We start from the raw sequence: 112,023 nt of genomic DNA on the forward strand, positions 1-112,023 counted from the left end.
CGGCACCACAAAGAAGGCGAGCAAGTAATGGGCCAGAAAGTCAACCCGTACGGCTTCCGCCTCGGTATCACCACGGACCACGTGTCCCGTTGGTTCTCGGATTCGACGAAGCCGGGACAGCGCTACGCCGACTACGTTGCCGAGGACATCAAGATCCGTCAGTTGCTGAAGACGCAGCTCGACCGTGCCGGTGTGAGCAACATCGAGATCGAGCGCACGCGTGACCGCGTCCGCGTCGACATCCACACCGCCCGCCCGGGCATCGTGATCGGCCGCCGCGGCGCCGAGGCCGAGCGCATCCGCTCCGACCTCGAGAAGCTCACCGGCAAGCAGATCCAGCTGAACATCCTCGAGGTCAAGAACCCCGAGGCCGACGCTCAGCTGGTCGCTCAGGGTATCGCCGAGCAGCTCTCCGCCCGCGTGGCCTTCCGCCGCGCGATGCGAAAGGGTCTGCAGGGCGCCCAGCGCGCTGGTGCCAAGGGTGTCCGCATCCAGGTCTCCGGCCGCCTCGGCGGCGCCGAGATGAGCCGGTCGGAGTTCTACCGCGAGGGTCGCGTGCCGCTGCACACCCTTCGCGCGAACATCGACTACGGCTTCTACGAGGCGAAGACCACCTTCGGTCGCATCGGCGTGAAGGTCTGGATCTACAAGGGCGATCTCACCAACAAGGAGCTCGCGCGCGAGCAGGCCAACGCCCCGAAGGCCCCCCGCGGTCGTGACGACCGTGGTGGAGACCGTCGCCGTAGCCCCCGCACCGATGCCCCCGTCGCAGAAGGAGCGTCTGCCTGATGCTTATCCCCCGCAAGGTCAAGTACCGCAAGCAGCACCACCCGGGTCGCTCCGGGCAGGCCACCGGTGGCACGCAGGTCTCCTTCGGAGACTTCGGCATCCAGGCGCTCACGCCCGCGTATGTGACGAACCGTCAGATCGAGTCCGCTCGTATCGCGATGACCCGTCACATCAAGCGTGGCGGCAAGGTGTGGATCAACATCTACCCCGACCGGCCGCTCACCAAGAAGCCTGCCGAAACCCGCATGGGTTCCGGTAAGGGTTCGCCGGAGTGGTGGGTCGCCAACGTCAAGCCGGGCCGTGTCCTCTTCGAGGTCGCGGGCGTCAGCGAGGAACTTGCTCGTGAGGCGCTGACCCGTGCCATTCACAAGCTGCCTCTGAAGGCACGCATCATCAAGCGCGAGGAGGGCGACGCGTAATGGCGATCGGCACCAAGACGCTCGCACCCAGCGAGCTCGACACGTTCGAAGACTCCCGTCTCGTGGAGGAGCTCCGCAAGGCCAAGGAAGAGCTGTTCAACCTGCGCTTCCAGTCGGCCACCGGCCAGCTCGAGAGCCACGGCCGCATCCGTGCGGTCAAGCGCGACATCGCGCGGCTGTACACCGTGATCCGCGAGCGCGAGCTCGGGATCCGGGCCACGCCGGCGCCGGTTGCTGCCCCGAAGGCGAAGAAGTCCACGAGGGCCAAGAAGGCGGATACCGCTGACGAGGCCGTGAAGGAAGAGGCTGAGTGATGGCCACCACCAAGAAGACCGCTGAGGTCGCCCCCGAGGCAGCCGGGCACGAGAGCTCCGCGCACGACGTGCGCGACGCCGACGCCCGCGGGTACCGCAAGTCCCGCCGCGGCTACGTCGTGAGCGACAAGATGGACAAGACGATCGTCGTCGAGGTCGAGGACCGCGTGAAGCACCCGCTCTACGGCAAGGTCATCCGCCGCACCTCCAAGGTGAAGGCGCACGATGAGGCGAACTCGGCCGGCATCGGCGACCTCGTCCTGATCAACGAGACCCGTCCGCTCAGCGCCACCAAGCGCTGGCGCCTGGTCGAGATTCTCGAGAAGGCCAAGTGATCGCATGATTCAGAACGAATCCCGAATCAAGGTCGCCGACAACACCGGCGCCAAGGAGCTGCTCACCATCCGTGTGCTCGGTGGCTCCAACCGTCGGTACGCGGGCCTGGGCGACGTCATCGTCGCCACGGTCAAGGACGCGATTCCCGGCGGCAACGTCAAGAAGGGCGATGTCGTCAAGGCAGTCGTCGTTCGCGTCGTGAAGCAGACCCGCCGTCCCGACGGCTCATACATCAAGTTCGACGAGAACGCCGCCGTGATCCTGAAGAGCGACGGGGAGCCGCGTGGCACCCGCATCTTCGGGCCGGTCGGTCGTGAACTTCGCGACAAGAAGTTCATGAAGATCGTCTCGCTCGCCCCGGAGGTCATTTGATCATGGCGAAGATCAAGAAGGGCGACCTGGTTCAGGTCATCTCGGGCCCCAAGCCCGAGCGCGGCGGAGATCGCGGTAAGCAGGGCAAGGTCCTCGAGGTCCTCGTCGAGCAGAACCGCGTGATCGTCGAAGGCGTGAACTACGTCACCAAGCACAACCGCGTGGGTCAGACCCAGCGCGGAACCAAGACGGGCGGCATCGAAACCTTCGAAGCCCCCATCCACATCTCCAACGTCGCCCTGGTCGACCCCGAGACCAAGAAGCCGACCCGCGTCGGCCACCGGGTCGAGGAGCAGGTCAAGGACGGCGTCAAGCGCACGGTTCGCGTGCGCTTCGCGAAGAAGTCAGGCAAGGACCTCTGAATATGAGCACCGCGACTGCCGCGGAGGCTGGCAAGATCCAGCCCCGCCTGAAGCAGAAGTACCGGAACGAGATCCAGCAGAAACTGCGGGAAGAGTTCGGGTACACCAACGTCATGCAGATCCCCGGCCTGGTCAAGGTCGTGGTGAACACCGGCGTCGGCGAGGCTGCTCGTGACAGCAAGGTGATCGATGGTGCGGTCGACGACCTCACCAAGATCACCGGCCAGAAGCCGCTCGTCACGAAGGCCCGCAAGTCCATCGCGCAGTTCAAGCTGCGCGAGGGCCAGCCCATCGGCGCACACGTCACCCTCCGCGGTGACCGTGCGTGGGAGTTCATCGACCGTCTCGTGAACCTCGCGCTTCCCCGCATCCGCGACTTCCGTGGCCTGTCGGACCGTCAGTTCGACGGCACCGGCAACTACACGTTCGGACTCCAGGAGCAGGCCGTGTTCCACGAGATCGACCAGGACCGGATCGACCGGGTCCGCGGTTTCGACATCACCATCGTCACCACGGCGAAGACCGATGAAGAGGGCCGCTCGCTGCTGCGTCAGCTGGGCTTCCCCTTCCGTTCCGCCGAGCAGGCCTGACAACTCCACAATCCAAGCCCCGTCCCCGAGCCTGTCGGAGGGACGAGGCATCCATGGAAGGTCGTCTGCCGCGTAACGGCAGCCGAAACCTCATGATCGAAAGAAGCAACCCATGACGATGACAGACCCGGTCGCAGACATGCTGACCCGTCTGCGCAACGCGAACTCGGCGCACCACGACTCCGTGTCGCTGCCGAGCTCCAAGCTCAAGACCCACATCGCCGACATCCTCCAGCAGGAGGGCTACATCGCCGGGTGGACCGTCGAGGACGCCCGCGTCGGCCAGACGCTCACGCTGCAGCTGAAGTACGGCCCGAACCGCGAGCGGTCGATCGCCGGCATCAAGCGCGTGTCCAAGCCCGGTCTGCGCGTGTACGCACGTTCGACCGAGATCCCCACCGTCCTCGGTGGCCTCGGCGTCGCCATCCTGTCCACCTCCTCCGGTCTGCTCACAGACCGCCAGGCCGAGCAGAAGGGCGTGGGCGGGGAAGTTCTCGCCTACGTGTGGTGATCTGACATGTCGCGTATCGGACGTCTTCCCATCGACATCCCCTCCGACGTCACCGTCACGGTGACCGGCTCGGATGTCGCCGTCAAGGGCCCCCGGGGCGAGCTTTCGCTCACCGTGGCGCGCCCCATCGAGGTCAAGGTCGAGGACAACCAGGTCTTCGTCTCCCGTCCCGACGACGAGCGCGAGTCGCGGTCGCTTCACGGCCTGACCCGCACGCTCATCAACAACAACATCATCGGTGTCACCCAGGGCTACACCAAGGGCCTCGAGGTCGTCGGCACGGGTTACCGTGTCGCCCAGCGGGGCAGCTTGATCGAGTTCGCGCTCGGTTTCTCCCACCCCGTGCTCGTGGAGCCGCCCGCCGGCATCACGTTCACGGTCGAGGGCAACAACCGCGTGACCGTGACCGGCATCGACAAGCAGGCCGTCGGCGAGGCCGCAGCCAACATCCGCAAGATCCGCAAGCCCGAGCCCTACAAGGGCAAGGGTGTGCGTTACGCGGGCGAGGTCGTCCGTCGCAAGGCCGGAAAGAGTGGTAAGTAGCCATGGCTCTCAAGTCAAAGTCTGACGCCCGTAGCCGTCGTCACACGCGCCTTCGCAAGAAGGTCGTGGGCAGCGAGGCTCGTCCTCGCCTCGTCGTGACCCGCTCGGCGCGCCACGTCTTCGTCCAGCTGGTGGACGACAGCAAGGGTCACACCGTGGCCTCCGCATCCACCCTCGAGACCGACCTCCGGGCGCTCGATGGGGACAAGACCGCCAAGGCGCGCAAGGTCGGCGAACTCGTCGCCGAGCGTGCAAAGGCCGCCGGGGTCACCGACGTGGTCTTCGACCGCGGTGGTAACCGGTACGCCGGTCGCGTCGCCGCGATCGCCGAAGGCGCCCGCGAAGGAGGGCTGAACCTGTGAGTGACAACAAGGAGACCGAAGTGACCGATGCGTCCCAGGCCGCACCGGCCACGGCCGAGACGGCCACCGCCGGCACGGCCGACGCCAGCCGCGAGCCTCGTGAGGCCCGCCGCGGCGGGCGCGAGCGCAACCCGAACCGCGGTGACCGCGGATCGCGCGACCGCAACGAGAGCCAGTTCCTCGAGCGCGTCGTGACGATCAACCGCGTGTCGAAGGTCGTCAAGGGCGGCCGCCGGTTCAGCTTCACGGCCCTCGTGGTCGTGGGCGACGGAAACGGCGTCGTCGGCGTCGGATACGGCAAGGCCCGCGAGGTGCCCCTGGCGATCTCGAAGGGCGTCGAAGAGGCCAAGCGCAACTTCTTCCGCGTGCCGCGCGTCGGCTCGACCATCCCGCACCCCGTGCAGGGTGAGGCCGCCGCCGGTGTCGTGCTGCTTCGTCCCGCCGCTGCCGGTACCGGTGTCATCGCCGGTGGTCCGGTGCGTGCGGTGCTGGAGTGCGCCGGCATCCACGACATCCTGTCGAAGTCGCTCGGCTCGTCGAACACGATCAACATCGTGCACGCGACCGTCGCCGCGCTGAAGCAGCTCGAAGAGCCCCGCGCCGTGGCCGCCCGCCGTGGCCTGGAGTACGACGCGGTCGTCCCCGGCATCATCATCCGCAACGAGGCCAAGGCCGCCGCTGCGGCGAAGGCAGGTGTCTGATGGCGAGCCGACTCAAGGTGACCCAGATCAAGTCCAAGGTGAGCGAGAAGCAGAACCAGCGTGACACGCTGCGCAGCCTCGGTCTCAAGCGGATCGGCGACGCCGTCGTCCGTCCCGACGACGCGCAGACGCGCGGCTACGTCAAGACCGTCGCCCACCTCGTGAAGGTTGAGGAGATCGACTGATGGCTGACAACGACAACGTCGCTGCCGACAAGCCCGCCAAGAAGGCGCCCGCGCGCAAGCCCGCGGCCGCCAGGGCGACCAAGCCCGCCGCCGCCCAGGCCGCCGCTCCGGCGACGCGTCCGGGTGTGCTGAAGGTGCACCACCTGCGTCCGGTCCCCGGCGCCCACACCGCCAAGACCCGTGTCGGTCGCGGTGAGGGCTCCAAGGGTAAGACCGCGGGCCGTGGCACCAAGGGCACCAAGGCCCGCTACTCGGTGCGCATCGGCTTCGAGGGTGGCCAGATGCCGCTGCACATGCGGACGCCGAAGCTGCGCGGGTTCAAGAACCCGTTCCGCGTCGAGTACCAGGTCGTGAACCTGGACAAGCTCGCGGATCTGTACCCCTCCGGTGGCGACGTGACCGTGAGCGACCTGGTCGCCAAGGGCGCCGTGCGCAAGAACGAGAAGGTCAAGGTGCTCGGCACCGGCGACATCTCGGTGAAGCTGAACGTGACGGTCGACAAGGTCTCGGGTTCTGCCGAGCAGAAGATCGTCGCGGCGGGCGGCTCGGTCAACTGACCTCGCCTGCATCTCAGAGGGCCGGAGCGCGCTAGCTCCGGCCCTCTGGGTTACCCTGGTTGTCTGTGCGCCTCTGCGCGCCGGAACCACTCTGGAGGAATCCACTTGTTCAGCGCCATCGCGCGGGTCTTCCGCACGCCTGACCTGCGTCGCAAGATCGCCTTCACCCTGGGCATCATCGCGATCTACCGGTTCGGCGCACACATTCCGACGCCGTTCGTGGACTTCCCGAACGTGCAGTCCTGTCTCGACCAGCAGGGGAGCACCGAGGGGCTGCTGTCCCTGGTGAACCTCTTCTCCGGTGGTGCGCTGCTGCAACTGTCGATCTTCGCGCTGGGCGTCATGCCCTACATCACCGCGACGATCATCGTGCAGCTCCTGCGCGTGGTCATCCCGCACTTCGAGACCCTCTACAAGGAGGGCCAGGCCGGGCAGTCGCGTCTGACCCAGTACACGCGCTACCTCACGATCGCGCTGGCACTGCTGCAGTCCACGACCCTCGTGACGGTCGCCCGCAGCGGACAGCTGCTGGGCGTCGGCATCCCGGAGTGCGAGAACCTCCTCACCAACGACGTGTGGTGGGCCCAGCTACTCATGATCATCACCATGACCGCCGGTACCGGCCTCATCATGTGGTTCGCCGAGCTGGTCACCGAGCGCGGTGTCGGCAACGGCATGTCGATCCTCATCTTCACCTCGATCGCCGCGACCTTCCCGGCCGCGATGTGGTCGATCTGGCAGGCCCGCGGCTTCGAGATCTTCCTCCTCGTGCTGGCCGTCGGAATCCTCGTCGTCGCTCTCGTCGTCTTCGTCGAGCAGTCCCAGCGCCGCATCCCGGTGCAGTACGCCCGGCGGATGGTGGGACGCCGGACCTACGGCGGAACCAACACGTACATCCCGATCAAGGTCAACATGGCCGGTGTCGTCCCGGTCATCTTCGCCTCGTCGCTGCTGTACATCCCCGCGCTGATCGCGCAGTTCAACCAGCCGCAGGCAGGGCAGGAGACCCCGGGCTGGGTGGTGTGGATCTCGCAGTACTTCACGACGGGCGACCACCCGCTGTACATGCTGGTCTACTTCCTCCTCATCATCGGCTTCACCTACTTCTACGTCGCGATCACCTTCAACCCGGTCGACGTCGCCGACAACATGAAGCGCTACGGCGGCTTCATCCCCGGCATCCGCGCGGGGCGGCCCACGGCCGAGTACCTCGACTACGTCCTCACCCGCATCACGCTGCCCGGATCGATCTACCTGGGCCTCATCGCCCTCCTGCCGCTCATCGCCCTCGCCACCGTCGGCGCCAACCAGAACTTCCCGTTCGGCGGCGCGTCGATCCTGATCATCGTCGGTGTGGGCCTGGAGACCGTGAAGCAGATCGACGCCCAGCTGCAGCAGCGTCACTACGAAGGGCTCCTCCGCTGATGGCTCAGGCTGTGCGTCTCCTCATCGTCGGTCCGCAGGGTTCGGGGAAGGGCACTCAGGGCGTCCGCATCGCCGAGGCCTTCGGCATCCCCGTCGTCTCCACCGGCGACGTCTTCCGCGCCAACGTGGCCGAGCGCACCGAGCTGGGCCTGCAGGTGCGCGAGATCATCGACGCCGGCCGGCTCGTCCCCGACGAGCTCACCAGCGCCGTCGTGCGCGACCGGCTGTCGAAGGAGGATGCCGCGGGCGGGTTCCTCCTCGACGGGTACCCCCGCAACCTCGGGCAGGTGATGCACCTGGACGAGTTCCTCGGCGGGCGCGACGAGAGCCTGGACGCCGTCCTGGCGCTCGTGGTGCCCCGCGAGGAGTCCATCGAGCGGCTCACAAAGCGTGCGCAGGAGCAGGGCCGCGCGGATGACACCGAAGAGGCCATCGCGCACCGTCTGGCGATCTACGACTCCGAGACCGCGCCGATCCTCGGCGTGTACGGCGCACGGGGCATCGTCGACGAGGTCGACGGCATCGGCACCCTCGACGAGGTCACCGAGCGGATCTTCGCTGCGCTCGAGGCCCGCGGCCTCGCGCGCACGGCCGCGGCCTGACGTGGTGTTCCGCTCGTCCGCATACAAGACGCCCGCGCAGCTGCGGGCGATGGTGGAGCCGGGGCTCATCACGGCGGCGGCCCTGGACGCGGTGCGCGCCCTGGTCGCACCCGGTGTGACGACGCTCGAGTTGGACGCCGAGGCATCCCGCGTCATCCTCTCCCGCGGCGCCCGCTCGAACTTCCAGCTCGTGCGGGGCTACCGGCACACTCTCTGCACGTCGGTGAACGAAGAGGTCGTGCACGGCATCCCCGGTGACCGGGTGCTGCAGGCCGGCGACCTCGTCTCGATCGACGCCGGCGCCGAGCTGCGCGGATGGAACGGCGACTCGGCGATCAGCGTCATCGTGCCGGGGGAGGTGCCCACCGATGTCGTGGCGGCGCGCCGGCGGCTCTCCGAGGTCACGGAGGGGTCGCTCTGGGCCGGCATCGCGAGGCTCGCGACCGCATCGCACCTCGGCGAGGTGGGCTCGGCCATCCAGGACTACATCGACGAGCACGCGCCCGAGGGCGGGTACGGCATCCTGCGCGACTACGTCGGGCACGGCATCGGCCGCAAGATGCACGAGTCGCCGAGCGTGTTCAACTACCGCACGCCCGACCCCGGCGCGCCCGTGCGACCGGGCCTCGCCGTCGCGATCGAGCCGATGGTGGTCGCCGGTGACCAGGAGACCTTCGTCGAGGACGACGGCTGGACCGTGTCGACCGTCGACGGGTCGGACGGCTCACACTGGGAACATAGCGTGGCCGTGCATGATGGAGGGGTCTGGGTGCTCACCGCCCCCGACGGCGGTGCCGAGAAGCTCGCGCCGTTCGGAGTCGTCCCGAAGGAGATCTGACCGTCATGGCCGCCCCCCGGAAGGTCAATTGGTTCGCGATCGGCGTCAGCATCGCCGTCGTGGTCGTGCTGATCGGTGTCGGCGCCGCGGTGTGGTGGGGAAACGCCGTGGCGAACTCCGCCGGTGAGGTGCCCGACACTCCCGCGGTGAACGCGGAGACCGGCGCCATCGCGGTGGGCGAGGGCCCCGACACGGTGGACACCTACGTGGACTTCATGTGCCCGGTCTGCAACGACTTCGAGCAGGCCTACGGCCCCACCCTCGAAGAGCTCGCCGCCGACGGCACCATCACGCTCAACATCCACCCCATCACGATCCTCGACCGTTTCTCCGGCGGCACGGAGTACTCCACGCGTTCTGCCGGCGCGGCGTACTGCGTGGCAGAGGACGACCCGGCCAACGTCCTCCCCTTCGTCCAGGCGATGTTCGCGAACCAGCCCGCCGAGAACTCCTCGGGCCTCACCGACGACGAGATCATCGCGATCGCCGAGCAGTCCGGAGCATCCCCCGATGCCGCCGAATGCATCGCGGACGGCACCTACACGCGATTCGCGACGGCGATGACCCGCGAGACGCCCGTGCAGGAGGGGTCGTCCGGCATCGCGACCCCGACCGTCGTGGTGAACGGGGAGGTTCTCTCGAACCAGACCGACCTGACCGGCGACCCCCAGGCCGACATCGTCGCCCGCCTGGGCTGAGCGCCCCCCCGTCCCCCGTCCCCCCGTCATCCGCCGAGAAACGACGTTCCGGACGAGAAACGGCGCGCCGCGTCCTGTCTCGTCCGGAACGTCGTTTCTCGCTCAGCGGGAGCGCGGATTGCGGCGGAGAGTCGCCAGCATCGGATGCTGCGGCGCGAAGGGCTGCGGCACCCCGGCGTGCGTCAGGGCGGTGCAGAGGGGCGTGACGCGCATCGCAGCCGCCAGATCCCAGCGGGCGAAACCGCGCTCGTGACGGCGGAGTCGGTCTTCGCGCTGCTTCTCCGTGCGGATCCGCCGCGCCGCCTCTCCGGGGTCGTCGGTGTACTTGTCGTAGCCGTCGGATTCGCCGATCGCGCGGTACGCCGCCCAGTAGAAGTCGGAGCGATCCCCTCGTAGTGGAACACCTGCTGCAGTTCGGGCGGGGGGAAGCCGCACCACTGGATCACCGCCCGGCTGACGGATTCGCCGACCGACTCGGCGCGCGCATCCAGGTGGGGGAGCACCCAGCGCAGGCGCCTGCTCCCGCGCCCGTTCACCTGCGCGGCCGCGATGTCTCCGAGAAGCCCGGGGCTCACGCTGTCGGGGAATCCCCGGAGGGCAGCGTCGCCCACCGCGAGGCCGAACGCCGGCGGAAGGGCGCGGATGAGATCGACCGTCGTGTCCTCCGGCGACGTGACCGAGAGGGCGCCGACGCTCACGACCCGCGGGTCGGCGCTGGTATGGACGGCCACGTCCCCGAAGCGGTGCGACCGATCCCGGCCAGGGTCGTACACGTGGATGTCCCGGGGCTCGCCGAACAGCGGAAGGCCGAGAAGGGCGGCCGCGGATTCGAGGCAGAAGACGGCCCCGGGCGAGACGGACGCGAAAGCGTGCACCCGCGCCAGATAGCGCTCCCAGGGTTTCAGGTCTTCCCACGCCTGGCGGGGCGCGTACACCCCGGGTCTCACCCTCACGCGGCGATCGTCCTCGCGAAGGCGCAGGCCCGCCTCCTCGGCATCCCGCGCCCGCAGGAGGGGCAGAGGGGATGGCATCAGCGGGTCACCGGGTACAAGCAGCATCCCGACATGGTGGCCCGCGACACGCGCGCCGCCCGCGCGCATCCCGCGTCCCGTGGACAACCCGCCCGAATCAGCCCCGGGGGAGGAGTGGTCGGGCGCGCCTTCCCTGCCGCCGGGTGCCCCGAGAAACTACGGGCGGGACGAGACGTAACGCGCCGCGCCGTTTTTCGCCCGCATCGTCGTTTCTCGCCGGGGGAGAGGGGAGGAGCGGGGGGCGGGGGCCGGCGAGCGGCGGGGAGGAGCGGGGGGCTGGTTTGCCGGGGGGCGCAATACCACGTATGATTGGTCGTTGGTGCTTTGCGCCTCTATTGGCGTGTCGAAGCACCGAATCCCATCCACCGCAGACCGACCGGTCTGCAACAAGCGATAGCGAGTATATGGCGAAGAAAGACGGTGTCATCGAGATCGAGGGTGTCATCTCCGAGGCCCTGCCCAACGCGATGTTCCGCGTCGAGCTGACCAACGGACACAAGGTGCTCGCCACGATCTCCGGCAAGATGCGGCAGAACTACATCCGCATCATCCCCGAAGACCGTGTCGTCGTGGAACTCAGCCCCTACGACCTCACCCGGGGCCGGATCGTCTATCGCTACCGCTAGGCCGGTCGAGAAGTAACGACCGTGCTTCGAAAGCTCAGCAGCCGAAGCGCGGTACGAAGACAGCGAACAGGAACATCATGAAGGTCAATCCCAGCGTCAAGCCCATCTGCGATCACTGCAAGGTCATCCGCCGTCACGGCCGGGTGATGGTGATCTGCAAGAGCAACCCGCGCCACAAGCAGCGCCAGGGCTGAGGCTTCGACAAGCTCAGCCACCGGCTGGCAGCTCGGCCACCGGCTGAGCCACTCACAACTGAATACATAACGGCAGGATCAGATCTCCCGCTCCCGGACCCCTCGACAAGCTCGGGGACCGCGATCGGGAGGGACACCTCGGGGCGGAGGCCCGGGCACCGATCCTGCTCCACACCTCCACGACACTCCTTTGGAGATCCGCATGGCACGTCTCGCCGGCGTCGACATCCCGCGCGACAAGCGCGTGGTCATCGCCCTGACCTACATCTACGGCGTTGGCCGTACCCGCTCGAACGAGATCCTCACGGCAACCGGCATCGGCCCGGATGTCCGCGTCAAGGACCTGACCGACGACCAGTTGATCGCGCTGCGCGATCACATCGAAGGCACCTACAAGGTGGAGGGTGACCTCCGCCGCGAGGTCGCCGCCGACATCCGCCGCAAGGTCGAGATCGGCTCCTACGAGGGCATCCGCCACCGTCGCGGCCTTCCGGTGCGCGGCCAGCGCACGAAGACCAACGCGCGCACCCGCAAGGGTCCGAAGCGCACGGTCGCCGGCAAGAAGAAGGCGCGCTAGGCCTCCGCCGGCGCCCCAGGATTTAGGGAGAACGGACACCATGGCACAGGCCAAGTCCGCGGCGCGCAAGCCGCGTCGCAAGGAGAAGAAGAACATCGCGCTGGGCCACGCCCACATCAAGTCGACGTTCAACAACACGATCGTCTCGATCACGGACCCGTCCGGCGCTGTCATCAGCTGGGCGTCCTCGGGTGGCGTGGGCTTCAAGGGCTCGCGCAAGTCGACGCCCTACGCCGCAGGCATGGCCGCAGAGTCGGCCGCCCGCCAGGCGCAGGAGCACGGCGTGAAGAAGGTCGACGTCTTCGTGAAGGGTCCGGGTTCGGGCCGCGAGACCGCGATCCGCTCGCTGACGGCCGCCGGCCTCGAGGTGGGGTCCATCCAGGACGTCACCCCCCAGGCGCACAACGGCTGCCGCCCGCCCAAGCGCCGCCGCGTCTGACGCTTCGCCGCCCAGATTTCCTCGCGGATGCCGCGGGTTCCGCTCCGGCGGACCCTCGGCATCCCTGAACACAACTCAACATTTCACCCACCGCACGTGTCATATAGCGGGCACGTGATCGAAAGGAACCCATAGTGCTCATCGCACAGCGTCCCACTCTGACCGAGGAGAAGATCGGGGAGTTCCGCAGCCGCTTCGTCATCGAGCCGCTCGAACCCGGCTTCGGTTACACGATCGGCAACGCGCTGCGTCGCAGCCTCCTGTCCTCCATCCCCGGCGCCGCCGTCACCAGCATCCGCATCGACGGCGTGCTGCACGAGTTCAGCACCATCCCGGGCGTGAAGGAGGATGTCACCGAGATCATCCTCAACATCAAGCAGCTGGTCGTCTCCAGCGAGCGTGACGAGCCCATCACGGCGTACCTGCGCAAGACCGGCGCCGGTGAGGTCACCGCCGCCGACATCTCCGCCCCAGCCGGCGTCGAGGTGCACAACCCCGAACTCGTCATCGCGACCCTGAACGACACCGCGAAGTTCGAGCTCGAGCTCACCATCGAGCGTGGCCGCGGCTACGTCTCGGCGACCCAGAACCGCAACGAGTACGCCGAGGCGGGCCAGATCCCGATCGACTCGATCTACTCGCCCGTGCTCAAGGTCAGCTACCGCGTGGATGCCACGCGCGCCGGGGAGCGCACCGACTTCGACAAGCTCGTGCTGGACGTCGAGAGCAAGTCCTCGATGGCCCCGCGCGACGCGGTCGCGTCGGCCGGTCGCACCCTGACCGAGCTGTTCGGTCTCGCCCGCGAGCTGAACGTCGAGGCCGAGGGCATCGAGATCGGCCCCGCGCCGGTGGAGACCGTCCTCTCCAACGAACTCGCCATGCCGATCGAAGACCTCGACCTGTCGGTGCGTTCGTACAACTGCCTCAAGCGCGAGGGCATCAACACCGTGTCGGAGCTCGTCGCCCTCTCGGAGACGCAGCTCATGAACATCCGCAACTTCGGTCAGAAGTCGGTCGACGAGGTGCGCGACAAGCTCACCTCGCTCGGTCTGTCGCTGAAGGACTCGGTGCCCGGTTTCGACGGCGCCCAGTTCTACGGCGGCTACGACGAAGAGACCGTCTGACCGCGGCCGCCCGACACGAGACCTTCCAGGAGTAACTGAGACATGCCTAAGCCCACGAAGGGTCCCCGCCTCGGCGGCGGCCCCGCCCACGAGCGTCTGCTGCTTGCCAACCTCGCCGCGGCCCTGTTCACCCACCGCTCGATCCAGACGACCGAGACGAAGGCCAAGCGCCTGCGTCCGCTCGCCGAGCGCCTGGTCACCTTCGCCAAGCGCGGCGACCTGCACGCGCGCCGCCGCGTGCTGAGCGTCATCGGCGACAAGGAAGTGGTGCACGTTCTCTTCACCGAGATCGCGCCGCTGGTCGCCGACCGCCCGGGTGGTTACACGCGCATCACCAAGATCGGCAACCGCAAGGGCGACAACGCCCCGATGGCCGTCATCGAGCTGGTTCTCGAGCCGGTGACCCCGAAGGTGAAGTCCTCCAGGAACTCCGCCGCACCGGCCGCCGCCGCGCCCGCCGCGGAGGAGCCGGCCACCGAGGATGCCGCCGAGACCGAGGCCACCGATGAGGTCGCCGAGGTGGAACCCGCCGAGGATGCTGTCGCCGACGGCGACGCAGACGCCGGTGCCGAGTCGCCCGAGGAGGGCGCCGCGGCCGAGGCTGCTGCCGAGGACGCACAGAAGTAACGTTCTCCCGGTTCGATCGAGACCCCCGTCCTTCGTGGACGGGGGTCTCGTCGTAGGCTGGAGCAGTGGACGCCACACCCCTGTCCGCGCGGGTGACGGCTCCGGCGCACATTCCCGCCCCGCAGCATCCCGAGGTCGCGCAGTGGCGGGGAGCCACCGCCGACGACATCGACGCGCTGCACGCCCTCTTCGCCGCCGCCGGGCGCGTGGATCACCCGACCTACACGATCCCGCGCGAGGAGGTCGCCGACGGCTTCACGCTGCCGCATATCGATCAGGCGCGCGACACGATCCTCGCCCTCGACGACGCCGGACGTCTCCTGGCGGCCTCCAGCGCGATCCTGCACCCGTCGCGGGACGTCGCCGCCAAGGCGCACCTCGACGGGGCCGTCCACCCGGAGCACCGCCGCCGTGGCATCGGCACCGTCGCGATGCGGTGGGCCTACGACCGCGCGCTGCAGCAGCTGGCGTCGGTGGATGCGGCGGTTCCCGGCCAGGTGGCTCTGTACACGCCGGAGCGCAACGCGGATGCGGCGGCGATCGCCGAGCGGCTGGGGCTCCAGACGGAGCGGTGGTTCACCACGATGGTGCGCGACCTCGACGCGCCGGCGGAAGCGCGCCCGGCACCCGAGGGCACCGCGCTCGTGACGTATACGCCGGACCGAGCGTTGGACGCCCTCGCAGCCCGCAACGACGCCTTCCGCGACCACTGGGGGAGCCTCCCATCGGTGGAGGAGTCGTGGCGCACGTTCGTGGACGGCCCCTTCCTCCGGCCCGACCTGTCGACGCTGCTGGTGGAGGACGGCCGGATCGTGGCCTTCTGCCTGGCCTCGGTGAACGAGGACGACTGGGAGGCGCTGGGGGCATCCCACGCCTACATCGACCTGATCGGCGTGGTCCGCGATCGTCGGGGCCGCGGCTATGCTCCCACGGTGATCGCGCGCACGCTGGAGGCTGCTCGTGCGGCGGGGCTGGAGAAGGCCGTGCTCGATGTGGACACCGCGAGCCCCACCGGCGCGCACGGTCTGTACGAGCGCCTCGGATTCGCCGCGACCGATCGCGACCGCGTCCTGACGCAGAACTTCTGACGCAGCACTTCTGACGCAGCACTTCTGACGCAGAACTTCTGACGCAGCACTTCCGACGCAGCAGCGCGGCGCCGGCCGACCAGCGCGCAGGAGGCGCCGATTAGGCTGGGCGGGTGCGCATCCGTCTCGACATCTCCTACGACGGCACGCACTTCCGGGGGTGGGCGGCCCAGCCGGGCCTGCGGACCGTCCAGGGAACCCTCGAGGACGCCCTCACCCGGATTCTCGGCAGCCGCCCGCGCCTCGTCGTGGCGGGACGCACCGACGCCGGTGTGCACGCGTCGGGCCAGGTGGCCCACATCGACCTCGACGAGACGCAGCAGGCGCGGCTGCCGCGGGGCCGCCGCGACGGCGACCCGGTGACGGCGTTCGCCGGACGGCTGCGCGGCGTCCTCGGCGCGTACCCCGACGTGACGGTCACGGCCACCAGCGCGGCGCCCGACGGGTTCGATGCGCGGTTCTCCGCTGTCTGGCGCCGGTACCGGTACCGGCTCGCCGACGGGGCCGCCGGCTACGACCCGCTCGAGCGGCACCGGACCACCAGCATCCGCGCCGCGCTGGATGACACCGCGATGGATGCCGCGGCGCGCTCCCTCATCGGATTGCACGACTTCGCCGCCTACTGCAAACCGCGTGACGAGGCGACGACGATCCGCACGCTGCTGGATTTCCGGTGGCACCGAGACGCGTCCGGCGTGCTCGTGGCCGAGGTGAAGGCCGACGCGTTCTGCCACAGCATGGTGCGTGCCCTCGTCGGCGCGTGCGCGGCCGTGGGCGAGGGGCGCCTGGACGTGGCCGACGTGGCCGCGATCCGGGATGCGGGCACCCGCACGGCCGCGACGAAGGTGCTGGCCGCCCGGGGCCTGACCCTCGTGGAGGTCGGATACCCCGCCGACGATCTGCTCGCCCAGCGCGCCGATCAGACCCGCAACCGCCGCGACCTCGAGTGATTCCGTCGACACTTGGGGGTCGCTGAGGGTCGCTGTCAATACTCCGCTCCGACGGGTGCGGTGTGCCAGGGTGGAACAGCCATGAGAGTCATCTCGTACAACCTGCGCAAGCATCGCGCCGCCGGCGAATTGGCCACGCTCGTCGAACGCCACGGTGCGGACGTCCTGTGTCTGCAGGAATGCGACACGCGGGAGATGCCCGAGGAGATCTCCGGGCTGCGCCTGGCCGAGGCCACGCAGCGCAACCGGCTCGGTCTGGCGGTGTACTACCGCGCGAACACGTTCCGCGCCGTGGATGTCCGCGCCATGGCGCTGAAGAAGTCGCTGCACGACTACGTGCTGAAGCCGGCCGAGGAGCGCCTACTCGGGGTGCGCCTGCACGACATCGACCACGGGCGGGACATCATCGTCGCGTCGTTCCACGCGGCGCCGCTCACGGCGCTCAACTCACTGCGCAGGCACCAGATCCGAACGGCCCTGGCCGAGCTGCAGAAGCTCGGGGAGGGGCTGCCGGCGCTCATGGTGGGCGACTACAACTACCCGATCTTCAAGGAGAATCTGGGGCAGCAGGTGCGGGCGCAGGGGTATGAGCTGACTCTCAGCGACGCGCGCACCTACACCCGCTACCGGTTCTTCCGCGGCCACTACGACTTCGCGACGTCGTACCTGTTCGACATCCAGCACGTGAGCACACTGCCGCAGGGGTCGAGCGACCACCTCCCGATCCTGGTCACGGCCGAGCTGTCCGCCGCGCGCGCGGCGGACGTCGCCTGACCGGGCGGGTCCTCACGCCGCGTCGCGGCGCCGTCGTACCACCGCGGTCGACACGGCCACAGCGCCACCTGCCAGCACCAGTGCGCCACCGCCGACCCAGATGCCGAGGTACGGACCGAAGTCCGCTCCGGTGGCACTGAGCCCGTTGACGGTGACCGTGACGGTGTCGCCGGGCGACGAAGAGGTGAAGACGGCGATCGTGTACGCACCGCGCGCATCGGCGGGGAAGGTCAGGCGCACGGGGTCCAGTCCGCCCCGCTCGGTGGTCGTGGCATCGCGGAACGTCGCCGTGGACACCGCCGCGCGCACCATGCCGAAGGTCACGTCCGCGCCGTTCTCGCCGGTGACCGTGATGGTGGCCGCCTCGTTCGCGCCGAAGGTGCCGTCCGCCACCGTGAGCGTCACCGTGCCGCCCGGCTCGACGACGGCACTGGAGATGCTCGCCGCATCCTGGGCGGGGTACGCGGCGGCGGCAGCCGGAACGGCGAACACGGCGCCGGCCGCGAGGGCGGCGATCACGGCGGCACGGGGGAGGGACTTCATCATCGAACCGCTTCCGGGAACTGGTGGACCTCTGCGGGGGCGAGCTCAGTCTATCCGCGGGACGCGGAGCACGCCGCGGATGTCTCGGCGGATTCGATGGGCCCGATCGTCGGTGTGACCAGGGCTTCCAGGGCCGGCGTCGTCGCCGGCATGCGGACCCGCACCGTGGCGGTGGCCTCCTCGCCCGGTTGGAGCCTCGTTCCCCACGTGAGGACGCGGAGACCGTCATGGATGCCGCCCCCGAACCCGGGCTCGGGCTCCGCGGCGGTCGGGGTCGCCACGGCCGCGACGATCTCCGCCCCATCCGGCAGGTACAGGTACGCCACCGTGTCGGTGAGGCCCGGCGGCGTACCGAAGGCGCCGCCACCGGTGATGTAGGCCGGGAGCGCTGCGGCGTCGGCCGGGGCGTCGCTGCGCAACCGCACCGTCAACTCCGCCTCCGCGGTCCCTTCGGTGTCGGTGCACCAGCCGGTCGCGGCCGCCGCGGTCATGTAATAGTCCATCTTCGAGCCGGTGCCGTCGCTGAGGTAGACGCCGAAGCGGGTCGTCTCCGCGTCCGACACCGGCAGCCGGCCCTGCAGGCTCGTGCCGTCGAGCACGGCCTGATCGGCCGCATCCGCGCTCCACAGGTAGAGGCGCCGTTCCTCGCCCGCCCGCGCGAGCGCAGCGACCAGCTTGGCGGGATCGACCGCCCCCGACGACAGCGTTCCGAACACGGCCGCCGTCGCGGCGGCGAAGAACGCGTCCTGATCGGCGGGCCGCTCATACCTCTGGTACACCTCGTTGAGCAGCAGGGGAACGGCCGTCTCGGCGGAGAGCACGTCGCCGGTGGGAAGCGTGACCGGGCCCGTCGCCTCCAGGAGGTACGACAGTGTCACGGGGTCCACGGCGATCACCCCGTTCACCTCGGTGCCGAATTCGCGTTTCCACATCTCGCGGGCGAGCGGCGCGCCGACGGTGAAGTCGGGCACCTGCGTGACGTTCTGCACGAACACGGCCGGCCGCTCGTCGTAGACGGCTTCGACGTCGGGAGCAAGCGCAAGCACGGGCTCGGGGTACCGCTGGAAGTCGCGGGTGGAGCCCTGCGCGCTCAGCGACATGACGCCGTCCTCGGTGTGCATCACCGCCATCGCGCCGGCGATGCCGCCCAGTGGTCGCCACTCGGCGTTGTTCTGGAACAGCACCAGGTAGTCCCGTGGTCCGTTCGCGCCCAGCATCGCCGGCATCAGCGCCGTCGCGCGCCGCAGCGCGTCGGCCCCGGTCGTGACATCCGCGAACAGGGTCTGCACGTCGCCCACCGCCGTACGCAGGGGCGGGAGGAGCGCCTCGGAGGGGATGCCGGCGACGTCGGCGGATGCTTCGGCGAGGCGGGCGGCGCTGCGGGTGGCCGGTTCGTTCAGCGCGGCCAGAGTGGCGACGTCGAATCGGCCGTTCTGCGGACGCAGCGAATCGACCGAGAACGACGTCGCGACCTCCGCCAGCGGCGCGATCGCGTCGGTGGCGACGTCGTCGGCGGCGTGCGTGATCGTGGAGATCGCGCTGAGCTGCGGGCCGATCCACGGCAGCCCCTCGGCGAGCGCCCAGATCGGGTCGCTCGTGAGGGCGCGTGCCGCGGAGGTGTCGTCGGAGAGCCGCTCGATCACCCCGGCGGCCTGGGCCGGGTCGGACAGGGCCGCCTGGGCATCGGCGGCCGAGGCGCGAGCATCGTCGAGGTGCCCGTAGGCGAGCGCTCCGCGCGCGCCGATCCACACCGCGCCGAGCACGAGAACCGCGAGGATCGCGGCCAGGGTCCACGCGACGACGCGGCCCGCGATGCGACGAGGCGTGCTCACAGGGTACTCAGTCACCCGATCACGCGCCGATCCGCTGCCACCGGTCGCCGCCGCGTTCGCCGGCCTCGTCGCACGCGCGCTGCGCCGCGGACAGGAGCGACGCGAAGTCGTAGCCGACGATGTCGGCCGGCGCCCAGCCGACGCTCGCGGACAGTTGCACCGAGATCGGCTGCGCCGCATCCATCTCGGTGATCTCCCGCAGGAGCGTGCGGACATGCTCGCGCAGCACCGGCCCCGGCCGGGCGATGAGGACGACCATGTGCCCGCGCCCCTCGCGGCCGATGTCGGCTTCGGCGGGGAAACTGCGGCGGACCGTGCTCTCGAAGCGCTCGAGGATGCCGCTGAAGGAGGAGTCGCCCGCCGCCGCGCGGATCTCCTCGGGGTCGTCGAGGCGTACGGCCAGGAGAGCCCATGAGGTCTCGCCCGCCGCGTGCGCGCGCTCGAGACGGTCGGTGGCGGTGACGGTGAACTGCGGCCAGGATGCGGCGGTGTGCACCCCGGTCGCGGAGACCGAGGTGAAGAAGAGGAGCGTCACCGTACCGCACACGAGGTAGATGAGCATGCCGAGCGAGTTGAGGGTGCGCAGGAAAGTGAGGTCGTCGCCGCCGCCGAAGAGGAACAGCCCCGCGAGGAGGACGAATGTGCCGAGGACGAGGAAGGCCGCCGATGCCAGCGCGAGGGGCAGCACCAAGCGGTCGTACCGGTCGGCGGATCGGCGGATCTCCAGCAGCGTCAGGCCGGCGAACACGGCTGCCCCGAAGAACAGGGCGCGGAAGATCAGGCTGTAGACGTCGGTGTACCCGCCCAGGACGAGCCCCACGCCCGAGACCACTGACTGCACGACGGCGATCCAGGGCAGCGCCCGCGCGCGGCGCCGCGCCCGGAACCCCGACCAGATGAGAGCGGGCGCACCGAGCATGAGCCCGAGGCCCAGTCGTCGCACCGGCTCGTTGCCCAGTGCCTCTCCTGCCACGCTCACCCAGGTGCTCACCATCGCCAGGATGAACGCGAGAGACCACAGCAGCGATGCGCGCGACGGACGCTGGATGAAGCCGAGTCCGATGATCATCACCGTGCCGAGAGCGGCGACGGTGGCCTGTGCGATTCCGAGGTCGGCGACGGAGATCGACCCCATGGGCCCGGTCATGCGTCGACACCGGCGGGCAGGCTGATGGTGACGGTGGTTCCCGTGCCCTGCTCGCTCTCGACGTGAACCGTGCCGCGGTGCTCCTGGATGATCGTCTGCACGATGCCCATGCCGAGCCCGGTGCCGGGGGTCGGGCTCTCCCGCGCGGCGCGCGCACGGAAGTAGGGGTCGAAGATGCGGGGGACGTCTTCGGGGGCGATGCCGATCCCGGTGTCGGCGAAGTCGACGACGACGTGACCGTCGCGCTGTGCGGCGGCGATGCGCACAGACCCGCCCCCGGGGGTGTACTTGATGGCGTTGCTGAGGACGTTGTCGATCGCCTGACGCAGGCGGAACGCATCCCCCCGCACGGGCAGCGAGCTGGGGGCGTCGATGGTCACCTGCACGCGCCGCCCGTCGGCGGCGGGCCGGAAGGATTCCAGCGACGCGTCGAGGATGCGGCGGGCGTCGGCGGAGGAATCCGCCTTGTTCTCGCGTGCGTCGGCGCGCGACCCCGCGAGGATCTCGGAGATCAGCGTCTGCATGCGAACCGCGGCGTTCTCGATGACCTGCAGCTGCTCGCGCGTCTTGGGCGGAAGCCCCACGCCGTCCAGGGCGAGTTCGGCGTGGCCCATGATCGCCGTCAGCGGGTTGCGCAGCTCATGGGAGACGACCGCGGCCAATCGCTCGCGGGCGCGCTCGGCCTCGATGAGGGCGGTGATGTCGTGCACGATGAGGAGAATGCTGTCGGGCTCGTCGGTGGACGGCGTGAGACGCCGCGTCGAGGCGGACAGCGCGTGCCATTCGCCCTCGGTGTCGAACAGCCAGACACGCTCGTCCTCGAAGAGCTCGCCCCGCGCCGCACGCGCGAAGGGGCGTTCGGACTCGGGGAGGGGGTCGCCGCGGAGCGCGGCGTACTCCACCGAGCCGCCCGGCCGTTTCGGGTCGTCGCGATCGACGGCGTACAGCGACAAGTAGGTCTCGTTCAGCGCGAGCACCTCGCCGCCGCGGGAGAGGCGCGCGATGCCGGTGTCGAGCCCGTTGAGCATCTGGGAGACCCGCCGCTCCTGCCCGCTCACCCGTGACAGGGTGCCCTGCAGCCGGGCCGCCTGGCGCCGGAGCAGGTGCTTGAACGCGCGACTCTGCCGGGCGGCGAGATACGTGGTGAGGCCGATGAAGGTGAGGGCCAGGAGCACCACCATGAGCCGCACGATGGTGTCCGAACCCGGGCCGGTGAGGGCCGCGTCCAGGATGATGACGATGGCCACGATGACCAGCGCCGTCACCAGGGCCGCCAGGGTGAAGTGCGTGGCGATCCACGTGATGGGGAACACCCAGAAGAACCCGAACCGCAGTTCGCTGTCGAAGGCGAGGAAGCTCACCCCGACCAGGTCGCCGAAGGGCACGAGGAGAACGAGACTGCGTGGCACCCGCGCCCACGGGACGACGAGCGCCGTTGCCGTCAGCGCGATGATGACGGCAACGCCGGTGGAGAAGGTCCATACCGCGAACAGCCCGGGCTCCATCGCCTGGACGACGAGGACGGTGACCACGACGCTCGCCGCGAGGACGAGCTGCAGCAGCCAGATCGACCGGGTGCGGCTCTCGGGCGAGTCGCTTTCGTCTTCGAGGACGAGGTCTTCGGCAGGCGACGTCGCCGGGAGGGCGTTCGCGGCTGCCATAGGTGAAGTCTAGTGACCGGAATGCGCCGATCTATCCGAACGGGACCGCGAATCGACGCGTCGCGCGGGGAACCGGTTCGGGGCGCTGGCGGAGGAACCATGACGGAAACCGACGCGGTCCCCGGCCCGACATTCGATTCGGACTTTCTTGCGGAAACGTTGCGGCGGCACTGGTTGGACGTGGGGCGTTCCTCGCGGCGGGTCGACGAATGTGGTCAGTGCCGGCCCCGCAGCCGGCGCCGCCACACAGGAAGCAGAACCGTGAACGAACCGCGCAACGCACTCGCCCCCGCGGCGGATGCACGTCGTTCCGCGCAGGTCGACCGGTCGACCATCGGCTGCATCATCCCCGCGTACAACGAGGAGGAGTCCATCGCCGCGGTGCTCCTGGCGATGCTGAGCCAGAGCCGGGTGCCCGACGTCATCCACGTGGTGGTCAACAACACCTCCGACGAGACGGTCACCGTCGCCTCGCCGTACAGCGGCCCGCACCTGATGCTGACCGACGCGGGCGAGCAGTTCACCGAGGTCTTCATCCACGACATCGGGACGAACCCCGACAAGCGGGTCGGTGCTCTCAACTACGGCTACTCGCTCGTCGAGGGCTATGACTATCTGCTCGGCGTCGACGGCGACACCATCGCCGACCCGAAGGCCGTCGAGTACCTCGAGTGCGAGGCCGTCTCCGACTCCCGCATCGGCGGCATCTCGGCCATCTCGGTCGAGCGCAGGCCGGTCACAGGCGCCATGGCGTGGTTCGCCAATCTGCTGCACGGCCGCACCATGGCGGTTCTGGGCGGCCCGTTCTCCATCCTCGCGATGAACGCCCTGCGCGACGTCATGAAGCAGAACCACCGGCGCTCGCCGTGGGTGCGTGGCCGCGAGGACGCGGACTCGCTGCTGTCGCTGCAGGTCAACCGGGCCGGCTATCTCACCAAGACCAGCCCGTCTGCCCGCGCGAGGCGCTTCCTGTCACGCACGAACACCGGCACGCGCCGGGGGGCGCCGCAGAGCGTCCTCGGGAGTGGAAAGTTCATCCGTCGCTCACACGGATACAAGATCTGATGCGACCCGAACGCATCAGAAACAGGGATGCTCCGATCCTGGGGAGGGTCGGAGCATCCGGAAGAAACCTCTGCTGTTTGGGGCAGGAGAGGCTGGGGAAGGCCATGGGGGTGGCCTAGGGGGAACGTCGGGGAGGGAGAGTGCACGGGGAGGCCGGAAGTCGTCCTCCGGAGTGCCCCTCCCTCCCGACGCGCATCCCGTGGGGGAGGGGTGCGCGACGCGGTTACGGCGCGAGGTGCTCGGAGGTGAGGCGATAGCCCACGCCGCGCACGGTTTCGATGTACCGCGGGGTCGTGGGGTTGTCGCCGAGCTTGCGGCGGAGGTTGGTCATGTGCGCCTCGATCGCCCGCTTGTCGGCGTCGCCGACGAAGTAGCTGGTGACGTAGGACTCGCCGCGCAGGACGAGGGTGAGGTCGGCCTTGCTGCGCACGCGTCGCTTCGATTCCAGGAGCGTTGCCAGCAGGTCGAACTCGGTGCGGGTGAGGTCCAGCTCTTCCCCGCCGAGCAGCACGATGCGGCTGTCGGGGTCGAGCTGCAGGTCGCGGTGGATGAGCCAGCTGGCATCGACCGGCACGAGTTCGCCGGTCATGGTCACAGCCAGCTCCACGCCCAGCGCCGCCGTCTCCGGCTGGGCGTCGGGCGGGACGGGGAAGATCATCGGCTGCGTCGCCGGCGGGCGGTCCTCCTGGACGGCCGGCGCGGACAGCGGGGTGGGGGCGGGCTCTCCCGGCCCGGCGACCGCCGGGGCGCCGCCGCGGGGCCGGCGCAGGAGCGCCTCGATGCGCGCACGCAGTTCGCGGGGGCGGAAGGGCTTCACGACGTATTCGTCGGCACCCGCACCGAGGCCGAGGACGACGTCGGCTTCATCCTCGAGTCCGGTCAGCATGATGATGTAGGTATCGGACTGGGCGCGGATGCGGCGGGCCGCTTCGAAGCCGTCGATCCCCGGCATGTTGACGTCGAGCGTGGTGACGAGGGGCTGATATGCGATGACGGCGCGCACGCCGTCGATGCCGTTGCCGACGGACACCGTGGAGAAACCGGCGGACTCGAGAACTTCAACGAGAAGATGCCGGATATCCGGATCGTCCTCGACGATCACGGCGGTCTTCTGCGCGTCCGCGGAGTCGCTCATCCTTGTGTCCGCCTCATTCGATCCACCCCTGGGTCGTGCGCAATCCTCGCATACTTCGGCGCGCCGACGATACGCGTGAATACAGGCGCGCCGGAGCGGATGTCAACGCGCCTGTCGAATGGACTGGACGGCCACCTCAGGCCGCTCCGACACGTAAGAAAAGCCCCCGGCGGCGGACCGAAGTCGACGCCGTCAGGGGCCTCAGCGGCCGGTGCCGGGCCGCCTGTTGAAGTGTACGCGCTCTGTCCCCCATATGGGGGACAGAATTCCGGGGCTTGCGCGCGCCTTCATTCACTTGCTGAATAGCTAGTCTGCCTAGTAACGTGTCGAGCGACAGACCAATCGCTTTGCAGCGAGAGAGGACGACGCCATGGGGTACCTGTTCTACGGCAACGCCGCCCAGCCCATTGAGATCCCCGACCGACTGCTGGCGCACATCAAGGTGGTGACGGCGACGAAGCTGCGCCGGAGCGAGAGTTTCACCTTGTCATGGCGCCACCCCGACGACATCCCGGGAGGTCGGTCGACGATCTGGCTCCAGCCGTCGATCCCGCTGCGCTTCGTGTTCACCTCGGCCGAGCCGGAGACACTCAACCCCGCCTTCCTGAAGGACCTCGCCAACGCGGCGAATTCGTCGGGCGGCCTCACGGTCGACTTCGCGACCCCCGTTCCGACTAACGACGAGGCCCCCGCTCAGGCCACTCGCGTTCCGGTCGGCGCACGCGCCGCCGCCTGATCTCCACCCGGCGCTGAGGCGCCGGTTACGTCGAAGGGCTCGTCGGAGTTCCCACGGGAACCCGAAGAGCCCTTTGCCGTGTCGCTGGACTAGCTTCGACCCCCCTGCGTGTCAACCCCGTCGCGTGCGTCGGCGCCGGTGCCGATGGTGGGGTGCTGGGGGGAGAACCAGAAAACGGAGCACCTCATGTATCACTCGAAAGAGCCGTGGCGCCGGCCGATCGAGATCCCGCATTTACCGCCGTTGGCGTGCGGGGGACGAGCGACCGTCGCGCAGTCGACCCTCAAGGAGGAAGACAAGACCCCGCCGCCGCCGAACCGTTCGGTCCTCGCCTGACCAGAGGCGGGCGGCGGTCGCCGAGCGGGGGGGATGCCGGTCGACGACCACGCGCCCTTCCCGTCGGAGCGTGGCACCTGCTCCACGACGGGAACCTGGGGGCCCATCGTTGTCGCTGAAGCAACGATGTGACGATTGTGTCCGTCTCCGATGTGTCTGTCGGGGGGTTGACGAGACGGGCGTCGCGAGTTTCAATACCGCGCGCCACTTGCCCACGAGACCGGGGTAGCGTCGCCGGAGTGACGACGCCCGAGGATTCTCCACGCAGGATGCGGCTCGTGTGGCCGTTGCTCGGCGTGGTCGTCGCCGCCGTGGCCGTCGTCGTCGTGCTGATGCTGGCTCTTGCTCAGGGGGGCGTCCAGTCTGCGGGCGTATCCCAGACAGCCGCCGGGAACTCTGCGGGCCCGACCACGCCAGCGCCGGACCCGGCCGTACGGATGGCCGTCGTGGGTGACTCGATCAGCCACGGCGACAGCGCGGATTTCCCCGGCGGTGCGCTCGGAGACTTCTCGTGGGTGCGCTGGGCGGTGGACGAGCGGCTCGCCTTCGCCGGCGGGTGGGCGGTGCCCGGCGCCGTGACCGAGACGATGGCCGAGAACGTGCGGCCGTATGAGGCGGACGTCCTGGTGATCCTCGCCGGTACGAACGACCTCGCCTTCGGCATTCCGCTCCGCGAGACCGCGGAGAACCTTGCACGCATAGCCGCGACGGCCGGAGTGCCCCGAGTGGTGCTCGTCGGCATTCCGCCCAACGACGTCGTTGCCGAGGCGGTGACCGGGTACAACGCCGCGCTGCGGCGCCTCGCCGATGAACGCGGGTGGGAGTTCGCCGATGCGACGTCGCCTCTGCGCACCGAGCGCAACACGTACCGCGAGGGCATGTCGTGGGACGGTGTACACCCGACCGTCGACGGCGCGCGCCTCCTCGGGGAGGGGATCCGCGCGCATGTACTGGGCTGACCGCGACCGTTCCGGGCAGAGTGACGAAGGAGACGAGATGCGCACATTCGCTCGATGGCTGCTGGGCGGCACCATGCTGCTCGCCGGACTCAGCCACCTGTTCTGGGCTCGCCGCGACTTCCAGGCGCAGGTGCCGGACTGGGCGGTGGAGGCAGGTCCCCTCGACAAGGACGCCGTGGTGGTGGCCTCGGGCGTCGTGGAGATGGCGTTCGGGGCGGCACTGATCGCCCTGCCGCGCGAGCGTCGGCGGGTCGGCGCGGCGCTCGCCGCCTTCTTCGTCGCGGTCTTCCCCGGGAACATCGACCAGTGGCGCAAGGGCCGGTCGGCGTTCGGCCTCGACACCGACCGCAAGCGTCTGGTGCGGCTCTTCTTCCAGCCCGCGCTCGTCGCGTGGGCGTGGTGGTCCACGCGCTAACAGCGTTCGAAGACGTAACCCGCCTCGGAGGGGGTGGACAGGGCGCGATCGCGCAGGACGAGGGAGTCCGGCACCGCCGGATCGGCGCACACCTCGGCGAACGGGCGGGGGAGGGCGTCGGTGTACTCGATGTCGAACACGTGCGGCCCGTACGCGTCGGTGTAGGCCCCGCACTCGTCGAACACCGCGCACTCCTCGGTGATGGCGAAGTCGAAGCCCGCCTGCCGCGAGAACCTCCCCGCGAACTCGGCGGCGTTCTTCTGCGCGGCGGCGAGGCCCACGCGATGGGCGACGTCGACGAGCTCGGTGGCGAGGGCGACGTTGTCCTCGGCCGTCAACGCGCCGCCGGACCGGGTGAAGGTGTCGAGGTTGTCGAATTCGACCGCGTCGAACCCGGCGTCGGCGCAGCCTCGGATCCATCCGGTCACGGTGGCGGCGATCGCGGATCGGCGCTCCGCCGTGGAGGTGTCGAGGAGGATCTCATCCGGCCAGTCGGGGTCGATGACCGGTTCGCCGTCGCGGACGAGCAGCGTCTCGCGCGGCCACGCGTCCTCCTCGCCGGGCTGGGTCTGGAAGCCGTTGACGTAACAGATCGAATAGGCCTCCTCGACCGGCGGCGCAGACCGATCCCGCACGACCACCTCGACGCCGTCGGACGGGGGATAGGCGCCGCCCAGCTGGTAGTCGAATGCGGCGCCGGCGGGAGGGAGGACGGGCCGCTCCTCGTCGGATGCGGCGCATCCGGCCAGCAGCGCCGCTGCGCACCCGAAAAGCACGAGGAGCGGCAAGCGGCGCCCCCCGGTCACCGTGTCGTCGACGAGGGCGAGTCTTCCCGCTCCTTGAGCGTCCGGGTGCGCAACAGACTCGCCACCGTCGCCACGGTGACCGTCACCGCGATGAACGTCAGCGAGAACCAGATCGGGATCTCCGGCGCCCACGCGACGGCCTCGCCCCCGTTGACGAACGGGAGTTCGTTCTCGTGCAGGGCGTGGAAGACGAGTCTCACGCCGATGAAGGCGAGGATCACCGCGAGGCCCTGAGCGAGGTACACGAGCCGCTGGAGCAGCCCGCCGATGAGGAAGAAGAGCTGGCGGAGCCCCATGAGCGCGAACGCGTTGGCGACGAAGACGATGTACGCCTGCTCGGTGAGGCCGTACACGGCGGGGATGGAGTCGACCGCGAAGATCAGGTCGACGAAGCCGATCGCGATGATGGTCAGCAGCAGCGGGGTGGCGTACCGGCGGCCGTCTCTCTTCAGTGTCAGGCGCGCGCCGTCGTACTCCTCGGTGACCGGGAGATGGCGGCGGACGAACCGCATGCCGCGGCCATCGGTGGGATTGCTGTCATGGTGCACGAACGCCTGACGGTAGGCCAGAACCAGCAGCAGCGCCCCGAAGAGGTAGAAGATCCACGAGAAATTCTCGATGAGGGTCGCCCCGATCGCGATGAAGGCGCCGCGCAGGATGAGCGCGATCACGATGCCGATCATCAGCACTTTCTGCTGGTAGATCCTCGGCACCGCGAACCCGGTCATCACGATGAGGAACACGAAGAGGTTGTCGATCGACAGCGCCTTCTCGGTGAGGTAACCGGCGTAGTACTCCCCGCCGTACTGCCAGCCCCACACCGTGCCGACGACGATGCCGAACAGCAGCGCGAGTCCGATGTAGAACGCCGACCACCGCGCGGATTCGCCGATGCTGGGCGCATGGGCCCTGCGGACGTGAGCGAAGAACTCGTAGATGAAGAACGCGATCGTGACGGCGATCGTGATCACCCAGACGAGGAACGAAACATGCATCGGGACTCCAAGGAGTGGTCGGCGTTAATGACGCCAAGGTCTCCTCCACCCGGAAAAACCGGGCCGACGGGCCGGGACGCTACGTAGAGTCCGTATTGACGATTCCGCCGCGACGGGAGTACTCCCCTTGCTGCAACGACCATAGCCCATTCCCCGACGGCGAGGGCGGTGGATGTGGAAGGCCCTGCCGCGAAAGGATCAGCGGCCGTCGGTCTTCGAACTGGCGGCAACATGTAACCACCGCGACACCGCCGTGGAGTACCGTCTGACCCATGGCTAGCCGCAAGGGAAAATCGCGCTCGCGAGTGCACATCCGTTCGCCCTATCGCCAGCCCATCTGGCTCATCGTCGGGGTGTGCATCATCGCGCTCGGCACGATCGTGCTGGTCGTCGCCGCGTTCCTCACCTTCGGCCGCTGACCGCCCGGCCTTCGGGCCGAACGGTCAGCGGCGCGGGTGGAGATCACAGGGCGCGGAGCTTCTCCAGAAGTGGCTCGGCGACCTCGGAGACGAAGCGGTCCTGCTCCTCGTCGCCCACCTGGATGATCGCGATGTCGGTGAACCCGGCGTCGACGTAGGGGCGGACGCTCTCGGCGAGCTCGTCGAGGTCGGGCCCGGTCGCGATGGATTCGGCGACGTCTTCCGGCCTCACGAACTGGGAGGCGGCGGCAAAGCCCGCCGGGGTCGGCAGGTCGGCGTTGACGGCCCAGCCTCCGCCGAACCACCGGAACTGCTCGTGCGCGCGCTCGATGGCCTTCTCCGGGTCGGGGTCCCAGCTGATGGGGATCTGCCCGATCTTGCGCGACTCGCCCGACTCGGAGCCGCCCAGCGGAGACACCGCGTTCCACTTCTCGACCAGTTCGGCGTCGGGTTCGACGGCGATCATGTGCTCGGCGAGGTCGACGAAGCTGTCGATCGACTTGTCGCCGGAGACGGCCACCCCGATCGGCACGCCCCCGTCGGGGCAGTCCCAGATGCGTGCGGAGTCGACGCGGAAGTAGTTGCCGTCGTAGGTCACGAGGTCTCCGCTGTGCAGCTCGCGGATGATCTCGAGGGCTTCCACCAGCATGTCCTGGCGCACCGAGACCGCGGGCCAGCCTTCGCCGACGACGTGCTCGTTGAGGTTCTCGCCCGAGCCGACCCCGAGGGTGAACCGGCCCTCCGACAACAGCTGCAGGGTCGCGGCCTTCTGCGCCACGACGGCGGGGTGGTACCGGATGGTGGGGCAGGTCACGTACGTCATGAGACCGATGTCGCTGGTGGCGTAGGCGACCGCGCCCAGGACGCTCCAGGCGTAGGCCGAGTGACCCTGCGACGTGAGCCACGGCGAGTAGTGGTCGCTGGACACCAGGAAGTCGAAGCCGGCCTCCTCGGCCTTCACGGCGTAGTCCACGAGCTGACGGGGGCCGCTCTGCTCGGTCATGAGGGTGTATCCGAATCGCGTCATGAGTGCACGTTACGAAGAACCGCCCGCCGTCTGCAGGGGCTTGACGGCGTCGCGAGGGGCCAGACTTGTGGGATGCCCATCATTGACAACGCCGTGTACGTCGACGGCCGTCGCATCGAGAACCCGGTGAGCCTCGAGCAGACCTTCGAGCACATGCGCGCGAACCACGGGATGGCCTGGATCGGTCTGTTCCGCCCCACCCGCGAGGAGATCGAGAAGGTCGCCGCCGAGTTCTCGCTGCATCCCCTCGCCGTCGAGGATGCGCTCTCGGGGCACCAGCGGGCGAAGCTCGAGCGCTACGGCGAGATCCTCTTCACCGTGCTGCGCCCGGCCCGCTACATCGACGAGACCGAGACGATCGAGTTCGGTGAACTGCATGTGTTCGTGGGACCCGACTTCGTCGTGACCGTGCGCCACGCCGAAGTGCCCGACCTCGCGCGGGTGCGGCGCCGCCTGGAGAGCCAGCACGAGCTGCTGAAAGCGGGGCCGGAGGCGGTGCTCTACGCGATCCTGGACGAGGTGGTCGACGAGTACGCGCCGGTGACCGCAGGCCTCCTCAACGACGTCGACGAGATCGAAGACCAGCTCTTCTCCAACAGCAGTTCTGCCCTCTCGCGCCGCATCTACGAGCTCTCCCGCGAGGTCATCCTCTTCCAGCGCGCGACCGAGCCCCTCAAGGGGATGCTCGAGTCGCTCCTGCGCGGTGCGGAGAAGTACGGCGTCGACCTGGAACTGCAGCGGTCGTTGCGCGACGTGCTGGACCACGCGCTGCGGACCACCGACAAGCTCGGGTCGCTGCGGGCGATCCTGCAGAACGCCCTGACGGTGAACGCGACGCTCGAGTCGCAGCGCCAGACAGAGACAGCGCTCACCCAGAACGAGCAGGTGAAGAAGATCTCGGGGTGGGCGGCGATCCTCTTCGGACCGACCCTGGTGGGCACGGTCTACGGCATGAACTTCACCCACATGCCCGAACTGGACTGGGTGTGGGGGTATCCCATGGCCCTTGGACTCATGGCGGCGACCTCCGTGACACTGTGGAAAGTGTTCCGCAAGCGCCACTGGCTCTGAGCCGGCGCTCGCCGCCTACGGGATGCGGTAGCCCGCGGCGCGGGTGAGGGCGTACCACTCCGGCCGGGTGAGCGGCAGGTCGGAGCCGAGCGCGGCTCCCGCCACGCGCTCGGGCGTGGTGGTGCCGAGCACGACCTGGATGCCCGCGGGGTGGCGCGTGATCCAGGCCGTGGCGATCGCGATCGGCGGGATGTCGTACTTCGCGGCGAGTTCGTCGATCACGGCGTTCAGGTCGACGTAGTCGGGGGATCCGAGGAAGACGCCCTCGAAGAATCCGGCCTGGAACGGCGACCACGCCTGCACGGTGATGCGGTTGAGGCGGCAGTAGTCCAGGATGCCGCCGGCATCGCGCGTGACCGACTGGTCGATGTCCATGTTGGCGGCCAGCCCCTGCGTCACGGTCGGCGCGTGCGCGATCGACAGCTGCAGCTGGTTCGCGACGATCGGCTGCTGCACCGCCGAGCGCAGCAGGTCGATCTGCCGCGGCGTGTGGTTGGAGACGCCGAAGGCGCGCACCTTGCCGGCGGCCTCGAGCTCGTCGAACGCGCGCGCGACCTCCTCCGGCTCCACCAGGGCGTCGGGCCGGTGCAGCAGCAGGATGTCGATGTAGTCGGTGCGCAGCGCCTGCAGCGACCCTTCCACCGAGCGCACGAGGTGCTCGTAGGAGAAGTCGAAGTACGGCCCGTCCTTGACGATGCCGGCCTTGGTCTGGATGGTGATCTCGCCGCGCTCGGCCGGCGACAGCTGCAGCGCCTCGGCGAAGCGCCGCTCGCACTGGTGGGTGTCGGTGCCATAGATGTCGGCGTGGTCGAAGAAGTCGATGCCGGCGTCGCGGGCGGTGGACACCAGTGCGCGGACCTCTTCGTCGCTCTTGTCGGCGATGCGCATCATGCCGGCCACGACGTTGGGTGCGCGCAGGTCGCCTGGGCCGAGGGGAACGGTTCTCATTGCCCCACGCTATCGCCGCCGCGCCCGCGGGTCACTAGGTTCGGGGTATGACCGATCTGACGCGTCCGCAGACTCCCGATCCGTATCCGCTCCTTCCCGCGGTGCCGTCGTTCTCGCTGACGAGCGACGACGTCGTGGACGGTCAGCCGCTCGATCTCGCGCAGGTCGCGGGCTCTTCCACAGGCTCAGGGACCGGTGTCTCGCCGCACCTGCGGTGGTCGGGAGCGCCGGAGGGCACGAAGTCGTTCGTCGTGACGTGCTTCGACCCGGATGCTCCGACTCCGAGCGGCTTCTGGCACTGGGTGCTCGTCGACCTCCCCGCATCCGTCACCGAGCTGCCCGCCGGCGCTGCCTCCGCGCCGCTTCCCGGTGGCGCCTTCCACGTGCGCAACGACGGCGGGGACGCCGGGTTCGCCGGTGCCGCGCCGCCGGAGGGCGACCAGGTGCACCGTTATTTCTTCGTCGTGCACGCCGTCGGGTCGGAGACGCTCGGCGTCACCCCCGATGTCACCCCGGCGGTCGTGTCGTTCACCCTCGTCTTCCAGACGCTCGGGCGCGCGATCATCCACGGCACCTACCAGCACTGAAGAAACGAGCGGACATGACCTGGACCGAACGACTCGGCGCCCTGGGCGTCTGGATGCGGGGGAGCGACCTCGAGCCGTCGCTGGCCGTCGACCTGGAACGCCGCGGCTACGGCACGCTCTGGCTGGGCAGCTCGCCTCCCGCCGACCTGCGGCACGCAGAGGAGCTGCTGGATGCCACGGAGTCGGTGGTCGTTGCCACCGGCATCGTGAACATCTGGAAGTCGGATGCGGGAGACCTCGCCGACGCGTACCACCGCATCGTGGCGAAGCATCCGGGTCGCCTCCTGCTGGGGGTGGGGACGGGGCACCCCGAGGCGACGCCGCATCGCGCCCGCCCGTTGCAGGCGATGTCGGACTACCTCGACGTGCTCGATGAGCGCGGCGTCCCGATCGATGATCGGGTGCTCTCGGCGCTGGGCCCCCGGATGCTGCAGATGGCTGCCGCGCGGAGCGGGGGGACGCACCCCTACCTGACCGTGCCGAGTCAGTCGCGCGACGCACGGGAGGCGCTCGGCGACGGCAAGCTCGTGGCGCCGGAGCAGACGGTGGTGCTCGACACCGACGTCGAGGGCGCGCGGCGTTCGGCACGCGCGTTCCTGCGGAACTATCTGCGGCTGGTGAACTACACCGGCAACATGCTCCGCGCCGGTTTCACCGAGGCCGACATCGCCGGCGAGGGAAGCGACGAGCTCGTCGACCGCATCGTCGTCCACGGAGCCGCCGACGACCTGGTGACCGCGGTGCGGGCGCACCTGGATGCCGGCGCCGACCACGTGTGCGTGCAGGTGCAGCCTGCCTCGGATGCGCCGCGGGCCCTGCCGGAGATCGCTGCCGCGTTCGCGTCGTAGCCGCGCCGGTTCCACGCTGCCGAAGGGCGCGGAACATGCCGGGGCCTGGACTCCCTCCGGCAGGGAGTCCAGGCCCCGTCATCGACGTTCCGTCACTTGCGTGACCCCCAGATTTGGAACGTCGCAGTTCCCCAGCTCCCACCCCCAGGCGGGAGCCCCGCATTCCGCCCCAGACGGAGGCGCAGGTGTCCCGTGTGATGAGACGGAGACGGCGCCCTTCTATTACGCGATTCGAAGGAAATCCTCCGGGGAATGCGACCCACGTGTCGGTGCGGCACAATTGGGAGCGCTGCGTGCCGGCGACCGGGGGTCGCTGTGCGGGCGCCGCGCATCTCGCATGTTCGGGGGAGCATGCTCAGGGGGAGACATGACGCAGGATCACGCCGCCATGGGGGCTGCCCGCGACGCGCCGTCGGACGCGGATCTCATCGACCGTTCCCGGACGGGGGACACCGGTGCGTTCGCCGAGCTGTGGAGCCGGCACTACGTCTCCGGTCTCGCCGTCGCCCGGTCGATCACGTCGACCTTCGACGCCGACGATCTCGTGCAGGAGGCGTTCTCCCGCATCTTCCAGTCGGTGCAGCGCGGAGGCGGACCCACCGGATCGTTTCGCGCGTACCTGTTCACCAGCATCCGCAACACCGCTGTCGACTGGGGTCGTTCGCGCCTGGACACGGCGACGGATGACGTCGAGGAGGTGGCCGACCCGGATGCGGCGAGCCACGTCACCGATGAGGCGCTCGATCGCGCCCTCACGCACGAGGCGTTCCGGAGCCTGCCCCCGCGCTGGCAAGAGGTGCTCTGGTACACCGAGATCGAGGGGATGAAGCCGGGCGAAGTGGCGCCCCTTCTCGGGATGAAGCCGTCGGCCGTGGCGCAGCTGGCCTTCCGGGCGCGGGAGGGTCTGCGCGAAGCGTGGATCCAGGCGCACCTGCAGGACGTGCGCGACGACGCCGAGTGCCAGTGGGCCGGCGAGCGTCTCGGTGCGTACACGCGCGGAAACCTCGGCGCGCGTGACCTCGGCCGCATGAAGAAGCACCTGGCAGGATGCGACCGCTGCTCGGGGGCCGCCTCCGAGGCCACGGAGGTCTCCCGGCGTCTGGCGCTCGTGCTGCTGCCGCTCATCGTGGGGTCGGGCGCCACCGTCGCCACGCTCGCCGCGCTTCGCGCGGGCGCCGGCTCGGCGGTCGCGGCTGCGGCGATGCCCTCGACCGTGGTGGGCGGGCCCGCGGCATCCGCCTCGGTCGGGGCGAGCGGTGCGCCGGTGGTCGTCAGCGGCGCCGCATCCGCCGCGGCAAGTGGCGCGGCCGCGACTGCCGGTGCGACGGGCGGCGCGCTCGCCGGTGTCGGGACGTCGGTGGCCCTGCTGGCGGCGGGGGTCGCTGTGGTCGCCGGGGTGTCGCTGACGGTGGCGCAGAGCATGTCACGGCCGCCGGCGGATCCGCTCGTCGCCGTCTCCGAGGCGGAGTCAGCGCGGGATGCGGCCGCATCGCCGTCGCCTCGCCCCGTTCCGGCGTCGTCGACGCCCCCTCCCGGGTCGCTGTTCGCTCAGCCCTCATCGACCGGTGGGCCGACTCCCGCCTCTTCTGCGCGACCCACGCCGGCGGACACGCTGCCGCGGAACGCGCCGCCGCCGGCCGTGGACCCCGTGCCGAGCGGGGAGCCTGCGCCGAGCCAACCACCGGCTCCCGAACCTGCGCCGGTACCTGCGCCTGTGCCCGCACCTGCGCCGGCGCCGGAACCTGAGCCGAGCCCCGAACCGGCGCCGGTGCCGGAGCCGACCCCCGAGCCGGCGCCAGAACCTGAGCTGAGCCCCGAGCCGGTGCCGCTGCCGGCTCCCGATCCGGCGCCCGCGCCCACACCGGCTCCCGACCCCGCTCCGGCGCCGGAGCCGGGGCCGGTTCTGCCGGAGGGTGCTCCGTCGATCTCGAGCACCGACACCACGTTCGTCGATGGCGTGCGGGTGGAGGTGCGGATCTCGGTCTCCGGCGAGCCGGGCGCGACGGTGCAGGTCCTGTTCGATGACGTGGTGCAGCGGAGCACGACGCTGGATGAATCCGGCGTCGGGTGGGTGGCGGTGCGCCCGAGCCTGGAGGAGATCGCCCGCGATGTGTCGGTCGGGCTCCGCTACGTCGTGGATGCGCAGACGGGCGAGCTGGCGAGCACCCGCCTGAGCCACCTCGTCGGGCTGTAGGTTCGCGCCCGCGGGTGGGCGGGGGTGTTGCGAGGCGGCGCGGGAGTCCGCGGAGCGTCAGGACGGTGGTGGCTCTCACCTCCGTGGCCCACACCGCGTCGACGCCGTCGCGTCACCCTCCGGCAGGCGCTTTCGAGATTTCGCTGATGTAGTCATCGACGATGGCGGCCCGCAGGAGGTGCCGCCGTTGACCTCGGAGATGGCGTCGTCGGGGGAGGGGCTCGAACCTGGCCGGTATCTGCGCCGTGCAGATGCTCACCGAGGGCGTCGCGTGGACGCTGATGGAGGCGGGGGAAGACGGCTTCGGTCTACCGCTCCTTGGACCTCCGCGACGGGATCAGCGCAACGCGCGGGCCATCGCCGCCTTCGGGGGAGCGGTGGTGGTGGGCCGGTGGTGCTTAGAACGGTGGCGGATCGCCGTCGGCGATGAACATCACCCGGGGCGGGGGCTCGTCGGTGTAGAGGTTTCCGAGTGGGCTGGTGAACTCGAGCGTGCCGTTGTCCAGTTGCCGGACGGTCCAGTCGGTTTCGCTCTTGAGCGTGTGATGTCGCGTGCAGAGGTGCGCGAGGTTGCCGACCGCCGTGGGACCGCCCTCGTGGTGCTCGTGGTTGTGGTCGAGTTGGCAGCGGTGCGCGGGCTGGCGGCATCCGAAGCCCCGGCAGTGCTGGTCGCGGGCGCGGAGGAACCGTTGCTGGTCGGCACCCGCGGTGTAGCGATCGACTTCGAGGACCGTGCCGGTGATCGGGTCGCACATGACCCGATCCCACCCGGGAGCGTCTCCGGCGAGGCGCCGGGCTGTGTCGGGGTCGATGGGGATCTGGCCGTGGAGGCTCGCTCCCGCATCGGTCTTGCCGGCGAGAGTGAGGACCGGCACGACCACCTGCACGTGCGCGCGGATCGCGCCGAGGCCGCCCGGGCTCCGATCGCCGCTCGGGTCGATGGCCGGAGCCCCGGTGAGCAGCATGTCCGCCACCAGGTCGGCGGAGATCTGCGCGCTGGTGCGTCGGTCGTCTACCCCCGGCTCCGCCGCATCCCCCGCGGTGCTCGTCTCGTCCTCGGGCCCCGCAGCATCCTCCGTGGTGCGTCGGTCGTCGCCCAGCCGCTCCGCAGCATCCGCCGCGGTGCGTGTGTCGGCCTCCGGCTCCGCAGCATCCACGACGGCGTCCGTCGCGGCGGCGTCGCCCTTCTCCGCTGCCCGGCGTGCCCGCTCGGCGTTCGCCGCGTTGCGGATGATGCGCGCCTGCTGGCGGATGCGGTCTCGAATGCCGTAGGCGAGGGCGGCGGGAAGCCGCACCTGCAGGAGCGCCATCCCGTCGTCCAGGTCGACGATGCTCACACCCCGTGTCTCGCTCGCCTTCGCGTGGCGTTCGGTCATTCCGATGGGGTTGACCGCCTCGGCGAGTTCGCGGGCGAATGCGCGAGTGCGCCCGGGGGTCTCGCGGGCCGCGCGGTCCAAGACGGTGTGCTCCCACGCCTCCCGCACGTCGTCGTTGTCGATGGACGCTCCGACCTCGAGGATCACGTCGGCATGCCGCTTGGAGATCAGGGCATCCTCGAGTGCGGTCACTGTCGCCGGAAAGCGGGTGACGAGTTCGTGGGAGTCGTTGAGTTCCTTCTGCGCGGTCAGATCATGCACGTGGGTGGCGAACGCGATCTCCGCCGATACCGAGCGCATGGGCATCTCCCGCTCACGCGAGGCACGCGAGGTCATCCGTGCGATCTGTTCCATCGCGACCGCGGCGAGCTCCGCCTGATGGCGGATGAGAGCCGCCTGCGCCCTCGCTAGCGCCGCCTTCTGCTCCAGCACACCGGCGAGACCCGCGCGCATCCGCGTGGCGTCATCCGGCGAGGTTTCCCCAGGCCCGGGGCTGGTTTCCATACTTCGAAACTACTCGGGGCCACCGACATTCCCTGGCCGGCTGCCGCGCTCTGGGCAACCCTGTGGATAAGTGGTGGTTTCCACCATCCAGGTGGGGCCCGATGCGGTTTCCGACACCGATGGCGGCGAAGTGTGGCGGCGACCCCCGCCCGTCGGAGGGCCACCACTCCCCGCCGTCCGTCCTCCCATGTCCAGCCGGCGCAAGTGTTCGCCGCGATCCTCCCCGCGGCGCTCTTCGGGGTGGTGATCTTCCTAGTCTTCGGGTGGCTGCGGACGCTGTTCGTGGGGCGGTGGACCCAGATCGCGTGCAGCCCGGCACGCCGCGGTGTACCGCCCCCGGCTAGATCAGGGCCGACCCATGCCGTAGTACGTCCAGCCGGCCGCGCGCCAGGCGGCTGCGTCGAGGCAGTTGCGCCCATCCACGACGACCTTGCCGTTTACGAGCGATCCGGCGTGCTCGGGGGAGAGTTCCCGTCGGTATTCGTCCCACTCCGTGACGACGATCACGGCATCCGCTCCGCGGAGGGCTTCGTCGCGGTCTTCGACGTAGTTGAGCTGGGGATGGATGCGGCGAGCGTTGTCGATGGCGGCCGGGTCGGTGATCGTCACCCAAGCCCCCAGCCCGTGGAGCCTCACGGCGACGTCGAGAGCGGGCGAGTCGCGGATGTCGTCGCTGTGCGGCTTGAACGAGGCACCGAGCACGGTGATGTTCTTCTGGAACACCGACCCGCCCATCGCGCTGACGACGAGGTCGACGGCGCGGTCGCGGCGGCGGAGGTTGATCGCGTCCACCTCATGGAGGAAGGCCACCGACTCTCCGCGGCCGAGCTCTTCGGCGCGAGCCGAGAACGCGCGGATATCTTTCGGCAAGCAACCGCCGCCGAACCCGATCCCAGCGCCGAGGAAGCGGCGGCCGATCCGCGCGTCGTGGCCGATCGCATCGGCAAGGGTCGTGACGTCGGCGCCGGTCACCTCGGCGATCTCCGCCATCGCGTTGATGAAGGATCTTGGTGGCGAGGAAGGCGTTCGCCGCCATCTTGACGAGTTCAGCGGTGGCGTAGTCGGTGACGATGAAGGGCGTGTTCTTCGCGATCGAGTGGTGGTAGACCTCGCGCAGGATGTCGGCGGCACGATCGCCTTCAGCTGTGGGGCCCGAGTCTGTCGAGGGGACACCGGCGACCAGGCGGTCGGGGTCGATGGTGTCCTGCACCGCCCATCCTTCCCGGAGGAATTCCGGGTTCCACACGAGGGGTCGCGCCGGTCGGGGTGATGCGGGCAGCGAGGGCCGCTGCCGTGCCGATGGGGACGGTTGACGCGCCAGCGACGATGTCGCCGGCCGAAGAGGTACGGGAGAAGTCCATCGATCGCGGCGTTGACGAAGGTGAGGTCGGCCGCGTGCCCGTGAGCGTGCTGGGCGTGTTCACGGCCAGAAAATGGGCCCTCGCTCCCGCGACGGCGGAGATTTCGGTCGTGAATCGCAGCTTCCGGAGCCGACGCCTGCCGCCAGGAGGTCCTGAAAGCCTGGCTCAAAGAACGGTGCCGGCCAGAGGTGAGTGCGCTCACTCGTCGGGTGTCGGCGTCCACGCCAACGACCTCGTGGCCTGAGAGGCGATCACGGAGGCATGCACCGCCCCGAGATACCGGCAGCCGATGACAGGAAATCGCATGATGTCTTCTTCGTAGCGCCAGCGAATGAGAGCGTCATCACTGTCCAGGAACGCCTCCTGTACGGAGGAAGGACAGGGCGCCAATGTCTCGGAGCCCACACTTGGTTGGCTCCGCCCCTGGGCGGGACGATTATGTCTGCGTAGACCTCGCCGAGGCGCTCATCGGTGCGCACAGAGGCGAAACGGGGGATGCAGAGCATGCCGATGAACGGGGCGCCCTCTTGGGCTTGGACGTGCGCATCTCTCGGGAGCTAAAGGCGCCCGCCCAAGGACAGGAACGATTTCAATCGAGAAGATTCGGTGGGGCGCTCCGCGCATCGTCGAACATAACTGGTCGTTGACTCGCCCGCCGATCCGAGTAAGGTTGCCGCAGCACTCGGGCGGGGGGTCCGGGGCGTACCGGGGGGTACGGAATGCGTTCCGGCCTATTCATAGTTGGCAGTCGCGCCATTGCGAGTCTTGCGCAGGCAGCGATGATCTTGTTGGTTGCGCGTCTGACACAACCTGACTCATTCGGAGCACTGAGCGCGCTCCTGGGCGTTGGAGCTTTCCTCTCGGTCGTCTTCGACCTGGGGCTCACCAGCTACTCGCTTCGCCAAGAGCTCCGGCCCCGGGATGATCCTCGCGCGCATCGCATCCACGCACTCTCTCACTGGCTTGGTGTTGGCACCGCAGCCGTTCTCCTCGGGCTCGTACTGGTCGGCCTCATCCCCGGCATCTCGGTGCTCGATGCGACGCTGATCGCGGCGTGGCTGGCCAGCGAGCGTATCGGAGAACAGCAGATCGCGCTGCTGATTTCAGATGACCGCCAACGCGCAGCGACACTGCTCGTACTTATCCGGCGCGTCCTCCCTCTGGGCGTATTTGTCTTCCTCCTCTTCGCGGCTGTGGCTCCCGTTACGGGGTATGCGATCTCACTGCTTGGCGGCGGTCTCGTAGGACTGGCGCTCGGTTACGCATGTCTCCGCCATCTCCCCAAGGACAAGGAAAACGGACCCCGAATCGCCACCATTGCCCGCCACGCACTCCCGTTCTGGGCCTCGTCAGTCTCTGCCCAGGCTCGGGAACTTGAGACCTGGTTCTTCCAGCTCGCATTCGGCAACTTCGCCGCCAGTATGTATGGGCTCGCGTACAGGCTGGGCAAGCCCGCCCAGGTGCTAGCCGCCGCGGTCGCCCAGGTCATCATCCCCGCCGCAACCCGAAGCGACCGCGCCTTTTCGCAGCGTGCTCTGGTCAGAATCGCCGTTGTCTCGGCAAGCATCACGGTGCTCGGCCTCTGCCTTGCACCGTTCGTCCCGATGCTCATCACGCTCGTGGTGGGAGCGGACTACCTTCCCGCGACACTTATGATCCAGGCGACCATCGTCGCCGCTGGAGTGATCGCCATGACCTCACCGCTTGATGGCATTGGTCAGGCCGCGGGGCTGGAGAAGCCGATCGCGCGGCTTGGATGGGGCACAGTCGTGCTCGCTCTTGCGTCGATCTTCATCTGCGCCGCATTGGGTGTGCCCGCCACGCTCGCCGCAATCGTTCTGCTGTGCGCATACAGCATCCGCAACCTCTACTGCTGGCTCTACCTATGGTTCCGTCTGCGGAGGACTCTCGAGGACGCAAGCCTTCAGATCCGGTCTGTGACGTAGCGGGCTAGGGCCCACTCTCGCGCGCATTTCCAAGGCTCATAGACCGCCCCGCTTTCGCCTAGGGCTCATAGACCGCCTCCGTTTTCGTCTAATGACGGGAGCCGAAACGCGATCGACACGCGAGACCGCTACTCTTCGGAGCATGAGATCCGGGCCCACCCTGGCGCAAGGTTTCGACCCCCGCGCCAACGGACTCAATTTCGTCCGACTCTTGCTGGCGCTCGGGGTCATCGTCTGGCACTCCTTCCCGCTCAGCGGAAACGACATGCCCGATGGGCCGATCCGTCAGCTTCTCGGTTCGATCTTCGTCGACAGCTTCTTCGCCATTTCCGGTTTTCTCATCGTGGGTAGCTGGATGCGTGATCCCAGCTGGCTGCGGTATCTCGCCGCCCGCGCCTTGCGCATCTACCCCGCGTATTGGGTCTGCCTTCTTGTGACGGCAGCGGCCCTGGCACCACTCGGTAATCTTCTCGCATCGGGGACGCCGGCGTATTCGATCGCGAACGTGGGCTACGTGATTCGCAATGCGACGCTGCTCATCACGCAAACCGACATCGGGGGGACGCCGAGCGTGGCCCCCTATCCCGGAGCGTGGAATGGTTCTCTTTGGACGCTCCAGTGGGAGTTTCTTTGCTACCTCGGCGTACTCGCGCTGGGGGCGGCGGGCCTCATTTGGCGGAGGTGGGTGTTTCCTGCCTTGTTCGCTGCGGCGACGATCGCTTCGGTCGCTCTCATCTTCCTCCCGACGTCCATCGAGGCGCTAGCGTTCGCGGCCAGATTCGCTCTGATGTTCATGGCCGGGGCGTTGGTGTTCCGGTTTCAGGGGCGCATCCGCCTCTCCCCGGCTTGGATGGTTGTCGCTCTGGCGATTGTTATCGCCTCGCTTTTTCTACCTGACTACCGAGTGCTGGGGGCGCTGCCGGTCGCCTACCTGATGATCTCTAGCGGAGCGATTATCAAGACACCGCTGTTGAGGCTACGCAACGACATCTCCTACGGGACGTACGTGTACGGTTTTCCGATTCAGCAGGTACTGGCGAGCGGCGGGCTCGCCGCGATGGGGGTTCCCCTGTTCGCGGTGGGCTCCGTGTTGGCGACGCTGCCACTGGCAGCGCTAAGTTGGCTACTCATCGAGAAGCCAGCGCTGAAGTTGAAGCCCGGCCGGCGACGAAAGCACGCCACCGTACAAGAGATCGCCGTGCAGAGATAGGGATGCCTCACTGACATGACAATCAGTCTCGTCGGGTTGGTGACCCTGGCCTTGGCCCTCGGGTTCGGGTTGTTCGCGCGTCACCGCCTCCCGTGGGTGCTCTCCATCTCCACTCCGTTTCAAACCACGGCTGCCGTGACCATCGGCGAGAACTCGATCCCACCGTTTTACGTGCTCGCATTCGTCGCTACGGCGATCGCGGGGACTCGGTGGCTGAGCGGGGTGCGCACACATCGCCCGTTATTGAATGTGCTTGGCTTCGCGGCGGTATGGGCGACACTGGTGACCGCAATCGCGCCTGCCATTTTCGCCGGTATGGGAGTCCTCCGCCCACGATCTGGGGTGGACTCCCAGGTCTTCGACCCCACGCCGCTGGCCTACGACATCTCGATGGTGGCGCAACTCATCTATCTCTGGCTTGCCGCTGGCACGGTCCTATTCCTTGCGCAACAGAAGTCGATCAGCCCGGCGTTGCTTATGCCTGGGTTCTTTGCCGGGGCGGCGCTAAGTGCGCTGCGTCTTGTGCCCGGCGCGCCTGATCTCCTGGACGGACTCTTTCGCAACTACACGTCGGCGGGATTCAACCCCTACGAGACCAGGCACTTTGGGGTGTTCGCCGAGCCGTCATACCTCGCGGTGTACTCGATTGCCAGCCTCGCCTTCTGCCTGTACTTTGTTGGTCGTGCAAGGGGCTGGGTGCGCGTGGTCACGCTGGTCACCGCGGCTCTGTCGATCTTGAATCTGGCGTTGAGCGCATCTGGAACAGCGGCTCTCGCCACGGTGGTGCTCACGGGAGTCGCCGTCCTCGCGTACGCGGCGATGTTCCTGTTCGGCAAGATGAAGCTCCCGGTCATTGGGATCTTCGTGCCCATCATCCTCGCGATTTCGTTGCTGGTACCAAACCCGTTGTCCACCGCGTTAAGTGAAACCATCACGGACAGGTCCTCTTCCAGCGGTTCCCTACGGGTCCGCAGCTCGGCCGACTTGTTGTCGCTTCAGATCACGGGCGACACGCTGGGTTTCGGCGTGGGCTTGGGTGGAAATCGCCCCTCGAGCATGGTCACCCTCTTATTGAGCAACGTAGGCCTCATCGGGGCGTTCTTAATTCTCTCGGTATTCGTTGTCGCCATCTTTCGAGGGGCGAGGCTGAAGGAGTGGCGGGCCACGAGTATGGCGCTTCTGGCGACCGTTGTGGCGAAGGCGATTGCCGACCCGAACTTGACCACCCCGATCATGTGGCTGGCACTGGCCGGGCTGATTTATGCCATGGGTCCAGCCCAGGGTGAGGCCGATGGGGCCTCCCTGCGCGCAGCCTCGTCGCCCGCGACACGCGCACTACACACTCGGGTGCAATGATGCGCGGCATGGACTACATCCATTCCCTCTGGCGCGCCGTCGCACTGAATGGCTGCGCATCCTGGTCTATCGTTCCGCCGCGATATAGATGGCGAGTGCTTCGCCTCTTTGGCATGGATGTTGCGCGATCCACTATCGCCCCCGCGATCTGGTTTGGCAGCACCAGGGTCACGATCGGGGAGGGCACATTCGTGAACCGCGAATGCATGTTCTCGACTCACGAACGCATCACGCTTGGACGCAATGTTGACATCGGAATGCGTGTCACCTTCATAACCGCCAGCCACGAGATCGGTGATCGCAGTCACCGCGCTGGTGAGATGACTCAAGCACCGATTGCGGTAGGCGACGGAGCCTGGATTGGCGCTGGCGTAACTATCCTGCCAGGGGTAACGATCGGACCGGGAGCGATCATCGCCGCCGGCGCCGTTGTCACTTCCGACTGCAGAGCTGACGCCGTCTATGGCGGCGTGCCGGCTCGCGAGATACGCCGGATCGCCTGACGGCTACCCGTTCGTCTCGAGCGCAGTCACGACCGGCGACTGCACGTTCGCTGCCGAGGCAATCAGCCCGCAATCATTCGCGTGATGCCTTTCACGATAGGTGTTCGGTTGTCGGACGCGGCATGCTATCGGCGGTGGCACCGCGGCGACGAGCGCGTAACCAGCCGCCTACCGCCGCGCGCAAATTTGCGTACGGATGGCCGAGCGTTCGGCGGACGATCCCGTAGCCCCGATACCTTGGAACCGGCTTCAACGCAAGGGCTCGCCCGACGACTCTCCCCCCCAGCGCCTTCCGGCGTTGAGACTGCAGGGGCTGTATGGCTGCTACAGCGTCGAGACTGATTTCGCTGAGGGTTAACACACCGTCACGCATGGCCTCCTGAACGATGCGTGCGCCCCTCGGAGTTCGCGCCAACAAGACGGAACTGCCTGGGGCGTCCTCGAAAACAGGAAAACCCCGGTCGTCAGCGCGCCAATAGTCACCTACAGATATATCCGCTGCCTCCCCAGTCCCGTCGGGGCATATCTTGCATCGGTCCTGGAGCTGACGCCCCAAGTGTCCCCCCCATGACTCGTCGTACGAGAGTTCCCCGCGCAAACCGTTGGCCCCCGACGCCGAGAAGCTCCCGGGCCAGCCTTCCCCGCGATACCTCAGCGAAGAGAGTGGCCGCTCCACCCCCAGCGAATCGACTAGGGATTCGGTCGCGTGCTGGCTAGGGGTGCCGGCGCAGAAGAAGGAGACAATTAGCGGTTGTGGACGCGCGCCGGTGTCGTTCAGGCGACGTACTGCCGCTGCTTCACACGGTTTGCCGATGATCGCCTCAGCGGTCTGGATGTTCGTATTCTCGAGCGCAGACGCAGGGGCGTACCGTGAGCCGCTGGCGCGGAGCGCCTCTTCCCGGGAGGTGATGGTCACTGGCACCGATCGGCTGGGAGCACGCGGTGAAGAAGCGATGCCAGTCACCGAGTCGCCTCTCTTATTCAACCAGGCTGCGAGCGCGGTGATTACCCCACCACTACTTCCCGCCGTCCTCACCTCCGGGTCGCTTGCATGCGCTTCCCACGCTCCCTCATACCGGCCGAATAACCAGTGATGATGTGACGATCTGGCTGGAGGCTCGAGTGCGAAGCCCGGACACACGCGCCGGAAACGATCAGCGGCCTCGCGCGATTCATCATGGTCAGTCCCAACGGCAGGTCGCGCGAACCCAGCGTCGTTGAGCCTCATATCGATACCAGAACTGATCTGCGTACAAGCGCCGCAACCGGTGCAATTACCGGAGGTGACCACCTGCGCTACAAGCGTGGCAAGCGACCCCGACCTACCCATCACTCTTCTCCCTTCAGGCGTGGCCGCCTGCTCCGTTCTTCGTGACGAATTCCATCGAAACCGTCGCGCAGCAGCGCAACGGCGTATCCTGCGTCCCGGGGACGAGGCGCCCACTCGCGGGGAGCTAGACGAAGGAATCGGATCACATACACCATCGCTGCGCATCCTCCGACTATCGCCGCGATGGCGGCCCCCGTTGCTCCCCACGGGGGACCAGCGACGAACAGGGCTGCTGTTCCCACTAAGAGGCCGACCAGCTGAACGAGCGACATGATGTGTCCGCGCCCGCCCCCTCCGATCGCCTGGGAGGCCGTGAAGAGGGCGACCGCCAGGGCTGAGCCGACGAGAAGGATCGCAGTTGGGAGCCCCGCCGCTCTGAACTCCTCGCCAAACAGCAACGGGATAAGAAATGGTGAGACGGCGGCACCTGGCAATCCAACCAGGAGCGCGAGGGCAGTGCTGTCGCGCAAGGCGGCACCCACTAGAGCACGGCGCGTCTGATCGGTGGCAGCAACGAACTGCGCGAAGTAGGCCCCGCTAACGGCGTGTCCGATGGCGATCGGCACAGTCCCTATAGCGACGGCTACGGAGTACAGGCCAGACTGGAAAGCGCCAAGGAGCGGGAGCGCGAGCACCTGATCCACTCGATTACTTGCGGCCTCGGCTGCGGCGCTCCCCCAATATGGCGCCGAAGCCCGCGCTAGGGCGAAGGGACGCACGCGCTGACCGCGGCGACTGGGCCGCACGAGAAACCATCCCACGATAGCCGTGGCCGCATTACCAGCTAATGCGGCCAACAGTACTGTGGAGACGGTCGCCAAGTCGGTCACCCACAATATGACCACAGCGAGCAGGTAGATGCTCGGCTGGCAAATCTGAAGAAAGAAAATCGCCCGAAAGCGTCCCTGAGCGACGAGCGCGCTATTGTCGCACATCCAGCTAATCGTGAGAGGTGTTAACGCCACGACGACGGCGCTGGTGAGACGGGCCTCCTGGTCGAATACCGTGAAGTATGTGCTCCAAAGAACGATCGCCGTGAGCGCACATGGCGCGAGCGCCATGAGGCAAATCCACCGCGCGGCCACGATGGTCGCCCCACCCCCCGACGCCGCCACCTGCCTCCGAACTTCGAACGGCACGCCCATCCCTACCAATATGGGCACAAGATAGGCCAAGGCTAGGACGGCGGCAGTCTCGCCACGTCCTTCCGGCCCGATCGCACGCGCTACTACCGGTGCACTCAACAGGCTCAGAGTCAGTGCCGTCACTCTCGCGAGGAGGATCCAGGTGGGACCGCTGCGCCTGTGATCGGCGAGAGGCGGAGTCAATCCTCGACTCCGGCGAGGCGCGCCACGACGCCTTCTATGCTCGCCTTCGCCCTAGATCGGACATGGTCCACCTCGGTTTTGAGCTGGCCAAGGTTATCCAGCGCCCGCCTAGTGGCCGCCACTAGGGTGTCGGATGAGGAGGACAGCGGCTGAGTGTGGGACCAACCCAAATCGGTCATCAAAGGGGCAAATTTTCGGGAGTATGCCCACGGTAGCGCGGGAACCCCGACTGAGAGCGCGTTCAAGCACGCGTGCATTCGCGCGCCAATCAAGAGATTGGAGCCTGCTATGGCCGCACGCGCCTCCCACAGATCGCCTGGAACGACGACCGAGACATCTCCGCCGAATTCATTCGCCACCGCGTGTACCGCGGGGACATCGTCATCCGCCGTACCGTTTTCCAGTACGTGTGCCAGCAATGCCACCCGTCGTCCGTCTTCAAGAAGCGCCGAGATTTGATTCCGAATCGCGGTCCGATAGAGGTCGCTGGGGACGTGGCGATTGGGGCCCCACAGTAGACCGGACACATTCACCATGACGTCGTACTTGGGCTCGACGTTATCCCGCGGGGTCGGCAGTGCAAAGACCACGTCGGTCGACAACGTCACGTCTGACCTCCCAAGGACTCGGCGCGCATAGTTCCGACTTTCCGGATCCCGTGAGATGACGTGGTAGGCATGCCGCAACGACCGGCGGGCGAGAAGCCGGCCAAGACGAGACTCGAATGGTCCGAGCGTCTGCGGGCCAAGCACCGTGGGGACACGCATGCGGTTGGAGCGTTCGTGAACGTAGGCGATCGTTGCTAGACGCTTAATCCCGTACATATCCGTGAAGCTGTCGCCGGCCCCTGAGTCCAGGATGACGTCAAATGAGCCAATCCGGTCCGAAATCGGGGAGCGAGAAAACACATCCCTGATCACCGACCTTCCGCCGAATGCGATACCGCGGGAGGTCGCGGCAAAGTCTTGGAATTCGACGTGCGCGTCATCACCCCAAGCCATTCGGGCTACCCTCTCCATGCCGAATGCAAGAACCCGCACGCCGAGGTTAGGGGATTCGGGGTTCGCCCAGGTGATGAGCACTCGCCTCATATGTGTGTCCTTTTGCGTGATTGTTTAACCGGCAGTACAGCGCGTGAATAGTATTCGCGGACGATGGCGGCCATGTAACCGAGCGCCATCCACATGGTGGGTTGCGTCCGCAGTAAGCGAGCGCCGACGGCCACGGCGACTAATGCCAGGACTCCCGAGTCGAAACCCGCTGACATGCGTACGGCACGGATCGTCGGCCCCGCGAGAAGCATGAGGAACGCCCCCCGGGAGGCCACTGCGTGCTCAGCGCCGACTTGCTTATGGGTTCTCCACGGTAACGGGGGCCCGACTCGGCACCAAAGCCGCCGCGTAGGGTGAGCTAGCACGAGCGTTGATCCTGATCTACAAGCGAACCAATAGCCCAGGATGGGGAGGGGCGGCTTGTGAACCAGAGCACGTCCAACCCCGCCGACAAGGTGTGCTCGCGAAGTTGCTCCGAGCCCGAGTCGCTGATGGCGGATAGCAACCCGGAGCCCGCGATGATCACCATTCGCGCGGCTATATGACACTGAGCCCCACGGCCCTAGCGGAGTTCCGTCGCGCCCGACGACATTGCGGATATAGCGGCGCCCGATGGCCCTCGGTGGTTTCGTGCCGAAGAAGCTGCGGCGCACCTAGACCGTTAGAACGCACCATGAGACTCTCTGCGCTGCAAACCAGCAAGCGAACCCCGCACTACGGCGACGGCTCTACTGGTACGGCCCGCACCTTCGCGAAGGAGCGCGTACGCGAGCAGGCGCGCGGTATTCCACGCTCCGCGTCCCATGACTATTCCTAGCCCTCTCGACCCCGGCTGGCGGCAGACCCAAATACGGTTGCGACTCGTGAAGAAATACACCGCCGCGCGTGAGCTCCGCTTGCCCTTCGACGATCCACCCTCCGCGTGGAACAGCACGCTCGAGGTTACGACTGCCAGGGACATCCCGGAGGCGCGTGCTCGGAGACTGAGTTCTACATCCTCCCAGTAAAGGAATAGAGAGTCGTCGAATCCGCCCAGCCGGTCCCAAGTTTCGCGGCGCATCATCGGCGCGGCTCCCGTGATGAACTCGGTCGACAGAAAAATCGGAGCGTCACGTAGTGCGACGGGGTCTCGTCCCAGCTGACTTTCTTCGACTCGCCCGGCGGAGCGATCGATCCGGCCGCCACTGAACCAGATCCGGTCAACCGCGCCTCGGCTGTGAACTATCACCGGGGATACGATGTCCGCCACCCGATTCGTAAGGGCATCGACCAGGGGCTTGACGGTTCCCTGGCTCACTAGCGTGTCGGGGTTGAGCAGCCACACCACCTCATCTCTCGCGCGCGGGGTCACGCGAGAGAGTTCGTTATGTCCACCCCCGAACCCCAGGTTGTGTTCGGACCGGTAGACCTGGGCGGACTCGTAGCGGGAAGCGACTTCCACGAGGGCAGCGAAGTCGGCTTCGGAGGAGGCATTGTCGAGAATGGCCACGCGATCCACCGACGTGATGAGCCCGGGCAGGCAAGCGGCGACGTGTTGAGCGGATTCGTAATTGACAATCCAGGCCGTAACTGGTGGGCGATGCGGGGGCGTGACTGCGCCATCAATACTCATGCTGCGACCTGTGCGTCCATGAGAGCTCTAAGTTGTGCGGCCGAGTCCACCCAGCGAGGGAGGGCGCGCGTCTCGGAGTGGGCGGGTGGATTATCCAGAGCCCGGGCGATCTGATAGCTAAGCTCCGCGGGGTTGGGCGCGGCGACTAGTACCGAGTCCCCGAAAATATCCGCCATGCCGCTGTCGCTGGTCACAACCGCGGGTATGCCGAGAAACTCGGCTTCCGCAACGGGCAGTCCGAAGCCCTCGTCCGACGACGGCATCACGATTACCGAGGAACCTGCGATGATTTGTTGGTATATTCGATCGGTTACGAATCCAGGGAATGTCACCTTCGCGGTCGGTGCCACTTCCCGTGCAAGGCGCGCGAGTTCCTCCGCATATTTACCTCGTGCGCCAAGCACTGTCAGTGCTACGGGTTCTCGAGTAGAGAGTGGTAACTCTCCGAGCGCACGAATGACCAACTCCGGGCGCTTGTTGTTGTGATGACCGAAGGTCGTGATCGCCCTCTTGCCGACCTGGGTTGCCGTGAGCCCCCAGTCCCGTGCGTGGTCGCGGCCGTTCTCTACGACGGCCGTGTTAGCGGATGGCACATACTGGCGAGTTTCTGCCTCGGCCTTACGGGAGATGCATATGTTGAGTCCGGCGCGCCGCGCCGAAATCTCCCAGAGCTTTCTGTAGAGCCTTTGGAACCACGGGAACTCCTCCGGATTCTTCTTATGTCGCCAGTCGTGCTGGAAACAAACCGCTCGCGCACGCGGTATCAGCGGCGAGACGATCGGACTCAGCGATACGACGATGTCGGCGCGAGCACGCCGTGCGATGACCGGAAGCCGCAGGATCTGCCCCACACTCCGGCCAGCGACAGATTCGTTGTTGACAACTTCCACGACAGTGCCAAACGGTGCGAAATGGTCGACGCCCCACGGTCCCGTCACAACGGTCACTTCGTCGCATGGATAGGTGGCGATGTAGGCGCGAATGAGTTCCGTGGCGTGGAGCTTCATACCACCTGAGTGAGTGGTGGCGGCCAGCGCGTCGAAAACTACTCTCATGGGGTGCACCAGCCGCTCTGCTGTAGTCGCTTCTGAGTCCAGCGGGGGGCCGGCGAGAGCAGAGCCGGGTAGCGGAGGTAGAACTTGGTCATCGAAGCGAGCTCCAGACGCCAGGCGGAAAGATTGGCACCGGTCGCCTCGCGCGCCCATCCATGTACCCAGCTGAGTCGTCCGAGCACCACGGAGGTGCCTCCGCCAGCCCTATTACGAAGACACATATCGGTGTCTTCGTAATAGACAAAGAACGTCTCGTCCCATGGCCCGAGTTCCGCGAACCGACTTCGCGCTCCGGCAATTACGGCCCCCGTGAGCCAGCTCACCTCTATCTCGGCGTCGGCTGGCGCTATTAACCGGTATGTGCCCTCAAGTCGCGACGGCGCAAGCCGATGCACTATTTTTGCCGCTAGGAACGGCACTCCCCGCCCGTTCGGTTGGGCGCTTCCGTCGGGGAAGCGAAGTTGCGGCGCAACGAGGGCTCGCGGATTCACGGCGAGATACTCGGCCATCCGGTCGAGATCCTCAAGCTCAGGCGTGACATCCGGGTTGACGAACGCAATCAGTGGGGCGGCCGCTCTGGCAAACCCCAGGTTATTCGCGGCGCCGAAACCGATATTGCGACCAAGGGGAATCGTCGTTGCGCCCAATGCGGACGCTACCGCCAGCGTGTCATCGCTGGAGCCATTGTCGATGACGATCCACTCGACGTCTGGCGGGAGAGATACATTTCCCCAATACTGCTTCAGCTTGCTGGCCGAGTTGTACGAGACAGTGATGAGTGACCAGCGTGCAGCTGGGGGCTCGGCGGCTTCCGATGACGCGGGGTGCGGGGATCTCATTGCTCTAGTTCCTCGGCTGGCTGATGTAGTGCACAAACCCCCGCTGGTAGGCGCCCGTGCAAAGGGAGCGCGCTACCGAACTGACGAACGGCGATCAATGGGCTGTTCCTCCGGGCCAGAAAGCTGCGCGCGCCGTTCTCGCCAGTATGACAATGTCCCCCATGAGGGACCAATTTTCTACGTACGACAAGTCCAGACGCACTGTGTCCTCCCATGACAACGAGGAGCGTCCGCTGACCTGCCACAGACCCGTTATGCCGGGCTTGGCAAGGAACCGACGGTGCACATGGTCCGCGTACTTCGCGACTTCGGAGGGCAGGGGCGGACGGGGCCCGACCAGGGACATCGAGCCGCCGATGACGTTAAACAGCTGGGGTAACTCGTCCAAGCTGAACTTCCGCATAACACGGCCCACTGGCGTCACCCGAGGATCGTTCTTCATCTTGAACATGACTTCGTTTCCCACGTCTCGATGCTGCTCCGCGAGCTGCTCAAGGAGGTCCTCCGCATTGACGACCATGGACCGGAACTTCAGCATGGTGAACTCTTTGCCACGGAGGCCTATACGGGTCTGGCGGAAAAGCACGGGGCCCGGGCTCGTGAAGCGCACCGTCATAGCCAGAAGGAGCAGTACGGGGCTCAGAACGATGACGCCTAGGATGCTTGCTGCCAGATCGACTGTTCGCTTCAGGAAGATTTGCCCCTTGCTGAAGCGCGGGGTCTCCACGTGGATCAATGGCAAGCCAGCCACCGGGCGGGCGTGAAGCCGCGGGCCGGCAATATCGATGATGCTGGGCGCCAGCACGAGGTGCTGACGTCCGGCTTCGAGACTCCACGAGATCTGCTTAACCTTGTCCGGAGGCAGCTCGTCGGTGCTCGTCACGGCCACTGTGTCCGCCCCCGTCGCCGCGATAGCCTGCTCGATGGCATCCACGTTGCCCATCACCGGGATGCGCGTCCCCGGGATTGTGTCTGCGACCTTCCCGGACGGAACGCAGGCGCCGACGACGCGGTAGCCGGCGCTGCTCGAGCGCTGCAACTCGCGGGCGATCTGGGTCACCGAGTTAAGCGAACCAACCAGGAGCACATTCGCGGAGAACTCGCCACGTTGTCGCTTCATGATGAGCCATTGGCGCCACACCCAGCGACCGATCACGAGCGTCACGATGCCGAGAGGGAGGCTGATAAGCAAGTACCCACGAGCGACTTCGGTCTGCGTGAGGAAGGCGACGATGGCGATGAGCCCGAACAGGCGAAAGCTCGCGTCCGCGACGCGGATGTACTCCTGGGAGCCCCAGCCGATGACGCGTTCGCTCCGCGAATCGATGAGAGACAGCGCCCAGAACCACGCCACGATCAGGAAGGTTGAGAATGCCCAGTAGGACAGGTCGGTGATCCTTGCATCGTGGGCGATCGCCACCTCGACGTTGCCGGCACCGAACCACGCGATCTGCGCCCCGTAGACGACCCACACGAGCACGAGGAGATCCGTGAGCATCAGTCGTCGCGCGTAGGCGCGGCGCCATCTCGACGGCTTATCGGGCACCTTCGTCAGGCTAGCCGATAGGTCAAGAGCGCCCGTGGTTATGGAGCGCTCAGCGTGGTTCTCGGTACTCTGCGACGGCGGTGTCGCGTCGACCCGCAGGTCTGACGTCACAGTAGTTTCCTTCCGTCGTCCGGTGCCCCAACGGATTGTTCCAGGCGTCACGCTAGCACCGGTTTGTGTCGCCGAAATGACGTAATGGGGGACACGTGGGGGACAAAGGTTGACGGCACGGCGGCCCACGCCGTCATAGGGATTGGGTCGAATCACGGGAGTCGGATCAGCGACTCCCCTGACCAGAGGAGGGCGTCATCGCCGGTCGCTGCGACCGCGACGGGCGTCGCCGGGTCGACAGCAGCGCAGCCGAGTGGGGTGGACTCGGAGAACCCGCCGCCCGAGAGGGCGGAGACCTCGAGGCCCTGGCACGCCGCCGACCGTGCGGCGACCAGGAGTTCGTCGCCCGAGATGGCGACGGCCGCCGCATCCGGGATCGGGAGGGGAAGCCATTCGCGGTCGGCGCCCAACACGTACGCAGTGCCCTCGCACACCAGGGCCACGGTGGCGCCGGCGGCGCGCACGCTGCGGGGGTCGGCGCACGGCGCATCGACCTGGCCGCCCGGGGTGATGAGACTGTTCGGTTCGGTCGGGTCGAGGTAGCGGGATGCGGCGAGCACCTCGGGGTACGGCTCCCAGAACTCGCCCTGCGTGAAGGTGCGGAGGGCCTGCGTTTCGCACTCGTCGCCCATGCCCGCGACCATCTCGGCCTCGGTGCCGGCGAAGGCGTCGAGGGCGAGGAGCTGCCCGATTCCCCGGTAGGCCGGGGTGACGTCTTCCCAGGTGTCACCGCCGTCGGTCGAGCGCTCGATCAGCGGGGCTGCTGCGCCGCATTCACCGGCGATTCCGCGCCACATCCCGCCCGACCCGACAGAGAGGAATCGCTCCTCCGCGCGCGGGTACGCCGCACCGGCGACGGGCGCTGGCGGCGACGATGGCGTCGGCGCGGTCGTCGCCCCGCCCCCGAAGGTGAACGTCGGGGCGGGAGCGGCCTCTCCCGCGGTCTGCGGTGCGCGCACCCGATCGACGGCGATGACGGCGAGCACGATCGTGCCGATGGCCAGCACGGCGACCAGCACGCCGGCGAGCCATCGCGCGGAAGTGCTGACGCCGGGCGGACGTCGGGCCATCACACTCCTAGTCAGGGAAGCAGGCTGGAAGCGCCGGTTTCGGTGGCGGGCTGAGCTCCTGCGCGCCCGGAGCGGCGGCGGGCGGCACGGCGGGGCTTGTCGGACTTCGACGGGGTCTGCGACTCCACGTAGTTGCCGTAGCCGCCGTAGCCGTAGCCATACCCGTATCCATAGGCATCGGGTCCGCGCGTCGGCACCATCGTCATGACGACGCCGGCGACCTTGCCGCCCACCGTCTCCAGAGCCTCGAAGGCACCGCTGAGCTGGTGAGTGGTGGTGCGCCCCGCCGCGACGATGACGATGGCCCCGGCGGTGGAGCGGGAGAGGATCGCCGCATCCGTCACGGGAAGAAGCGGGGGAGCGTCGCACAGGACGACGTCGAACTCTTTCGAGAGCGCCTCGAGCAGCTGCCCCATCTGCTTCGAGCCGAGCAGCTCGCTGGGGTTCGGCGGGATCTTCCCGGCCGGAAGGATGTAGAGCGGGCGCTTGCCCCAGGGGAACATGACGTCGGCGACGCGGGCCCGGCCGATGAGGACGTCGGTGAGGCCCGCGCCGCCCTCGATGTTCAGGTACTCCGACACCTTCGGCTTGCGCAGATCGCAGTCGATGAGCGCGACGCGCTTGCCGGCGTCGGCGAGGGCGACGGCCAGGTTGATCGTCGTCGTCGACTTGCCCTCGCTCGGCAGGCTGGAGGTGACGACGAAGCTGTGGCCCCCGTCCATCTCGAGGAACTGGAGGTTGGTGCGGAGTGACCGGAACGCCTCGGAGCGGGTGTTGTGCGGGTCGGCCTCGAGGATCAGGGGCCGCTCGCTCGCCTTCGGGTCGAACGGGATGGCTCCGATGAGGGGCCGGTCGGTGAGGGCCTCGACGTCGCGGGCGTTGCGCACCCGGTTGTCGAGCACCGAGCGGAGCACCGAGATCCCGAGCCCGGCAGCGAGGCCGATCAGCCCGCCCAGGGCGAGGTTCAGGGGCACGTTCGGGCTCACCGGCTTGAGCGGGGGCAGCGCGTCTTTCACCCGGCTGAGCTGCACCGGGCTGGTGGGCTGGCCTTCGCGCGTCTCGATCGTCTCGACCGCCGCGGTCAGGCTCGCCGAAATCGCGTTGGCGAGGTCGGCTGCCATGACGGGGTCGGCGTCTTCGACAGAGATGTCGATGAGGAAGGAGTTGAGGGGGGTCGACGACGTCACCTGCTCGGCGAGGGCGTCGGCGGTGCCCTCCAAGCCGAGCTCGGCGATGACGGGATTGAGGACGAGCGGGCTCTCGGCGAGTTGGACGTACGTGCCCACGCGCTGGAGGGCGAAGCTACCGCCCTGCTGCAGCTCGGCGACGCTGCCGCCGGCCTCCGTCGAGACGAAGACGCGAGTGGATGCCTCATAGAGAGGAGTGCGCGTGAGGGAGTACCCGGCAGCCACCGCGATCCCGAGGAGAGTCGTGGCGAGGATCACGAGCCAACTCTTGCGGAGGATGCGGATGTAGTCGCTGAGCTCCATGACGCCTCTCGGGGGTGCGTGGGGTACGCGATCATCCTGCCATACAGAGTGTTTCCAATCCGTGACGGCGGCACGCCGTTCCGATCAGGTCAGAACCGCCCGCAGAACCCGTGTGATGTCCCCCAGTCCGGGGAGCAGCTGAGCGGTCGAACGCTGGTACGTCTCCCATGACCGACGGTAGGGATCGATCACGTCATCGGCGGCCGGATCGGAGGGCGCCTCGACCCCGCCGCGGCGGGCGTTCAGCACCTCCAGCGCTGCACGGACGCGGACGTGCGGGTCGGTGCCGGCAGCATCCGCCGCCCCCGTCAGTTCCGAGTCGGTGACCCCGGACGCGAGACGCTCGAACTCGCGCACGGTGAAGGTCGACCGCATCCGCGCGGGGGAGAGCTCCACGATGCGCTTCCGGTGCTCGCGCGTCATGGCGATCACGAGGTCGGGCGTGACCAGTTCGCGCTCGCTCAGCCAGCGGCCGCGGTGGGCGGCGCTGTCGTCGGCCGCGACGCCGAGGGATGCGGCCATCCGCGCGGCTTCTGGTGTCATCGGGGAATCGATCATCGCGCTGGTGCCGGCGCTGGCGACCCGGACGTCGAGGGGACTCAGGCGCGCGCGCAGCATCTGCTCGGCCAGCGGCGAGCGGCAGATGTTGCCGGTGCAGACGGTGAGGATCTCGATGGTCGGCGACGACGATGTGTCGCCCTGCGGGGCGAACAGGCCGCTCAGGTCCAGGTCGAGCATCCCGTCCCTTATCTGTCGGCGTGGGGGCGCTTCGTCTCGCTTCGCCCGCCCGGCGAACCGGGGGAGGCGGAGGTTGCTCCTCGGCGACCGGCGGCGGGCCGGTAACGTGGGCGTCGATGTCCGAGTCTACCGACGCCGCGCGCCGTGACCTCCTTGTGTCGGAGGTCGATGTCGAGACTGCGGAGACGGTCGAGGAGGCACCTGGCGAGCGGTCGAGCCGCCGCCGGTCGCCGCGCCGGCACCGCACCTGGATCGAGGGCGGCACCTCGGTGCAGCGCTGGGGCTGGGAGATGCTCGGCTGGGCGGTGCTCAGCCTCGGCGCCGGCATCGTCGCCGCGGCAGCGCTCAACGAATTCGCTCCCCAGCCGCTCGGGTCGACCCTGTCGCTCGTGGTGCTGTGGATCGCCTTCGCCGCACCCGTCGTCGTCGCGTTCGTCCGGTCGCGCCCGCGGGCGCTGCTGCGCTTCCGCCCGCTCGACCTCCTCTACGGCATCACCCTCGGCATCCTGTTGCGCTTCGCGCAGGGAGGGCTGGAGATGCTCGCCGGCGGCAGCGGAGCCTGGCCGTCGTACCCCTCCGCCGGTGGCGGCCTGCCGGCGGGATGGTTCTTCGACCAGCTGCTCGGTGCCACTCTTATAGCGCCGGTGCTGGAGGAGTTCTTCTTCCGCGGGCTCGTGCTGGTCGCCGTCTACACGGCGGTGCGCCGGATCGCCGGGCGCGGCGTCGCCGGATTCGCCGCGGCCCTCGTCTCCACCGGCCTCTTCGTCGTGGCGCATGCGGTGCTCGCGCCGATCCCGTGGGACGCCGCGGTCTCGCTGACGCTCGTCGGACTCGTCAACAGCCTCCTCGTGCTGCTGACGGGACGCATCTGGGCCGCCGTGCTCGTGCACATCGTCTACAACGGCCTCTGGGTGGCGCTCTCCACCGCCGGCACGCTGCTCGGCGGATCGAGCGGGCCCAGCCTCAGCTGAGCCGCTGGCCGCGGATGACGCGGGGGTGGGTCAGCGGGCGCCGGCGGGTGCGGGCGCCGGGCGTGTCAGCCGGGCGATGAGGAGCGCGAGGACGACGCCGGCGGCCGTGCCGAGGGAGTTGGCGGCGACATCCCACGCGCTCGCCGTCCGTCCCGGGAGCGCCAGGTCTTGCACGACCTCGATCGCCAGCGACGCCGCGACGCCCAGCGCGAGGGTGACCGGTGCCGAGCGCACGAGCGGTGTCAGCAGCAGCCCGAACGGCAGGAAGAGCGCGATGTTCGCCGTGAACTCCAGGCGCCGATGCGTCGCCCACGGCAGGAGACGCTCGATCGCCGCGAGCAGCGGTCCGGCGTCGCGGTCGACGTGCGTCGGCCAGAAGGCGATCAGCGCCAGAACCAGCACGTACACGCCCAGAGCGACCACGAGCAGGCCCCGCACGCGCGGATCGACGGGTGCTCGGAGCATCCCGTCACGATAGACGCTCGCGGTTACCCCCGCGTTTCGGGCCGGACGCTTCGACAGGCTCAGCGACCGGCCCTGGGCTCAGCGGTGTCACGATCGGTGATGTTTGGCTGCAGCATCCGCATGCCGTAAGCTATTCGTTTGGTGCTCGCCGACTGCTGGCGGCACTGCGAACGTGAGCCCTCCACTGGTGTCTTCGCTCTTCCGCCCCTCGACAAGCTCGGGGACCGACAGAGAAAGCCCCCGGAGCGGGATTCACGAACACCTCCGTTCGAATCAGAAAGCAGCATTACTGTGACGCGCACTTACACCCCCAAAGCTGGCGAAGCCCAGCGCGACTGGCTCGTGATCGACGCCACCGACGTGGTTCTCGGCCGCCTCGCCTCCCACGCCGCCGTGCTCCTCCGCGGCAAGCACAAGCCGACCTTCGCCAACCACATGGACGCCGGCGACTTCGTCATCATCATCAACGCCGACAAGGTCGCGCTGACGGGCCAGAAGCTCCAGAAGAAGAAGGCGTACCGCCACTCGGGTTACCCGGGCGGTCTCAAGTCGGTCACCTACGAGGAGCTTCTCGCGAAGAACCCCGAGCGCGCCGTCGAGAAGGCCGTTCGCGGCATGCTCCCGAAGAACAGCCTGGGCGCTCAGCAGCTCTCCAAGCTCAAGGTCTACCGCGGCGCAGAGCACCCCCACGGTGCGCAGCAGCCCAAGACGTACACCTTCGACCAGGTCGCCCAGTAAGCGCCGATTAAGGATCACTCGTGTCGAACATCGAGAACTACTCAACCGAGACGCCGGCTGACCAGACCGTCGTCGCCGCCGAGCGCCCCGTCCTGAGCGTGCCGGGCGCCGCAGTGGGCCGCCGCAAGCAGGCCATCGCCCGCGTGCGCATCGTCCCCGGCACCGGCGTCATCACCGTCAACGGCCGCACGTTCGAGGACTACTTCCCGAACAAGCTGCACCAGCAGCTCGTGAAGGACCCCTTCACCGTGCTCAACCTCACCGATGCGTACGACGTCATCGCGCGCATCTCCGGCGGTGGCCCCTCGGGTCAGGCCGGCGCGCTGCGCCTGGGCATCGCCCGCTCGCTCAACGGGATCGACGTGGAGAACAACCGCGCCGCCCTGAAGAAGGCCGGCTTCCTCTCCCGTGACGCTCGCGTCAAGGAGCGCAAGAAGGCCGGTCTCAAGAAGGCCCGCAAGGCGCCTCAGTACTCCAAGCGCTGAGTTCGGCTCGTTCCATGCCGCTGTTCGGCACGGACGGGGTGCGGGGGCTGGCCAACGGCCCCCTCACCGCCGACCTCGCACTTCACCTGGCCCAGGCGACCGCCGTCGTCCTGGGCCAGGGCCGTACGGCCGCGGCGCGCCGCGCCGAGGGACGGCGGCTCACCGCCGTGGTCGCCCGTGATCCGCGCGTGTCGGGCGAGTTCATCTCCGCCGCCGTCGCGGCCGGGCTCGCCTCATCCGGTGTCGACGTGCTCGATGCGGGCGTCATCCCGACCCCCGCTGCCGCGTACCTGATCGGCGACATCGACGCCGACTTCGGCGTGATGGTGTCGGCCTCGCACAACCCGGCGCCCGACAACGGCATCAAGATCTTCGCCCGCGGCGGCGTGAAGCTCCCCGACATCGTCGAGCAGCGCATCGAAGCCGCCCTCGAGTGGGACAAGCTGCAGCCCACCGGCGCCGGTGTCGGCCGCATCCGCCGCTTCGCCGACGCGGAAGACCGTTACGTCGTGCACCTGCTGGCCTCGCTGCCGCACCGGCTCGACGGCATCCATGTCGTGCTCGACTGCGCGCACGGTGCCGCTGCCGGTGTGTCGCCCGAGACGTTCCGCGACGCCGGAGCCCAGGTCACCGTCATCGGCGCCGACCCCGACGGCCTCAACATCAACGACGGCGTCGGCTCGACGCACCTCGACCAGCTCGCGACGAAGGTGCTCGAAGTGGGCGCCGACGTCGGAATCGCCCACGACGGCGACGCCGACCGGTGCCTCGCCGTAGACGCGGCGGGCCGCATCGTCGACGGCGACCAGATCATGGCGATCCTCGCGGTGGCGATGAAAGACCGTGGGCGCCTCGTGGACGACACCCTGGTGGCGACCGTGATGAGCAACCTGGGCCTTCACCGCGCCATGAAGGAACACGGCATCGACGTCGTGCAGACCGGCGTGGGCGACCGCTACGTGCTCGAGGCGATGAACAAGAACGGCTACTCCCTCGGCGGCGAGCAGTCGGGTCACGTCATCATGAGCGATTTCGCCACCACCGGCGACGGGCTGCTCACGGGCCTGCACCTCGTGGCCGAGATGGCGCGGCAGGGGAAGACGCTCGCCGAGCTCGCCTCGGTCATGACCGTGTTCCCCCAGGTGCTCGTGAACGTGCGCGACGTCGACCGCACCCGCGTCGCGACCGACGAGGTACTGCAGGCCGAGGTGAAGGCCGTGACCGGCGAACTCGGCGACACCGGACGCGTGCTGCTGCGCGCATCCGGAACCGAAGCCCTCGTGCGCGTCATGGTCGAGGCCGCGGACGCCGAGTCGGCCCAGGCCTACGCCGACCGCATCGCGACGGTCGTGCGCGAGCGCCTCGCCGCGTAGAGCGCGGCTGCGCGCGTGCGTCGTGCGTGGGTCGTGCGTGCATGCCGGGGATGACGCGGGTTACCTGTGCGAAACATCCGCGGCGTATCCTGGTGGAGCAACGTAAGCCGTTGCGGGCCACCGGGACAAAAAACCTCGGTGGAACAAGAGAGAGACGTCGGTGTCGCTCGAACCCCGCCTGCTTTCGGGTGCGTTCGGCGACCGCGCGTCTCACCTTCCTGCCAACCGGTGAAAGTGTGAGTAAGACATGACAGTGAAAGTCTCGGTCGTCGTCGGCAATCCGAAGCCGCAATCGCGAACCCTGAAGGTGGCCACGACCCTGGTCGAGAGCCTGCTCGGCCCCGGCACCTACGACCTGACGGTGATCGACCTCGCCGACTACGAAGCCGACATCTTCGCGTGGCCGTCGGAGACGATGGCGGCGCTGAACGCCGCCGTCGCCGGAAGCGACCTCGCGGTCTTCGCCTCGCCGACCTACAAGGCGACGTTCACGGGCCTCCTGAAGGCCTTCCTCGATCGGTACCCTGCGAACGGGCTGTCGGGCGTCGTCGCGATCCCGGTTCTCACCGGGGCCGACCAGACCCACTCGATGGGTCCGACGCACACCCTGGCGCCGCTCCTCGCGGAGCTCGGCGCCATCGTCCCTGGCCGCGGTTTCTACTTCATCTCGAGCCAGATGGACCGCCTCGACGACCTCGTGGATGCGGCGGCCGCCGAGTACCGCGGAAACCTCGCGCGACTGGCATCCCTCGCCGGCGCCACGCGGGTGGAAGCGCCGGCAGGCGTGGACGCGGAGGTGGCGCGATGAGCACCGTCGACCCCCGAGCCTTCCGCGACACCCTCGGGCACTTCGCATCCGGAATCACCATCGTCAGCGGCGTCGACGACGACGGCCCCATCGGCTTCACGTGCCAGTCGTTCTACAGCGTGTCGATGGATCCGCCGCTCATCTCCTTCAGCGTCATGACGACGTCGACGACGTACCCCCGCATCCGCGATACCGGCCGGTTCGCCGTCAACGTGCTCTCGCACCATCAGCACGACGTGTCGAGCCAGTTCGCCCGCAAGGGATCGGACAAGTGGGCGGGGGTCGCGTGGACGCCGACCGAGGCGGGGAATCCGGTGATCAACGACACCCTCATGTGGCTGGATTGCGAGATCTGGGCCGAGCATGAGGCGGGCGATCACCTCATCGTGATCGGCAAGGTTGTCGAGCTGAGCCCGCCGGAGTGGCACCGCCACGAGCCGCTGCTGTTCTTCAAGGGCGCCTACCGGCACCTCCGCGACCTCGTGAGCTGACGCGAGGTCGGTCCGTTCCCGGACGCTTCGACAAGCTCAGCGACCGGGAGCGGGCTCAGCGACCGGGAGCGGGCTCCGTGTCGCTTGCGCTTCGACGGGCTCAGCGGGGGTTACATCGCGAGGGACTCGATGTAGCGCAGCAGCACGCCCTCGCGAAGCGCCCACGGCGCCACCTCGAGTTCCTCGACGCGCATCGCCTTCATCGCCTGGTGGAGCACGACGGCGGCCGCGACGATCTGGGTCGCGCGGTCGGCGGTGATGCCGGGGAGCTCCTGGCGGGCCTCGGCCGGGATGCGGGCCAGCCGCGGGATCCACGCCTTCAGCTCGCGGCGGGGGAGCACCATCCGCTCGATGCCCGACCAGCCGGGCACCGGGTATCCGGCCAGCGTCGCGAGCGAGCGGATCGCCTTGGACGACCCCACGACGTGGTCGGGACGCGGGAGGGTCGCGAAGCGCTCCGCGACCGGCGAGAGGACGGATGCGGCGTGCCGGCGCAGCGCCTCGAGCTGGAAGTCGTTCGGAGGATCGTCGGGGAGGAAATCGATGGTCATCCGTCCGGCGCCCAGCGCCACGGAGTCGGCCAGATCGGGCAGCTCGTCTGCGCCACCGGCGAGCTCGAGCGATCCGCCGCCGATGTCGAACAGCAGGATCTGTCCCGCCGACCAGCCGAACCACCGGCGGACCGCGAGGAACGTGAACCGTGCCTCGGTGTCACCGCCGAGCACCTGCAGCGGCTGGCCGAGGGCCTCCTCGATGCGGGCGATCACGGCGGGGCCGTTCGTCGCCTCGCGCACCGCCGAGGTCGCCGTGGCGAGCAGTTCGTCCACCCCCTCGGCCGCGGCCTTCGCACGGGCCTCGGTGACCGCATCCACGAGCGCCGCGACGCCGGCGGCATCGATCGCACCGTCGGGCGTGAGGTGGCGCATGAGCCGCAGCACGGTGCGGTGGCTCGTGGTCGCGGTCGGACGTCCGCCGGGGCGGGCATTGGCGACCAGGAGATGGACCGTGTTCGAACCGATGTCAAGAACCCCGAGGCGCACCCGTTGAGCGTAGCGGTCGCGGCGCTTCGTCTCGCTCCGCTCGCTCAGCGACCGGGGACGGCGCCCTCGCTCAGCAACCGGGCGCGGGCGGCAAAGGAAAGGGCGCTTCGGACGGCGAAGGAACGGCAGTGCGGGTCAGCGGTGGCGCGGGAATCGAGGAATTCTCGCGGATCGAGGATGGATGCGGGCCGGAGGGTCCTCGATTCGCGAGATGTCCTCGATCCGCGCGGGCCCGGAGGGGCGCAACCGGGAGGGGGGGTGCGCGGCGCGCGCTTGCGTACCCGCGGTTGCGCCAGCCCGCGCGGATTAGTGGGGTGTCACGCGACGGACGAGCGGGTACAGCCCCGCGGCGAGGGCGAGGACACCGGCGATGACGAAGTCGATCCGCAGTCCGGCGATGTCCACGAGCACACCGCCAAGGAGGGATCCGAGCGCGATGGACCCCTGCATGGTGGAGACCAGCACAGCGGATGCTGCTTCCGGCGCGCCCGGTTGGGAGGCCATCATCCAGGTCTGCAGGGAGAGCGGGACGATGCCCCACAGGAGCCCCCACACGGTGAACAGTGCGCCGACGACGACGCCCCACCCGGCGATGAGCGGCAGCAGCACCAGGAGCGCTCCAAGAACGAGTGACACACCTGCAAGCGTCGCCAACCGGTTCTTCGCAATGAGGTAGCCGCCGAGCAGAGTGCCGAACACGCCCGCGACACCGTACGCGACGAACAGGGCCGTGACGACCCCGGCTGCCAGGTGTGCTTCGTCCACCAGGAAGGGGGTGATGAACGTCGACGCTGCGAACTGACCGGTGGCCACCAGAACAGAGGCGATCAGCGCGACTCGGGCGGGTGGCGACTGGAACACCCGGCTCAATTGACGCCACTTCATGCCGACGGTCGGGCCGATCCGGGGCAGCAGCACAAGCTGCGCGAGAAGCACGATCGCCGACAGTGCCGCAGCGCTCAGAAACACCGCGCGCCAGCCCGCGAGCTGGCCGATGAACTGTCCCGCGGGCAGACCGATCACGGTCCCTGCGGAGATGCCCGCCAAGATGATCGACGTCGCTTTCGTACCGTTCTTCTCACCTGCGAGGCGGAACCCCAGTGAGGGCACGACCGCCCAGAAACCGCCCAGCGCGACCCCGACCAGCACGCGACCCAGAAGCAGGATCGCGAAGGTGGGAGCGAACGCTCCGATGATGTTCGCCAGGAGCAGCAGCAGGCCGAGAAGAAGCACGAGCCGGTTTCGGGGGATACGTGCCAGGCCCACCACGACCAGCGGTGCGGAAATCGCCGCAACCAGCCCGGGAACCAGAATCATCAACCCCGCGGTTCCGGTCGTGACCTCCAACTCCTCGGCGATCTGCGGCAGTACGCCGATGGGGAGGAACTCGGTGGCGACGAGGATGAACGCGCCGAGGGCGAGGGAGGCGACCGCCCACCACATCCGCATCCCCGGGAGGGGCGGTGTGTGTGCTCGCGTCGAACCGGTGTTGCGTGTGGTGGTGCTGTCCATTAGCTCTCCGATGGCAGTAGTGCGCGAGAAAGTTCGGCCCACTCGTGGCGGGGGAAACCGCGGTTGTCCGTCAGGACCTGGATGGCGACGTGGTCGGCGCCCGCAGCGTGCTGCTCCGAAACCCGCCGGGCGACGGCATCCATGTCTCCCCAGGCGACGGTGGCGTCGATGAGCCGGTCGCTGCCGCCCTGAAGGAAGTCGTCATCGGCGAAGCCGGCTCGGCGCAGGTTCGCCTGATAACTGGGGAAGCCGAAATACATGCCAATTCCGGCGCGGGCGGTGGCTCGTGCTCGAGCCGGGTCGGTCTCCAGAACGACCGCTTGGTGGGGCGCGATGAGAGGTTCAGGTCCCAGCAGCGCACGGTAGTTAGACGTCAGAACGGGGGTGACCAGGAAAGGGTGGATGCCTGCGGTGCGGTCGCCGGCGAGGGACACCATGTGCGGTCCGAGCGCCCCGACGAGCCGCTCTTGCCGTGGCGGTTCGCCGGCATCCGCGTCCAGCTCGTCGAGGAAACGTCGCATCTCGGAAAGAGGGCTCGCGAACGTGTGTCCGCTGGCGGCTGCCGCCTGCGGGTTGCTCACCCCGAACCCGGTGAGAAGACGCGTGCCGTACTGGTCTCGCAGCCTGGCGTGCTCCGAGGATGCGCGGCGTCCGTCCTCCGACCAGATACTCACAACTCCGAGGGCCACACTCGTGCGCGAACCGGCCGCGAGGAGCCGTTCGGCGCTGGCCCAGATCCCGGGGCCGCCGGCGCCGGCAATCCACATCGCACCCCACCCCTGATCGTTGAGTTCCGCGGCTACCTGGTCGACCTCCGGGTTGCGGCTACGGAGCTCCAAGCTCCAGATGCCTACCGGCCCGATCGGTACGGAACTGTTCATGGCTGCTGCCTCTCTCAGAGTGCATCGGGGAGCGCAGTCCATAATTTGATACTGCGCAGTACACAAACGCAAGGGCAACGTCCCTATTCCGAACAAGCCGTATTTGTATTCCTGACAGTACAGAAGAGGCGGGCGGTATGCCGCACATCGCCTCCCCCCGCGCCGCCCGGGCGCTGATCGCGCGGGAGTAGCATGGGCGCGTGCCCGCCGCTGAGACCGCCGTGCCCGCTCCGTCGTTGAGTCCGTACCGCGAGATCGATCGAGCCGAGTGGGCGCGGCTGGCCGCCGGGATGCCGCAGCCCCTCACCGAGACCGAGGTCGTGCAGCTGCGGGGCCTGGGTGACCGGCTGGATCTCCGCGAGGTGCACGAGGTCTACCTGCCGCTCAGCCGCCTCCTGAGCCTGTACGCCAACGCCACCAAGCGGCTCGGAGCGGACACCGCATCCTTCCTCGGCGAGCAGGATGTCACGACGCCGTTCGTCATCGGTGTCGCCGGGTCGGTCGCGGTGGGCAAGTCGACGATCGCCCGCCTGCTGCGCGAGCTCATGAGCCGCTGGGCCGACACCCCGCGGGTGGAGCTCGTCACCACCGACGGGTTCCTCTACCCGAACGCCGAGCTGGAGCGGCGCGGGTTGATGGACCGCAAGGGCTTCCCGGAGTCGTACGACCGCCGCGCGCTGGTGAACTTCCTCCGCCAAGTGAAGAGCGGCGCCGAAGAGGCGCGTGCGCCGTTCTACTCGCACATGCGGTACGACATCATGCCCGACGCGCACGTCACGGTCCGCCGGCCCGATGTCGTGATCGTCGAGGGACTCAACGTGCTGCAGCCCCCGCCGGCGCCGAACGATGTGGCCGTCAGCGACCTGTTCGACTTCTCGATCTACGTCCACGCCGATCCCGCGCACGTGGAGCAGTGGTACGTCGACCGGTTCCTGGCCCTCCGGAAGGCCTCGTTCAGCAATCCGAACTCGTACTTCCGGGTGTTCGCCGACATCAGCGACGAGGAGGCGGTGGAGCGCGCGCTCGGGTACTGGCGCGACATCAACCTGCCGAACCTCCTGGAGAACGTGCTGCCCACGCGCCACAGGGCGAGCCTCATCCTGCAGAAGGCCGCCGACCACACGGTCGAGCGGGTCCAGCTCCGCAAGCTCTAGCCCGGCGCGGCCTCCCGTCGAGTCGCCAGGAAACGCGCATTTTCGCGCGAAAACCGGACGTTTGCTGGCGAGTCGACGGCGGTTGCGGGTCGCGGGCGGCCCGAGGGGTCAGGGGAGGGGATGCAGCGTGCCGGCGGATTCGCGGTAGCGCTCGCCGGTCGCGGGGCAGACCCAGTCCTCGCCCTCCTGCGTGAGCGGGCGGCCGGCCCGGCCGACCCAGCCGATACGCCGTGCCGGCACGCCGACGACGAGCGCGTAGTCGGGGACGTCCTTCGTGACGACCGCGCCGGCGGCCACCAGCGCCCAGGACCCCACCCGCACCGGTGCGATGCAGACGGCGCGGGCGCCGATCGAGGCGCCGTCGCCGATCTCGACGCCGACGGCCTCCCAGTCATCCGCCGACTTCAGCTGCAGGTCGGGGGTCACGGCGCGGGGGAACTCGTCGTTGGTGAGCACCGCGGCCGGTCCGATGAAAACGCCCCGCCCGAGCCGGGCCGGCTCGTAGACGAGGGCGTAGTTCTGGAGCTTGCAGCCGTCGCCGATCTCGACGCCGGGGCCCACATACGCCCCGCGCCCCACGATGCAGTCGGCACCCACGACGGCGTCCTCCCGCACCTGGGCGAGGTGCCAGATCTTGGTGCGGTCGCCGATGCGCGCGGCCTCCGCGACGTCGGCGGTGGCGGCGATGAACGGCTGATCTTTCTGCGAAACCATGGGTGCTCCCTCTCCGTGCCGGCGGATTCTTGAAATTGCTCGTGCACGCCTCCCGACAAACGCTATACTCGCGGCGGGGAGACGCACGACTTCTGCACCGCTCGCCGGCGCAGACGGTCTGTCGTCATCGTTATCCGCCTTCGGGCGGACTGGGGTCCGCCGGGGGGCGGGAAGCCCGCAAGCGCTCTGCGCAGCGGGTGGTATGGGGAAAAATGGGGAACTCGACGCTCGTCGTCCACGCTCGACGTTCAGTGCGCGCGCGCGTCGTCGCGCTCGCCGCACTGGCCGCGCTCGTCATGTCGCTCCTCGTCGCGCTTCCGCCGGCGGCCCGGGCCGAAGCATCCAGCCCCTGCGGCGCCGACGTCAATGCGATCGAGTGCGAGAACCGCAAGCCGGGCACGTCTCCCGAGGTGTGGGACATCACCGGTGCCGGCGACCCCAGCATCCAGGGCTTCGCCACCGACATCAGCGTCAACGTCGGTCAGCGCATCGACTTCAAGATCGACACGGATGCGGCCGGCTACGACATCGACATCTACCGCACCGGCTGGTACCAGGGCCTGGGAGCGCGCCTGGTCGACAGCGTGAAGCCATCCGTAACGCTGCCGCAGATCCAGGACGAGTGCCTGTCCGACCTCAGCACCGAGCTGTACGACTGCGGTACGTGGGACGTGTCGGCCTCGTGGGACGTGCCGGCCGATGCCGTCTCCGGCGTCTACGTCGCGCGGCTCGAGCGCGCCGACACCGGCGGCGCGAGCCACATCATCTTCATCGTCCGCAAGGACGGCAACACCTCCGACGTGGTCTTCCAGACCTCCGACCCGACCTGGCACGCCTACAACAAGTACGGCGGATCCGACTTCTACCAGGGCGCCGCGAACGGCCGCGCCTACAAGATCAGCTACAACCGTCCGTTCGCGACGCGGGGCGGTATCGAGAAGCGTGACTTCTACTTCAGTTCCGAGTACGCCACGGTGCGCTTCATGGAGCGCAACGGCTACGACATGAGCTACATCGCCGGGATCGACACCGACCGTCGCGGACAGGAGCTGCTCAACCACAAGGTCTTCCTCTCCGTCGGACACGACGAGTACTGGTCCGGCGCACAGCGGGCCAACATCGAAGCCGCCCGCGACGCGGGAGTGAACCTGCAGTTCCTCACGGGCAACGAGGGATACTGGCGCACGCGCTACGAGCCCTCGACGGTCGGCGAACAGGGCGACAAGCGCACGCTCGTGTCGTACAAGGAGACGTGGGGCTGGGGGAAGATCGACACGAGCAGTCGGGAGTGGACGGGCACGTGGCGCGATCCGCGCTACGCGGACGCTTCTCAGGGTGGTCACCTCCCTGAGAACCAGCTCACCGGCACGATGTACATGGTCAACAGCATCCACCTCCCTGTCACCGTCAGCGCGGAAGAGGGCAAGACCCGGCTGTGGCGTCACACGGACCTCGCCGATCTGGCATCCGGGACCTCGGTCGAGCTGGCCGACCAGACGGTGGGCTACGAGTCCAACGAGGACGTCGACAACGGATTCCGACCTGAGGGCCTGATCCGGCTCTCCACCACGGTGGGCGAGTCGCGCGAATACGTCCGCGACTATGGGAACACAGTGGGACCCGGAACGACCGAGCACCACCTCACGCTTTATCGCGCTGACAGCGGCGCTTTGGTCTTCTCATCTGCGAGCGTGCAGTGGGGCTGGGGTCTCGACTCGACGCACGACGGCACTCGGGTGGCCACTGATCGGAGAATGCAGCAGGCGCAGGTCAACCTGCTGGCCGACATGGGCGCGCAACCGGGATCACTGATGCCGGGGCTGGTGCCCGCTGCACCCAGCGCCGACACCGTCGCCCCCGCCACGACGATCTCGTCACCGTCGCCGGGGCAGGTCATCCCGCACGGCACGAGCATCACCGTGACCGGGACTGCAGCCGACACCGGAGGGCGCGTCGCGGGCGTCGAGGTCTCCACGGACGGCGGCGAGTCCTGGCATCCCGCTTCCGGTACGAACCAGTGGACCTACTCGTACGTGCAGCAGGGATACGGCACAGCCACCGTCCTCGCTCGGGCTATCGACGACAGCGCCAACTTCGCGCGGTCCGGCACTTCGGTGGAGGTCGCCGTACCCGGCCCGTACTCCGTCTTCGGTTCCGAGGCACCGGCCCGTGCCTCCTCCGCCGACACGCAGGCGGTGGAGCTCGGACAGCGCTTCACGGCTGACGCGGACGGATTCGTCTCGGGCGTGCGCTTCTTCAAGGGCACCCGCAACACCGGCACGCACACGGGCACCCTCTGGAGTTCAGACGGCGATCCGCTGGCCTCCGTGCAGTTCCGCGGCGAGTCACCGGACGGGTGGCAGTCGGCACTCTTCGAGGCGCCCGTGCCGGTGACGGCAGGGTCGCAGTACGTCGTTTCCTACACCGCTCCCAACGGCGGCTACGCGTACGTGGACGACTATTGGCCGTACGCGAATAGGGCCAGCACCCCCCTGTCGGTGAACCCGGGCGTCGGCCAAGCCAGCCCGGGGCTGCACGCGAGCGCGGGGGAGTTCCCGTGGCGCACCTGGGGCAACTCGAACTATTACGTCGACGCCATTTACGAGGCATCCACCGCGTCTCCGGTGCGCCTCGCGGCTCGGACGCCCGGTATCGGCGCGGGGAGCGTCCCGGTCGACACGGCCGTGACCGCGGTGTTCACTCGCGACATGCAGCCGTCGTCGGTCGCCCTTTCGCTGCGCGCCGCCTCCGGTGAGCAGGTCGTGGGAACGGCGTCGTACGACCGCGTGACGCGCGTCGTCCGGTTCGCGCCGGCTGAGCCATTGTCTGACTTCACCGAGTACACCGTGACGGTTGCCGGGACACCCGCGGACGGCAGCACCTTGGATGCCGGCGAACCGTGGACGTTCCGCACTGCGGCGGCGGTCGTGCCCGAAGGTCAGTGCCCCTGCTCGCTTTACAGCGACGCCGACCGTCCGATGGTGTCGTCGGACCCCGACCGGGCCTCCGTGACGATCGGTACGCGATTCACCGTCGCCGAACCCGGCGTCGTGTCGGGTATGCGGTTCTTCAAGGGCACGTCCAACACCGGTACGCATGTCGGAAGCCTCTGGGATGCCGCTGGCGGCCGTGAGCTCGGTCGCGTGACATTCATCGACGAGACCGCCTCCGGGTGGCAGACGGCCACGTTCGACCGCGCGATCGCCGTCGAGCCGGGCAAGGAATACGTCGTGTCGTATGTCGCGCCCAGCGGCGGCTACGCCGTCACCGTCGAAGCACTTGCCGACGGATTCACGCGCGGCCCGCTCACCGCGGTGCCGCGGGGCGGCTCGTTCACCTACCAGGGGGGATTCCCCGCCCAGCGATCGATGACGAGTTACTTCGTCGACGTGGTGTTCGATCGTTCCGCCGCAGGTCCAGGCCTGGTCACCACGACGCCGGCGGCGGACGCAACCGATGTGCCAGGTTCCTCCGACATCACTGCGACGTTCGACGTGCCCCTGACGGCAGCACCCACGGTCACCGTCTCCATCGACGGGGAGGCCGTGACCGGAACGACGGCCCTCTCGGCAGATCGCACCTCCGTCACCTTCGATCCCGCATCCTCCCTCCCGGCAGGCGCATCCGTGACTGTCCGGCTGTCAGGCCCGGAGTCGGCCGCCGGCATCGGCGCCGACCGTGCCTGGTCCTTCCGTGTACGCGGTGACTCAAGCACCGGCGCCGTGTCGTTCTTCGGCTCGGCGACTCCCTCCGCGCACGGTGCGAACGACGGGACCTCGGTCGAACTCGGGATGGCGTTCACCACATCCGTCCCCGGACAGATCAGTGCTCTCCGATTCTTCAAGGCGGAAGGCGACACGGCGGCTCACACCGGCACACTGTGGTCAAGCAATGGCCAAGCTCTGGCCACGGTCCGGTTCGCGGACGAGTCCGCCTCCGGTTGGCAGCGGGCGAGCCTGTCCGTTCCCGTGTCCATCGAAGCCGGACAGACATACACCGTCTCCTATCTGTCGCCGCAAGGGCGATACGTGTACGCGGCGGACTACTTCTCGGCACCCGTCTCGAGCGGACCGTTGACGGCCCTCGCGCCCGACAACGGAACCTTCCGCTACGGGCCCGGCGGCGAGCGGCCGGCGGGCAGCTGGCGTTCCTCGAACTACTTCGTGGATGTCGAATTCGTAGCCGGAAGCGGCGACCAGCCCGTCGCAACGGTGTCCGCGAAGACGCCGACCGGTGACGAGGTGCCCACGGACGAAGCCGTGACCGCGACACTGTCTCTGGATGCGCCTTCGCCCACCCTCTCGCTGTCGACCGGCGGCACGGCAGTGCCCGGTGCCTCGACATACGTGAGCGCATCGCGCACACTGACCTTCATCGCCGAGTCGCGTCTCGCGGAGGCGACGACCTACACCGCAACGGTCCGGATCGGCGGTCAGGTCCTTGACCAGTGGACCTTCACCACCGTCGAGCCCGAACTGCCCGGCTCCATCAATACGGTCTTCGGCGACGCGACGCCCGAAATCGCCTCGGTGGTCGAAACCGACGCTGTGGAGGTCGGCACCGCGTTCACCGTGGCGCGCGCCGGGCTCGTCTCCGCCCTGCGCTTCTACAAGGGGGCAGGCAACGGCGGGGTCCATGTCGGCTCCCTCTGGGACGCCGCCACGGGAGAGCGCCTCGCCCAGGTGGCCTTCGAGAACGAGACGGCCACCGGATGGCAGAGGGCAGCTCTGTCGCAGCCCGTCTCGGTGAAGCCGGGGACCACCTACATCGCGTCCTATTACGCTCCGTCGGGGCGGTATGCGATGCAGGCCCTCTACTTCGCCGAGGCGCACACGAACGGGTCGATCACGGCACCGGGCGGGCGCAACGGCCGGTTCCTTTACGGTGCCGGCGGCGGCATGCCGACCGGGTCGTGGAACGCATCCGCATACTTCGTGGACGCGGAGATCGTCTTCGGTGCTCCGGCGGCCACGCCGACGCCGACGCCGACGCCCGAGCCGACGCCCACGCCCACGCCTGAGCCGACGCCGACGCCGACGCCGACGCCTGAGCCGACGCCCACGCCCACGCCTGAGCCGACGCCGACGCCGACGCCCACGCCTGAGCCGACGCCGACGCCCACGCCTGAGCCCACCCCGAGCGAGCCGCCGGTCGTCACTGCGACGAGCGAGTACGCTCCCAGCGGCGGGGCGGTGGACGTGGCACCGACCGCGACCCTCTCCGCCTCGCTCGATCCGGCGCCCGCGGATGCCACTCTGAGCGTCACAGGACCGTCGGGGCCCGTTGCGGGAGTCACCGGGTACGACGCTGCGACCGGCGTGGTGACGTTCGCGCCCGCGGAGCCACTGGCCTGGGCCACGGCCTACACCGCGACCGTGGCGACCACCGTCGGCACGGTGACCGGTGCAGCGTGGAGCTTCACCACGGTAGCCGAGCCTCCGGTGGTCCAGGTGGAAACGATCTTCGGAGACGCGACGCCTCAGCATCCCTGGTGGGCCGATCCTGACGGTGTGCAGGTGGCCACCCGCTTCACGGTGAACAGCGCCGGGCACGCGACAGGAGTGCGCTTCTACAAGGGCGAGGCGAACACGGGGCAGCACACCGGCTACCTGTGGAACGCTGCCGGCGAGCGCCTCGGCGAAGTGGAGTTCGTGAGCGAGTCGCCCGACGGGTGGCAGACGGCCGAATTCGCGACGTCGATCGCGCTGGAGGCCGGGGTCGAGTACCGCGTGGGCCTGTACAGCACGACCGGACGATACGCGGTTGACCTGGGGACGCTCGCGTGGGAGACGCAGGTCGGACCGTTCACGATCCCGGCTCAGGGCAGCGCGCACAACTATGGCCGGGAGTATCCGGACAAGCTTTCGACCCACAACTACTGGGTCGACATCACGTTCGACGGCGCCGGCTAAACGGCTCGTCGTTCATCTGGGGAATCACAAACGTGGATTGGGGAATCCGTGACTGACAGGAAGAACATCGCCGTCATCGGCGCTGGCTATTGGGGACCGAACCTGGCGCGGAACTTCCGCAACAGCAACGACTGGAATCTGGCCGCGATCTGCGACCTCGACATCGACCGCGCCCGCCGGGTGGCGGAAAGCGTCGGGGGCGCGCCGGTCACGACGAGCCTCGCCGACGTGCTGAGCGATCCACTCATCGATGCGATCGCGATCGCGACGCCGGCCGGCACGCATCACCGCATCGTGATGGCGGCGCTGGATGCGGGCAAGCACGTCATCGTCGAGAAGCCACTGGCCGACAGCCGTGAGGCGGGCAGGGAGATGGTCAGCCGCGCGGCCGAGCGGGGTCTCGTGCTGATGGCCGACCACACCTACTGCTACACGCCGGCGGTGCTGAAGATCCGCGAGCTCATCGCCGACGGGTTCCTCGGAGACATCCTCTTCGTCGACAGCGTCCGCATCAACCTGGGTCTCATCCAGCCCGACGTCGACGTCTTCTGGGACCTTGCGCCCCACGACCTCTCGATCATGGACTTCGTGCTCCCCGGTGGACTGGACGTGACGAGCGTCTCGGCGCACGGAGCCGACCCGCTTCAGACCGGCAAGGCGTGCGTGGGCTACCTCGCCATGCCGCTCGCCGGCGGCGCCATGGCGCACGTGCACGTCAACTGGCTGAGCCCGACGAAGATCCGTCAGATGGTCATCGGCGGAACCAAGCGGACGCTCGTGTGGGACGACCTCAATCCGCAGCAGCGGGTGAGCGTGTACGACCGGGGCGTCGACATCGCGGAGGTCTCGAAGGCCACCACCACCGATGCGCGCTCCGCGCACATCTCGTACCGTCTCGGCGACACCTGGGCTCCGGCTCTGCCCGAGGGCGAAGCGCTCGCGGGCGTTGCGACGGAGTTCGCCGCCGCCATCCGCGAGGGGCGTCCGGCACGCACGGACGGGCGAGCCGGCCTCCGGGTACTGTCGGTGCTCGAAGCGGCGAACGACAGCCTCAACGCCTCCGGTGCTCCGCAGCTCATGACGGCGCCCGTCGCCGCCTCGTTCACGAATTCATAGGGGAGAGATTCGAATGGTGAACATTCAGAATGCCGACGTGCTCGTCACCGGCGGCGCAGGAACCATCGGCTCGACGCTGGTCGACCAGCTGATCGCCGCAGGAGCAGGCCGTGTGCAGGTGCTCGACAACCTCGTACGGGGCCGCCGGGCGAACCTCGACGACGCCCTCGCTACCGGGCGCGTCGAACTGATCGACGGCGACATCCGCGACGCCGCCCTGGTGGACGAGCTCGTTGCGGGCAAGGACATCGTGTTCCACCAGGCCGCCATCCGCATCACGCAGTGCGCGGAAGAACCGCGGCTTGCGCTGGAGGTCCTCGTCGACGGGACATTCAATGTCGTCGAGGCCGCGGCACGCCATCGCGTGGGCAAGCTGGTGGCTGCATCCAGCGCTTCCGTCTACGGCATGGCGGAGGAGTTCCCGACGGGGGAGCGCCACCACCACCACAACAACGACACGCTCTACGGGGCAGCCAAGTCGTTCAATGAGGGGCTGATCCGCAGCTTCCGTGCGATGCAGGGGCTCGACTACGTCGTCCTGCGCTACTTCAACGTGTACGGACCCCGCATGGATGTGCACGGCCTGTACACCGAGGTGCTCGTGCGGTGGATGGAGCGGATCGCCGACGGCCGCCCGCCGCTCATCTTCGGCGACGGTCAGCAGACGATGGACTTCGTCTGCGTGCCCGACATCGCGCGGGCGAACCTTCTCGCGGCCGAGAGTGACGTCGTTGAGGGTGTCTACAACATCGCCAGCGGATCCGAAACGAGCCTGCTGGGTCTCGCCGAGGCGCTCCTCCGCGCGATGGACTCCGACCTCGACGTCGAGCACGGACCGGAGCGTGCCGTGAACGGTGTCGTCCGCCGCCTGGCCGACACCGAGGCCGCCCGCCGAGACCTCGGCTTCGAGTCGCGCATCGAACTGGAAGAGGGCCTGCGGATGCTGGTGGACTGGTGGCGTCCGCTGCGCGACGAGATCTCCCTCGGACGGACGGTGGTGTCGGCATGAGCGTCACCCAGGAGTCGCGCATCAACGTGATGACCCCCTGGCTGGGCGCCGAAGAGGTCGCCGCGGTTACCGCGGTGATCGAGTCCGGATGGGTGGCACAGGGCCCCAAGGTGGCCGAGTTCGAGTCCGCCTTCGCGGAGGCCATGCGGGCGCGGGAAGCCGTGGCCGTGTCGAACTGCACCACGGCCCTGCACCTCGCACTGGTCGTCGCCGGCATCGGACCGGGAGACGACGTGGTCGTCCCTTCGTTCTCCTTCATCGCCACGTCGAACGCGCCCACGTATGTGGGTGCGCGGCCCGTGTTCGCCGACGTCGACGCAACGACGGGCAACGTCACGGGCGAAACGGTGCGGGCGGCGTTGACGCCTGAGACGCGGGCCGTCATCGTCGTCGACCAGGGCGGAATCCCCGTCGACCTCGATGAAGTGCGCGCGGTGTGCGATCCGCTCGGCATCGTCGTGATCGAGGATGCGGCGTGTGGAGCCGGCTCCACCTACAAGGGCCGACCGGTGGGTGCCGGCGCGGAACTTGCCGCGTGGTCGTTCCACCCGCGCAAGATCCTCACCACCGGTGAGGGCGGCATGCTCACGACGAGCAACCCGAAGTGGGCAGCACGGGCCCGCGCGCTTCGCGAGCACGCAATGAGCATCTCGGCCGCCGACCGGCACGCCAGCCTGGTGTCGCCGCCCGAGGAGTACGCCGAGATCGGGTACAACTTCCGCATGACCGACCTTCAGGCGGCCGTCGGCATCGTGCAGCTGTCGAAGCTGCCGGAGGTCGTCGGGCGCCGCCGAGTCAACGCCGCACGCTACCGCCGCGCGATCGAAGACATCCGTGGCCTGCGTCTCGTGGACGACCCGGAATGGGGAACGAGCAACTTCCAGTCACTGTGGATCGAGGTGGACGAGTCCTATCCGCTGGACCGGGAGCAGCTTCTTGTCGCGCTCGCCGACGCCGGCATCTCCGCGCGGCGCGGCATCATGGCCGCGCACCGGCACGCCCCCTACCGGCACCTGGCGCCCGAGGGTGCGCTGCCCGTCACCGAGCGGCTGACCGACCGGACCCTCATCCTTCCGCTGTTCCACACGCTCACCACCGCCGATCAGGACCGCGTGATCGCGGTACTGCGCGGTCCCGGAGGGTGACCGTGGGAGCGGAAGGAGTGCTGCTCGTGGGCGCGAGCGGCCTCGCGCGCGAGGTGCTGGCGGCCGGGATGACCGGGGTCGCCGGCATGCTCGACGACGACACGTCGTTGCACGGCACCGAGATCGGCGGAGTGCCGGTGCTCGGGTCCGTCGCGGATGCGGCGGAGCGGGATGAGCAGCTCCTCGTCTGCATCGGACCCAGCGGTAGCCGCTGCGAGGTCGTCCGCAGTCTCGGCCGGCTGGGCGTCGGGGCGGGCCGTTACGCGACGTATGTGGCGCGGTCGGCCCGGGTCGGTTCCACGAGCGATGTCGGGCCCGGGAGCATCCTGCTCGACGGCGTCGTGGTGACCGCGGACGCGCGTATCGGCTCCCACGTGGTGGTGATGCCGAACTGCGTCATCACGCACGACGACGTCCTGGAAGACTTCGCCACGCTGACCTCGGGGGTCGCGCTGGCGGGCGGTGTGCGGGTGGGGGAAGCTGCATACATCGGAATGAATGCGGCGGTGCGGCAGGGGTTGTCGATCGGAGCCGCCGCGACGGTGGGGATGGGAGCAGCAGTGCTCTCCGATGTCCCCGCCGGTGAGATCTGGGCCGGTGTGCCGGCCCGCAAACTGGGGGAGAAGAAATGACCGAGAACGTGCCATTCCTGGATCTGTCCGCGCAGCAGGCGGAGATCATCGACGAGGTGCTGCCGAAGTGGCGCGAGCAGTTCCGCTCGGCCGCATTCATGGGCGGGCCCGAGGTCGCCGCCTTCGAGGAGGAGTACGCCGCGTATCTCGGCGTGAACTGCGTGGTCGGGGTGTCCAACGGCACCGACGCGCTCGAACTGGCGTACCGCGCCGCCGGTGTCGGCCCGGGCGACGAGGTCATCATGCCGGCCAACACCTTCATCGCCACCGCCGAGGCCGCCTCGCGCATCGGCGCGGTCCCGGTGTTCGTCGACGTCGAGGACGAGCACCTCCTCATCGACGCCGCCGCCGTGGCGGCAGCCGTCACCGAGCGCACGCGCGCCATCGTCCCCGTGCACCTGTTCGGCCAGACCGCCCCGATCGAGCAGCTTTCCGCGATCGCCGAACGCCACGGCATCCCGATCATCGAAGACGCCGCGCAGTCGCAGGGCGCCGCATCCGCCGCGGGCCGGGCCGGCTCGCTCGGCAGCGTGGCCGCCACGAGCTTCTACCCCGGCAAGAACCTCGGCGCCGCCGGCGACGGCGGGGCCGTCATGACGAACGACCCCGAGATCGCCCGCACCGTGCGCGACATGGCGGCACACGGCAGCGCCGTGAAGTACGTGCACCACCGGGTGGGATTCAACGCCCGCCTGGATGCGGTGCAGGCCACCGTGCTGCGGGCCAAGCTGCGGCGCCTGGACGCGTGGAACTCCGCGCGCCAGGAGGCAGCGGCCTGGTACCAGCAGATCCTCGGCGGCATCGAGGGCGTTCGACTCCCGTCGGTGCGACCGGGCAACTCCGATGTGTGGCACCTCTACGTGATCCGCGTGGAGGAGCGCGACCGGGTGCTCGCCGAGCTCACCGCCGACGGCATCGGCGCGGGCATCCACTACCCGACGCCCGTGCACCTGAGCGAGGCCTACGCGCACCTCGGATACCGCCGCGGGCAGTTCCCCGTCGCCGAGGCCGCCGCCGACCGCATCCTGTCGCTGCCGATGTTCCCGCACCTGCTCGAGGAGCAGCAGGAACGGGTTGCCGCGGCGGTGTCTGCGGCGATGAGCCGCGCACTCGTCCCGGTGGCCTGAGTGAGCATGGCGACGCGGCCGCCTTCGACCGTCACACCGCCGGGTGCGCGGCGCGCCCTCGTGTGGAGTTTCGCGAACACGGCCTTCGGAAAGTTCGGCACACTCCTCATCTCGATCCTGATTGCGCGCGTGCTCGGTCCGGAGGAGTTCGGGACGTACGCCGTCGCGCTCGTCGCGCTCATGGCAGTCCTGAGTGTCAACGAGCTCGGCGTCAGCCTCGCCATCGTGCGCTGGGAAGAAGACCCGCGGCACATCGCCCCCACGGTCACGACGATCTCGGTCGCCGCGAGCCTGATCTTCTTCGGGGTCGCCTACGCGGCGACGCCGGCCTTCACAGCAGCCATGGGTGATCCTCAGGCCACCGACGTCGTGAGGCTCATGCTCGTGTGCGTGCCCCTGAACGGACTGGTCGCCACGGCGGCAGCGCTGCTGCAGCGGCAGTTCCAGCAGGGCCGCCGCACCGCTGCCGACCAGGTGAACATCTGGCTCGGCGCCGGAATCTCGGTCGCCCTGGCGCTGACCGGGTTCGGGGCGATGAGCCTCGCCATCGGGCGCGTCGTGGCGACGGTCGTGTTCTCTCTCATGCTGCTGGTGTTCTCGCCGCTGCCGCTGCGCTTCGGCTGGGATCGCACCTACGCCGGCGCACTGCTCCGATTCGGCCTGCCGCTGGCCGGTGCGAGCATCGTCGTCTTCGCGGTGGGCTACTCCGACCAGCTGGTCGTGGGCGCGGTTCTCGGCGCTCAGGCGCTGGGGTTCTACCTCCTCGCATTCAACCTGGCCTCGTGGCCGGTGAGCATGCTGTCGCAGCCCGTTCGCGCCGTCGCGCCGGCCGCGTTCGCGCGCATCCAGAACGACCCTGAGCGCATGGATGCGGGCTTCCGTGCCGCCTTCCGGCTCCTGCTCGTGGCCGCCCTCCCCGTCTGCACCTTCGTCGCGGGCGCCGCACTCCCGATCGTGACGTTCGTCTATGGGGAGGTATGGGCGCCGGCGGCGCTCGCGCTGCAGTGGCTCGCCCTGCACGCGGTGCTGCGGATCGCGTTCGAGCTCGCGTACGACTTCCTCGCGGTGCGTCGCCGCTCGACGACCCTCATGGTCATCCAGACCATCTGGGTGCTCGCGCTCATCCCCGCCCTCGTGGTCGGTGCGAACATGGGTGGCATGCAGGGCGTCGCGATCGCGCAGCTGGCCGTGGCTGCCGTGGTGCTCGTCGGATGCTACGCCTGGGCGCTGGCGCGCGCAGGCGTGAAGGTCGGCGCGCTCGTCCGCACGTCGATCGTCCCGGTTCTCGGCGGTGGCGTGGCCGGTGTCGGCGCGCTCCTGGCCGCACACGTGATCACGTCCGACCTCCTGGCCGCACTGGCCGCCGGGACGTTCGCGCTCGCGGTGATCGGGGGAACCCTCGCGTTGTCCCGCGACAGCATCCGCATCCTGCGACCTGATGCGGCCGTTGCGGAGGAGGCGTCATGAGGGTGCTCGTCTACCCCCACGAGCTGGGGATGGGCGGCAGTCAGCTGAACGCCATCGAACTCGCCGGCGCCGTGCGCGATCTGGGCCATGACGTCGTGATCTTCGGCCGTCCCGGGGTACTGCTGAGTCGTGTGGAGGAGCTCGGACTGGAGTTCATCGAGGCGCCCCCACCAGGGAAACGTCCCTCCCCCTCGACCGCCCGCGCCCTGCAGAGGGTCGTCCGCGACCGTCGCATCGATGTCATACACGGGTATGAGTGGCCACCGACCCTCGACGCGGTCCTCGCATTCCCCGGCGGTCGGGGGGTGCCCGTCGTCTCGACGGTGATGTCGATGTCTGTACCGCCATTCATTCCCCGGTCGGTCAACCTGATCGTCGGTACGGAGCAGATCGCCGCTGCCGAGCGGCGGATCGGTCGCGCTCGCGTCGCCGTCATCGAGCCACCGGTCGACCTCGCGCACAACGATCCTGCGGGCGGCGGCGATGTCCAGGCTTTCCGCCAAGCGCATCGGCTCCAGGAAGACGCCATCACCGTGGTGTCGGTCGCGCGGTTCGCACGCGAGCTGAAACTCGAGGGAACCCTCGCGGCCATCAAGACCATCGGAGAGCTGGCTCGCGACACTGCCGTCCAGCTGGTGCTCGTCGGGGATGGTCCCGCTCGCGACGACGTCGAGCGGGCAGCGGCGGCGGCGAACGCAGATGCGGGTCGTCGGGCGGTCCTGCTCACCGGACAGCTCGAGGACCCACGGGTTGCTTACGCCGCAGCCGATATCTCCCTGGGAATGGGCGGCTCGGCCTTGCGTGCACTCGCCTTTGGCGCGCCCCTCGTCGTCCAGGGCGAACAGGGTTTCTGGCGAACCCTGGAGCCGGCGACTCTCGAGGGCTTCCTGTGGGCGGGATGGTACGGCGTCGGCGATGGGCCTCATACCGGCCCGGCGGCGCTCCGCCGTGAGCTCGCCCCGCTCCTCACCGACATCGCGCGTCGGGCGGAGCTCGGTGCGTACGGCATGGATCTCGTACGCCGCCGCTTCTCCCTGACGCGCGCGGCCGAGGTCCAGGCCGCGATCTACACCGAGGCCCTCGCCGAGCGTGCACCGCACGCGTGGGTGGCGGAGAGTGCGGCGTACGCACGGTACGCCCGCTACTACGGTATGAAGCGTGTGCGACGTGCGCTCGGCCGTGAGTCGACAGACGACTTCAACGCCAATCCGGTGGCGGCGAGAGGACCCGCACGATGAGCGGTGAACCGATCGTCTGGTGCGCGGGCGTCCGCTGGGATGACCCGGCGGGCACAGATCGCCGCATTGTGGAAGCACTCGCTTCCCAGCGGACCGTGCATTGGGTGGATCCGCCCTCATCGGCGTTGCGGACGGATCGTCGCGCGCGCACGGAGATCGCCGGAGTGGTTCGCCACCGCGTCGCGGCCCCGCCAGGACAGACGCGATGGCCCGCTCGCCTCATGGTGGGGGCGCTGAGACGCCGCGCCGTGGAGCGGATCGTCGCGCAGACCGACGCCGACGTCGTGGTAGTGGCTAACCCGCTCGGCCGTTTTCCTCGGGGTCGTGTACGGCGCATCCTGTACGTCACCGATGACTGGACGGCCGGGGCGGGCTTGATGGGTCTGTCCTCGAGCCACGTTGCGGCCAGCGTGGCGCGGATGCGCACCGAGGCGGATGCGACCGCCGTGGTGAGCCCGCAATTGGCGCGTGAGGGAGACCTCGTGCTGCCGAACGGGGGCCCGCGTCCGAGCCCGTCGAGGTCGACCGTCCGTGCCGAAGTCGCGGTGCTGATCGGGCAACTGAACGAGCGGCTGGATCTTGCAGCGCTGGAGGCAGTGACAGCAGCCGGCATTCCGGTACGCGTTGTCGGTCGGCGGGTCGATCGCGACACCGAGTTCTCGGCCCGCCTCGATCGCTGGCTGCAGAATCCGCTGGTCCACGCGAGGGGCCCCGTGCCTGCCGCTGAGGTGCCTGACATCCTGGCAGAGGCGGGAGTGGGGCTGACGCCGTACGCCGACAGCGACTTCAACCGCGCCAGCTCGCCGCTGAAGACCTACGACTACCTGGCGGCCGGGCTTGCCGTGGTCTCGAGCGACCTGCCGGCCTCCCGCTGGTTCGCCTCACGTCACGTGGCGGTGGCGGGCGGCCCCGAAGCATTCGCTGACGCTGTACGGGTTGCGCTCGGGCGCCGGGGCGACCGAGCTTCGGACCTCGAGCGACGGGTGCTCGCAGCGGACCATACATGGGAGCGTCGGGCCGAAGAGCTGATGAGCTTCATCGAGGAACGTCCCGGACCGTCGGGGAGGGTCAGCCTGGCGGACGGACGACCGACGGCGACCAGGCGTGTTCGATGAACAGCTCGGGGTCGGCTGACCCGTCGGCGGCCAGGCTCCAGACGTCGCTGTCTCCCACCGCATCGGTTCGCGGCATCCCGTACAGGATGGTGTCGTCATCCAGCCATTCGATTTGATCGTCGATGGTGCGCGGCTCAGGCAGTTCCGTCACCTCTCCGGTCGCGATCGTGAAGATGGCCGGAGTCCAGTGCACTGACGGGCCGCCGCCGGGCGTGACTCGTTTGAACGCGATGCGGGTGCCGTCGGGTGACAGGGATGGGCACTCGACGTTGCCTGCCACGGTCGTGAGCGTGCGGGTCGGGATGTCACCGTGCACCAGGTAGGTCCGCCCCGCGGAGGTCATCCCCACCGTCGCGTAGAAGGTCTTGTCGTCGACGAAGGTCACGCCCCAGAAGTTCCGGTCCGAAGGAGCGCTCGGCACCCCGTCCACCAGAAGTGTCCAGGACTCGAGGTTCCCGAAGTCGGCACCGCCGCGGTCATGGATGACCGTTTCGGTGGAGAAACCCATCGTGGCGTACGAGTGACCCGTCACGAAGGCTGTCGTGGCGACGAGGTTCCCGTCCGGCGACAGCCGCGTTCGGCTCGGGATCCCGGGGAGCGGCCATTGACCCTCGGTATCACCTGACGCGTCGTAGACCGTGGCGGAGTACGAGGGGACCACGCCCCGCTCCGCGCGCAGGCACGACAGGAAGTCCGGGGACGCGTCCACCCGGTCGCAGACATGGGAGTCGACGAACCGTTCACCGGAAGGGTCGGTCAAGCGCACCGAAGCGACGTGCCCGTACCCCTCTCCCGAAGCGGTGTTACGAAAGACGATCCGCTCGCCCGTCGGCGTGTGAGCGCTGACGTCGACCGTCGACGGAGCCGAGGCGCGATCCTGGTACTGCCGCCACGATGCGAATCCGACGACGGCCGTGACGAGCACTGCGACCGCAGCGACGGATGCGACGATCGCCCACCGGATGCGGTCGCTCATGCGGACGTCGCCGTCGGCGACAGGAGAGGCCGCAGGACGATCGCGACGACGGGAATCGCGACGAGGAGAAGGGCCGCTACGACGAGCACCGACGCCTCACGTCCGATCGCGAACCACAGGATGCCGAAAGCCGATGCCGCGACGAATCGGGACACCGCGACAACGGTCTGGGCGGCTGCGATACCGGTCCCGCGTGTCTCCGCGGTGGTGAACTCCGATGCCAAGGCGGACAGCACACCATCCGTGGCGGCGTAGAAGGCGCCGAGGAAGCCCAAGCAGAGAACCGTCGCGACGATATCGTCCACCGGCAACGTCGCCACAACGTAGGCGGCCAGGAGGCCGATGTGACCGATGACGAAAACCTTCGCGCGGCCGACGCGGTCGGCCAGGCGACCGAGGGGTAGGGCGAAAGCAAGAAAAGCCACGTTCGTCCCCACGTACAGGAGGGGGAACCACTGGGCGGCGAAATCGCTGCGGGACTGCAGAACCAGGTACACGAAACCGTCACCGATCGTCAGCAGACCCAGGATCCCTGCAGCGGCGAGAACGCGCCTCATCGGACCCCGCGTCACGAACTTCCACGACCACCGTTGACGCTGTGCACCGCCCGCCGCCTCGCCGCCACTGTCGCGGCGCGGCCGAGAGCGGAGGTTCGGGACGACGAGCGCCATGAGCACGACGCCCACTATGGCGAAGCAGAGCGACGCAACGAAGATGGTGGAGAACCCATCGGGGATGACCAGAAGGATGACGAACGCGATCAGCGGGCCGAGGGCGGCCCCGATGTTGTCCAGCATCCGGTGCACGCCGAAGGCCGCGGCGAGGTGCGAGGGATCGCTGGCCGTCGTGATGAGTGCGTCGCGCGGCGCCGTCCGTATCCCCTTACCGATCCGGTCGGTGGTGATGACGGCGACGAGCGCGCCGAACCCGGTCGACACGAGCAGCCCGACACGCGCGACTGCTGCCAGTGCATAGCCGGTGAACGCGACCCACTTCGGTTGATCGAGGCGGTCGGAGGTGTAGCCCGCGCCTATCCGAACGAGAGCGCTCACGCCCTGATACATCCCGTCGATGAGACCGAAAGCGACGGTGGAGAGGCCCAGCATCCCCGTGATGTAGAGCGGGAGGATGGCGGCGACGGACTCCGAGGAGATATCGGTGAGCATCGACACGACGCCGAGCGTGACAACCGTCGAGGAGACCGTCCGGACGCCTCGCGGACCGCGTCCCCTGCGTCGACCGGAGGGGGGAATCGGGCCATCGAGCGCAGCGTCGGCGCCGTCCGCCCCCTGCTCGGGGGTCGGGGAGTTCGTCAGCGAGATATACATGTTCAGCCTGCCCGAAGCACGCCGTGAACCGAGTACAGGACGCCCGTGCCGCCGGCTTCCGCCGTCACTGTCACTGAGGAGTATGCGTCCCGATACGACAGTGCGGACGCCTCCGTGGCGGCCGGGGCCAGGCCCAGATGTATCCACTGCTCGCGATAGTGCGCCAAGAGCTCGTCTGCCGAACCGGTTGTATGCGCGCGGAGCGTGAACTGCATGACGCCACCTTCGCTGGTGACCGTGGTGTCGAGCACCTCGGATCCGTCCGCGGGCCCCGCCAGGTCGGCGGGGAACCCCGTGACCAGTCCAGCCTCCTGTGTTCCCGAGGCCGGCAGCGGCACGGTGACGCGGGGCGCCGTCGGTTCGACAGGCGGCAGGTGTTCGGTGGTCACGACCGACTCCGCGGGGGGCAGCACTTCGCTCCCGTCGACCGCGGCAGCATCCGGATCCGCTCCCGACACGCGGCCCGAGTCGACCGACGTCTCCGATCCTGGGTCGCTCGGAGCTAGCGGCGGTGTCGACAACAACCACGTGCCGAGAACCCCCGCCACCAACACGACGCCGATGCCGGCCGTGGTGAGTGTCGCGCGGTTGCGACGGCCTCGCGTCGCTCCGCGCGTACGATCGACAGCTGAATCCCCCATGAGCATCCCCAATGTCCGGCAACGGCGCTGCTCGATCGTCGTCGCACTTCCCCAAAGCTCTGGGCCCCCCGGCCCGGCGTCGTCAGTCTACTCGTTCCTTCCGTCACACGGAACGCCGCGTCAACCCAGCGGAACGCGGTAGACGTGGTAGTCGTATTCGTGGGCGAACCCGTCCAGGAACACGCCGTCGACGATCGGCACTGTGCGGTCTTCGCCGACCACGGTTGCTTCGACGCCCTCAACCCCCGGGGGGAGGGCGAAAGTTCGTGTCCCCGCCGTGCCGTCGGTCATCGCGAACACGTACACCGACCCGTCCCGGGCTTTGAGCATCGTGTCGAGTCCGTTGCCGAAGTCCCATACGTAGGACTGGGTATTCAGCACGGGTGCGAGCCGCTCCACCAGGCTGTTGATCTTCCCCATTGCCTCGATCTGTGCTGCCCCGCACCACGTTTCACCCTGGATCTGCGCCGCTCGCAGTGCGTTGGAGGTCTGACAGTCTCCGGTGAAGGACTGGTTGAACCACACCAGTCCTCGTGCCTCGTGAATCAGGGACGACATCGCCGCTCCCTCGATCTGACCAGGAAGGATCTCGGAGACGTGGATCTGCCCGGAGAGTCCGTTGAGGTTCTCGACAAGCTGCCAGCGGGGCTGGAGAACCCCGTCGGCGGTATCACGGATGGTCAGGCCGGCCATCGTCTTGCCGTAGCTCGACGCCGTACGGCAGGTGGGCTGCAGCACCGCTTCCGCATACGCTTCGCCACGGTACGGTGTCCAGTCGCAGTACGGGATCGTGTACCAGTACATGTCGACGGAGACGACGTCGGTGAATTCATTCACATAGGCCTCCTGGACATCGCGGTCGAGGTCGGCCCCGATGACGAGCTGCGTGAAGTTGGCGTAGCGGAACTTCCCCTGCCCTGCCGCCTCATCGCTCAGCTCGCGGAGGCGGGCGAGGCCCTCGTCGGGTTCGAATCGGCCATCGACCTCGTCATCGAGGATGACGCCCGGCCAGTGGGTCGACGCTGGATCGAACGACTCGTTCAATCGAGAGCCGATCCAGTAGACGTCGTTCTCCTCGAAGAGGGAGAACGGGGTCTCGTCCCACATGCCGATATAGGTGTTGATCCCGTGCGCTCGGTCCCACGCGACCTCCTCGGCGGAACTGATGCCCGCATACCAGGCGACAACCGGGAAGAACGACGGGTCCGTCCAGTCGGACGCGTTGGGAAACTGGGCCCAGTACTCCGGGCCGCCCTCCCACGGCACGCGCGGGAGGGCGAGCTCGGAGGAGGACGCGGTGCGGGTGAGAGCGAACGCGCCGGCGGCAACGCCGAGCAGCAGGGCGAGCACGACCACCGCGGTGACGCGCCGCCGGGTCACGGGATGCTCAGACCGCATCAGCGGGCTCCTCGCCGCGGGGAGCGCGTCGGGCGACGTCCTGAGCGATGTTGGAGGCCGCCCCGCAGAGGCCCGCGACAAGCGCCAGCACCCCGAATGCCTTCGGGAAGGAGAACGAGTCGAAGAACCCTGACAGCGAAATCGCCACCAAGCACCCTGCGGCCAGAGCCGCGGCCATCCCCGCGATCGCCGGCGGCGCTGTACGACAGGCGACCACACATGCGATGGCGACGACGTACAAGGCGATGAACGCAGCGGTCCCGACGACGCCGATTTCCAGAAGCAGCGCCAGGAACTGGTTGTCGAAGATCCGGTACTCCGGAAGAAGCGTGCCCAGCCCCCTTCCCACCCAGGGGCTGATCGGGAACAGCACCTCGAAGACCCCCAGGCTGTCGGTTCGGGAGAGGACGCTCGTGTCGGTCCCCGCTGTCTCGAACATGTTGCGCAACGTTCCCAGCATCCCGGGAACGGTGACGTAGACGATGACCACGGCGACGGCGCCGCCCACGAGTGCGAGTAGCCGCTCCCGCGTGCCGAGGACCGCGAGAAGCGGCACGACACCCACGAGGAGCCCCACCACTGCCGAACGCGATCCTGCCAGCAGGAGCGCCACGGCGATCAGACCCGCGCAGGCGAGCATGGTGGCGCGCGTTCTTCCGCGGCTGCGCAAGGTGAGCATGAGTGCCACCGGAAGCGCGACGGAGAGAACTGTGGCGTACTCGAGCGGGTGGATCGCCGTGGAGGACGGGCGCAGGAAGCCGCCACGCTCGACGGCGCCGAATCCCCCGGAGGAGACGAGTCCCGGTATCCCGATCATGTCGGCCAACGGTCTCCGCACCGCGAACTCGACGATGCCGAAAGCAGCGACGGCGGCGGTGAGAACCGTGACGCGTCGGAGGAGGACGAGAAGCCTCGAGAACGTGCGGATGCCGTCGGCGGCCACCAGGGCCACACCGAGGAACGAGAGCATGCGCAGGAGTCCCCGGTCGGCGGGCAGCAGCTCGTCCGGCGGAATCGCACGCAGCATGCCGAAGATGTAACTGAGCAGAACCGTGGCGAAGAAGACCAGCGCCGCGACGCTCACGGGAGACACCCACGCTCGCCCGCCCGTCGGCCGGCTCAGGACATGCCAGATCCACCAGAGGAAACACGCCAGGCCCCACAGCACGGCGGGCGCGCCGAGGTTCCCCAGGCCGGGGACCACGCGGTCGGACGGTATGAGCAGAAGGAAGCCGACGTAGACGGTCAGGACGGTGACGGCGTCAAAACCCCGTCGGAGCGACCCGTCCGCGGCGTACTCGCGGGCGTCGTACGTCGACCGTGCGGCTTCAGCGCCCCGACGGCGCGTTGGCTGAGGCATGAGTCGCCCGCTTACGCGGTGGTGAGATGGGCCGAGGGCGGTCCTCCGCCTCTGTGGCAGGCAGCGCGGACACGGGATCGCCGGAGCCCTGACCGAGGATCTCTCGCGCCAGCATGGGTTCTCGACGCCCACGTTCGCGAGGAGTCGGGGCTTGCTCGGCGGCATGGCGGCGTGATCGGGCGGCCAGTAGTCCGTCGAGCGCAGCGGCGAGGGCGACGGTCAGGACGAGCCCGGCGCCGGCCGCGCCGATGGTCAGCTGCGTGCGCGTCGCGGTGGCCGCGGTGGCCTCGGTGGCCGAGGTGACCGTCATGATGCCGATGACCGAACTCGGTGGGACGGCCAACTCCTCCTGCATGGACGTCAGCTCTGCTGTCGTTTCGTCCTGGAGACGAGTGAGCAGGCGGAGCGCGTCTCCAGCGCCGCCGGCCTGTGTCGTGATGTTCAAGAAGGGTGCCCCGGTCGCGGTGTCCCCGGAGACGCCGTACTCGACGTCGCTGTTCTCCCCGAGGAGAGCCTCCTGGGTTTCGGGCGCATTCAGTCGCGTGGTGAGCACGGCGAGGGCCTGGCCCATCCCCCCCAGAACGAGGTACGGGTTGTCGCCCTCCAGCTCCAGGGTCTCCTGAGGCGGGAGCAGCATCATCGTCGACTGCGCCTCGTACCGTATCGGTATCGCCTGCGCTACGGCATAGGCGCCGATAGCGGTAACGAGCACGCCGGCCGCCAGCACATACCAACGGCGCAGCAATCCGCGCATGAGATCACTCAGATACATGGCTCCCCCTGCCAATGCTCGGTCACTTCCCCAAGGACCGAGCCCTCTCAGTGTCGTCGGTCTTCGCCCTGCTGTCAATCCGGTGTAGGATCAACGCGTCACACGGAGGGGGACCGCTGATGACGCTCGTGCAAGCGCTGCGCGCCTTGGGGAGGCGATGGTACGTCGTTCTCGTTGGCGTCCTCCTCACTGCAGGGGCCGCCACGACGGCAGCGCAAGTGGACGGCGTGTACACCGCACGCACAGCGGTGACGTTGATGCCCCCCACGGGTTGGGCAGTCGCGGGCAACTCCTTCACCGACAGTGCAGCATCCCTGGTCGGCTTCGCGAAGCTCGTTGAAGAGACTCTCACGGATGGTGAGGGCGGTCAGGTCTTTGCTGCTGCCGGGACGCCGCTCTACGGCGGGGGAGCACGCAGCGGTGAACTCGTCTACGTTCCCAACTTCGGTGGGCAATGGGCGCCGAACTTCAACCAGCCCGCCATCATGATCGACGTCGTCGGCTCTTCCCGACAGGAGGTCGACGATCGTGTGCGCGTGCTGGCCGGTCGGATCGACGCGGTTGTGGCGGAACGACAGGACGAGATGGCCGTCGCGCCCGACCAGCGGATCAGCACCTACGCCAATCCCGCGGTTCCCGAGGTCGCGTACGCCGGACCCAGTCGGATGCGGGCGCTGGCGGGCATAACGCTTCTGGGCGCCGCGCTGAGCGTCGCCGCCGCCTTGGCCGTCGACGGGGTAGTGCTTCGGCGCCGAGCTGTCCGGCCGTGAGCCGGGGTCACTCCTCTATATAGGGCGGCTCGGCTACGCCGACCGGCTGACGAGCAGCTTCAGCCGGTCCAAGCCGTCCTTCCCCATGACGCCCAGCACCACGGTCTTCCCCATCGCGCGGACGCTCTCCTTCGCCCCGCGCGCCGGCGACCGCAGGTAGCGGTCGGCGGCGAGTTCGGCGGGGGACGGGTCGCGCAGGTCGTGAAGGAGCGAGGCGAAGCGTGCCCGGTAGGGCGCCGGCGCCACCCGGGTGCCTCGCACGCGGTTGCTCACATTGCCGCCGTGCACCACCTGCAGCCATGCGGGGCGCCCGTGCTCGACCACCACGGGGAAATGCGTCCCCAGCAGCGTGTGCCAATCGCGCCACGCCGTCTGCGGGTTCTCCCACGGCTCGGCCACGCTGCAGAACGCGTTGTGGTCGTCGCGCCGACGGTACAGGGCCTCGCCACTGGCGATGAGGCCGGAGCCGAGGTAGATCGCCGCCGACCCATGACGGCGAGCGAGATCCTGCAGGCGGGCGACGAAGTCGTCCGCGATCCCGTCGTCGTTGTCGAGGTTGGTCGTCAGCAGCACGTCGCGTGTCGCGCCGGTCCGCTCGCGGACATCCCGTGCCACGTCTTCCCACGTCGCCGTCTCGCGGTACAGGGGCACGAACACTCCGTCCGCGATGTACGGCTCGAGCCGGTCGCGGAGCCACGCCGGACTCTGCGGATCGAGGTAGACGATCCAGGTGAAGTCCTGAACCGACTGCCGGCGTACCGAGGGGACGGTGTACTTCTCGAAGAGGTCGACCCGCTCCCGGAGCCACCCGTCGCGGGCGCGCACCAGGCTCTCCGGGCCCGGAGTGGGCAGGTTGAACCGGGTGAGCAGCACGTGGTCGACGGTCCTGGCCTCCGCAGCGGCCGCACGGGTGGACTCATCGCGCTCCCAGGACGTGGTGCCCCGAGCGCTCGTCCGAGCCGCGCGACGCCGGGCCAGAATCGCGTACATCCCGTAGACGGCGGCATCGACCAGCGACACCGGCCCGCGCACGGTGCGGGCGAGTTCGCGGAGGCTCGAGGTGCCGGTGTCCACGCCCTGCTCCGCCGGCCCGCGGCGCGCTCGCGCGAGCACGCTGAGCAACGCCCGCGACTCGCGCGGCGCTGCCACGATGACGGGAGGGGTCTCCGGCAGCACCTTCTCCTCGGCGGAGAACAGCCGGTCGACGTAGAGGTCGTCCGCCGTGACCGATGGGAAGCTTCCCAGCCGCTCATGCCCCGCGCGACTGAGTGCATAGACGCCGGCGCCCCACAGGGCCTCCTTCGTGGAGGGCATGCGGTCGCGGGCGCGATGGTAGGAGCGGACCGCCGCCGACGCCCCCTGGAGGTCGGTGCGGAACGACGGCCGACCCGCCAGGGCCGTCCCCTCGGAGAGCGTCCGGATGATCGGTTCGAGCGCCGATGGATCGGCAGTGATGTCGGCGTCCAGATAGATCCGCGGCCACAGCGTGGCGTGGGCGTCTCCGAGGTTCAGTGCAGCGGTCTTGGAGGCCACGGCCGTCTCGACCACGCGGATGCCGGGAATCGCCCGGGCGCGCTCCGCCGTGTCGTCGGTGCACCCGTTGCACGCCACGATCACTTCGAGCCGGTCGGCGCGCACGAGCGGCGCGAGCTGATCCAGGGTCCGCTGGATGACGGCGGACTCGTTGTGGGCGGGGATCACGACGGACGCTCGCGGGAACGTCGACAGCGCCACCGGATCGCGTCGCGGCTGCGGGAGCTCTGACCACCGCGACCGCCGCCACAACGCCCAGCGGGCTCGCGCATGCGTCGCGTCCCCCCGGCGGAGCTGTTCGCCGATCAGCACCGCGCCCCGGAACAGCCCCGCGCGGTGCGGCGCGTACTTGTCCATGTACCGGACCCGGTTGACGACGGTGAGCGCGACGAGGTCGCCGCTGACGCCTGATCCGCCCTGCCGGTGCGTCGCGGCAGCGGCAGGGTCGAACCAGATGGACCAGCCGAGATCCCGCAGCCGCCGCTGGAAGTCGGTCTCCTCCGAGTACAGGAAGAAGCGTTCATCCCACGCGCCGACAGAGGCTGCTGCACGGGCGGAGATGAGGAGCGCTGCCCCTGTCGCCCAGTCGATGGGATGCGCCCACGCGTAGGCGCGAGGGTTGCGGACGTACTCCGACAGCGGCCGCGGCCGTTCCACCCAGCGGCGGCCGAGCACCGCATCGGCGAAGGCGCGCAGCACGCCCGGTTCCCGGCGCAGCGACGGATAGAGCGCCCCCTCGGCGTCGCGCAGCAGCGGGACGACGGCGCCGATGCGGCGGTCGCTGCGGAGCCTGCGGAGCATGCGCGCGATCGCGTCCGGGTCCAGGCGCAGATCGGGGTTGAGGATCAGGATGGACTCCGTCTCGCCCACGCGGGTCATCGCGACGTTGATCGCGCCGGCGTAGCCGAGGTTCCCCCCGGTGGGGATGGCGATGACGTCGGAGTGGTCCGCCAGCCGATCGAGCGTGCCGTCGGACGAGGAGTTGTCGGCGATCACGACGCGAATCGCGGTGGATCGCGCCTCGCGGCGAAGGTCGGTGAGGAGGGCCTGCACATCGTCCGAGCTGTTGTAGGAGACCACGACCACCGCGACCTCGACGTGGCCTTCGCGATGGAAGGTGCCCCCGCGGACCTGCGGAATCTGACCGGTCATGATGAAACCTCTCGACGTGGGTTCCCCGAACGGGGAAGTGGGCGTGCCAGTGTGGTGGCATGAGGCGAGCCGTGCGACCGTGGGCCGCGTGGGCTTTGGCCGCCTACCTTCTGGCAGCTGTGGTGGTTCTGCTCGGTCCGGTCTCTCCCGGCTGGGTCGTCGAGCGGCTCACGGCGTGGATGCGGGATGACCTCGCCTGGACGGCGGTGCGCCAGGGGTGGGTGGAGTTCGGCGCGAACGTCGTCCTGTTCGTGCCGTTCGGCTTTCTCGTCACGGCGTTGGCGCAGCGCCTGTGGGTGGGTTTCGCGGCAGCTCTCGCGCTGTCGGTCCTGGCCGAAGTCGTGCAGATGCTGCTTCCACAGCGGACGGCGAGCCTGCGTGACGTGGTGGCCAACGTGGCCGGGGCTGCGATCGGGGCGGCGGCAGCATGGATTCTGCTGCGGGCGCGGCGCGGACGGCGCGCCCGTGCCGCGACGTGACCCTCGGGTCTCATTCACGATCGCTGTCCCTTTCATCGGTACCAGAGCCGCTGTGCCGGCGTGGCGGATATCGCGCCTCTGTCGATCGCACGCGCTCTCGCGGGCCATCCGCGCTCGCCTGCTCCCCTGAGGAGGTCCGGGCGGGTGAGGGGCGCACCCGCCCGGACATTGAGCACCCCGGGCGGGTGAGGGGGACACCCACCCGGGGAGTTTCGTGGGCCCGTGCGGAAATCCCCTGCACGGGCGTGTCGAGTGGCGGCTCACACCCGAGTGGGGAAGTGCGACCGCCGCACGGCCAGATAAGCCGGTGGTCCCTCGATGAGATACCGGCGGGCCAGTCGCCGTGGCTCGAGCATGAGCCGCCACATCCACTCGAAGCCGGCCTTCGCCACCCAGCGCGGGGCGCGCGACACGCGCCCGGCCAGGAAGTCGACGACGGCTCCGAAGGCCAGCAGCGTGCCTGCGCCGGTGGCCAAGCCATAGGTGTCGATCCATTGCTCCTGCCTCGGTTTGCCGAGGCAGACGATGAGGATGTCGGTGCCGGCGAGCCGGATTTCGGTCGCGATCGCCCGTGAGGCCTCCGCGTCATCCAGCACCTCGCGCGGAGGAGTCCAATGGCCCGCGAAGCGCGCGTTCGGCCAATCCCGGGCCATGCGGCCCCGCAGCGGCGTCGTCACGTCTTCGGACCCGCCGAGCACGGCGACCGAGAGCCCGCGTCGGTGGGCGTCGTCGAGGATCGCGGAGATGAGGTCGCTGCCGGCCAGGCGCGGCACGTCGGTGTGCACCAGACGCTCCGCGTGATGGGCGATCGGTGCACCGTCGACGAGGTGCAGCCACTCCACCCCCCTGCCGCCCAGCCGCCTCGGGCCGGAGCCGAAGTGGTGCACGTGGTCGAGGTTGATCGAGGAGACCGCCAGGGGCGCGGGATGCGGCCGGACGGCGGCCTGCGTGATGACGCGCAGCGCCCCGGCCTCGTCCGTGATGTGCACGGCGCACCCCGCGATGTCGATGCGCAGCAGATCGTCGAGCCGGTGTGAGGGAGCGACGGGTGCTGAACGCATCCCGCCGACGACGGAGCGGGAGCGATCCGTGGCAAGCGACCGTCTGGTCGCGAGCGGCGTGGGCTTTTCCAGCGTCATGTCAGTACGCTCCCGTTCCGCGCAGCATGACCTTCGCCGTACGGACGATGATCATGAGATCGGTCATGACCGACCAGTTCTCGACGTAATGGAGGTCGAGCCGCACGCTCTCCTCCCAGGACAGGTTGCTGCGTCCGCTGACCTGCCAGAGCCCCGTGATGCCGGGCTTGATGTACAGCCGTCGGAAGACCGGCTCGTCGTACGCGCCCACTTCGCTGGGCAGCGGTGGCCGGGGCCCCACGACGCTCATGTCGCCGCGCAGGACGTTCCAGAACTGCGGCAGCTCATCGAGCGAGTACTTCCGCAGCACCGCACCCACGCGGGTCACCCGCGGGTCTTTGCGGAGCTTGAACAGCGGCCCCGCGCCGTCGTTGACGGGGGTGAGCGCCCGCAGTTCGTCCTCCGCGGTGGTGCGCATCGTGCGGAACTTGACGATGTCGAATTCGCGTCCGTCCTGACCCACCCGGCGCTGACGGAAGAACACGCTGCCGGGCGAGTCGAGCGTGATCAGCAGCGCGACCAGAGGCGTGACCAGTGCGATCGGGATGAGCGCGAGGCCCGCCACGATGATGTCCAGGGCGCGCTTGTACGCGTGACGTGCGCCGTCGAAGGACGGGATCCGCACCGAGATCAACGGCAGCCCGACGACCTGGCGGAGCGAGATCCGTGGCCCCGCCACGTCGGTGAGCTGGCTGGACAGCACCAGATCGGCCGCCGTCCCCTCCAGCTGCCAGCCGAGCCGGCGGATGAAGTCGGGATTCTCGAGGTGACTGGCCACGATGATCGTGTCCGCGCCGAGGTCCCGGGCCACCTGGGCGGCCGTCTCCGGTGTGCCGAACGTGCGGTAGGTACGCGCGCTGACGACCAGCTCGGCGGCGGAATCGCCATCCAATGCCGTCCCCACGACCTGGAAACCGAGCTGACCGTCCCGTTCGAGGGTTCCGATGACGTGAGCGACGTCGGCGCGGCGGCCGACGACGATCGCGCGGGATACGTACCGGCCGGAGCGACGCTGCGCAACGAGCCAGCGACGCCAGCGCCACCGCGCCACCAGGAGGGCGATCAGGCCGACGGGCAGCGCGAGGACCAGCTGGCTGCGCAGGCCCTGCCATTGGAACAGGACGAAAGCGATCGCGATGATGCCGAAGGCGAGGCCGGTCGCGTGCGCGACCCGCTTGTACTCGCTGCTCCCGGCCCCGGTGGTGCGCGGCTCGCGGGACTGGAAGGCGGCGAGCATCAGCAGCCACACCGCGGCTGTGGCCAACGGGATGCGCGCCAGGATCCACGGATCCTGGGCGAGCGCACCGGCCGGAAGAGCCGAGAGCTGCAGCACCGAGGCCAGGCCCGCGGCCGTCGTCACGACGATCGTGTCGGTGACGGCGAGGCGTGTGCGGTAGGCCCGCTCCCACGTGAGCCGGCGCTCCAGCGCCGGAGTCGCACGCGGTCCGACGGCCAGCCGCCAGGCAGGCGGCTGCAGCACCGAGAGGTCCGCGATGCCGGTGATGGATGCGGGCAGTCCGCTGCCGCGCGTGCCGATCTCCAGCGCGGTCATGATCGCGCCCCGATGCGGCGCGGTGAACCCTGTACGCGTTCCCGCGCACCGCCGACGGCGCACTGTCGCGCACCTCCGACGGTGCGCGGGTACGCCAAATAACGTCTCCCCATGGACGTCGTCCCCAATTTTCCCCAGTGAGCGGGCCTAATCCCGCTGTGTGCACCAGAGGTGACCGTGCTTCCGACCCCAGATCGGACAGTCCTCTACCGCCGACCCCTCGGCGGTACGACCTCGACATCTTTCGATGCCTGGTGCGGGATGAATACAACCACAGGTTCGGCCTCGGCGAAAGTCCCCCGCGATCATCGGCGTGTCGCGAAGGTTTGCATTCCGCCGGTTTCCCGGTACAGTCTCGTTCTTGCAGGCACTCCGCTGGGGAGTTGAGAGCCTGCGAAGCCTATTGGGGAGGGCAATCCGCATGCGAACAATCGCAGCGGCCATGCTCGTCGGGGTGCTCATGGGAGCACCGCTGGCGGCTGGCGTCGCATCAGAATCGAGATACACACCGGTCGACCCGTCGGCGGCAACGCTGGCCGGTTCGACCTTGGTGACCGAATGCCGGGCGGGCGATCCACGGATCGACTACCGCGTGCAGGTCACCGATCCAACCGGTCAGATCGTGAGCGGCAACGCCGTGCTCGATCTCGAGGTCGGAAGCCGCTCGACCACCGTGCCCCTGGGCGCGCTGGCCGACGGAACGGTTTCCGGCAGCGTGGCATGGCCGGCAGGCGCGGCGGTCGAGCCCGCTTCGGACCCGTCGATCACGGCGGTGCTCCGAGTCGAGCCGTCTGTCGCACCGCCGCTCAGCGTGCCGCTCACGGTGAGCGACTGCGAGCCCGCCGCGTCAGCGGCGACTCTGCCGCTCACCGGCCTCGCGGCCTGGGTGCCGGCACTCGGCGTGGTCGGCGGCGCCCTCGTGGCAGCCGGCGTCGCGCTCGGTGTCGTGCGCCGTCGACGCGCAGGCTGACGGCCGTGGCATCCGTCGCACCTCGACGGAGGCGACGGGCGGTGATTCTCACCTGCGGCGGCGCGGCGGCTCTGGTCGCCGTCGCCGTCGCAGGGGTGAGCACGCAGGCCTGGCAGGCGAAGGACGAGCTCACCGCCGTGGCTTCGCTGGCCGATGACCTCGCAGCTGCCGCCTCCGCCCGAGACCTCGACGCCGCTCAGGACATCGCCGGCCGAATCCGCACGCACGCCGATCGTGCCGAGCAGCTCACGGCCGGTCCGCTGTGGACTGCTGCGGGCGCCGTGCCCGTTCTCGGCGCCAACCTCACCGCCGTGCGCACCGCCTCGGTGCAGCTGGCGGTGCTGGGGGAGTCGGTCCTCCAGCCCGTCCTCAAGGTCGCGGGGTCGCTCGGCGACGCCGTCGACACCACCGTTCTCACCGGCGCGCGCGAACCGCTCGCCGGGGCCGCAGCAGCCCTGAGCTCTGCCCGCGATGCGATGCGGACGGTGGATGCCGACGGCGTCCTTCCGCCCGTCGCCGAGGGCATCACCCGCCTGCAGTCCGTCCTGGATGGCGCGGTCCCGGTGCTGGACGGGATCGCGCAGGCAAGCGCCGTCCTTCCCAGCCTGCTGGGCGCCGAGGGCCCGAGGGAGATCCTCGTGATGCTGCAGAACAACGCGGAACTGCGGACGGGCGGCGGAATCACCGGAAGCTTCGTGCAGCTCCACGCGGAGGCCGGAGCCATCTCGCTGGTTCAGCAGGCCGACTCCACGCGCTTCCCGATCCAGGCCGCGCCCATCGCGCCGGTGCCGGATGCGGCCTCCGCGCTGTACGGCGATGTCGTCGGGCGCTTCGTCCAGAACGCGACGATGACCTCCGACTTCGCCGCATCCGCCGGCCTCGCTTCGGCGTGGTGGCAGTCGCAGTACGGCGTCGCGCCCGACGCGGTGGTCGCGATCGACCCCCTGGTGCTGCGCGCCCTGCTCGCCGCCCACGGACCGATCCCGCTGCCCGACGGGGCGCCGCTGGGGGCCGACGACCTCGTGGAGCGGCTCCTCATCCACCCGTACCTGAACCTGGGCACCGACGAGCAGACGGCCTACCTGCAGCGGGTCACCTCTCTCGTGCTCGACGCGCTGCTGGCCGACGTCGATCCGGTGGCGTGGACCGAGGCTCTCGCACCCGTGGTCGCCGAAGGTCGCGTGTCGGTATGGAGCAGCGTGCCCGCCGAGCAGGCGGTGCTGGAGAACTCTGCCGTGGGCGGGCCGCGTGCGCGGCTGGACGCGATCGGAGACGCCGGTTACGGCGTGTATCTCAACGATGCGACCGGCGGGAAGATGGACACGTACCTCGACGTCGCCATCGAAGCCGGCCACGTCCGATGCGACGCGGGACAGCAGGAGGCGGTGGTGCGAGTGACGCTCTCGAACACCGCCCGCGCCGAGGGGATCGCGGAGCTGCCGATCAGCATGACCGGCGGGGGGCTGTTCGGCACGGCGGTCGGCGACATCGGCACCAACGTCACCGTCGCCGCTCCCGAGGGTGCAGCCTTCGGCGGGGTGACGGATGCCGATGGCTCGGTGGCATCCGCGGAGGCCATCGACGGCGGTCGGCCTTCCACGGCGGTGCGGGTCAACGTGTCACCGGGTGAGAGCGAAACGGTCGAATTCCGCTTCCTGCTGACCGGTGAGGCTGCCGAACCCCCCACCGTGGTGCACACGCCCCTGCTGGAGCCGGTGCCCGTCTCCGCCCTCGCCGACGCGGCCTGCCGCGTCTGAGCAGACCCGGCCGGTCCCCACGCGACAGGCGGCCCTCCGTGTCCGCCAGGGGGACAGAATCCGTTCCCGCCGCGACGGGAAATTGCGGGGCGATTCTGCAGACACGCCGCATTCAAAGCTCCCGATCTCGCGAGAACAGTGTGCAGTACACTGGTCTCGCCTCCGGTACGGCGTCCGGGCTGTCCCCAGCAGTCATTCTTCGGGTCGTTTCCCCAAGCGATTCCGCGGATCCGTGCCGGAGTAGTGGGCCCTCTCGTGTCACCCAGTCCCTAATGGGAAACTCGAGAGGGCCCGCGCCCTTCTCACCGGCGCCCCGTCTCCTCCGGAATACCCGCGCCGCGGTCGCCGTTGTCCCACCCCGTGCGCGCACTTTCACCCGGGGGAGGGATATGAGTCTCCCGCTCGCCCCCGCCGGTACGGCGCCTGACCCGGATGCGCACGTCCGCACCGCGGTCCGCGTCCCGTTGCGATCGCCTGACGGCTTCGCAACGGTCGCCGACATCCACACCTTCGACGGCCTGGTCGACGGCAAGGAGCATCTTCTCCTCGGCCTGGGCGACTGGCGAGGTGCGCTCGAACGCATGAGTGCCGGTGGCGAGGCGCCCCTGGTGCGCTTGCACAGCGAATGCCTCACCGGGGACGTCTTCGGGTCGCAGCGATGCGACTGCGGCCCCCAGCTGCAGGAAGCGGTCCAGCGGATCACCGCCGAGGGCGGCTTCCTGCTGTATCTCCGCCAGGAGGGACGCGGCATCGGGCTGTACGCCAAACTCGACGCGTACGCGCTGCAGGACGCCGGGCTGGACACCTACGAGGCCAACGTGGCGCTGGGACACGGCGAGGACGAGCGCGACTACTCCGCCGCCGCCCAGATGCTGCAGGCGATCGGCGTCGACCGCCTCCGACTGCTCAGCAACAACCCCGACAAGGCCGCGCAGCTGGAGGCGCTGGGGGTGCGTGTGGCGCAGAAGGTGCCCACCGGAGTGCACGTCTCCGCGGCCAACGCCCGCTATCTCGCGGCCAAGCGCGACCACACCGCGCACACCATCGTCCTTCCCGCGGCGTGATCCCCACGGGGCGCGGCCTGAGCCCCGCGGGCGCACGCCACGCACGCGGGCTGTGCTCAGCATCCGCCGTTTAGGATGAGGTCTCATGTGCGGAATCATCGGGTATGTCGGGCCGAGACAGAGTCAGGACATCCTGCTGGCAGGTCTGGCGCGACTGGAGTACCGCGGGTACGACTCGGCGGGCATCGCCGTGATCGACGGCGACGGAAGCCTCGGGATGCGCAAGCGTGCGGGCAAGCTCGCCGTGCTGCGCGACGACCTGGTGGACGAGCCCCTGCCCGACGGCACCACCGGCATCGGCCACACGCGGTGGGCGACGCACGGCGGCCCCACCGACGGGAACGCTCACCCGCACCTGGCCGATGACGACAAGCTGGCCGTGATCCACAACGGCATCATCGAGAACTTCGGCGAACTGAAGTCCGAACTGCTCGGGGAGGGCTACACCTTCCGCAGCGACACCGACACCGAGGTCGCCGCCGTCCTGCTCGGACGCGCCTACGCCGCCTCCGGCGACCTCGCAGAGGCATTCCGCTCCGTGGTGGCGCGGCTGGAAGGCGCCTTCACGCTCCTCGCGATGCACCAGGACCAGCCCGGCGTCGTCGTGGGCGCGCGGCGCAACTCGCCCCTGGTCATCGGACTGGGCGACGGCGAGAACTTCCTCGGCTCCGACGTGGCCGCCTTCGTCGAGCACACCCGCAACGCCCTCGCCATCGGTCAGGACCAGATCGTCGTGATCACCCCCTCCGACGTGAAGGTGACCGACTTCTCCGGCATGCCGGTCGAGGTCGAGCCGTTCGAGGTCACGTGGGATGCGGCGGCCGCCGAGAAGGGCGGATGGTCCTCGTTCATGGCCAAGGAGGTCTCCGAAGAGCCCGAGGCCGTCGCCAAGACCCTGCTCGGCCGCATCCGGGACGGCCGGGTCGAGATCCCCGAGCTGGACGGCATGGACGACCTGCTGCGCGGGATCGACCGCATCCTCGTCATCGCCTGCGGAACGGCCGCGTATGCCGGCATGGTCGGGAAGTACGCGATGGAGAGCTGGACCCGCGTTCCGGTGGACGTCGAGCTGGCTCACGAGTTCCGCTACCGCGATCCGGTGCTCTCTCCCTCGACGCTGGTCGTCTCCATCAGCCAGTCCGGCGAGACCATGGACACTCTCATGGCCGTGAAGTACGCGCGCGAGCGGGGCGCGAAGACGCTGTCGATCTGCAACACGCAGGGCGCCACCATCCCGCGGGAGTCCGACGCGATCGTCTACACGCACGCCGGTCCGGAGGTCGCCGTGGCCTCCACGAAGGCCTTCGTCGCGCAGATCACGGCCCTCTACCTCCTCGGACTGCACGTCGCGCGGCTGCGTGGATCGCTCACGGCCGATCAGATCGCCGACAATGCCGCCGAGCTCGAAGCGATCCCCGCGAAGATCTCGCGGGTGCTCGAGACCGAACAGGAACGCATCGAGCAGCTCGCGTACTGGATGGGCGACACTCGCTCGGTGCTCTTCCTCGGCCGTCACGTCGGATACCCCATCGCCCTCGAAGGCGCGCTCAAGCTCAAGGAGCTCGCCTACATCCACGCCGAGGGGTTCGCCGCCGGTGAGCTCAAGCACGGCCCGATCGCTCTCATCGAGGCGGGGCAGCCCGTCTTCGTGATCGTCCCCTCCCCGCGTGGCGCGGGCGACATGCACCGCAAGGTGATCTCCAGCATCGAGGAGGTCCGCGCGCGTGGCGCCCGGGTCATCGCGATCGCGGAGGAGGGCGATGTCGCGGTGCTCCCGGTGGCCGACGAGGTGCTCCGCATCCCCCTCGCCTCGCCGATGCTGGAGCCGCTGCTCGCCGTCGTTCCGCTGCACATCTTCGCGATGGGGCTCGCCACGGCAAAGGGCCTTGATGTCGACCAGCCGCGCAACCTCGCCAAGTCGGTCACCGTCGAGTAGGCGGGCGCGGGTCGCGGTGCCGCGGTGCGAGGCGGATCACGCCGCGTGCGGGACGCGGCCCGGCCCTAACTCAGTCTGGATCGGGCGCGCTCCGGAGAGTCCCGCGGAATTCCGCGGCTCGCGCGTAGGCCGCGCCCGACGAGACTGAGTACGGTCCGCCCCGAGGCGCGTGCGTTGACCCCCGGACTAGGCTGAATGCGGGCGATTCGGGCGGGGGAGGAGACCGGATGATCGAGGGAATCGGCGTCGACCTGGTCGACGTCCCGCGGTTCGAGCGGTCGATCGCGCGCACGCCCAAGCTGCTGCCGCGCCTGTTCTCGCCGGCCGAGCGGATGCTGAAACCCCGGTCGCTCGCGGCCCGATATGCCGCGAAGGAAGCGCTCATCAAGGCGCTCGGCGGGTCGGAAGGCGTGCACTGGACGGAGATCGAGATCGTATCGGAGTCGTCCGGGCGTCCGCGCTTCGCGCTCTCGGGGTCGACAGCCGCCGCGGTCGCGGCACGCGGCATCACGCGCGTGCACCTCTCGCTCAGCCACGACGCCGGCCTGGCCACCGCCTACGTCATCGTCGAGTCCGTCGACTCGCCACAAAACGTCGGGTTCCGGGCCGAGAACCCGACGGAAGATGGCGAGTCGACGGGGGCGGGGGCGGCATGAACGGGCTGCCGGACGGCGTCATGCGCGAGGCGCGCATCGACGTGACGGCGATCGCCGACAACGTGCGGCACCTACGCCGGGTGACCGACTCCGAGATCATCGCCGTCGTGAAAGCCGACGGGTACGGCCACGGGGCGCTCCGCTCGGCCGTCGCGGCGCTGGAAGGCGGCGCCGCACGCCTCGGGGTCGCCGACATCGACGAGGCGGTGCAGCTGCGCCGCGCCGGTATCAGCGCTCCCATCCTGGCGTGGCTGCACGCGCCGGGCTCCTCGTTCAGCGAGGCCGTCGCCCACGACATCGAGCTCGGCATCTCCGGCATCGACCAGCTGCGCCAGGCTGCGGCCGCAGCATCCGCCGACCATCCAGCCGCGGTGCACCTGAAGATCGACACCGGCCTCTCCCGCAACGGCATCCCTGTGGCGGAATGCGGCGCCGTCTTCGCCCAGGCCGCGCGCATGGAGAACACCGGCACGATCCGGGTGGTGGGCCTGTTCTCGCACCTGTCCAACGCGTCACCCGACGACGATCGGGCGGCGCTGCGCGTGTTCGAGGAGACGATCGGCCTGGCCGCATCCCTCGGGTTGAACCCGGCCCTGCACCACATCGCCGCGACGCACGCCGCGATCGCGCTCCCCGAAGCGCGGCTGGGGTGCGTGCGCATCGGCATCGGCATGTACGGCCTGTCGCCCTTCGACGACCGCTCCTCGGCCGACCTGGGGCTCCGACCGGCGATGACGCTCAGCGCCGCGGTCGCCGCCGTGCGTCGCGTCCCGGCGGGGCGGGGCGTCTCGTACGGGTACGACTTCCGCGCCGGACGCGACACCACGCTCGCCCTCATCCCCCTGGGGTACGCCGATGGTGTGCCACGGCAGGCCTCCGGCGCGGGATCGGTGTCGATCGCCGGGCGTCGGTTCACGGTGGCCGGCCGCATCGCGATGGATCAGTTCGTCGTCGACGTGGGCGACGAGCCCGTGGCCGTGGGTGACGAGGTCGTGCTCTTCGGCGATCCCACCCTCGGTGCTCCGGCCGCCAGGGACTGGGCGGATGCGGCGGGGACGATCGACTACGACATCGTGACGCGCATCGGATCCCGCGTACCCCGACGGCAGGTGACGGGATGAGCGTTCCCGACGCCCTCCTCGGCACGCGCGAGATCACGTCGCCGGACGGGATGCACGAACTCGGGCTGACCCTCGGCCGGGCGCTGCAGGCGGGTGACGTGGTCGTGCTCACCGGCGGGCTCGGCGCGGGGAAGACGACCCTGACCCGCGGCATCGGCGCGGGCCTCGGCATCCGCGGGCCGGTGCAGAGCCCGACCTTCGTTCTCGCGCGGACCCACCCGTCGCTGGTCGGAGGTGCACCGCTCGTGCACGTGGATGCGTATCGCCTCGGGTCGGCGGCCGAACTCGACGACCTCGACATCGACGTCGCGCACTCCGTCGTCATCGTGGAGTGGGGTCGCGGCATGGCCGACCGCCTCGCCGACGCGTGGTGGGAGGTCGAGATCACGCCGCAGACCGGCGGGCGTGGGCTCGACTCGGCCTGCGGCACGATCGCCCGCCACACCGCCGAACTCGACGACGACGCCCCCCGCACGGTCACCATCTCCCGCCGCCCCTAACCCCGCCGCGTTCCTGTCGCGGGTTCCCGGTCCGGGTCCGATGCGGGGGATGGATGGGGGCTTGGGGCGCTTCCGGGTGGGGTTTGGGGCGCGACCGGTGCTTCAGGGCGCGCAGTGCGCGCCGCCGGGTGCGGGATGTGCCCCCAACCCGCGGGGAGCTGAGCCGGATGCCTGGGGGCGCTGGTCGGGGGCGCCGGTCCAGGGGCCGCCGGTAGGGGGCCGCCGCCAAAGGGGCGCCGAGGGAGGCGGGACGCACGGCCGCCACCGGACGCGCACCGGATTACGCTGGGAGGGTGTTCCTCGGCATCGACACCTCCCTCGGCACGGCCGTCGCCGTCGTCCACGCCGACGGCTACGTCGAAGCCGAAGCATCCAGCGAGAATCCGCTCGGCCATGCCGAGGTGATCGGCGAGCTGCTCGCGCAGGTGGATGCGGCGGGGCTCACGCACGTCGCGGTCGGCATGGGTCCGGGGCCCTTCACCGGCCTGCGGGTCGGGATCGCGGCCGCGCGCGCCTTCGCCCTCGGCCGCGACCTGAGGGTCGTCCCCGTGGTCAGCCACGACGCCGTCGCGCTCGGAATCCTGATGGACGCGGCCCTGACCGGCGCCCCCGAACCCGACCGGTTCGCGATCGTCACCGACGCCCGGCGGCGCGAATTCGCCTACACGGTGTACGTCGGGCTCGGGGATGACGGCCTCCCCGTCCGCGATACCGAGCCGGCGTTGATCCGCCGTGACGAGCTCGACGCGCGTCTGAGCGAGCTCGGCGCGACCCGGCGGGACGCGGCATCCGTGCCTGCGGCGATGGTCGCGCTCGCGGCAGCCCGCGCGGTCGCGACCGGGCGCACGATCGGCCCCGCCGAGCCGCTTTACCTCCGCACCCCCGACGTCACCCTCGGCCACACGCCCAAGAAGGTGCGCACGTGAACCTCCGCGCCGCCGACCTCTCCGATCTCGACGCGATCATGGTGCTCGAGCGGGCCTCGTTCCCCACCGACGCGTGGAGCGAGGCGATGATGCGCGAGGAGTTGTCCTCGCGCCACGGTTGGTACGTCGTGGCCGAGGAAGCCGGCCGCCTCGCCGGGTACGCGGGGCTCCGCGCGCCGAAGGGGGCGAAGGACGCCGACATCCAGACGATCACGATCGCCGAGGGCTTCCGCGGACGCGGCCGGGGGCGGATGCTGCTCACCGCGATGCTCGAGGAGGCCTCCCGCCGCGGGGTGCGCGAGGTGTTCCTCGAGGTGCGCGCCGACAACCCGGTCGCCCAGGCGCTGTACGCGTCGGAGGGCTTCACCGAGGTCGGCCGCCGCCCCCGGTACTACCAGCCCGACGGTGTCGACGCGCTCGTGATGGCGCTCGACCTCACCGGGTGGGCGCACGCCCGGGTCGCCGCAACGTCGGAGAATCGCACCAAGATCGGAGGATCCGGGCAGGATGCTCCGACATCGGGTGCATCCTCCGACATCGGGGCCGCCGCCGGCGGGCTGACGCCGCTCGGCGGAGCCGGAGTGACATGCGACGCGCGGACGGGGTGGTGCACGTGAGCGACGGACCGCTCGTCCTGGGCATCGAGACCAGCTGCGACGAGACCGGCATCGGCATCGTGCGCGGGCGGACGCTCCTGAGCAACACGATCGCCTCGAGCATGGCGGAGCACGCCCGATACGGCGGCGTGGTACCCGAGGTCGCCGCGCGGGCGCACCTGGAAGCGCTGCGGCCGTCGATCGAGGCGGCGCTGGCCGAAGCATCCGTCCGCCTGCACGAGCTCGACGCGATCGCGGTCACGAGCGGGCCGGGGCTCGCGGGTGCGCTCATGGTCGGGATCGGCGCGGCCAAGGGGCTCGCCGTCTCCCTCGGCAAGCCCCTGTATGCGGTCAATCATCTCGTCGGGCACATCGCCGCCGACATCCTCGACGCCGATGCCGGACCCCTGGAATACCCGACGGTGGCGCTGCTGGTGAGCGGCGGCCACACGTCGCTGCTCCTCGTCCGCGACCTCACGAGCGACGTCGAGCTGCTCGGGGAGACGGTCGACGACGCCGCTGGTGAGGCGTTCGACAAGGTGGCCCGCATCCTCGGGCTGCCCTACCCCGGCGGTCCCGAGATCGACCGTGCCGCAGCCTCCGGCGACCCGCGCGCCATCCCGTTCCCCCGCGGGCTCTCTCGCGCGTCGGACATGGAGCGGCACCGGTACGACTTCTCGTTCTCGGGCCTGAAGACGGCCGTCGCGCGGTGGACCGAGCAGCGCGAAGCCGCCGGCGAGACCGTGCCGGTGGCGGATGTCGCTGCATCGTTCCGCGAGGCCGTCGTGGACGTGCTCGTGACCAAGGCCCTCGACGCATGCGCGCGACACGACGTGCCGCGACTGCTCCTGGGCGGCGGTGTCGTCGCCAACCGCCGGCTGCGCGACGTCGCGCTCGAACGTGCCGCAGCCGCGGGCGTGAGCGTGCGGATCCCGCCGCTGCGGCTGTGCACCGACAACGGTGCGATGATCGCCGCGCTCGCGGCCGAGCTGATCGCCTCGGGCCGCCGTCCGTCCACGATCGCATTCGGGGCGGACTCGACCCTGCCGGTCACCGAGATCCAGGTCGCCGAGGAGGCCGCCGGATGAGCGACGTCGCGCCCGGCCGCGCTCCGCGCAGCGCCGACGAACCCGACGCCCGGCCGATCGAGGAGAGCGCGGAGGCCGCGGTGCAGCCGGCGGCAGCCCCGGACCTCCGGGGCGTGGATGCTGCGCTCGACACGCCACCGGCGACTCTTCACCCACCCGTGGTCGAGCCGCCGTCGCCCGACGTGATCGTCGCGCCCGCGGCATCCCGTATCCCCGGCGCCGCGCGCGAGGGCTATCGCGAGCTCCCGACCGCTCCGGTGATCGTGGCGGCGGAAGGACCCGTCGAAGGGGAGCACCTCGAGTGGGCGCCTCCTCCGGCACGGCGACGCGCGCGGGTCGGTCCGTGGGCGCTCGGGCTCGCAATCGTCGCCCTGACGGCATCGATCTTCGTCGGGTGGATGCTGCCGGCCGGCGTCGCCGGCGTCGTCGTGGCGATCATCACCCTGTGCCGGGCGGGGGAGTCCCGGGCGATCGGGGTGTGGGCGCTGGTGCTGAGCCTCGTGTCGATCGTGTACAGCGCCGGGTGGCTCGTGTGGGCGATGCCGCAGCTTTCCCTCTCCTGACCCGCGCTTGCCGCCTGACCCGCACTTCCCGCCTGACCCGCGCTTCCCTCTCCTGACCCGCGCTTCCCTCCGGACCGACGCGTCGCGACGGCTCAGGAGACGCGGTCGGCCAGCACGGCGAGCCGGCGCTTGCCGACCCGCGTGAGGATCAGCGTCGCCGAGTCCTCGCCGCGCAGGCCGAGCTTCGTGCGCAGCACCGCGGGGTCGATATCCACGCCGCGCTTCTTGATCTCCAGCGTTCCGATCCCACGCGCGCGCAGCACCCGGGCGAGCGCCCGGGTTTCGAACGGCACCTCCTCGCGCACGCGGAAGGACGACACGAACGGGCTCGTCAGTGCCTCGTCGGAGGTGAGGTAGGCCATGCCGGGCGCGAGCATCCCGGCGTGGAGCGCCCGGGCGACGTCGCCGATGAGCCGGGCCCGGATGACCGCGCCATCGGGTTCGTGCACGTACGCCCCGAGCGTCCGCACCGGTTCGTCCTCCGTGTCGGCGCCCGCCGTGAGCTCCCACGCATCGTCCCCGCGGGTCACCAGCGCCGCGCGGCGCACGCCGTCCCGCGCGAGCGCACCCGTCCACAGCACGAGCTCGACCGTCGATCCGTCGGCGCTCACCCACTGCGCTTCGGCATCGGCGGGGATCGCGTCGCGGTCGAACGCCGGGCCGAGCTTCATCCCGCCGGGCATGCGCGCCAGAACCCCGAAGGCCCACTCGAGCGGGGGCGAGTAATCTCCGGCGCCGACCCGCACCGTCTCGGTGTGCCCCGCCGTGCGCCGCGCGGGGTCCAGCCACACGGCCTCGACGCCCGCCAGATCGGATGCCTCGGCGCTGCCGTGCTGCACCGTCACCGCGTCGCCGAACGGGGCGAGGTTGTACGCGGCGATCGCGGCGGTCACCTCGTCGGCGTCGACGGCGAGCACGCGGAGGCCGAGCGCGGCGAAGCCCAGGGCATCGCCGCCGATGCCGCACCCGAGGTCGGCGACGCTCTCCACGCCCGCGGCACGGAACCGTCCCGCGTGGCGCGCCGCGACCGACAGCCGCGTGGCCTGTTCGAGCCCGGCGCGGGTGAACAGCATCCGCTCGGCGAAGTCGCCGAACTTCGCGCGGGCCCGTGCACGCAGCCGTGCCTGCCCGACCACCGCGGAGACCAGGTCGGGGGAATGCCCTGCCGCCCGCAGCCGAGAGACGGTCCGGGCGACCTCGGCGGTGGAGGTGATCTCGCCGGCCTCGTCCAGCAGCCGAAGCCCCTCGCCGGTGAGCAGCGCCGTCAACTCCGCCATGTCCACCACCCCACCCTAGGCGCGACCCTCAGTCGTACGGAGTTGGCACTCGCGTTGCGGGAGTGCCAACTCTTTCCGTACACTGGCGTTAGCACTCGCCATGCGTGGGTGCTAACGAGTCTTCTGTACCGAAGCGTCAAGAAAGAAGAGGTAGACCGTGTCGGTTTCCATCAAGCCGCTCGAGGACCGCATCGTCATCCAGCAGGTCGAGGCAGAGCAGACCACCTCCAGTGGTCTCGTCATCCCTGACACTGCCAAGGAGAAGCCCCAGGAGGGCGAGGTCGTGGCCGTCGGGCCGGGCCGCATCGACGACAACGGCAACCGCGTCCCGCTGGACGTCGCCGTCGGCGACCGCGTCATCTACAGCAAGTACGGCGGTACCGAGGTCAAGTTCGGTGCCGACGAGTACCTCGTGCTCTCCGCGCGCGACGTGCTCGCCGTCGTCGTCCGCTGACGCCACAGCTCTCACCGGAAGGCCCCGGATGCTTCGGCATCCGGGGCCTTCCGCGTTCCCGGCGGGCGTTCCCGGCCGAGGAGCGCGGCATCCGGCGCTCGCCGTCGGCATCCGACCGTAGGCTGGGGGAGTGGATCGGACGACGCCCAGCACCCCCGCCGCATCCACCGCCTCGGACGCCCGGGAGAGGCTGCTCGGCGTCGGCTACGCGTTCGCCGCCTACCTGCTGTGGGGCGTCCTTCCGCTGTACTTCGTCGCGCTCCTGCCGACCGGTCCGTGGGAGCTCGTCGCCTGGCGGATCGTCCTGTCGCTGGTGTTCTGCGTCGTGCTGCTCGCCGTCACCCGCGCGTGGCGGCCCCTGCTGGCGATCATCCGGCAGCCGCGTCTGCTCGGCTTGACGGCGCTGGCCGGCGCCCTGATCTACGTCAACTGGCAGGTGTACGTCCTCGCGACCCTCACCGGCCACGTCGTGGAAACGAGCCTCGGATACTTCATCAACCCGCTCGTGACGGTCGTGCTCGGGGTCGTCGTCCTCCGCGAACGCGTGCGGGTCACGCAGTGGGTGGCGCTGGGCATCGCGGCGGTCGCCGTCGGGGTGATCGTCGTCGGATACGGCGCGTTCCCGTGGATCGCGCTGGGCCTGGCGTTCTCCTTCGGGCTGTACGGCCTGGTCAAGAACAAGATCGGGGGTGCCGTCGACGCCGTCAGCGGGCTCACCCTGGAGTCGGCGTGGCTCACCCCCGTCGCGCTCGTGCAGCTGGCGATCGTCGGCGCCACGTCCGGTCTGACGCTGGCGACCGCCGGCGTCGGGCACGGCATCCTGCTCCTCCTGGCCGGCGCGGTCACCGCAATCCCGCTGCTGTTCTTCGCGGCCGGCGCCCGTCGCACGCCGCTCACCGTCATGGGGATGCTGCAGTTCGTGGCCCCGATCCTCCAGTTCTCGATCGGAGTGTGGGTGCTGAGCGAACCCATGCCGCTCGAACGATGGATCGGATTCGGTCTCGTGTGGGTCGCGCTCGTGCTGCTCACGATCGACTCGCTCCGCGCGGCGCGGCGCGGACGCCGCACCGCCTCCGACGTGGCTGACCTCACCTGAGCGCGGGTTTTCCGGCATCCGGACCCACCAGATAACGATTGGGTCCCGTTACACATCGTTAACGAACGGGAACCTCGACGAGACGCGCACGCCGTTAGGTTGGTCACAATCGACGCGGCGAAACCCGTTTCCCCGCGTTCCCGACTCATCAAGGAGCACTACATGAGCGTCCTTACACGTTCACGCACCACGAAGGCCATGGGGGGATTCGCCATGGTCGGCGCGGCTGCGCTCATCCTCGCCGGATGTACCGGTGGCGGCAGCACGCCCGAAGCATCCGAGGGGGGATTCGAGTTCCCCATCGACTGCGATGAAGCAGCACCTGCGTCGTACACGCCCGAGTACGTCGAGACGACCGGTGGTCCGGGGACTGACCTGACCTACACGATCGGTACAGCGCTCCCGGTCACCGGAAACCTCGCCTTCCTCGGACCGCCGGAGATCTCGGCCACCGACTTCGCCGCGTCGCAGATCAACGCCGCCGGCAAGGGCATCACGATCGACCTCATCCAGGGCGACTCGGGCGACACCGACAACAAGGCGTACGAGACCGAGATCCCGCGTCTGCTGGGCGAGGGAGCCACCGCCATCGTCGGTGCCGCATCGTCGGGCACGTCGCTGCAGTTCATCGACCAGGTGATCGCCGCCGGCGCCATCCAGTTCTCGCCGGCCAACACCTCGGCCGCCTTCACGGGCTACGAGGACAACGGCCTGTACTGGCGCACCGCTCCCTCGGACGTGCTCCAGGGCGAGGTGCTCGGCAACCTGATCGCCGGCGACGGCAACGAGACCCTCGGCATGATCGTGCTGAACGACTCGTACGGCACCGGACTCGCGTGCTTCACCAGGGATGCCTTCGAGGCGGCCGGTGGCGAGGTCGTCGCCGCGTCGCTGTACAACACGGGTGACACGAACTTCTCGGCCCAGGTCGAGGACGTTCTCGCCGCCGACCCCGACTCGATCGCCCTCATCACCTTCGAAGAGGTCACGACGATGATCCCCGAGCTGGTCGGCGCGGACTACCCGGCAGACAAGCTCTACATGGTGGACGGCAACCTCGCGAACTTCGGTGACGAGTTCGAGGAGGGAACCCTGGAAGGCACCAAGGGCACCTACCCGGCGGTCGACCCCGCGGCCATCGAGACGTTCCGCACCGAGCTGCAGGCGTACTGGACGGGTCAGGGTCAGCCTGAACTGGCCGACTTCACCTACGCGCCGGAGTCGTACGACGCCGTGGTCCTGCTCGCCCTGGCGGCGCTGCAGGCCGGCTCGACGGCGGGTCCGGATGTGGCGGCGAACCTGCAGTCCGTCTCGGGTGCCGACGGCGGCACGACCTGCACGACGTTCGCGGAGTGCGCCGACATCATCATCGCCGGCGAGACCGCGGACTACGACGGTGTCTCCGGGCCGATCACCTTCAACGAGGTGGGCGACCCGACCGAGGCCACGATCGGTGTCTTCGAGTACGGCGCCGACAACAACTACGAGTTCCTCAACATCGGCTGAGCGTTCCTGTAGCGGAAGGGCCCCGGTCTTCGACCGGGGCCCTTCTACGTGCCCGGAGGCCTCGGGGCCTTCGGGGGACGGCTTCTGCCCGCTCGCGCCGTCCCCAGGCGGCGGATGCTGTCCCCCGAGGTGAGCGACATCTCCTGCACAGGCACGGGCAGCGGGAGATTTCGCACCGGGGGCCCTGCCTGGGCGATCGCCCGCCGGCGCGCCCGGGATGCTGGGGTCCATGCCCGTGCCGCCGCGACCGCTGCCCGGAGTGCTGGGGGAGAGCTTCGGCGTCGCCGAGGCGCAGCGCGCCGGCGCGACAGCGAAGCGGCTGCGTGCGAGCGACCTCGAGGCGCCGTTCTGGGGTGTGCGTCGTCGCGTCGCCGACCCCGCGCAGCCGGACGACACTCCGCTGGCGCGCGCCCGCGCGACCCGAGCGCGTGTCATCCGGGATGCCGTCACGTTCGCGCCCCTCCTGACGCCCGGGGCGTTCTTCGCCGGTCGCACCGCCGCGGTCCTCCACGGCGCCACGGTCGCGCACGCGGAGCTCGAAGTCGCCGTGGTCGCGCCTGAACGGACGCCCCGCCGCCGCGGCATCCGCGGACGCACGGTCGCGCCGGCCTTCGCGAGCGTCAGGATGCTCGATGGGATGCCGGTGGCGAGCCCCGCAGCGACGTGGGCCATGCTGGGCGCCGAGCTGACGATGCACGAGCTCGTCCGGCTCGGCGACGAGCTCGTCCGCATCCCCCGCGACCGCTACGGCCGCCCGTGCCCGCACCTTCAGGTTGCGACGCCGGCGGAACTGCACGCCGTGACCTCGGCCGGTCGGCGCCCGGGTGCCGGCAGGCTGCGGTCAGCCCTCGCGAGCATCCGGGTCGGCAGCATGTCGCTGCTGGAGACCGACTGGCGCATCCAGGCGGAGGATGCGGGCCTCCCGGAGCCTGAGCTCGACGCCGAGATCCGAGATCCCGACGGCCGGCTCCTCGGCATCGCCGACGCCGCGTATCGGGCATGGCGGGTCCTCGTCGAGGTCGAGGGCGATCACCACCGTACCGATGCCGCACAGTGGAGCCGCGACATCCGCAAGCACTCCGACTATGTCGCCGCCGGCTTCGAGGTGGTGCGGATCACTCGCGCCCACATCCACGGCCCCGACCCGGTCGCACCCGGTCTGCTGCGGGGAGCGCTCCGCCGCCGCGGGTGGCGCTGCTGACCGTCCGCCGAGTCCTCGAGGGGACGACTTTCGTCGCCTCCCCGGGGCGCGAGGCGGCCGATCCCGTCCCCTGAACGGCGGCGAGGCGCGCGAGGCGCGCGAGGCGCGCGAAGCTCAGGCGCCGAGGGTTCCGAGGTAGAGCCCGATGACCTTGGGGTCGTTGAGCAGCTCGCGCCCCGTGCCGGTGTAGGCGTCGCGCCCCTGGTCCAGGACGTAGCCGCGGTCGCAGATCTGCAGGCAGCGGCGCGCGTTCTGCTCGACCATGATGGTCGTCACGCCGGCCTTGTTGATCTCCGAGACGCGCAGGAAGGCCTCATCCTGGCGCGAGGGCGACAGCCCGGCCGACGGCTCGTCGAGCAGCAGCACGTGCGGGTCCATCATGAGCGCGCGGCCCATCGCGACCATCTGGCGCTCGCCGCCGGAGAGGGAGCCGGCGCGCTGCTGCAGGCGCTTGCCGAGGTCGGGGAAGATCGAGGTCACGAAGTCCGTGCGCTCGGCCACGGACTTCGGGCTCTGGTAGGCGCCCATCTGCAGGTTCTCGGCGATCGTCAGGCTCGGGAACACGTTGTTGGACTGCGGTACGAACCCCACGCCCTTGGCGACGAGCTTGTTGGCCCGGAGCCCCGTGATGTCGTCT

111 protein-coding genes and 1 pseudogene (2 of these 112 cut by a window edge) are annotated in these 112,023 nt (G+C 69.0%); 74 read left to right on the forward strand and 38 right to left on the reverse strand.

The genetic code is table 11. From position 1 onward, the window contains the following. The 18 genes from rplV to AC2DGY_RS14270 all read left to right on the forward strand — a co-directional run. Window positions 1-28 carry the 3' portion of a 50S ribosomal protein L22 gene (rplV, locus tag AC2DGY_RS14185; protein WP_484510401.1) on the forward strand. 380 nt of this gene lie to the left of the window's left edge, so the window shows 28 of its 408 coding nt (coding positions 381-408); its start codon lies beyond the left edge, outside the window; it ends in the stop codon at window positions 26-28. Further along, window positions 28-789, forward strand: coding sequence for a 30S ribosomal protein S3 (gene rpsC / locus AC2DGY_RS14190; RefSeq protein WP_484510402.1), 762 nt, complete (start codon window positions 28-30; stop codon window positions 787-789). Before rplV ends, rpsC begins: the two co-directional genes overlap by 1 nt. Beyond that, on the forward strand, window positions 789-1,208 hold the full coding sequence (gene rplP, locus AC2DGY_RS14195) for a 50S ribosomal protein L16 (RefSeq protein ID WP_484510403.1): 420 nt from the start codon (window positions 789-791) through the stop codon (window positions 1,206-1,208). Before rpsC ends, rplP begins: the two co-directional genes overlap by 1 nt. Beyond that, entirely contained in the window at window positions 1,208-1,522 is a 315-nt protein-coding gene (rpmC, locus tag AC2DGY_RS14200; RefSeq protein ID WP_484510404.1) for a 50S ribosomal protein L29, read from the forward strand. The genes rplP and rpmC overlap by 1 nt, the downstream gene beginning before the upstream one ends. Next, window positions 1,522-1,857 carry a 30S ribosomal protein S17 gene (gene rpsQ / locus AC2DGY_RS14205; protein ID WP_484510405.1) on the forward strand — a complete coding sequence of 112 codons (336 nt, stop codon included), beginning with the start codon at window positions 1,522-1,524 and terminating at the stop codon, window positions 1,855-1,857. Before rpmC ends, rpsQ begins: the two co-directional genes overlap by 1 nt. Before the next feature lie 4 nt (window positions 1,858-1,861). Continuing rightward, window positions 1,862-2,230, forward strand: coding sequence for a 50S ribosomal protein L14 (gene rplN / locus AC2DGY_RS14210; RefSeq protein ID WP_484510406.1), 369 nt, complete (start codon window positions 1,862-1,864; stop codon window positions 2,228-2,230). 2 nt (window positions 2,231-2,232) lie between these two features. Beyond that, on the forward strand, window positions 2,233-2,592 hold the full coding sequence (gene rplX / locus AC2DGY_RS14215; protein ID WP_484510407.1) for a 50S ribosomal protein L24: 360 nt from the start codon (window positions 2,233-2,235) through the stop codon (window positions 2,590-2,592). Window positions 2,593-2,594: 2 nt separating this feature from the next. Beyond that, window positions 2,595-3,182: a 50S ribosomal protein L5 gene (gene rplE / locus AC2DGY_RS14220; protein WP_484510408.1), complete on the forward strand. Its 588-nt coding sequence runs from the start codon at window positions 2,595-2,597 to the stop codon at window positions 3,180-3,182. A 112-nt stretch (window positions 3,183-3,294) separates the two neighbouring features. Beyond that, entirely contained in the window at window positions 3,295-3,693 is a 399-nt protein-coding gene (gene rpsH / locus AC2DGY_RS14225) for a 30S ribosomal protein S8 (protein ID WP_484510409.1), read from the forward strand. A gap of 6 nt (window positions 3,694-3,699) precedes the next feature. After that, window positions 3,700-4,236, forward strand: a complete 537-nt coding sequence (gene rplF / locus AC2DGY_RS14230) for a 50S ribosomal protein L6 (protein ID WP_484510410.1) — start codon at window positions 3,700-3,702, stop codon at window positions 4,234-4,236. A gap of 2 nt (window positions 4,237-4,238) precedes the next feature. After that, on the forward strand, window positions 4,239-4,598 hold the full coding sequence (gene rplR, locus AC2DGY_RS14235) for a 50S ribosomal protein L18 (RefSeq protein ID WP_484510411.1): 360 nt from the start codon (window positions 4,239-4,241) through the stop codon (window positions 4,596-4,598). Further along, window positions 4,595-5,299, forward strand: a complete 705-nt coding sequence (gene rpsE, locus AC2DGY_RS14240) for a 30S ribosomal protein S5 (RefSeq protein WP_484510412.1) — start codon at window positions 4,595-4,597, stop codon at window positions 5,297-5,299. Before rplR ends, rpsE begins: the two co-directional genes overlap by 4 nt. Further along, on the forward strand, window positions 5,299-5,484 hold the full coding sequence (rpmD, locus tag AC2DGY_RS14245; protein WP_135063347.1) for a 50S ribosomal protein L30: 186 nt from the start codon (window positions 5,299-5,301) through the stop codon (window positions 5,482-5,484). Before rpsE ends, rpmD begins: the two co-directional genes overlap by 1 nt. After that, complete coding sequence (rplO, locus tag AC2DGY_RS14250) at window positions 5,484-6,041, forward strand: 50S ribosomal protein L15 (RefSeq protein WP_484510413.1); 558 nt, start codon at window positions 5,484-5,486, stop codon at window positions 6,039-6,041. The genes rpmD and rplO overlap by 1 nt, the downstream gene beginning before the upstream one ends. Before the next feature lie 105 nt (window positions 6,042-6,146). Then, complete coding sequence (gene secY / locus AC2DGY_RS14255) at window positions 6,147-7,466, forward strand: preprotein translocase subunit SecY (RefSeq protein WP_484510414.1); 1,320 nt, start codon at window positions 6,147-6,149, stop codon at window positions 7,464-7,466. Next, a complete protein-coding gene (locus AC2DGY_RS14260) occupies window positions 7,466-8,068 on the forward strand; it encodes an adenylate kinase (protein ID WP_484510415.1) in 603 nt (200 codons plus the stop codon). Before secY ends, AC2DGY_RS14260 begins: the two co-directional genes overlap by 1 nt. Before the next feature lies 1 nt (window position 8,069). After that, a complete protein-coding gene (gene map, locus AC2DGY_RS14265) occupies window positions 8,070-8,906 on the forward strand; it encodes a type I methionyl aminopeptidase (RefSeq protein ID WP_484510416.1) in 837 nt (278 codons plus the stop codon). A 5-nt stretch (window positions 8,907-8,911) separates the two neighbouring features. Next, window positions 8,912-9,604 carry a DsbA family protein gene (locus tag AC2DGY_RS14270; protein WP_484510417.1) on the forward strand — a complete coding sequence of 231 codons (693 nt, stop codon included), beginning with the start codon at window positions 8,912-8,914 and terminating at the stop codon, window positions 9,602-9,604. 182 nt (window positions 9,605-9,786) lie between these two features. Here the strand turns inward: AC2DGY_RS14270 and AC2DGY_RS14275 are convergent, their stop codons facing one another. Further along, a complete protein-coding gene (locus AC2DGY_RS14275; RefSeq protein ID WP_484510418.1) occupies window positions 9,787-10,662 on the reverse strand; it encodes a hypothetical protein in 876 nt (291 codons plus the stop codon). A gap of 377 nt (window positions 10,663-11,039) precedes the next feature. Here AC2DGY_RS14275 and infA point away from each other — a divergent pair, with 377 nt between their 5' ends. The 9 genes from infA to AC2DGY_RS14320 all read left to right on the forward strand — a co-directional run bounded on the left by infA (window position 11,040) and on the right by AC2DGY_RS14320 (window position 17,034). Further along, complete coding sequence (gene infA, locus AC2DGY_RS14280; RefSeq protein WP_028496510.1) at window positions 11,040-11,261, forward strand: translation initiation factor IF-1; 222 nt, start codon at window positions 11,040-11,042, stop codon at window positions 11,259-11,261. A 77-nt stretch (window positions 11,262-11,338) separates the two neighbouring features. Continuing rightward, complete coding sequence (gene rpmJ, locus AC2DGY_RS14285; protein ID WP_005050492.1) at window positions 11,339-11,455, forward strand: 50S ribosomal protein L36; 117 nt, start codon at window positions 11,339-11,341, stop codon at window positions 11,453-11,455. Between the two features lie 202 nt (window positions 11,456-11,657). Next, window positions 11,658-12,032 carry a 30S ribosomal protein S13 gene (gene rpsM / locus AC2DGY_RS14290; protein ID WP_484510419.1) on the forward strand — a complete coding sequence of 125 codons (375 nt, stop codon included), beginning with the start codon at window positions 11,658-11,660 and terminating at the stop codon, window positions 12,030-12,032. 40 nt (window positions 12,033-12,072) lie between these two features. Then, window positions 12,073-12,471: a 30S ribosomal protein S11 gene (gene rpsK / locus AC2DGY_RS14295; RefSeq protein WP_023954078.1), complete on the forward strand. Its 399-nt coding sequence runs from the start codon at window positions 12,073-12,075 to the stop codon at window positions 12,469-12,471. A gap of 134 nt (window positions 12,472-12,605) precedes the next feature. After that, window positions 12,606-13,595: a DNA-directed RNA polymerase subunit alpha gene (locus AC2DGY_RS14300; protein ID WP_484510420.1), complete on the forward strand. Its 990-nt coding sequence runs from the start codon at window positions 12,606-12,608 to the stop codon at window positions 13,593-13,595. 42 nt (window positions 13,596-13,637) lie between these two features. Next, window positions 13,638-14,222 carry a 50S ribosomal protein L17 gene (gene rplQ / locus AC2DGY_RS14305; protein WP_484510421.1) on the forward strand — a complete coding sequence of 195 codons (585 nt, stop codon included), beginning with the start codon at window positions 13,638-13,640 and terminating at the stop codon, window positions 14,220-14,222. 65 nt (window positions 14,223-14,287) lie between these two features. Next, window positions 14,288-15,310, forward strand: a complete 1,023-nt coding sequence (locus tag AC2DGY_RS14310; RefSeq protein WP_484510422.1) for a GNAT family N-acetyltransferase — start codon at window positions 14,288-14,290, stop codon at window positions 15,308-15,310. Window positions 15,311-15,423: 113 nt separating this feature from the next. Then, window positions 15,424-16,260 (forward strand): tRNA pseudouridine(38-40) synthase TruA, encoded by an 837-nt coding sequence (gene truA / locus AC2DGY_RS14315; protein ID WP_484510423.1) that lies wholly within the window; start codon window positions 15,424-15,426, stop codon window positions 16,258-16,260. A gap of 81 nt (window positions 16,261-16,341) precedes the next feature. Next, window positions 16,342-17,034 carry an endonuclease/exonuclease/phosphatase family protein gene (locus AC2DGY_RS14320; protein ID WP_484510424.1) on the forward strand — a complete coding sequence of 231 codons (693 nt, stop codon included), beginning with the start codon at window positions 16,342-16,344 and terminating at the stop codon, window positions 17,032-17,034. A gap of 12 nt (window positions 17,035-17,046) precedes the next feature. Here AC2DGY_RS14320 and AC2DGY_RS14325 read toward each other — a convergent pair whose 3' ends face one another. The 4 genes from AC2DGY_RS14325 to AC2DGY_RS14340 are packed head-to-tail and all read right to left on the reverse strand — an operon-like array spanning window position 17,047 to window position 22,217. Next, entirely contained in the window at window positions 17,047-17,577 is a 531-nt protein-coding gene (locus AC2DGY_RS14325; protein WP_484510425.1) for a cell wall protein, read from the reverse strand. 50 nt (window positions 17,578-17,627) lie between these two features. Beyond that, window positions 17,628-19,409 carry a DUF4012 domain-containing protein gene (locus tag AC2DGY_RS14330; RefSeq protein WP_484510426.1) on the reverse strand — a complete coding sequence of 594 codons (1,782 nt, stop codon included), beginning with the start codon at window positions 19,407-19,409 and terminating at the stop codon, window positions 17,628-17,630. 19 nt (window positions 19,410-19,428) lie between these two features. Then, the gene (locus tag AC2DGY_RS14335; RefSeq protein WP_484510427.1) at window positions 19,429-20,556 is read right to left on the reverse strand and encodes a diguanylate cyclase domain-containing protein; all 1,128 of its coding nucleotides are present in this window, start codon (window positions 20,554-20,556) and stop codon (window positions 19,429-19,431) included. Next, window positions 20,553-22,217, reverse strand: coding sequence for a sensor histidine kinase (locus tag AC2DGY_RS14340; RefSeq protein WP_484510428.1), 1,665 nt, complete (start codon window positions 22,215-22,217; stop codon window positions 20,553-20,555). Before AC2DGY_RS14340 ends, AC2DGY_RS14335 begins: the two co-directional genes overlap by 4 nt. Window positions 22,218-22,478: 261 nt before the next feature. On the opposite strand from AC2DGY_RS14340, the gene AC2DGY_RS14345 reads away from it, so the two are divergent. Then, entirely contained in the window at window positions 22,479-23,282 is an 804-nt protein-coding gene (locus tag AC2DGY_RS14345; RefSeq protein ID WP_484510429.1) for a glycosyltransferase family 2 protein, read from the forward strand. A gap of 223 nt (window positions 23,283-23,505) precedes the next feature. Here AC2DGY_RS14345 and AC2DGY_RS14350 read toward each other — a convergent pair whose 3' ends face one another. After that, window positions 23,506-24,417 (reverse strand): response regulator transcription factor, encoded by a 912-nt coding sequence (locus AC2DGY_RS14350; protein WP_484510430.1) that lies wholly within the window; start codon window positions 24,415-24,417, stop codon window positions 23,506-23,508. Between the two features lie 370 nt (window positions 24,418-24,787). Between AC2DGY_RS14350 and AC2DGY_RS14355 the strand changes: the two genes are divergently transcribed. From AC2DGY_RS14355 to AC2DGY_RS14370, 4 genes are all read left to right on the forward strand, one after another. Then, window positions 24,788-25,153: a DUF7882 family protein gene (locus AC2DGY_RS14355; RefSeq protein WP_484510431.1), complete on the forward strand. Its 366-nt coding sequence runs from the start codon at window positions 24,788-24,790 to the stop codon at window positions 25,151-25,153. A 186-nt stretch (window positions 25,154-25,339) separates the two neighbouring features. Then, window positions 25,340-25,489: a hypothetical protein gene (locus AC2DGY_RS14360; protein WP_484510432.1), complete on the forward strand. Its 150-nt coding sequence runs from the start codon at window positions 25,340-25,342 to the stop codon at window positions 25,487-25,489. A gap of 239 nt (window positions 25,490-25,728) precedes the next feature. Continuing rightward, window positions 25,729-26,448 (forward strand): SGNH/GDSL hydrolase family protein, encoded by a 720-nt coding sequence (locus tag AC2DGY_RS14365; protein WP_484510433.1) that lies wholly within the window; start codon window positions 25,729-25,731, stop codon window positions 26,446-26,448. Between the two features lie 37 nt (window positions 26,449-26,485). After that, entirely contained in the window at window positions 26,486-26,863 is a 378-nt protein-coding gene (locus AC2DGY_RS14370; protein ID WP_484510434.1) for a DoxX family protein, read from the forward strand. Here the strand turns inward: AC2DGY_RS14370 and AC2DGY_RS14375 are convergent. Both AC2DGY_RS14375 and AC2DGY_RS14380 read right to left on the reverse strand, forming a co-directional pair. Continuing rightward, on the reverse strand, window positions 26,860-27,651 hold the full coding sequence (locus tag AC2DGY_RS14375; protein WP_484510435.1) for an endo alpha-1,4 polygalactosaminidase: 792 nt from the start codon (window positions 27,649-27,651) through the stop codon (window positions 26,860-26,862). The two genes, AC2DGY_RS14370 and AC2DGY_RS14375, sit on opposite strands and share 4 nt — an antisense overlap. 14 nt (window positions 27,652-27,665) lie before the next feature. Further along, window positions 27,666-28,664, reverse strand: a complete 999-nt coding sequence (locus AC2DGY_RS14380; RefSeq protein ID WP_484510436.1) for a TerC/Alx family metal homeostasis membrane protein — start codon at window positions 28,662-28,664, stop codon at window positions 27,666-27,668. Between the two features lie 272 nt (window positions 28,665-28,936). Here AC2DGY_RS14380 and AC2DGY_RS14385 point away from each other — a divergent pair, with 272 nt between their 5' ends. After that, entirely contained in the window at window positions 28,937-29,083 is a 147-nt protein-coding gene (locus AC2DGY_RS14385; protein ID WP_484510437.1) for a hypothetical protein, read from the forward strand. Between the two features lie 43 nt (window positions 29,084-29,126). Here the strand turns inward: AC2DGY_RS14385 and AC2DGY_RS14390 are convergent, their stop codons facing one another. Then, window positions 29,127-30,110: a TIGR03557 family F420-dependent LLM class oxidoreductase gene (locus tag AC2DGY_RS14390; RefSeq protein WP_484510438.1), complete on the reverse strand. Its 984-nt coding sequence runs from the start codon at window positions 30,108-30,110 to the stop codon at window positions 29,127-29,129. Window positions 30,111-30,182: 72 nt separating this feature from the next. Between AC2DGY_RS14390 and AC2DGY_RS14395 the strand changes: the two genes are divergently transcribed. Beyond that, a complete protein-coding gene (locus tag AC2DGY_RS14395; protein ID WP_484510439.1) occupies window positions 30,183-31,181 on the forward strand; it encodes a magnesium and cobalt transport protein CorA in 999 nt (332 codons plus the stop codon). A gap of 15 nt (window positions 31,182-31,196) precedes the next feature. Here the strand turns inward: AC2DGY_RS14395 and AC2DGY_RS14400 are convergent, their stop codons facing one another. Continuing rightward, the gene (locus AC2DGY_RS14400; RefSeq protein WP_484510440.1) at window positions 31,197-32,129 is read right to left on the reverse strand and encodes an aldo/keto reductase; all 933 of its coding nucleotides are present in this window, start codon (window positions 32,127-32,129) and stop codon (window positions 31,197-31,199) included. A gap of 47 nt (window positions 32,130-32,176) precedes the next feature. Between AC2DGY_RS14400 and AC2DGY_RS14405 the strand changes: the two genes are divergently transcribed. The 3 genes from AC2DGY_RS14405 (at window position 32,177) to AC2DGY_RS14415 (ending at window position 35,758) form a co-directional block, all read left to right on the forward strand. Next, window positions 32,177-32,716: a YbhB/YbcL family Raf kinase inhibitor-like protein gene (locus tag AC2DGY_RS14405; protein WP_484510441.1), complete on the forward strand. Its 540-nt coding sequence runs from the start codon at window positions 32,177-32,179 to the stop codon at window positions 32,714-32,716. A gap of 14 nt (window positions 32,717-32,730) precedes the next feature. After that, window positions 32,731-33,564, forward strand: coding sequence for a TIGR03620 family F420-dependent LLM class oxidoreductase (locus AC2DGY_RS14410; protein WP_484510442.1), 834 nt, complete (start codon window positions 32,731-32,733; stop codon window positions 33,562-33,564). A gap of 367 nt (window positions 33,565-33,931) precedes the next feature. After that, window positions 33,932-35,758, forward strand: coding sequence for a sigma-70 family RNA polymerase sigma factor (locus tag AC2DGY_RS14415; protein ID WP_484510443.1), 1,827 nt, complete (start codon window positions 33,932-33,934; stop codon window positions 35,756-35,758). 398 nt (window positions 35,759-36,156) lie between these two features. Here the strand turns inward: AC2DGY_RS14415 and AC2DGY_RS14420 are convergent, their stop codons facing one another. Continuing rightward, window positions 36,157-37,638 (reverse strand): HNH endonuclease, encoded by a 1,482-nt coding sequence (locus AC2DGY_RS14420; RefSeq protein WP_484510444.1) that lies wholly within the window; start codon window positions 37,636-37,638, stop codon window positions 36,157-36,159. A gap of 345 nt (window positions 37,639-37,983) precedes the next feature. Continuing rightward, a pseudogene (locus AC2DGY_RS14425) lies at window positions 37,984-39,305 on the reverse strand (UDP-glucose dehydrogenase family protein). Between the two features lie 413 nt (window positions 39,306-39,718). On the opposite strand from AC2DGY_RS14425, the gene AC2DGY_RS14430 reads away from it, so the two are divergent. The 4 genes from AC2DGY_RS14430 (at window position 39,719) to AC2DGY_RS14445 (ending at window position 44,014) form a co-directional block, all read left to right on the forward strand. Further along, window positions 39,719-40,945 (forward strand): lipopolysaccharide biosynthesis protein, encoded by a 1,227-nt coding sequence (locus tag AC2DGY_RS14430; RefSeq protein ID WP_484510445.1) that lies wholly within the window; start codon window positions 39,719-39,721, stop codon window positions 40,943-40,945. A 142-nt stretch (window positions 40,946-41,087) separates the two neighbouring features. Further along, window positions 41,088-42,155, forward strand: a complete 1,068-nt coding sequence (locus tag AC2DGY_RS14435; RefSeq protein ID WP_484510446.1) for an acyltransferase family protein — start codon at window positions 41,088-41,090, stop codon at window positions 42,153-42,155. Between the two features lie 15 nt (window positions 42,156-42,170). Beyond that, complete coding sequence (locus AC2DGY_RS14440; RefSeq protein ID WP_484510447.1) at window positions 42,171-43,511, forward strand: hypothetical protein; 1,341 nt, start codon at window positions 42,171-42,173, stop codon at window positions 43,509-43,511. Between the two features lie 8 nt (window positions 43,512-43,519). Beyond that, window positions 43,520-44,014 carry an acyltransferase gene (locus tag AC2DGY_RS14445; RefSeq protein ID WP_484510448.1) on the forward strand — a complete coding sequence of 165 codons (495 nt, stop codon included), beginning with the start codon at window positions 43,520-43,522 and terminating at the stop codon, window positions 44,012-44,014. A 91-nt stretch (window positions 44,015-44,105) separates the two neighbouring features. On the opposite strand, the gene AC2DGY_RS14450 is transcribed toward AC2DGY_RS14445, so the two are convergent. The 10 genes from AC2DGY_RS14450 to AC2DGY_RS14495 all read right to left on the reverse strand — a co-directional run bounded on the left by AC2DGY_RS14450 (window position 44,106) and on the right by AC2DGY_RS14495 (window position 56,182). Then, a complete protein-coding gene (locus AC2DGY_RS14450; protein ID WP_484510449.1) occupies window positions 44,106-45,344 on the reverse strand; it encodes a Coenzyme F420 hydrogenase/dehydrogenase, beta subunit C-terminal domain in 1,239 nt (412 codons plus the stop codon). Then, on the reverse strand, window positions 45,344-46,672 hold the full coding sequence (locus tag AC2DGY_RS14455; protein WP_484510450.1) for a lipopolysaccharide biosynthesis protein: 1,329 nt from the start codon (window positions 46,670-46,672) through the stop codon (window positions 45,344-45,346). The genes AC2DGY_RS14450 and AC2DGY_RS14455 overlap by 1 nt, the downstream gene beginning before the upstream one ends. Beyond that, window positions 46,669-47,754 (reverse strand): polysaccharide pyruvyl transferase family protein, encoded by a 1,086-nt coding sequence (locus tag AC2DGY_RS14460; RefSeq protein ID WP_484510451.1) that lies wholly within the window; start codon window positions 47,752-47,754, stop codon window positions 46,669-46,671. The genes AC2DGY_RS14455 and AC2DGY_RS14460 overlap by 4 nt, the downstream gene beginning before the upstream one ends. Window positions 47,755-48,385: 631 nt before the next feature. After that, window positions 48,386-49,336: a glycosyltransferase gene (locus AC2DGY_RS14465; RefSeq protein WP_484510452.1), complete on the reverse strand. Its 951-nt coding sequence runs from the start codon at window positions 49,334-49,336 to the stop codon at window positions 48,386-48,388. Further along, window positions 49,333-50,343 carry a glycosyltransferase gene (locus AC2DGY_RS14470; protein ID WP_484510453.1) on the reverse strand — a complete coding sequence of 337 codons (1,011 nt, stop codon included), beginning with the start codon at window positions 50,341-50,343 and terminating at the stop codon, window positions 49,333-49,335. The genes AC2DGY_RS14465 and AC2DGY_RS14470 overlap by 4 nt, the downstream gene beginning before the upstream one ends. Before the next feature lie 44 nt (window positions 50,344-50,387). Then, entirely contained in the window at window positions 50,388-51,227 is an 840-nt protein-coding gene (locus tag AC2DGY_RS14475) for a glycosyltransferase (RefSeq protein ID WP_484510454.1), read from the reverse strand. Window positions 51,228-51,321: 94 nt separating this feature from the next. Next, window positions 51,322-52,725 carry a sugar transferase gene (locus tag AC2DGY_RS14480; RefSeq protein ID WP_484510619.1) on the reverse strand — a complete coding sequence of 468 codons (1,404 nt, stop codon included), beginning with the start codon at window positions 52,723-52,725 and terminating at the stop codon, window positions 51,322-51,324. 311 nt (window positions 52,726-53,036) lie between these two features. Beyond that, entirely contained in the window at window positions 53,037-53,954 is a 918-nt protein-coding gene (locus AC2DGY_RS14485) for a hypothetical protein (RefSeq protein WP_484510455.1), read from the reverse strand. 11 nt (window positions 53,955-53,965) lie between these two features. Continuing rightward, entirely contained in the window at window positions 53,966-55,444 is a 1,479-nt protein-coding gene (locus tag AC2DGY_RS14490) for a tyrosine-protein kinase domain-containing protein (RefSeq protein ID WP_484510456.1), read from the reverse strand. An 84-nt stretch (window positions 55,445-55,528) separates the two neighbouring features. Continuing rightward, entirely contained in the window at window positions 55,529-56,182 is a 654-nt protein-coding gene (locus AC2DGY_RS14495; RefSeq protein ID WP_484510457.1) for an arsenate reductase/protein-tyrosine-phosphatase family protein, read from the reverse strand. A 116-nt stretch (window positions 56,183-56,298) separates the two neighbouring features. On the opposite strand from AC2DGY_RS14495, the gene AC2DGY_RS14500 reads away from it, so the two are divergent. Continuing rightward, on the forward strand, window positions 56,299-57,153 hold the full coding sequence (locus AC2DGY_RS14500; protein ID WP_484510458.1) for a CPBP family intramembrane glutamic endopeptidase: 855 nt from the start codon (window positions 56,299-56,301) through the stop codon (window positions 57,151-57,153). A 30-nt stretch (window positions 57,154-57,183) separates the two neighbouring features. On the opposite strand, the gene AC2DGY_RS14505 is transcribed toward AC2DGY_RS14500, so the two are convergent. Beyond that, a complete protein-coding gene (locus AC2DGY_RS14505; protein WP_484510459.1) occupies window positions 57,184-57,618 on the reverse strand; it encodes a VanZ family protein in 435 nt (144 codons plus the stop codon). A 291-nt stretch (window positions 57,619-57,909) separates the two neighbouring features. On the opposite strand from AC2DGY_RS14505, the gene rplM reads away from it, so the two are divergent. The 5 genes from rplM (at window position 57,910) to AC2DGY_RS14530 (ending at window position 61,513) form a co-directional block, all read left to right on the forward strand. Next, window positions 57,910-58,356, forward strand: coding sequence for a 50S ribosomal protein L13 (rplM, locus tag AC2DGY_RS14510; RefSeq protein ID WP_484510460.1), 447 nt, complete (start codon window positions 57,910-57,912; stop codon window positions 58,354-58,356). Between the two features lie 20 nt (window positions 58,357-58,376). Then, a complete protein-coding gene (gene rpsI / locus AC2DGY_RS14515) occupies window positions 58,377-58,841 on the forward strand; it encodes a 30S ribosomal protein S9 (protein ID WP_484510461.1) in 465 nt (154 codons plus the stop codon). A 14-nt stretch (window positions 58,842-58,855) separates the two neighbouring features. Next, window positions 58,856-60,214 carry a phosphoglucosamine mutase gene (gene glmM / locus AC2DGY_RS14520; protein WP_484510462.1) on the forward strand — a complete coding sequence of 453 codons (1,359 nt, stop codon included), beginning with the start codon at window positions 58,856-58,858 and terminating at the stop codon, window positions 60,212-60,214. Window positions 60,215-60,461: 247 nt separating this feature from the next. After that, window positions 60,462-61,022: an NADPH-dependent FMN reductase gene (locus AC2DGY_RS14525; RefSeq protein WP_484510463.1), complete on the forward strand. Its 561-nt coding sequence runs from the start codon at window positions 60,462-60,464 to the stop codon at window positions 61,020-61,022. Next, on the forward strand, window positions 61,019-61,513 hold the full coding sequence (locus tag AC2DGY_RS14530) for a flavin reductase family protein (RefSeq protein WP_484510464.1): 495 nt from the start codon (window positions 61,019-61,021) through the stop codon (window positions 61,511-61,513). The genes AC2DGY_RS14525 and AC2DGY_RS14530 overlap by 4 nt, the downstream gene beginning before the upstream one ends. 110 nt (window positions 61,514-61,623) lie before the next feature. Here AC2DGY_RS14530 and AC2DGY_RS14535 read toward each other — a convergent pair whose 3' ends face one another. From AC2DGY_RS14535 to AC2DGY_RS14545, 3 genes are all read right to left on the reverse strand, one after another. Further along, a complete protein-coding gene (locus AC2DGY_RS14535; RefSeq protein WP_484510465.1) occupies window positions 61,624-62,553 on the reverse strand; it encodes a Ppx/GppA phosphatase family protein in 930 nt (309 codons plus the stop codon). A gap of 306 nt (window positions 62,554-62,859) precedes the next feature. Continuing rightward, window positions 62,860-64,065 carry an MFS transporter gene (locus AC2DGY_RS14540; protein WP_484510466.1) on the reverse strand — a complete coding sequence of 402 codons (1,206 nt, stop codon included), beginning with the start codon at window positions 64,063-64,065 and terminating at the stop codon, window positions 62,860-62,862. After that, complete coding sequence (locus AC2DGY_RS14545; RefSeq protein WP_484510467.1) at window positions 64,065-64,946, reverse strand: TIGR03620 family F420-dependent LLM class oxidoreductase; 882 nt, start codon at window positions 64,944-64,946, stop codon at window positions 64,065-64,067. Before AC2DGY_RS14545 ends, AC2DGY_RS14540 begins: the two co-directional genes overlap by 1 nt. A 200-nt stretch (window positions 64,947-65,146) precedes the next feature. Between AC2DGY_RS14545 and coaA the strand changes: the two genes are divergently transcribed. Continuing rightward, window positions 65,147-66,100, forward strand: a complete 954-nt coding sequence (gene coaA, locus AC2DGY_RS14550) for a type I pantothenate kinase (protein WP_484510468.1) — start codon at window positions 65,147-65,149, stop codon at window positions 66,098-66,100. Window positions 66,101-66,208: 108 nt separating this feature from the next. Here coaA and AC2DGY_RS14555 read toward each other — a convergent pair whose 3' ends face one another. Next, window positions 66,209-66,814 carry an acyltransferase gene (locus tag AC2DGY_RS14555; RefSeq protein ID WP_484510469.1) on the reverse strand — a complete coding sequence of 202 codons (606 nt, stop codon included), beginning with the start codon at window positions 66,812-66,814 and terminating at the stop codon, window positions 66,209-66,211. A 212-nt stretch (window positions 66,815-67,026) separates the two neighbouring features. Here AC2DGY_RS14555 and AC2DGY_RS14560 point away from each other — a divergent pair, with 212 nt between their 5' ends. The 9 genes from AC2DGY_RS14560 (at window position 67,027) to AC2DGY_RS14600 (ending at window position 81,575) form a co-directional block, all read left to right on the forward strand. Next, window positions 67,027-72,726: a DUF4082 domain-containing protein gene (locus AC2DGY_RS14560; protein WP_484510470.1), complete on the forward strand. Its 5,700-nt coding sequence runs from the start codon at window positions 67,027-67,029 to the stop codon at window positions 72,724-72,726. A gap of 48 nt (window positions 72,727-72,774) precedes the next feature. After that, a complete protein-coding gene (locus tag AC2DGY_RS14565) occupies window positions 72,775-73,842 on the forward strand; it encodes a Gfo/Idh/MocA family protein (RefSeq protein ID WP_484510471.1) in 1,068 nt (355 codons plus the stop codon). Window positions 73,843-73,858: 16 nt separating this feature from the next. Next, window positions 73,859-74,851 (forward strand): NAD-dependent epimerase/dehydratase family protein, encoded by a 993-nt coding sequence (locus AC2DGY_RS14570; protein ID WP_484510472.1) that lies wholly within the window; start codon window positions 73,859-73,861, stop codon window positions 74,849-74,851. Beyond that, window positions 74,848-75,996, forward strand: coding sequence for a DegT/DnrJ/EryC1/StrS family aminotransferase (locus AC2DGY_RS14575; RefSeq protein ID WP_484510473.1), 1,149 nt, complete (start codon window positions 74,848-74,850; stop codon window positions 75,994-75,996). The genes AC2DGY_RS14570 and AC2DGY_RS14575 overlap by 4 nt, the downstream gene beginning before the upstream one ends. 2 nt (window positions 75,997-75,998) lie before the next feature. Next, window positions 75,999-76,628 (forward strand): NeuD/PglB/VioB family sugar acetyltransferase, encoded by a 630-nt coding sequence (locus AC2DGY_RS14580; RefSeq protein ID WP_484510474.1) that lies wholly within the window; start codon window positions 75,999-76,001, stop codon window positions 76,626-76,628. Next, on the forward strand, window positions 76,625-77,755 hold the full coding sequence (locus tag AC2DGY_RS14585; protein WP_484510475.1) for a DegT/DnrJ/EryC1/StrS family aminotransferase: 1,131 nt from the start codon (window positions 76,625-76,627) through the stop codon (window positions 77,753-77,755). The genes AC2DGY_RS14580 and AC2DGY_RS14585 overlap by 4 nt, the downstream gene beginning before the upstream one ends. Before the next feature lie 6 nt (window positions 77,756-77,761). Continuing rightward, complete coding sequence (locus tag AC2DGY_RS14590) at window positions 77,762-79,222, forward strand: oligosaccharide flippase family protein (protein ID WP_484510476.1); 1,461 nt, start codon at window positions 77,762-77,764, stop codon at window positions 79,220-79,222. Further along, window positions 79,219-80,460, forward strand: a complete 1,242-nt coding sequence (locus AC2DGY_RS14595; RefSeq protein WP_484510477.1) for a glycosyltransferase family 4 protein — start codon at window positions 79,219-79,221, stop codon at window positions 80,458-80,460. Before AC2DGY_RS14590 ends, AC2DGY_RS14595 begins: the two co-directional genes overlap by 4 nt. A gap of 248 nt (window positions 80,461-80,708) precedes the next feature. After that, window positions 80,709-81,575, forward strand: coding sequence for a glycosyltransferase family protein (locus AC2DGY_RS14600; protein ID WP_484510478.1), 867 nt, complete (start codon window positions 80,709-80,711; stop codon window positions 81,573-81,575). On the opposite strand, the gene AC2DGY_RS14605 is transcribed toward AC2DGY_RS14600, so the two are convergent. The 6 genes from AC2DGY_RS14605 to AC2DGY_RS14630 form a co-directional block, all read right to left on the reverse strand. Then, the gene (locus AC2DGY_RS14605; protein WP_484510479.1) at window positions 81,529-82,551 is read right to left on the reverse strand and encodes a TolB-like translocation protein; all 1,023 of its coding nucleotides are present in this window, start codon (window positions 82,549-82,551) and stop codon (window positions 81,529-81,531) included. The genes AC2DGY_RS14600 and AC2DGY_RS14605 overlap by 47 nt on opposite strands. Then, window positions 82,548-83,879 (reverse strand): MFS transporter, encoded by a 1,332-nt coding sequence (locus tag AC2DGY_RS14610; protein ID WP_484510480.1) that lies wholly within the window; start codon window positions 83,877-83,879, stop codon window positions 82,548-82,550. Before AC2DGY_RS14610 ends, AC2DGY_RS14605 begins: the two co-directional genes overlap by 4 nt. Before the next feature lie 2 nt (window positions 83,880-83,881). Then, a complete protein-coding gene (locus AC2DGY_RS14615) occupies window positions 83,882-84,520 on the reverse strand; it encodes a hypothetical protein (RefSeq protein WP_484510481.1) in 639 nt (212 codons plus the stop codon). Between the two features lie 120 nt (window positions 84,521-84,640). Beyond that, a complete protein-coding gene (locus tag AC2DGY_RS14620) occupies window positions 84,641-85,918 on the reverse strand; it encodes a hypothetical protein (RefSeq protein ID WP_484510482.1) in 1,278 nt (425 codons plus the stop codon). Next, window positions 85,908-87,278 (reverse strand): O-antigen ligase family protein, encoded by a 1,371-nt coding sequence (locus AC2DGY_RS14625; RefSeq protein WP_484510483.1) that lies wholly within the window; start codon window positions 87,276-87,278, stop codon window positions 85,908-85,910. The genes AC2DGY_RS14620 and AC2DGY_RS14625 overlap by 11 nt, the downstream gene beginning before the upstream one ends. Then, the gene (locus AC2DGY_RS14630) at window positions 87,247-88,050 is read right to left on the reverse strand and encodes a hypothetical protein (RefSeq protein ID WP_484510484.1); all 804 of its coding nucleotides are present in this window, start codon (window positions 88,048-88,050) and stop codon (window positions 87,247-87,249) included. The genes AC2DGY_RS14625 and AC2DGY_RS14630 overlap by 32 nt, the downstream gene beginning before the upstream one ends. Window positions 88,051-88,169: 119 nt before the next feature. On the opposite strand from AC2DGY_RS14630, the gene AC2DGY_RS14635 reads away from it, so the two are divergent. After that, entirely contained in the window at window positions 88,170-88,820 is a 651-nt protein-coding gene (locus tag AC2DGY_RS14635; RefSeq protein ID WP_484510485.1) for a hypothetical protein, read from the forward strand. 33 nt (window positions 88,821-88,853) lie between these two features. On the opposite strand, the gene AC2DGY_RS14640 is transcribed toward AC2DGY_RS14635, so the two are convergent. Continuing rightward, complete coding sequence (locus AC2DGY_RS14640; protein ID WP_484510486.1) at window positions 88,854-91,505, reverse strand: glycosyltransferase; 2,652 nt, start codon at window positions 91,503-91,505, stop codon at window positions 88,854-88,856. 59 nt (window positions 91,506-91,564) lie between these two features. Here AC2DGY_RS14640 and AC2DGY_RS14645 point away from each other — a divergent pair, with 59 nt between their 5' ends. Beyond that, entirely contained in the window at window positions 91,565-91,984 is a 420-nt protein-coding gene (locus AC2DGY_RS14645; protein WP_484510487.1) for a VanZ family protein, read from the forward strand. A gap of 260 nt (window positions 91,985-92,244) precedes the next feature. Here AC2DGY_RS14645 and AC2DGY_RS14650 read toward each other — a convergent pair whose 3' ends face one another. Both AC2DGY_RS14650 and AC2DGY_RS14655 read right to left on the reverse strand, forming a co-directional pair. Then, the gene (locus AC2DGY_RS14650; protein WP_484510488.1) at window positions 92,245-93,123 is read right to left on the reverse strand and encodes a WecB/TagA/CpsF family glycosyltransferase; all 879 of its coding nucleotides are present in this window, start codon (window positions 93,121-93,123) and stop codon (window positions 92,245-92,247) included. Window position 93,124: 1 nt separating this feature from the next. Next, complete coding sequence (locus AC2DGY_RS14655; RefSeq protein ID WP_484510489.1) at window positions 93,125-94,675, reverse strand: sugar transferase; 1,551 nt, start codon at window positions 94,673-94,675, stop codon at window positions 93,125-93,127. A gap of 421 nt (window positions 94,676-95,096) precedes the next feature. On the opposite strand from AC2DGY_RS14655, the gene AC2DGY_RS14660 reads away from it, so the two are divergent. The 11 genes from AC2DGY_RS14660 (at window position 95,097) to AC2DGY_RS14710 (ending at window position 105,852) form a co-directional block, all read left to right on the forward strand. Then, a complete protein-coding gene (locus AC2DGY_RS14660) occupies window positions 95,097-95,645 on the forward strand; it encodes an LPXTG cell wall anchor domain-containing protein (RefSeq protein ID WP_484510490.1) in 549 nt (182 codons plus the stop codon). A 41-nt stretch (window positions 95,646-95,686) separates the two neighbouring features. Then, on the forward strand, window positions 95,687-97,402 hold the full coding sequence (locus AC2DGY_RS14665) for a DUF4012 domain-containing protein (RefSeq protein ID WP_484510491.1): 1,716 nt from the start codon (window positions 95,687-95,689) through the stop codon (window positions 97,400-97,402). 389 nt (window positions 97,403-97,791) lie between these two features. Beyond that, window positions 97,792-98,466: a GTP cyclohydrolase II gene (locus AC2DGY_RS14670; protein ID WP_484510492.1), complete on the forward strand. Its 675-nt coding sequence runs from the start codon at window positions 97,792-97,794 to the stop codon at window positions 98,464-98,466. Window positions 98,467-98,551: 85 nt separating this feature from the next. Further along, window positions 98,552-100,402 (forward strand): glutamine--fructose-6-phosphate transaminase (isomerizing), encoded by a 1,851-nt coding sequence (gene glmS, locus AC2DGY_RS14675; protein WP_484510493.1) that lies wholly within the window; start codon window positions 98,552-98,554, stop codon window positions 100,400-100,402. A gap of 227 nt (window positions 100,403-100,629) precedes the next feature. Beyond that, window positions 100,630-101,058 carry a holo-ACP synthase gene (locus AC2DGY_RS14680; protein WP_484510494.1) on the forward strand — a complete coding sequence of 143 codons (429 nt, stop codon included), beginning with the start codon at window positions 100,630-100,632 and terminating at the stop codon, window positions 101,056-101,058. Further along, a complete protein-coding gene (gene alr / locus AC2DGY_RS14685) occupies window positions 101,055-102,179 on the forward strand; it encodes an alanine racemase (RefSeq protein ID WP_484510495.1) in 1,125 nt (374 codons plus the stop codon). The genes AC2DGY_RS14680 and alr overlap by 4 nt, the downstream gene beginning before the upstream one ends. Then, window positions 102,176-102,679 carry a tRNA (adenosine(37)-N6)-threonylcarbamoyltransferase complex ATPase subunit type 1 TsaE gene (gene tsaE, locus AC2DGY_RS14690; RefSeq protein WP_484510496.1) on the forward strand — a complete coding sequence of 168 codons (504 nt, stop codon included), beginning with the start codon at window positions 102,176-102,178 and terminating at the stop codon, window positions 102,677-102,679. Before alr ends, tsaE begins: the two co-directional genes overlap by 4 nt. A gap of 293 nt (window positions 102,680-102,972) precedes the next feature. Beyond that, window positions 102,973-103,605, forward strand: coding sequence for a tRNA (adenosine(37)-N6)-threonylcarbamoyltransferase complex dimerization subunit type 1 TsaB (gene tsaB / locus AC2DGY_RS14695; protein WP_484510497.1), 633 nt, complete (start codon window positions 102,973-102,975; stop codon window positions 103,603-103,605). Next, entirely contained in the window at window positions 103,602-104,222 is a 621-nt protein-coding gene (rimI, locus tag AC2DGY_RS14700) for a ribosomal protein S18-alanine N-acetyltransferase (protein WP_484510498.1), read from the forward strand. Before tsaB ends, rimI begins: the two co-directional genes overlap by 4 nt. Next, a complete protein-coding gene (tsaD, locus tag AC2DGY_RS14705; protein WP_484510499.1) occupies window positions 104,192-105,289 on the forward strand; it encodes a tRNA (adenosine(37)-N6)-threonylcarbamoyltransferase complex transferase subunit TsaD in 1,098 nt (365 codons plus the stop codon). Before rimI ends, tsaD begins: the two co-directional genes overlap by 31 nt. Beyond that, window positions 105,286-105,852 (forward strand): hypothetical protein, encoded by a 567-nt coding sequence (locus tag AC2DGY_RS14710; protein WP_484510500.1) that lies wholly within the window; start codon window positions 105,286-105,288, stop codon window positions 105,850-105,852. The genes tsaD and AC2DGY_RS14710 overlap by 4 nt, the downstream gene beginning before the upstream one ends. Before the next feature lie 92 nt (window positions 105,853-105,944). On the opposite strand, the gene AC2DGY_RS14715 is transcribed toward AC2DGY_RS14710, so the two are convergent. Further along, a complete protein-coding gene (locus AC2DGY_RS14715) occupies window positions 105,945-107,135 on the reverse strand; it encodes a class I SAM-dependent methyltransferase (protein ID WP_484510501.1) in 1,191 nt (396 codons plus the stop codon). A 151-nt stretch (window positions 107,136-107,286) separates the two neighbouring features. On the opposite strand from AC2DGY_RS14715, the gene groES reads away from it, so the two are divergent. The 4 genes from groES (at window position 107,287) to AC2DGY_RS14735 (ending at window position 111,386) form a co-directional block, all read left to right on the forward strand. Beyond that, window positions 107,287-107,583, forward strand: coding sequence for a co-chaperone GroES (groES, locus tag AC2DGY_RS14720; protein ID WP_135063578.1), 297 nt, complete (start codon window positions 107,287-107,289; stop codon window positions 107,581-107,583). 130 nt (window positions 107,584-107,713) lie between these two features. Continuing rightward, window positions 107,714-108,679, forward strand: coding sequence for an EamA family transporter RarD (gene rarD / locus AC2DGY_RS14725; RefSeq protein ID WP_484510502.1), 966 nt, complete (start codon window positions 107,714-107,716; stop codon window positions 108,677-108,679). A gap of 162 nt (window positions 108,680-108,841) precedes the next feature. Next, window positions 108,842-110,185 carry an ABC transporter substrate-binding protein gene (locus tag AC2DGY_RS14730; RefSeq protein WP_484510503.1) on the forward strand — a complete coding sequence of 448 codons (1,344 nt, stop codon included), beginning with the start codon at window positions 108,842-108,844 and terminating at the stop codon, window positions 110,183-110,185. Between the two features lie 229 nt (window positions 110,186-110,414). Further along, window positions 110,415-111,386: a hypothetical protein gene (locus tag AC2DGY_RS14735; protein ID WP_484510504.1), complete on the forward strand. Its 972-nt coding sequence runs from the start codon at window positions 110,415-110,417 to the stop codon at window positions 111,384-111,386. Between the two features lie 114 nt (window positions 111,387-111,500). On the opposite strand, the gene AC2DGY_RS14740 is transcribed toward AC2DGY_RS14735, so the two are convergent. After that, a protein-coding gene (locus AC2DGY_RS14740; RefSeq protein WP_484510505.1) for an ABC transporter ATP-binding protein crosses the window boundary here: on the reverse strand, window positions 111,501-112,023 show its 3' portion. It continues 200 nt past the right edge of the window; the window shows 523 of its 723 coding nt (coding positions 201-723); the start codon falls outside the window, past its right edge — the gene reads right to left on this strand; it ends in the stop codon at window positions 111,501-111,503.

It is taken from the genome of Microbacterium sp. Z6_144, assembly GCF_057197625.1.

Coding starts and splice junctions, on each gene's coding strand:
- rpsC (WP_484510402.1), top strand. CDS start 28: ATGGGCCAGAAAGTCAACCCGTACGGCTTCCGCCTCGGTATCACCACG.
- rplP (WP_484510403.1), top strand. CDS start 789: ATGCTTATCCCCCGCAAGGTCAAGTACCGCAAGCAGCACCACCCGGGT.
- rpmC (WP_484510404.1), top strand. CDS start 1,208: ATGGCGATCGGCACCAAGACGCTCGCACCCAGCGAGCTCGACACGTTC.
- rpsQ (WP_484510405.1), top strand. CDS start 1,522: ATGGCCACCACCAAGAAGACCGCTGAGGTCGCCCCCGAGGCAGCCGGG.
- rplN (WP_484510406.1), top strand. CDS start 1,862: ATGATTCAGAACGAATCCCGAATCAAGGTCGCCGACAACACCGGCGCC.
- rplX (WP_484510407.1), top strand. CDS start 2,233: ATGGCGAAGATCAAGAAGGGCGACCTGGTTCAGGTCATCTCGGGCCCC.
- rplE (WP_484510408.1), top strand. CDS start 2,595: ATGAGCACCGCGACTGCCGCGGAGGCTGGCAAGATCCAGCCCCGCCTG.
- rpsH (WP_484510409.1), top strand. CDS start 3,295: ATGACGATGACAGACCCGGTCGCAGACATGCTGACCCGTCTGCGCAAC.
- rplF (WP_484510410.1), top strand. CDS start 3,700: ATGTCGCGTATCGGACGTCTTCCCATCGACATCCCCTCCGACGTCACC.
- rplR (WP_484510411.1), top strand. CDS start 4,239: ATGGCTCTCAAGTCAAAGTCTGACGCCCGTAGCCGTCGTCACACGCGC.
- rpmD (WP_135063347.1), top strand. CDS start 5,299: ATGGCGAGCCGACTCAAGGTGACCCAGATCAAGTCCAAGGTGAGCGAG.
- rplO (WP_484510413.1), top strand. CDS start 5,484: ATGGCTGACAACGACAACGTCGCTGCCGACAAGCCCGCCAAGAAGGCG.
- AC2DGY_RS14260 (WP_484510415.1), top strand. CDS start 7,466: ATGGCTCAGGCTGTGCGTCTCCTCATCGTCGGTCCGCAGGGTTCGGGG.
- AC2DGY_RS14270 (WP_484510417.1), top strand. CDS start 8,912: ATGGCCGCCCCCCGGAAGGTCAATTGGTTCGCGATCGGCGTCAGCATC.
- AC2DGY_RS14275 (WP_484510418.1), bottom strand. CDS start 10,662: ATGCTGCTTGTACCCGGTGACCCGCTGATGCCATCCCCTCTGCCCCTC.
- infA (WP_028496510.1), top strand. CDS start 11,040: ATGGCGAAGAAAGACGGTGTCATCGAGATCGAGGGTGTCATCTCCGAG.
- rpmJ (WP_005050492.1), top strand. CDS start 11,339: ATGAAGGTCAATCCCAGCGTCAAGCCCATCTGCGATCACTGCAAGGTC.
- rpsM (WP_484510419.1), top strand. CDS start 11,658: ATGGCACGTCTCGCCGGCGTCGACATCCCGCGCGACAAGCGCGTGGTC.
- rpsK (WP_023954078.1), top strand. CDS start 12,073: ATGGCACAGGCCAAGTCCGCGGCGCGCAAGCCGCGTCGCAAGGAGAAG.
- rplQ (WP_484510421.1), top strand. CDS start 13,638: ATGCCTAAGCCCACGAAGGGTCCCCGCCTCGGCGGCGGCCCCGCCCAC.
- AC2DGY_RS14320 (WP_484510424.1), top strand. CDS start 16,342: ATGAGAGTCATCTCGTACAACCTGCGCAAGCATCGCGCCGCCGGCGAA.
- AC2DGY_RS14325 (WP_484510425.1), bottom strand. CDS start 17,577: ATGAAGTCCCTCCCCCGTGCCGCCGTGATCGCCGCCCTCGCGGCCGGC.
- AC2DGY_RS14335 (WP_484510427.1), bottom strand. CDS start 20,556: ATGACCGGGCCCATGGGGTCGATCTCCGTCGCCGACCTCGGAATCGCA.
- AC2DGY_RS14340 (WP_484510428.1), bottom strand. CDS start 22,217: ATGGCAGCCGCGAACGCCCTCCCGGCGACGTCGCCTGCCGAAGACCTC.
- AC2DGY_RS14350 (WP_484510430.1), bottom strand. CDS start 24,417: ATGAGCGACTCCGCGGACGCGCAGAAGACCGCCGTGATCGTCGAGGAC.
- AC2DGY_RS14355 (WP_484510431.1), top strand. CDS start 24,788: ATGGGGTACCTGTTCTACGGCAACGCCGCCCAGCCCATTGAGATCCCC.
- AC2DGY_RS14360 (WP_484510432.1), top strand. CDS start 25,340: ATGTATCACTCGAAAGAGCCGTGGCGCCGGCCGATCGAGATCCCGCAT.
- AC2DGY_RS14370 (WP_484510434.1), top strand. CDS start 26,486: ATGCGCACATTCGCTCGATGGCTGCTGGGCGGCACCATGCTGCTCGCC.
- AC2DGY_RS14380 (WP_484510436.1), bottom strand. CDS start 28,664: ATGCATGTTTCGTTCCTCGTCTGGGTGATCACGATCGCCGTCACGATC.
- AC2DGY_RS14385 (WP_484510437.1), top strand. CDS start 28,937: ATGGCTAGCCGCAAGGGAAAATCGCGCTCGCGAGTGCACATCCGTTCG.
- AC2DGY_RS14390 (WP_484510438.1), bottom strand. CDS start 30,110: ATGACGCGATTCGGATACACCCTCATGACCGAGCAGAGCGGCCCCCGT.
- AC2DGY_RS14395 (WP_484510439.1), top strand. CDS start 30,183: ATGCCCATCATTGACAACGCCGTGTACGTCGACGGCCGTCGCATCGAG.
- AC2DGY_RS14400 (WP_484510440.1), bottom strand. CDS start 32,129: ATGAGAACCGTTCCCCTCGGCCCAGGCGACCTGCGCGCACCCAACGTC.
- AC2DGY_RS14405 (WP_484510441.1), top strand. CDS start 32,177: ATGACCGATCTGACGCGTCCGCAGACTCCCGATCCGTATCCGCTCCTT.
- AC2DGY_RS14410 (WP_484510442.1), top strand. CDS start 32,731: ATGACCTGGACCGAACGACTCGGCGCCCTGGGCGTCTGGATGCGGGGG.
- AC2DGY_RS14415 (WP_484510443.1), top strand. CDS start 33,932: ATGACGCAGGATCACGCCGCCATGGGGGCTGCCCGCGACGCGCCGTCG.
- AC2DGY_RS14420 (WP_484510444.1), bottom strand. CDS start 37,638: ATGGAAACCAGCCCCGGGCCTGGGGAAACCTCGCCGGATGACGCCACG.
- AC2DGY_RS14430 (WP_484510445.1), top strand. CDS start 39,719: ATGCGTTCCGGCCTATTCATAGTTGGCAGTCGCGCCATTGCGAGTCTT.
- AC2DGY_RS14435 (WP_484510446.1), top strand. CDS start 41,088: ATGAGATCCGGGCCCACCCTGGCGCAAGGTTTCGACCCCCGCGCCAAC.
- AC2DGY_RS14440 (WP_484510447.1), top strand. CDS start 42,171: ATGACAATCAGTCTCGTCGGGTTGGTGACCCTGGCCTTGGCCCTCGGG.
- AC2DGY_RS14445 (WP_484510448.1), top strand. CDS start 43,520: ATGGACTACATCCATTCCCTCTGGCGCGCCGTCGCACTGAATGGCTGC.
- AC2DGY_RS14450 (WP_484510449.1), bottom strand. CDS start 45,344: ATGGGTAGGTCGGGGTCGCTTGCCACGCTTGTAGCGCAGGTGGTCACC.
- AC2DGY_RS14465 (WP_484510452.1), bottom strand. CDS start 49,336: ATGAGTATTGATGGCGCAGTCACGCCCCCGCATCGCCCACCAGTTACG.
- AC2DGY_RS14470 (WP_484510453.1), bottom strand. CDS start 50,343: ATGAAGCTCCACGCCACGGAACTCATTCGCGCCTACATCGCCACCTAT.
- AC2DGY_RS14475 (WP_484510454.1), bottom strand. CDS start 51,227: ATGAGATCCCCGCACCCCGCGTCATCGGAAGCCGCCGAGCCCCCAGCT.
- AC2DGY_RS14480 (WP_484510619.1), bottom strand. CDS start 52,725: ATGCTCACGGATCTCCTCGTGCTCGTGTGGGTCGTCTACGGGGCGCAG.
- AC2DGY_RS14485 (WP_484510455.1), bottom strand. CDS start 53,954: ATGGCCCGACGTCCGCCCGGCGTCAGCACTTCCGCGCGATGGCTCGCC.
- AC2DGY_RS14490 (WP_484510456.1), bottom strand. CDS start 55,444: ATGGAGCTCAGCGACTACATCCGCATCCTCCGCAAGAGTTGGCTCGTG.
- AC2DGY_RS14495 (WP_484510457.1), bottom strand. CDS start 56,182: ATGCTCGACCTGGACCTGAGCGGCCTGTTCGCCCCGCAGGGCGACACA.
- AC2DGY_RS14500 (WP_484510458.1), top strand. CDS start 56,299: ATGTCCGAGTCTACCGACGCCGCGCGCCGTGACCTCCTTGTGTCGGAG.
- AC2DGY_RS14505 (WP_484510459.1), bottom strand. CDS start 57,618: ATGCTCCGAGCACCCGTCGATCCGCGCGTGCGGGGCCTGCTCGTGGTC.
- glmM (WP_484510462.1), top strand. CDS start 58,856: ATGCCGCTGTTCGGCACGGACGGGGTGCGGGGGCTGGCCAACGGCCCC.
- AC2DGY_RS14525 (WP_484510463.1), top strand. CDS start 60,462: ATGACAGTGAAAGTCTCGGTCGTCGTCGGCAATCCGAAGCCGCAATCG.
- AC2DGY_RS14530 (WP_484510464.1), top strand. CDS start 61,019: ATGAGCACCGTCGACCCCCGAGCCTTCCGCGACACCCTCGGGCACTTC.
- AC2DGY_RS14540 (WP_484510466.1), bottom strand. CDS start 64,065: ATGGACAGCACCACCACACGCAACACCGGTTCGACGCGAGCACACACA.
- AC2DGY_RS14545 (WP_484510467.1), bottom strand. CDS start 64,946: ATGAACAGTTCCGTACCGATCGGGCCGGTAGGCATCTGGAGCTTGGAG.
- AC2DGY_RS14555 (WP_484510469.1), bottom strand. CDS start 66,814: ATGGTTTCGCAGAAAGATCAGCCGTTCATCGCCGCCACCGCCGACGTC.
- AC2DGY_RS14560 (WP_484510470.1), top strand. CDS start 67,027: ATGGGGAACTCGACGCTCGTCGTCCACGCTCGACGTTCAGTGCGCGCG.
- AC2DGY_RS14575 (WP_484510473.1), top strand. CDS start 74,848: ATGAGCGTCACCCAGGAGTCGCGCATCAACGTGATGACCCCCTGGCTG.
- AC2DGY_RS14585 (WP_484510475.1), top strand. CDS start 76,625: ATGACCGAGAACGTGCCATTCCTGGATCTGTCCGCGCAGCAGGCGGAG.
- AC2DGY_RS14590 (WP_484510476.1), top strand. CDS start 77,762: ATGGCGACGCGGCCGCCTTCGACCGTCACACCGCCGGGTGCGCGGCGC.
- AC2DGY_RS14595 (WP_484510477.1), top strand. CDS start 79,219: ATGAGGGTGCTCGTCTACCCCCACGAGCTGGGGATGGGCGGCAGTCAG.
- AC2DGY_RS14605 (WP_484510479.1), bottom strand. CDS start 82,551: ATGAGCGACCGCATCCGGTGGGCGATCGTCGCATCCGTCGCTGCGGTC.
- AC2DGY_RS14610 (WP_484510480.1), bottom strand. CDS start 83,879: ATGTATATCTCGCTGACGAACTCCCCGACCCCCGAGCAGGGGGCGGAC.
- AC2DGY_RS14615 (WP_484510481.1), bottom strand. CDS start 84,520: ATGGGGGATTCAGCTGTCGATCGTACGCGCGGAGCGACGCGAGGCCGT.
- AC2DGY_RS14620 (WP_484510482.1), bottom strand. CDS start 85,918: ATGCGGTCTGAGCATCCCGTGACCCGGCGGCGCGTCACCGCGGTGGTC.
- AC2DGY_RS14625 (WP_484510483.1), bottom strand. CDS start 87,278: ATGCCTCAGCCAACGCGCCGTCGGGGCGCTGAAGCCGCACGGTCGACG.
- AC2DGY_RS14630 (WP_484510484.1), bottom strand. CDS start 88,050: ATGTATCTGAGTGATCTCATGCGCGGATTGCTGCGCCGTTGGTATGTG.
- AC2DGY_RS14635 (WP_484510485.1), top strand. CDS start 88,170: ATGACGCTCGTGCAAGCGCTGCGCGCCTTGGGGAGGCGATGGTACGTC.
- AC2DGY_RS14640 (WP_484510486.1), bottom strand. CDS start 91,505: ATGACCGGTCAGATTCCGCAGGTCCGCGGGGGCACCTTCCATCGCGAA.
- AC2DGY_RS14645 (WP_484510487.1), top strand. CDS start 91,565: ATGAGGCGAGCCGTGCGACCGTGGGCCGCGTGGGCTTTGGCCGCCTAC.
- AC2DGY_RS14650 (WP_484510488.1), bottom strand. CDS start 93,123: ATGACGCTGGAAAAGCCCACGCCGCTCGCGACCAGACGGTCGCTTGCC.
- AC2DGY_RS14655 (WP_484510489.1), bottom strand. CDS start 94,675: ATGACCGCGCTGGAGATCGGCACGCGCGGCAGCGGACTGCCCGCATCC.
- AC2DGY_RS14660 (WP_484510490.1), top strand. CDS start 95,097: ATGCGAACAATCGCAGCGGCCATGCTCGTCGGGGTGCTCATGGGAGCA.
- AC2DGY_RS14670 (WP_484510492.1), top strand. CDS start 97,792: ATGAGTCTCCCGCTCGCCCCCGCCGGTACGGCGCCTGACCCGGATGCG.
- glmS (WP_484510493.1), top strand. CDS start 98,552: ATGTGCGGAATCATCGGGTATGTCGGGCCGAGACAGAGTCAGGACATC.
- AC2DGY_RS14680 (WP_484510494.1), top strand. CDS start 100,630: ATGATCGAGGGAATCGGCGTCGACCTGGTCGACGTCCCGCGGTTCGAG.
- alr (WP_484510495.1), top strand. CDS start 101,055: ATGAACGGGCTGCCGGACGGCGTCATGCGCGAGGCGCGCATCGACGTG.
- tsaE (WP_484510496.1), top strand. CDS start 102,176: ATGAGCGTTCCCGACGCCCTCCTCGGCACGCGCGAGATCACGTCGCCG.
- tsaD (WP_484510499.1), top strand. CDS start 104,192: ATGCGACGCGCGGACGGGGTGGTGCACGTGAGCGACGGACCGCTCGTC.
- AC2DGY_RS14710 (WP_484510500.1), top strand. CDS start 105,286: ATGAGCGACGTCGCGCCCGGCCGCGCTCCGCGCAGCGCCGACGAACCC.
- AC2DGY_RS14730 (WP_484510503.1), top strand. CDS start 108,842: ATGAGCGTCCTTACACGTTCACGCACCACGAAGGCCATGGGGGGATTC.
- AC2DGY_RS14735 (WP_484510504.1), top strand. CDS start 110,415: ATGCCCGTGCCGCCGCGACCGCTGCCCGGAGTGCTGGGGGAGAGCTTC.